The 81,581-nt window shown below is 61.8% G+C and carries 84 protein-coding genes and 2 pseudogenes; 32 read left to right on the forward strand and 54 right to left on the reverse strand.

The window, feature by feature from the left end; genetic code table 11:
- The 4 genes from araD to ILT44_RS17120 form a co-directional block, all read right to left on the reverse strand.
- On the reverse strand, positions 1 to 1,450 hold a 1,450-nt coding region (araD, locus tag ILT44_RS17105), incomplete at its 3' end, for an L-arabinonate dehydratase (RefSeq protein WP_204240818.1).
- 52 nt (positions 1,451 to 1,502) lie between these two features.
- Positions 1,503 to 3,008, reverse strand: a complete 1,506-nt coding sequence (locus ILT44_RS17110; RefSeq protein WP_204240819.1) for a tripartite tricarboxylate transporter permease — start codon at positions 3,006 to 3,008, stop codon at positions 1,503 to 1,505.
- 11 nt (positions 3,009 to 3,019) lie between these two features.
- Positions 3,020 to 3,481 carry a tripartite tricarboxylate transporter TctB family protein gene (locus ILT44_RS17115; RefSeq protein ID WP_204240820.1) on the reverse strand — a complete coding sequence of 154 codons (462 nt, stop codon included), beginning with the start codon at positions 3,479 to 3,481 and terminating at the stop codon, positions 3,020 to 3,022.
- A 150-nt stretch (positions 3,482 to 3,631) separates the two neighbouring features.
- On the reverse strand, positions 3,632 to 4,603 hold the full coding sequence (locus ILT44_RS17120) for a Bug family tripartite tricarboxylate transporter substrate binding protein (RefSeq protein WP_204240821.1): 972 nt from the start codon (positions 4,601 to 4,603) through the stop codon (positions 3,632 to 3,634).
- A gap of 187 nt (positions 4,604 to 4,790) precedes the next feature.
- Between ILT44_RS17120 and ILT44_RS17125 the strand changes: the two genes are divergently transcribed.
- The 3 genes and pseudogenes from ILT44_RS17125 (at position 4,791) to ald (ending at position 7,080) form a co-directional block, all read left to right on the forward strand.
- Positions 4,791 to 5,489: a GntR family transcriptional regulator gene (locus ILT44_RS17125; RefSeq protein WP_204240822.1), complete on the forward strand. Its 699-nt coding sequence runs from the start codon at positions 4,791 to 4,793 to the stop codon at positions 5,487 to 5,489.
- Positions 5,490 to 5,580: 91 nt separating this feature from the next.
- Positions 5,581 to 5,940 (forward strand): annotated as a pseudogene (locus ILT44_RS30960) (aminotransferase class III-fold pyridoxal phosphate-dependent enzyme); the annotation flags it as partial.
- Positions 5,941 to 5,964: 24 nt separating this feature from the next.
- Complete coding sequence (gene ald / locus ILT44_RS17130) at positions 5,965 to 7,080, forward strand: alanine dehydrogenase (protein WP_204240823.1); 1,116 nt, start codon at positions 5,965 to 5,967, stop codon at positions 7,078 to 7,080.
- Between the two features lie 162 nt (positions 7,081 to 7,242).
- Here the strand turns inward: ald and ILT44_RS17135 are convergent, their stop codons facing one another.
- The 15 genes from ILT44_RS17135 to ILT44_RS17205 form a co-directional block, all read right to left on the reverse strand.
- Entirely contained in the window at positions 7,243 to 8,205 is a 963-nt protein-coding gene (locus tag ILT44_RS17135) for a catechol 2,3-dioxygenase (RefSeq protein WP_239468325.1), read from the reverse strand.
- A 73-nt stretch (positions 8,206 to 8,278) separates the two neighbouring features.
- Positions 8,279 to 9,412: a 5-methyltetrahydropteroyltriglutamate--homocysteine S-methyltransferase gene (locus ILT44_RS17140; protein WP_204240825.1), complete on the reverse strand. Its 1,134-nt coding sequence runs from the start codon at positions 9,410 to 9,412 to the stop codon at positions 8,279 to 8,281.
- A gap of 24 nt (positions 9,413 to 9,436) precedes the next feature.
- Positions 9,437 to 10,171 (reverse strand): ABC transporter ATP-binding protein, encoded by a 735-nt coding sequence (locus ILT44_RS17145; protein WP_204240826.1) that lies wholly within the window; start codon positions 10,169 to 10,171, stop codon positions 9,437 to 9,439.
- Positions 10,164 to 10,916 (reverse strand): ABC transporter ATP-binding protein, encoded by a 753-nt coding sequence (locus tag ILT44_RS17150; protein ID WP_204240827.1) that lies wholly within the window; start codon positions 10,914 to 10,916, stop codon positions 10,164 to 10,166. Before ILT44_RS17150 ends, ILT44_RS17145 begins: the two co-directional genes overlap by 8 nt.
- Before the next feature lies 1 nt (position 10,917).
- Positions 10,918 to 11,952, reverse strand: a complete 1,035-nt coding sequence (locus tag ILT44_RS17155; RefSeq protein ID WP_204240828.1) for a branched-chain amino acid ABC transporter permease — start codon at positions 11,950 to 11,952, stop codon at positions 10,918 to 10,920.
- Positions 11,953 to 11,971: 19 nt separating this feature from the next.
- Positions 11,972 to 12,847 carry a branched-chain amino acid ABC transporter permease gene (locus ILT44_RS17160; protein WP_239468322.1) on the reverse strand — a complete coding sequence of 292 codons (876 nt, stop codon included), beginning with the start codon at positions 12,845 to 12,847 and terminating at the stop codon, positions 11,972 to 11,974.
- Between the two features lie 41 nt (positions 12,848 to 12,888).
- The gene (locus tag ILT44_RS17165; protein WP_204240830.1) at positions 12,889 to 14,064 is read right to left on the reverse strand and encodes an ABC transporter substrate-binding protein; all 1,176 of its coding nucleotides are present in this window, start codon (positions 14,062 to 14,064) and stop codon (positions 12,889 to 12,891) included.
- A 41-nt stretch (positions 14,065 to 14,105) separates the two neighbouring features.
- Positions 14,106 to 14,867 (reverse strand): GntR family transcriptional regulator, encoded by a 762-nt coding sequence (locus tag ILT44_RS17170; protein WP_204240831.1) that lies wholly within the window; start codon positions 14,865 to 14,867, stop codon positions 14,106 to 14,108.
- A 36-nt stretch (positions 14,868 to 14,903) separates the two neighbouring features.
- Positions 14,904 to 15,878 (reverse strand): PDR/VanB family oxidoreductase, encoded by a 975-nt coding sequence (locus ILT44_RS17175; RefSeq protein ID WP_204240832.1) that lies wholly within the window; start codon positions 15,876 to 15,878, stop codon positions 14,904 to 14,906.
- A gap of 7 nt (positions 15,879 to 15,885) precedes the next feature.
- Complete coding sequence (locus ILT44_RS17180; protein WP_204240833.1) at positions 15,886 to 16,968, reverse strand: aromatic ring-hydroxylating dioxygenase subunit alpha; 1,083 nt, start codon at positions 16,966 to 16,968, stop codon at positions 15,886 to 15,888.
- A 176-nt stretch (positions 16,969 to 17,144) separates the two neighbouring features.
- Complete coding sequence (locus tag ILT44_RS17185; RefSeq protein WP_204240834.1) at positions 17,145 to 18,317, reverse strand: ABC transporter substrate-binding protein; 1,173 nt, start codon at positions 18,315 to 18,317, stop codon at positions 17,145 to 17,147.
- A gap of 328 nt (positions 18,318 to 18,645) precedes the next feature.
- Positions 18,646 to 18,960 (reverse strand): YciI family protein, encoded by a 315-nt coding sequence (locus tag ILT44_RS17190; RefSeq protein ID WP_204240835.1) that lies wholly within the window; start codon positions 18,958 to 18,960, stop codon positions 18,646 to 18,648.
- Between the two features lie 4 nt (positions 18,961 to 18,964).
- A complete protein-coding gene (locus tag ILT44_RS17195; protein WP_204240836.1) occupies positions 18,965 to 19,831 on the reverse strand; it encodes a class III extradiol dioxygenase family protein in 867 nt (288 codons plus the stop codon).
- Positions 19,831 to 20,184: a hypothetical protein gene (locus tag ILT44_RS17200; protein WP_204240837.1), complete on the reverse strand. Its 354-nt coding sequence runs from the start codon at positions 20,182 to 20,184 to the stop codon at positions 19,831 to 19,833. The genes ILT44_RS17195 and ILT44_RS17200 overlap by 1 nt, the downstream gene beginning before the upstream one ends.
- A 3-nt stretch (positions 20,185 to 20,187) precedes the next feature.
- On the reverse strand, positions 20,188 to 20,943 hold the full coding sequence (locus ILT44_RS17205; RefSeq protein WP_204240838.1) for an alpha/beta fold hydrolase: 756 nt from the start codon (positions 20,941 to 20,943) through the stop codon (positions 20,188 to 20,190).
- 325 nt (positions 20,944 to 21,268) lie between these two features.
- Between ILT44_RS17205 and ILT44_RS17210 the strand changes: the two genes are divergently transcribed.
- The 5 genes from ILT44_RS17210 to ILT44_RS17230 all read left to right on the forward strand — a co-directional run bounded on the left by ILT44_RS17210 (position 21,269) and on the right by ILT44_RS17230 (position 25,723).
- Entirely contained in the window at positions 21,269 to 22,207 is a 939-nt protein-coding gene (locus ILT44_RS17210; RefSeq protein ID WP_204240839.1) for a LysR family transcriptional regulator, read from the forward strand.
- Positions 22,208 to 22,325: 118 nt separating this feature from the next.
- On the forward strand, positions 22,326 to 23,414 hold the full coding sequence (locus tag ILT44_RS17215) for a 4-oxalomesaconate tautomerase (RefSeq protein WP_204240840.1): 1,089 nt from the start codon (positions 22,326 to 22,328) through the stop codon (positions 23,412 to 23,414).
- 33 nt (positions 23,415 to 23,447) lie between these two features.
- Entirely contained in the window at positions 23,448 to 24,167 is a 720-nt protein-coding gene (locus tag ILT44_RS17220) for a PIG-L deacetylase family protein (protein ID WP_239468326.1), read from the forward strand.
- Positions 24,164 to 24,856: a 4-carboxy-4-hydroxy-2-oxoadipate aldolase/oxaloacetate decarboxylase gene (locus ILT44_RS17225; RefSeq protein ID WP_204240842.1), complete on the forward strand. Its 693-nt coding sequence runs from the start codon at positions 24,164 to 24,166 to the stop codon at positions 24,854 to 24,856. Before ILT44_RS17220 ends, ILT44_RS17225 begins: the two co-directional genes overlap by 4 nt.
- Positions 24,857 to 24,892: 36 nt before the next feature.
- Positions 24,893 to 25,723 (forward strand): NAD(P)-dependent oxidoreductase, encoded by an 831-nt coding sequence (locus ILT44_RS17230; protein WP_204240843.1) that lies wholly within the window; start codon positions 24,893 to 24,895, stop codon positions 25,721 to 25,723.
- Between the two features lie 60 nt (positions 25,724 to 25,783).
- Here ILT44_RS17230 and ILT44_RS17235 read toward each other — a convergent pair whose 3' ends face one another.
- The 5 genes from ILT44_RS17235 to ILT44_RS17255 all read right to left on the reverse strand — a co-directional run bounded on the left by ILT44_RS17235 (position 25,784) and on the right by ILT44_RS17255 (position 28,924).
- The gene (locus tag ILT44_RS17235) at positions 25,784 to 26,518 is read right to left on the reverse strand and encodes a LuxR C-terminal-related transcriptional regulator (protein ID WP_204240844.1); all 735 of its coding nucleotides are present in this window, start codon (positions 26,516 to 26,518) and stop codon (positions 25,784 to 25,786) included.
- Positions 26,519 to 26,574: 56 nt separating this feature from the next.
- Positions 26,575 to 26,931, reverse strand: coding sequence for a DUF1236 domain-containing protein (locus ILT44_RS17240; protein WP_204240845.1), 357 nt, complete (start codon positions 26,929 to 26,931; stop codon positions 26,575 to 26,577).
- Positions 26,932 to 27,047: 116 nt separating this feature from the next.
- A complete protein-coding gene (locus ILT44_RS17245; RefSeq protein WP_204240846.1) occupies positions 27,048 to 27,797 on the reverse strand; it encodes a hypothetical protein in 750 nt (249 codons plus the stop codon).
- Between the two features lie 34 nt (positions 27,798 to 27,831).
- A complete protein-coding gene (locus ILT44_RS17250; protein ID WP_204240847.1) occupies positions 27,832 to 28,323 on the reverse strand; it encodes an RNA polymerase sigma factor in 492 nt (163 codons plus the stop codon).
- A 193-nt stretch (positions 28,324 to 28,516) separates the two neighbouring features.
- Positions 28,517 to 28,924 carry a DUF1236 domain-containing protein gene (locus ILT44_RS17255; protein ID WP_204240848.1) on the reverse strand — a complete coding sequence of 136 codons (408 nt, stop codon included), beginning with the start codon at positions 28,922 to 28,924 and terminating at the stop codon, positions 28,517 to 28,519.
- Between ILT44_RS17255 and ILT44_RS17260 the strand changes: the two genes are divergently transcribed.
- Positions 28,923 to 29,198 (forward strand): hypothetical protein, encoded by a 276-nt coding sequence (locus ILT44_RS17260; RefSeq protein ID WP_204240849.1) that lies wholly within the window; start codon positions 28,923 to 28,925, stop codon positions 29,196 to 29,198. The genes ILT44_RS17255 and ILT44_RS17260 overlap by 2 nt on opposite strands.
- Positions 29,199 to 30,254: 1,056 nt before the next feature.
- Entirely contained in the window at positions 30,255 to 31,211 is a 957-nt protein-coding gene (locus ILT44_RS17265; protein WP_204240850.1) for a S8 family serine peptidase, read from the forward strand.
- Between the two features lie 58 nt (positions 31,212 to 31,269).
- Here the strand turns inward: ILT44_RS17265 and ILT44_RS17270 are convergent, their stop codons facing one another.
- Positions 31,270 to 32,751: a mannitol dehydrogenase family protein gene (locus ILT44_RS17270; protein ID WP_239468327.1), complete on the reverse strand. Its 1,482-nt coding sequence runs from the start codon at positions 32,749 to 32,751 to the stop codon at positions 31,270 to 31,272.
- 503 nt (positions 32,752 to 33,254) lie between these two features.
- Here ILT44_RS17270 and ILT44_RS17275 point away from each other — a divergent pair.
- Genes ILT44_RS17275 through ILT44_RS17290 form a run of 4 tightly spaced genes read left to right on the forward strand, consistent with a single transcriptional unit; the run spans position 33,255 to position 38,997 of the window.
- On the forward strand, positions 33,255 to 34,358 hold the full coding sequence (locus ILT44_RS17275) for a branched-chain amino acid ABC transporter substrate-binding protein (RefSeq protein ID WP_204240852.1): 1,104 nt from the start codon (positions 33,255 to 33,257) through the stop codon (positions 34,356 to 34,358).
- A 24-nt stretch (positions 34,359 to 34,382) separates the two neighbouring features.
- Entirely contained in the window at positions 34,383 to 37,580 is a 3,198-nt protein-coding gene (locus tag ILT44_RS17280; RefSeq protein ID WP_204240853.1) for a response regulator, read from the forward strand.
- Positions 37,577 to 37,951, forward strand: a complete 375-nt coding sequence (locus ILT44_RS17285; protein WP_204240854.1) for a response regulator — start codon at positions 37,577 to 37,579, stop codon at positions 37,949 to 37,951. Before ILT44_RS17280 ends, ILT44_RS17285 begins: the two co-directional genes overlap by 4 nt.
- A complete protein-coding gene (locus ILT44_RS17290; RefSeq protein WP_204240855.1) occupies positions 37,951 to 38,997 on the forward strand; it encodes an adenylate/guanylate cyclase domain-containing protein in 1,047 nt (348 codons plus the stop codon). The genes ILT44_RS17285 and ILT44_RS17290 overlap by 1 nt, the downstream gene beginning before the upstream one ends.
- A 36-nt stretch (positions 38,998 to 39,033) precedes the next feature.
- Here the strand turns inward: ILT44_RS17290 and lpdA are convergent, their stop codons facing one another.
- From lpdA to ILT44_RS31480, 7 genes are all read right to left on the reverse strand, one after another.
- Entirely contained in the window at positions 39,034 to 40,431 is a 1,398-nt protein-coding gene (gene lpdA, locus ILT44_RS17295) for a dihydrolipoyl dehydrogenase (protein WP_204240856.1), read from the reverse strand.
- 5 nt (positions 40,432 to 40,436) lie between these two features.
- A complete protein-coding gene (locus ILT44_RS17300; protein WP_204240857.1) occupies positions 40,437 to 41,765 on the reverse strand; it encodes a dihydrolipoamide acetyltransferase family protein in 1,329 nt (442 codons plus the stop codon).
- Between the two features lies 1 nt (position 41,766).
- Positions 41,767 to 42,780: an alpha-ketoacid dehydrogenase subunit beta gene (locus ILT44_RS17305; protein WP_204240858.1), complete on the reverse strand. Its 1,014-nt coding sequence runs from the start codon at positions 42,778 to 42,780 to the stop codon at positions 41,767 to 41,769.
- Between the two features lie 3 nt (positions 42,781 to 42,783).
- Complete coding sequence (locus ILT44_RS17310) at positions 42,784 to 44,016, reverse strand: 3-methyl-2-oxobutanoate dehydrogenase (2-methylpropanoyl-transferring) subunit alpha (protein ID WP_204240859.1); 1,233 nt, start codon at positions 44,014 to 44,016, stop codon at positions 42,784 to 42,786.
- A 114-nt stretch (positions 44,017 to 44,130) separates the two neighbouring features.
- A complete protein-coding gene (locus ILT44_RS17315; protein WP_204240860.1) occupies positions 44,131 to 44,964 on the reverse strand; it encodes a universal stress protein in 834 nt (277 codons plus the stop codon).
- A gap of 113 nt (positions 44,965 to 45,077) precedes the next feature.
- Positions 45,078 to 45,395 carry an FCD domain-containing protein gene (locus ILT44_RS17320; protein ID WP_239468328.1) on the reverse strand — a complete coding sequence of 106 codons (318 nt, stop codon included), beginning with the start codon at positions 45,393 to 45,395 and terminating at the stop codon, positions 45,078 to 45,080.
- On the reverse strand, positions 45,349 to 45,471 hold the full coding sequence (locus tag ILT44_RS31480) for a hypothetical protein (protein ID WP_255549751.1): 123 nt from the start codon (positions 45,469 to 45,471) through the stop codon (positions 45,349 to 45,351). Before ILT44_RS31480 ends, ILT44_RS17320 begins: the two co-directional genes overlap by 47 nt.
- A gap of 22 nt (positions 45,472 to 45,493) precedes the next feature.
- Here ILT44_RS31480 and ILT44_RS17325 point away from each other — a divergent pair.
- The 8 genes and pseudogenes from ILT44_RS17325 to ILT44_RS17360 form a co-directional block, all read left to right on the forward strand.
- A pseudogene (locus tag ILT44_RS17325) lies at positions 45,494 to 46,018 on the forward strand (altronate dehydratase); the annotation flags it as partial.
- A gap of 794 nt (positions 46,019 to 46,812) precedes the next feature.
- Positions 46,813 to 47,277, forward strand: coding sequence for a hypothetical protein (locus ILT44_RS17330; protein ID WP_204240863.1), 465 nt, complete (start codon positions 46,813 to 46,815; stop codon positions 47,275 to 47,277).
- Between the two features lie 10 nt (positions 47,278 to 47,287).
- Positions 47,288 to 47,974, forward strand: a complete 687-nt coding sequence (locus tag ILT44_RS17335; RefSeq protein WP_204240864.1) for a MotA/TolQ/ExbB proton channel family protein — start codon at positions 47,288 to 47,290, stop codon at positions 47,972 to 47,974.
- Complete coding sequence (locus tag ILT44_RS17340; RefSeq protein ID WP_204240865.1) at positions 47,974 to 48,420, forward strand: ExbD/TolR family protein; 447 nt, start codon at positions 47,974 to 47,976, stop codon at positions 48,418 to 48,420. Before ILT44_RS17335 ends, ILT44_RS17340 begins: the two co-directional genes overlap by 1 nt.
- Before the next feature lie 16 nt (positions 48,421 to 48,436).
- On the forward strand, positions 48,437 to 49,315 hold the full coding sequence (locus tag ILT44_RS17345; RefSeq protein WP_204240866.1) for an energy transducer TonB: 879 nt from the start codon (positions 48,437 to 48,439) through the stop codon (positions 49,313 to 49,315).
- An 86-nt stretch (positions 49,316 to 49,401) separates the two neighbouring features.
- Positions 49,402 to 50,358, forward strand: a complete 957-nt coding sequence (locus tag ILT44_RS17350) for an MBL fold metallo-hydrolase (RefSeq protein ID WP_204240867.1) — start codon at positions 49,402 to 49,404, stop codon at positions 50,356 to 50,358.
- Positions 50,359 to 50,390: 32 nt separating this feature from the next.
- On the forward strand, positions 50,391 to 51,995 hold the full coding sequence (locus ILT44_RS17355) for an FAD-dependent oxidoreductase (protein WP_204240868.1): 1,605 nt from the start codon (positions 50,391 to 50,393) through the stop codon (positions 51,993 to 51,995).
- A complete protein-coding gene (locus ILT44_RS17360; RefSeq protein ID WP_204240869.1) occupies positions 51,992 to 52,207 on the forward strand; it encodes a DUF2783 domain-containing protein in 216 nt (71 codons plus the stop codon). The genes ILT44_RS17355 and ILT44_RS17360 overlap by 4 nt, the downstream gene beginning before the upstream one ends.
- 16 nt (positions 52,208 to 52,223) lie before the next feature.
- On the opposite strand, the gene ILT44_RS17365 is transcribed toward ILT44_RS17360, so the two are convergent.
- The 5 genes from ILT44_RS17365 to ILT44_RS17385 all read right to left on the reverse strand — a co-directional run bounded on the left by ILT44_RS17365 (position 52,224) and on the right by ILT44_RS17385 (position 56,798).
- A complete protein-coding gene (locus ILT44_RS17365) occupies positions 52,224 to 52,928 on the reverse strand; it encodes an ABC transporter ATP-binding protein (protein ID WP_204240870.1) in 705 nt (234 codons plus the stop codon).
- Positions 52,921 to 53,703, reverse strand: coding sequence for an ABC transporter ATP-binding protein (locus ILT44_RS17370; RefSeq protein ID WP_204240871.1), 783 nt, complete (start codon positions 53,701 to 53,703; stop codon positions 52,921 to 52,923). The genes ILT44_RS17365 and ILT44_RS17370 overlap by 8 nt, the downstream gene beginning before the upstream one ends.
- The gene (locus ILT44_RS17375) at positions 53,700 to 54,647 is read right to left on the reverse strand and encodes a branched-chain amino acid ABC transporter permease (protein WP_204240872.1); all 948 of its coding nucleotides are present in this window, start codon (positions 54,645 to 54,647) and stop codon (positions 53,700 to 53,702) included. The genes ILT44_RS17370 and ILT44_RS17375 overlap by 4 nt, the downstream gene beginning before the upstream one ends.
- 2 nt (positions 54,648 to 54,649) lie before the next feature.
- The gene (locus ILT44_RS17380) at positions 54,650 to 55,522 is read right to left on the reverse strand and encodes a branched-chain amino acid ABC transporter permease (RefSeq protein ID WP_204240873.1); all 873 of its coding nucleotides are present in this window, start codon (positions 55,520 to 55,522) and stop codon (positions 54,650 to 54,652) included.
- A gap of 109 nt (positions 55,523 to 55,631) precedes the next feature.
- Positions 55,632 to 56,798, reverse strand: coding sequence for an ABC transporter substrate-binding protein (locus ILT44_RS17385; RefSeq protein ID WP_204240874.1), 1,167 nt, complete (start codon positions 56,796 to 56,798; stop codon positions 55,632 to 55,634).
- Between the two features lie 336 nt (positions 56,799 to 57,134).
- On the opposite strand from ILT44_RS17385, the gene paaG reads away from it, so the two are divergent.
- Genes paaG through ILT44_RS17405 form a run of 4 tightly spaced genes read left to right on the forward strand, consistent with a single transcriptional unit; the run spans position 57,135 to position 60,394 of the window.
- The gene (gene paaG / locus ILT44_RS17390) at positions 57,135 to 57,926 is read left to right on the forward strand and encodes a 2-(1,2-epoxy-1,2-dihydrophenyl)acetyl-CoA isomerase PaaG (RefSeq protein WP_204240875.1); all 792 of its coding nucleotides are present in this window, start codon (positions 57,135 to 57,137) and stop codon (positions 57,924 to 57,926) included.
- Complete coding sequence (gene paaI / locus ILT44_RS17395) at positions 57,926 to 58,393, forward strand: hydroxyphenylacetyl-CoA thioesterase PaaI (protein ID WP_204240876.1); 468 nt, start codon at positions 57,926 to 57,928, stop codon at positions 58,391 to 58,393. Before paaG ends, paaI begins: the two co-directional genes overlap by 1 nt.
- Positions 58,394 to 58,416: 23 nt before the next feature.
- Positions 58,417 to 59,751, forward strand: a complete 1,335-nt coding sequence (gene paaK / locus ILT44_RS17400; protein ID WP_239468323.1) for a phenylacetate--CoA ligase PaaK — start codon at positions 58,417 to 58,419, stop codon at positions 59,749 to 59,751.
- 7 nt (positions 59,752 to 59,758) lie between these two features.
- On the forward strand, positions 59,759 to 60,394 hold the full coding sequence (locus ILT44_RS17405; RefSeq protein WP_204240877.1) for a TetR/AcrR family transcriptional regulator: 636 nt from the start codon (positions 59,759 to 59,761) through the stop codon (positions 60,392 to 60,394).
- A gap of 27 nt (positions 60,395 to 60,421) precedes the next feature.
- On the opposite strand, the gene ILT44_RS17410 is transcribed toward ILT44_RS17405, so the two are convergent.
- From ILT44_RS17410 to ILT44_RS17440, 7 genes are all read right to left on the reverse strand, one after another.
- Positions 60,422 to 61,225, reverse strand: a complete 804-nt coding sequence (locus ILT44_RS17410) for a Phenylacetic acid catabolic protein (RefSeq protein WP_204240878.1) — start codon at positions 61,223 to 61,225, stop codon at positions 60,422 to 60,424.
- A 15-nt stretch (positions 61,226 to 61,240) separates the two neighbouring features.
- On the reverse strand, positions 61,241 to 62,317 hold the full coding sequence (paaE, locus tag ILT44_RS17415; protein ID WP_204240879.1) for a 1,2-phenylacetyl-CoA epoxidase subunit PaaE: 1,077 nt from the start codon (positions 62,315 to 62,317) through the stop codon (positions 61,241 to 61,243).
- A gap of 16 nt (positions 62,318 to 62,333) precedes the next feature.
- Positions 62,334 to 62,849: a 1,2-phenylacetyl-CoA epoxidase subunit PaaD gene (gene paaD, locus ILT44_RS17420; RefSeq protein ID WP_204240880.1), complete on the reverse strand. Its 516-nt coding sequence runs from the start codon at positions 62,847 to 62,849 to the stop codon at positions 62,334 to 62,336.
- 13 nt (positions 62,850 to 62,862) lie between these two features.
- The gene (gene paaC / locus ILT44_RS17425) at positions 62,863 to 63,621 is read right to left on the reverse strand and encodes a 1,2-phenylacetyl-CoA epoxidase subunit PaaC (protein WP_204240881.1); all 759 of its coding nucleotides are present in this window, start codon (positions 63,619 to 63,621) and stop codon (positions 62,863 to 62,865) included.
- Entirely contained in the window at positions 63,621 to 63,911 is a 291-nt protein-coding gene (gene paaB / locus ILT44_RS17430; protein ID WP_204240882.1) for a 1,2-phenylacetyl-CoA epoxidase subunit PaaB, read from the reverse strand. The genes paaC and paaB overlap by 1 nt, the downstream gene beginning before the upstream one ends.
- Positions 63,912 to 63,925: 14 nt before the next feature.
- A complete protein-coding gene (paaA, locus tag ILT44_RS17435; protein WP_307826538.1) occupies positions 63,926 to 64,921 on the reverse strand; it encodes a 1,2-phenylacetyl-CoA epoxidase subunit PaaA in 996 nt (331 codons plus the stop codon).
- Positions 64,922 to 65,149: 228 nt separating this feature from the next.
- Positions 65,150 to 66,046 carry a PaaX family transcriptional regulator gene (locus tag ILT44_RS17440; protein WP_204240883.1) on the reverse strand — a complete coding sequence of 299 codons (897 nt, stop codon included), beginning with the start codon at positions 66,044 to 66,046 and terminating at the stop codon, positions 65,150 to 65,152.
- Positions 66,047 to 66,250: 204 nt separating this feature from the next.
- Here ILT44_RS17440 and paaZ point away from each other — a divergent pair, with 204 nt between their 5' ends.
- The gene (gene paaZ, locus ILT44_RS17445) at positions 66,251 to 68,278 is read left to right on the forward strand and encodes a phenylacetic acid degradation bifunctional protein PaaZ (protein WP_204240884.1); all 2,028 of its coding nucleotides are present in this window, start codon (positions 66,251 to 66,253) and stop codon (positions 68,276 to 68,278) included.
- Between the two features lie 107 nt (positions 68,279 to 68,385).
- On the forward strand, positions 68,386 to 68,811 hold the full coding sequence (locus ILT44_RS17450; protein WP_204240885.1) for a PaaI family thioesterase: 426 nt from the start codon (positions 68,386 to 68,388) through the stop codon (positions 68,809 to 68,811).
- 18 nt (positions 68,812 to 68,829) lie between these two features.
- Here ILT44_RS17450 and ILT44_RS17455 read toward each other — a convergent pair whose 3' ends face one another.
- Complete coding sequence (locus ILT44_RS17455; protein WP_204240886.1) at positions 68,830 to 69,285, reverse strand: Lrp/AsnC family transcriptional regulator; 456 nt, start codon at positions 69,283 to 69,285, stop codon at positions 68,830 to 68,832.
- 160 nt (positions 69,286 to 69,445) lie between these two features.
- Between ILT44_RS17455 and ILT44_RS17460 the strand changes: the two genes are divergently transcribed.
- On the forward strand, positions 69,446 to 72,916 hold the full coding sequence (locus ILT44_RS17460) for an indolepyruvate ferredoxin oxidoreductase family protein (RefSeq protein WP_204240887.1): 3,471 nt from the start codon (positions 69,446 to 69,448) through the stop codon (positions 72,914 to 72,916).
- A 494-nt stretch (positions 72,917 to 73,410) separates the two neighbouring features.
- On the opposite strand, the gene ILT44_RS17465 is transcribed toward ILT44_RS17460, so the two are convergent.
- The 3 genes from ILT44_RS17465 to ILT44_RS17475 all read right to left on the reverse strand — a co-directional run bounded on the left by ILT44_RS17465 (position 73,411) and on the right by ILT44_RS17475 (position 74,801).
- Positions 73,411 to 73,824 carry a response regulator gene (locus ILT44_RS17465; protein ID WP_204240888.1) on the reverse strand — a complete coding sequence of 138 codons (414 nt, stop codon included), beginning with the start codon at positions 73,822 to 73,824 and terminating at the stop codon, positions 73,411 to 73,413.
- A gap of 107 nt (positions 73,825 to 73,931) precedes the next feature.
- Entirely contained in the window at positions 73,932 to 74,354 is a 423-nt protein-coding gene (locus tag ILT44_RS17470; RefSeq protein WP_204240889.1) for a response regulator, read from the reverse strand.
- Positions 74,355 to 74,387: 33 nt separating this feature from the next.
- A complete protein-coding gene (locus ILT44_RS17475) occupies positions 74,388 to 74,801 on the reverse strand; it encodes a response regulator (RefSeq protein WP_204240890.1) in 414 nt (137 codons plus the stop codon).
- 120 nt (positions 74,802 to 74,921) lie between these two features.
- Between ILT44_RS17475 and ILT44_RS17480 the strand changes: the two genes are divergently transcribed.
- Positions 74,922 to 75,434, forward strand: coding sequence for a response regulator (locus tag ILT44_RS17480; RefSeq protein ID WP_204240891.1), 513 nt, complete (start codon positions 74,922 to 74,924; stop codon positions 75,432 to 75,434).
- A gap of 101 nt (positions 75,435 to 75,535) precedes the next feature.
- Here the strand turns inward: ILT44_RS17480 and ILT44_RS17485 are convergent, their stop codons facing one another.
- Positions 75,536 to 77,206, reverse strand: a complete 1,671-nt coding sequence (locus ILT44_RS17485; protein WP_204240892.1) for a methyl-accepting chemotaxis protein — start codon at positions 77,204 to 77,206, stop codon at positions 75,536 to 75,538.
- A gap of 156 nt (positions 77,207 to 77,362) precedes the next feature.
- On the opposite strand from ILT44_RS17485, the gene ILT44_RS17490 reads away from it, so the two are divergent.
- Positions 77,363 to 77,995: a hypothetical protein gene (locus ILT44_RS17490; RefSeq protein WP_204240893.1), complete on the forward strand. Its 633-nt coding sequence runs from the start codon at positions 77,363 to 77,365 to the stop codon at positions 77,993 to 77,995.
- 70 nt (positions 77,996 to 78,065) lie between these two features.
- On the opposite strand, the gene ILT44_RS17495 is transcribed toward ILT44_RS17490, so the two are convergent.
- Positions 78,066 to 78,743, reverse strand: coding sequence for a transglutaminase-like cysteine peptidase (locus tag ILT44_RS17495; protein ID WP_204240894.1), 678 nt, complete (start codon positions 78,741 to 78,743; stop codon positions 78,066 to 78,068).
- 347 nt (positions 78,744 to 79,090) lie between these two features.
- Positions 79,091 to 79,222, reverse strand: coding sequence for a hypothetical protein (locus ILT44_RS31485; protein ID WP_255549749.1), 132 nt, complete (start codon positions 79,220 to 79,222; stop codon positions 79,091 to 79,093).
- A gap of 182 nt (positions 79,223 to 79,404) precedes the next feature.
- On the opposite strand from ILT44_RS31485, the gene ILT44_RS17500 reads away from it, so the two are divergent.
- Positions 79,405 to 79,776: a hypothetical protein gene (locus ILT44_RS17500; protein WP_204240895.1), complete on the forward strand. Its 372-nt coding sequence runs from the start codon at positions 79,405 to 79,407 to the stop codon at positions 79,774 to 79,776.
- Positions 79,777 to 79,829: 53 nt separating this feature from the next.
- Here the strand turns inward: ILT44_RS17500 and ILT44_RS17505 are convergent, their stop codons facing one another.
- The 3 genes from ILT44_RS17505 to ILT44_RS17515 form a co-directional block, all read right to left on the reverse strand.
- Positions 79,830 to 80,615: a DUF1217 domain-containing protein gene (locus ILT44_RS17505; RefSeq protein WP_204240896.1), complete on the reverse strand. Its 786-nt coding sequence runs from the start codon at positions 80,613 to 80,615 to the stop codon at positions 79,830 to 79,832.
- Between the two features lie 35 nt (positions 80,616 to 80,650).
- Entirely contained in the window at positions 80,651 to 81,235 is a 585-nt protein-coding gene (locus ILT44_RS17510) for a hypothetical protein (RefSeq protein ID WP_204240897.1), read from the reverse strand.
- Positions 81,236 to 81,326: 91 nt separating this feature from the next.
- A partial coding sequence (locus ILT44_RS17515) for a flagellin (protein WP_255549750.1) occupies positions 81,327 to 81,581 on the reverse strand: 255 nt, incomplete at its 5' end.

The following is an 81,581-nucleotide window of genomic DNA, read 5'->3' on the forward strand; positions in this document are numbered from 1 at the left end:
CATAGCTCGTGCCGCTCATGCGGGCATCGGACAGGCGCAGCATGTCACGCACCCCCTGCTTCACGAGCTTCTTCGGGATCGGCAGCATGCCCCATTCCGGCATTCCGGGGCCTCCCTGCGGGCCTGCATTGCGCAGGACCAGAATATGATCCGCCGTCACATCGAGATCGTCATCGTCGATGGCAGCCTTCATGGACGGGTAGTCATCGAAGACGAGGGCCGGCCCTGAATGCTTGCGCAGGCGCGGCTCGCAGGCGCTCGGCTTCATGACGCATCCGTCCGGCGCAAGATTGCCCTTGAGCACGGCCAGCGCGCCTTCCTCGTAGATGGCATTGTCGACCGTGCGGATGACATCGTCGTTGTAGACTTCCGCGCGAGCGATGTTCTCGCCCAGGGTCCTGCTGGTCACCGTGAGGCAGTGGAGGTGCAGATGCCCTCCGATGCGCGTCATGAGCGCCGGCAGCCCTCCTGCGAAATAGAAGTCCTCCATCAGGTAGGCTGCACCGCTCGGACGCACGTTCGCGATCACCGGGACCTTGCGGCTGGCGATCTCGAAATCGTCGAGGCCGATATCGTGCCCGGCCCGGCGGGCCATGGCGATGAGGTGGATCACGGCGTTCGTGGAGCAGCCCATGGCCATGGCGACGGCGATTGCATTCTCGTAGGCAGGCCGAGTCTGGATCCTGTCAGGCGTAAGGTCTTCCCACACCATCTCGACCGCACGCCGGCCTGCTTCCGCGCACATGCGGATGTGGTTGACGTCGGCGGCAGGAATGGAGGAAGCCCCCGGCAGCGTCATGCCGATGGATTCGGCGATCGCCGTCATGGTGCTGGCCGTGCCCATGGTCATGCAGTGTCCGTGACTGCGGGCAATGCCGCCCTCGACCTCCACCCAATCCTCCTTGGTGATGTTGCCGGCCCGGCGCTCGTCCCAATACTTCCAGGCATCGGAGCCGGAGCCCAGAATCCTGCCCTTCCAGTTTCCGCGCAGCATGGGCCCGGCCGGGATGAAGATCGACGGGAGGTTGGCGCTCGTCGCGCCCAGGAGCAGGCCGGGGGTCGTCTTGTCGCAGCCGCCCATGAGGACGACACCATCGACCGGATGGGAACGAATGAGCTCTTCCGTGTCCATGGCCAGCATGTTGCGGTAGAGCATGGTGGTCGGTTTGACAAAATTTTCCGACAATGAGATCGCAGGCAGCTCGATGGGAAAGCCGCCGGCCTGAAAGACGCCGCGCTTCACGTCCTCGACACGCTGCTTGAAGTGGGCATGGCAGGGATTGATGTCCGACCAGGTGTTGATGATCGCGATGACCGGACGTCCGACCCAATCCTCGGGAGCGTAGCCCATCTGCATGATGCGGGAGCGATGACCGAAACCGCGCAGGTCGTCGGGGGCGAACCATCGCGCGCTACGGAGGTCTTCAGGCCTTTTCGTTTTGGCTGTCATGGGACTAACGCTTTGCCTTTGAAATCGAATGATGCGGGATCAAAGAGGAGGCTCAGCCCTCTTCCTGGAAGGCCTCTTCGCGCTTCCGGCGAACAACCGGAGCGAGGACGGTTGCGAGCAGAACGAGCGCCAGGATCAGCATCGTCGCGCTGATCGGACGGCTCAGGAAAACCGTAGCGTCGCCCTTGGAGATCAGCATGGCCCGGCGCAGGTGCTCTTCCATCATGGGCCCAAGGATGAAGCCGAGCAGCATCGGAGCCGGTTCGCAATCGAGCTTGCGGAAGACGTACCCGAGGAATCCGAAGATCGCCATCAGGTAGACGTCAAAGGTCGCATTGTTGAGACTGAACACGCCGATGGCACAGAAGACCAGGATAGCCGGATACAGGAAATGGTACGGCACGGAGATCATCCGCACCCATAGTCCGATCAGCGGCAGGTTGAGGACGAGAAGGAAAAGATTGCCGATCCACATGGAGACGATGAGCCCCCAGAAGAGCACCGGCTGCTCGGTCATCACCGAGGGACCCGGCTGAATGCCCTGCATGATCATCGCGCCGATCATCAAGGCCATGACGGGGTTGGATGGAATGCCAAGCGTCAGCATCGGGATGAAGGATGTCTGCGCACCGGCATTGTTGGCACTCTCCGGTCCCGCGACACCCTCGATAGCGCCTTTGCCGAACCGCTCCGGAGTTTTCGAGACCTTCTTCTCGAGGGTGTAAGCGGCAAAGGAAGCGAGCATGGCGCCACCACCCGGCAGGATGCCCAGCATCGAGCCGAGAGCCGTTCCGCGAAGAATGGGCGCGGCGATCCGTTTGAGATCATCCCTTGTCGGCATGAGGCCGGTGACGCTCTTCAGCATTACCGTGCGCGTGGATTCATTCTCCAGATTGCCGATGATCTCACCGATGCCGAAAACTCCCATGGCCACGACGACGAAACCGATGCCGTCCGCCATCTGCGGCAGCCCGAAGGTGAACCGGGTTGTTCCGGAATTCACGTCAGTGCCGATCAGGCCCAGGAGAAGGCCCAGGATGATCATGCCGAAGGCATGCAGCAGGGAGCCATGGGCGAGCACGATGGAAGCAACGAGCCCGAGCACCATCAACGAGAAATATTCCGCTGGTCCGAACCGCAGGGCGAGATCCGCAAGCGGCGGAGCGAAGATGGCCAGGAGGATCGTGGCGACCGTACCGGCGAAGAAAGATCCGATGGCGGCCGTCGCAAGAGCCGTGCCTGCCTTGCCCTGACGGGCCATCTGGTAGCCGTCGAGAGCGGTGACAACGCTGGATGATTCACCAGGCAGATTGACGAGGATTGCAGTTGTCGAGCCCCCGTACTGCGCGCCGTAATAGATGCCTGCCAGCATGATCAGCGCCGATACGGGCGGGAGCCCGAAGGTGACCGGAAGGAGCATCGCAATCGTAGCGACCGGCCCAAGGCCCGGGAGCACGCCGATGGCGGTGCCGAGGAACACCCCGATCATGCAGTAGACGAGGTTCCAGAAGGATAGAGCCGTCTCCAGCCCAAGCCATAGATTCGAAAGCGTTTCCATCGTCCGGGCCTCTACTCACCAAACCACGAGCCGAGGAGCGGCAGTGGAACGCCGAGCCCCTTGACAAAGACGAGGGCGCAGAACGCAACCAGCAAAACCAGCCCGATGGATGCCTTGAGCTCGATACGGAAATGCTGGCTGGCAGCGGCGCTCACCAGCACAAGGACGATCAATGCAACCGCAAGCCCCAGGGTCTGGAGCAGAACCCCGAACAGAGCCGTGGCCCCGACGATAAGGAGAAGCGGCTTCCACGCTATTGCGCCGACGGCCTCGCCTTCCTGGAAGAAGGATCGCGCCACGGACGCAAACCCGATGAGGACAAGGGCGACGCTCAGAACAGCGGGGAAATAGCCGGCACCCATGCGCACCGACGAGCCCATCGGGTAATCACGCCCGATCCAGAAGGCGGCCGCCCCGAGGGCAATGTAGAGAGCGCCAGCCCAGAAATCCTTTTTTTGGAGCACGTATGACATCACGAGCGTCCTCCCGAGGCAGTGATCCTAAAAATCGATTCGTGCGCCGCAGCGGCGATGGAGCTGGTTGGTCCTCAGGGGACGAGCGGTGCACTTGAACAATATGAGAAAGCAGGACAGCCGCTCAGGCTGTCCCGCAAAAGTTGGGCCTTATTGATCTGCCGTGATCTTTCCGGTCTCGACGACATTTTTCCAGCGGTTGATTTCCTGGCCGAGGAATTCGGAGAATTGTCCACTCGTACTGGCGACGACCTCGAAGCCGATGTCGCTGAACTTGCCCTTCACGTCAGGTGAGTTCAGGGCGGCCGTCAACGACTGCTCGAGTTTGCCCTTCACATCGGCCGGAAGCCCCTTGGGGGCGGCAACAGCCTGCCAGGAATAGACCTCGACACCCTCGACTCCGGCCTCCTTCATCGTCGGCGTGTCCGGGAAGGCCGAATTCCGCTTATCGCTCGTGATGGCGAGGAGCTTCAGCTTGCCAGCCTTGATATGGTTCGATACGGCCCCGAGGTTCTGGAAGGACACCTCGGCATGGCCGCCGATCAGGTCTGTGATCGCCGGAGCACCGCCCTTATAAGGCACATGGACGCCTGTGGTGCCCGTCTTCTGCCAGAACAGGGCTGCGGTCAGGTGATCGGACGAGCCTGCACCGGACGAGGCGAATGTGACCTTCTCAGGATTCTTCTTCAGGTAGGCAACGAGTTCCTGAACGTTGTTGGCGGGGAAGCTGGGATTGGCCACGAGAACGTTCGGGGTGCGCACCGCGACCGTGAGGAGATCGAAGTCCTTGGTCGGATCGTAGGGCAGGCTCTTGTAGAGAGCCGGGTTGATGGCATAGACGCCGATCGAGCCCACGATCAGGGTGTAGCCGTCGGGCTTTGCCTTTGCGACCTGACCGGCCCCGAGGGAGCCGTTCGCACCAGGCTTGTTTTCGACTACGATGGGTTGTCCGAGGCTTTCCTGCATCTTCTGAGTGGTGACGCGGGCCGTCGTATCGGAGGCTCCGCCTGCCGGGAAAGGCACGACCACGGTTACAGGCTTTTCCGGATACCCGGCAGCGAGCGCAGGGGCAGAGATCGCAACGCCCAGGATAGCGGCGGACAACAGTTTCAGCGCGGTCATGCGCTTCCTCCTATGGTTCGAATAAGTTGGCGATCACCCGTCTCTGCGGGCTTGCGTCTGGATATTCCAATGGGAATGTTGGTCACTAAAACTCTAATGCATTAGTCTGTCAACTTGTATTCTGATGCAGCTTTCTGATGTAATGACGCTTCAATGGTCGGGCAGGAATCCGAGAAAGGACAAGGTAATGGATACCTTAACGGTGAGCTCGTTGCGGCCCCGGGACAGGTCGCGCCATGCGGCGCCCCAGGTTTTCGAGCATTTGCGAGAAGCTATTCTCTCTCTCGCATTGACTCCGGGAACGGTGCTGAACCGCCTCATCCTGCAGAAGGAATTCGGCCTTAGCTCAACTCCGATCCGCGATGCTCTCCTGAAGCTCCAAGAGGAAGGCTTGGTCGAGATCTTCCCGCAGCATGCGACAATGGTCAGCCCGATCGACCTGACGCTTGCCCACCAGGCGCACTTCCTGCGCCGTTCTTTGGAGCTTGAGATCGTTCGGAGCCTGGCACTCGCGCCTGATCAGAGGCTGATCGCAAGGCTCCAGGGGTTCCTCGCCCAGCAGCAGGCGCTTATGGAGGCCGAAGATTTCGAGGCCTTTACGGTGGCCGATCAGGCGTTCCACCAGCATCTCTACGAAGCCGCCAAGATGCACGATCTCTGGACACTCGTACGCAGCCGCAGCGGACATATCGATCGTCTACGCCGCCTGCACCTTCCCACTCCAGGCAAGGCTCAAGACATCATGCATCATCACAGGCTGATCGTGCAGGCCATCGCCGATGGCAAACCCAACGAGGCGCAGCAGCATTTGCGGGAGCATCTCTCCGGGACATTGGCTCATGTGGACGAGATCAAGGCCAAATATCCCGGATACATCAGGTCCTAGAATGCTGCACCGTCCATGACCACGTCAGGAAGCTTCCGGCTAGGTTAAAGCAATCGATCGACGATGAGCGCCGGCACTGCTTGATGGCGTCTCAGGCCCTCCTGCCGCAGGCCTCGCGACTCTCGACATCTATGCGGACGAGTCGCTGCTGACGCGGAGTTCCTCCCTTGGGACATGCAGCAAGCCGTGCACAGCCTCAGGAGTTGTCAGCACGTGAGCGACATCCGGAATATCGGCCTTGTGGCAGGAGTCGGGCTGGCGTCCCGCGACCGCACCGAAAGCCCGCACCTACGATGTATTCCTTGAGTGCTCCGCCTGCGGATTGCTTATTCGGGTCACAGGTGACATTCTTGCCTTATCGCCACCCTTAATAGTCGAGCGCGGGCATATCGGCACCATGATATCCGTTCTCTCGGGCGTGTCGACGAGCCCGTGTAAGTGCCGCGTTTGACGACAAGAAACCGTGAGAAGAGCCATGCGCATCGGTGTTCCCAAAGAGATCAAGAACCACGAGTACCGGGTTGGTCTCGTGCCCTCCTCCGTCGCAGAACTTGTTCATCACGGGCATAGCGTAATGGTCGAGCGCGGCGCAGGGCTCGGCGCGGGACTGGCGGATGGCGAATACGAAGCTGCAGGTGCCGTCATCGTCGATGGACCGGGTCGGATCTTCATGGAGGCCGAGATGGTCGTGAAGGTCAAGGAGCCCTTGCCGGAGGAGCGCAGGCGCCTTCGCCCTGAACAGATTCTGTTCACCTATCTTCATCTTGCTCCAGACCTTGAACAAACCAAGGACCTGATGGCCAGCGGCGCCACCTGCATCGCCTACGAGACAGTAACCTCGCCCTCGGGCGCGCTTCCGCTCCTCACCCCGATGTCGGAAGTAGCTGGACGTCTTGCGCCTCAGGTGGGCGCGCATTGTCTCGAGAAGGCGCAGGGTGGACGCGGTGTTCTCCTGGGCGGCGTACCCGGAGTGCCCGGCGCTGAAGTCGTCATTCTCGGGGGTGGTGTCTCAGGCTCCCATGCCGCCGCCATTGCACTCGGCATGGGAGCCCATGTGACTGTCATCGACCGCTCGGCGGACGTGCTGCGGCGTCTCTCGTCGCAGTTCGGCTCGTCCGTACGCACGTTGTTCTCGACCCGAGAATCCATTGCCCAAGCGGTGCGTCAAGCGGACCTTCTCATCGGCGCCGTCCTCGTGCCGGGGGCAGCCGCGCCGAAGATCGTCACGCACGATATGGTGCGGTCGATGCAGGCCGGATCCGTCATCGTCGACATCGCCATCGACCAGGGCGGATGCTCCGAAACCTCGCGCCCGACCACGCATTCCGAACCAACCTACATCATCGACGACGTGGTCCATTACTGCGTGACCAATATGCCCGGAGCCGTGGCACGCACCTCCACCTTCGCGCTCAACAACGTCACTTTGCCCTTCACGCTGGCGCTGGCGGACAAGGGGTGGCTTCAGGCTGTGAAGGATGATCGGTTCCTGCGTGACGGGCTCAATGTTCATGCGGGCAAGATCGTCTGCCGTCCGGTAGCGGAGGCGCATGGCCTCCCCTACACGCCTGCCGAGGAAGTACTGGCTTAAGCTCTCAGCAACGGTCGCAACTTGCCATTGCTTCATCGGCAGCGACATCGGGAAATCAGCAAGAGCAAGCACGCCTATCGGCTCGGCCGAGCGCTCCCCGCCGTCTCTGCAGCTCGGCGTGAGACGTTCAAATCTCGAGAGTTCAGATATCAGAGGCTTGAGTCAGCCTAAATCCTCCACAGGCGGGGTTCCATAGGTGTGGAACGACTCGACCGTCTTCATGCCCCAGGCCTGCCCCTTCTTGCGTTCCTCCTCCGTCCAGACGATCGGCTTCCAGTCCGGTGCGAGGATCAGGCGGGCGCCTGCGTTGCAGACCTCGACCCGGTTGCCGCCCGGCTCGTAGACATAGAGGAAGAAGGTCTGCTGAACCGCGTGCTTGTGAGGGCCGGATTCGATGGGAACGCCCGCTTCGAGAAAGATGTCTGCCGCTCTTAGGACATCCTCCCGGCTGTCGAGGGCATAGGTCAGATGATGGAAGCGCCCCTTCGCGTTCGTGTGGTCGCGGGTGAAGGCGAAGTCGTAGCTCTTGTTGGTGAGCGTCATCCACATGCCAGCCTCGGTTCCGTCGTTCTGAACGATCTGCTCGGTGAGGCGGCAGCCGAGATACTGCTCGAAGAAGATGCGGTTCGCGCGAATGTCGGACGCAAGACAGTTCAGGTGATCGAGGCGGCGCACGCTGACGCCGCGCGCCGGAAAGCGCTGGGCCTGGTTCTTGAGGGCAGGCTTCAGTTCGGGCGGCGCGGCATACCACTCGGTCTCGTAATAGAGCTCGATTTGGTGTCCGTCCGGATCGCGGCAGAGGAAGGCCGGACCGTGGCCGAGATCGCCGTCCGTCCAGCCGATGTCATAGCCGGACCCTTTCAAAGCCGCGACGCGGCGCTCCAGCGCCTGCCGGCTTCTCGCCCGAAAAGCCATGTGCCCCATGCCGGGTTTCTTCGAGGCGGTCAGCTTGAGCGAGTGCCGCTCGTAATCGTCCCAGCCGCGGAGATAGACGGAGTCGCCCTGCCGGCCGCTTTCGGTCATCCCGAGCACGTCGATGAAGAAGCGCAGGCTCTCGTCCGGTTTCGGCGTGAGCAGTTCGAGATGTCCCAGATGGGCGAGATCGAGAACCTGTTCGTCCTGCATCGTCATGTCTTTCGCTTCAGCACTCTCATGACGGGAGCCCGGAACGGCAAGCGCTCCGGGCTCCCGTCGGCAATCAGGCCGCCTTCCTGGCGCCAGAGCCGGGGCTGCCCCAGACCTCCTCGGCGAGCTCGACGATCATGCGCAGCTTCGCCCACTGCTCCTCTTCGGCGAGCGTGTTGCCCTCCTCGGTCGAGGCGAAACCGCATTGCGGCGAGAGACAGAGCTGGTCGAGGTCGACATACTTGGACGCCTCGTCGATGCGGCGCTTGATGTCGTCCTTCTTCTCAAGGACGCCGGTCTTGGAGGTGACGAGACCCAGGACCACGGACTTGCCCTTCGGCAGGAAGCGCAGGGGTTCGAAGCCGCCGGCACGGTCGCTGTCCCACTCCATGAAATAGCCGTCGACCGGCATGCGGTTGAACAATACCTCGGCCACGGGCTCGTAGCCGCCGGATGCGATGAAGGTCGAGCGGAAGTTGCCGCGGCACAGATGCATCGTGATCGTCAGATCGTCCGGCTTGTCCTTGAGCGCCTCGCGCACCATGCCGGCATAGATCTCGGGCTGCCTCTCCGGGTCGTCGCCGCGCTGGCGCAGCATCTCGCGCTGCTCCGGATCGCAGAGATAGGCGAAAGAGATGTCGTCGAGCTGAAGGTAGCGGCAGCCCGCATCGTAGAAGGCATGCACCGCCTTGTTGTACGCCCTGCCGACATCGGCATAGAAGTCGTCCATGTTCGGATAGACGCCCATGTTCATCATCTTCCGCCCGCCACGGTAGTGAAGCATGCTCGGGCCCGGAATGGTCATCTTCGCGACGCGGTCGGTGTTGTCCTTCACGAAACGAAAATGGTCGATCATCGGGTGTTGGCCGGAAAATCCCACCTTTCCCGTCACGCGCAACGCCTTCGCAATGCCGACGCCACCCTTGAAGTTCATGCCGGAGTCCGCCTCGACAGAGGTTACGCCGTCGAGATGCTCCAGGAAATCGAAGTGCCAATAGGCGCGGCGGAACTCGCCGTCCGTCACGGCCTGCAGGCCGATCTCCTCCTGGCGCTTGATCAGAGCGCGGATCTCACGGTCCTCGATCTCCTTCAGGGCTGCGTCCGAGATCTCCCCCTCATGGTGCTTGTGACGGGCGTCCTTCAGCGCCGCGGTGCGCAGCAGGCTGCCGACCATGTCGGCGCGGAAAGGCGGTTTGGTGCGTTGCATGGATTGATTCTCCTGTTCTTCACTTCAATGGGATGCCGCGCGCATCGGCTTCTTCTTCGCCGTCACGCCGAGATGCTGTTCGAGGGCCGTCGGGTCCTCGATGAGTGCCCTGCTCGAGCTCGCATGGACGATCGCGCCACGATCGAGAATGAGCGCGCTGTCGGTGACGCCGAGAATCTTCTGGGCATGCTGCTCGACCACGATCGCCGACATGCCCTCCCCGCGAATGATCCGCGTCAGGGCCGCGAGCAGTTCCTCGATGATGATGGGTGCTAAGCCCTCCGTCGGCTCGTCCAGCAGCAGGAGCTTGGGATTGAGCACGAGCGCACGGGCGACCGCCAGCATCTGCTGCTCGCCGCCGGAGAGCTGATTTCCCAGATTGGACCGGCGCTCCTTGAGGCGCGGAAACATCTCGTAGACCCGGTTCACGTGCCAGGGGCCCGGACGAGCCACAGCCGTCAGATTTTCTTCGACGGTAAGGGATTTGAAGATGTTCCGCTCCTGCGGAACCCAGCCGATTCCGGCCAGAGCGCGCTTGTCGGAGCGGGTCGCCGTCAGGTCCTTACCCCCGAACATGATCGAGCCGCCGCGCTGGCGGGTCACACCGATGATGGTGTTGAGGAGCGTCGTCTTGCCCGTGCCGTTGCGGCCGAGCACGGCCAGGGATTCGCCGGGCTTGAGATGCAGATCGATGTTCGAGATGACGACAGCATCGCCATAGCCTGCGGAGACCTGCTGCAGGGTGAGAAGATCACTCATCGACACTCTCCCCGAGATAGACGGCGCGGACCCTCGGGTCGGTCGAGACCTCCTCGACCGTGCCTTCCGTGAACAGCGCACCGTTGACCAGAACCGAGATGCGGTCTGCAAAGCTGAAAACGAGATCCATGTCGTGCTCGATCAGAAGAACGGACACGTCCCGCGGGAGCGCCGCCACCGTTGCGAGCAGCTCGTGCCGCTCCGCTTCCGGCACGCCGGCAGCAGGCTCGTCGAGCAGAAGCACCCGCGGCCGGCAGGCGAAAGCCACCGCGATCTCCAGAAGGCGCTGCTTGCCATAGGCCAGGTTCGATGTGCGCTCGTCGAGCACATCCATGAGGCGGAAGCGCTGCGCGACCTCGACGATCTCGTCGACTATCTCGTGCTTCCTGCCGGTCACGCGCCACCAGTCGCGCCCTCCTCCCAGGCGTTCGGACACCGCAAGCCCGATGGTCTCGAGCGGCGTCATGGCCGGGAAGAGCTGGTTGATCTGGAACGTGCGGGCAAGCCCCCGCTGCACCCGCAGTTCCGACCTCAGGCCCGTGATCTCCTGCCCTTCCAGAAAAATCTGCCCCGATGTCGGTTTGAGAACCCCGGTGAGCAGATTGATGAAGGTCGTCTTGCCGGCGCCGTTCGGACCGATGAGAGCATGGCGAGCGCCCTGCTCCAGCTTGAACGACACATTGTCTGTGGCCTGGAGGCCGCCGAAGCGCTTGACGAGACCTTTCGTTTCGAGAGCGATGGCCATGTCAGATCTCCCGAGCGGAGGTTGCCGGCAGCGGCTCATTGCTTTTCGTGGTCCGGCCGGCCATGCCCTTCCAGAGAGTTCTCACACGCTCCGTCAGCCGCTCGCGTCCGGCGAGCACGATGATGACGAGGATCAGGCCGATCCAGAACTGCCAGTATTGCGGCGTCCAGGCCGAGATGACGTCCTGCAGCACCTTGAAGACGATGGCGCCGATGAGGCCGCCATAGAGATATCCGACGCCGCCGATCACAAGCACCAGCATCACGTCAGCAGACCGGTGAAAGGCGAGCACGTCTAGGGACACGAACTGGGTTGTCTGGGCCAGCAGTGCGCCGGCCACGCCGGCGTAAGCCGCAGCAAGGGTATAGACCGCCACGAGGCGGCGATTGACCGGAATGCCGACAGCGCGGGCCCTCAGGGGATTGTCGCGGATCGAGCGCAGCGAGAGGCCGAAGGGCGACACGACGATCCTGCGCGCGAGGATGAAGAGCAGGAAGGTCACCGCGAGGCTGTAGGCATAGGCCGTGGTGCCGAAGATATCGAACTCGAACAGGCCGAGGATCGGCCCCATGGAGATGCCCTGGAGGCCGTCGGCACCGCCCGTGAGCCAGGATGCCTGGTTCGCGACCTCGCCAAGAACGAGCGCCACGCCCAGCGTCACCATCAGCTTGGTGAGATCCGAGCCGCGCAACACGAGAAAGCTTGTCGCGAAACCGAGGATCGCTGCGGCAATCGCGGCTATCACCAGCCCGAGCAGAGGATCGGCAAATCCGTATTTCGCCAGAATTCCGGCGGCATAGGCGCCCAGCCCGAAGAAGGCCGCGTGGCCTAGAGATACGATACCGGCATAGCCGAGGATGAGATCGAGGGAGAGCGCGAACAGACCGATGATCGCGATCTCGTTGAGGATAAGATGCCGCTCGGGCAGGAAATACAGGGTCGAGGCGGCGATCAGCCAGAAGAGGATCTCGCCAATCCCCCATCGCCCTCTTCGGACCAGGGTGGTTCTGACATAATCGGCGATGTTCGACGACATGGGTTCGGTTCCTGTTGGATCAGCGCGCACGTTCGAACAGCCCCTGCGGGCGCAGAACGAGAACGACGATCATCAGCGTGTAGATGACGAAGGCACCGACGCTCGGCACGTAGTACTTGCCCGCCACATCGGCGATCCCGAGCAGGAGCGAGGCCAGAAATGGCCCGGTGATGCTGGTCGTGCCGCCGACCGTGACGACGATCAGGAAGTAGATCATGAACTTGAGCGGGAATGTCGGGTCGAGGCCGAGAATTTCCGCGCCGAGCGCCCCGCCCAGGCCCGCAAGCCCGGAGCCGAAAGCGAATGTCGCGGCAAAGATCAGGCTCACATTGATGCCGAGCCCGCGAGCGACGCGGGGATCGTCCACGGCGGCTCTCAGGCGGCTGCCGAAACGGGTCTTGGTCAGGATCAGCTGCAGGACGACCACGAGCGCGCCGCAAATGGCGATGATGAAGCTGCGGTAAAGACCGACCTGAACGCCGAGCACATCGATGCGGCCCTGAAGCCACGTCGGAAGCTGGATCAGTTGCTGCTGCGACCCGAAGCTGTAATCGATGGCGGCCACGGCCATGAAGACGAGGCCGATGGAGAACAGCACCTGATCGAGATGGCTGCGGGTATAGAGCCGCTTGTAGAGGGTTCGCTCGAGCACCAGGCCGAGAAGAGCCGGGCCGATGAAGGCGAGCGGCAGGGTCGCCAGGAACGGCACGCCCATTCGGTTCATCATTACGGCCGTGATGTAGCCGCCCGCCATGGCAAAGGCGCCATGGGCGAGATTGACGAAGTTCATCAGGCCGAGCGTGACGGCCAGTCCGCAGGCCAGCACGAACAGCAGCATGCCGTAGGCAATGCCATCGAAGAGAATGGTCAGCACCGCGTTCTCCGAAAAACTCATGAGAGACGCCGCGATGAACGGCGTCCCTCTGGTTGTTGCGCTCAGTTGGCCTTGGCGGCCTTGACCGGATCCTTGACGTTCGGGATCGTGGCGAACTCCACGTTGTAGAGCTCCCCGTCCTTGCGCTCGACTTTCCGCACATAGATGTTCTGGATGATGTCACGCGTCTGCGGGTCGATCGAGACCGGCCCGCGCGGGCTGGTCCAGCTCATCCCCTTCATGGCATCGATCAAGGCCTGGCCGCCCTGGCCGTTGGTCTTCTTCAGCCCCTCGTAGATCAGGTGCATGCCGTCATAGCCGCCCACCGCCATGAAGTTCGGCCGCATGCCGGGATTGGCCTTCTTGAACGCCTCCACGAACGCCTTGTTCTCGGGGCTGTCATGCGACGCGGAATAGTGCTGCGTCGTGATGGCGCCCAGTGCCACATCGCCCATGCCATTCAGGATGTCGTCGTCGGTTACGTCGCCGGGGCCGATCAGCTTGACGCCGCTCTTGTCGAGGCCGCGCTCCACGAACTGCTTCATGAACTGTGCGCCGATGCCTGACGGCACGAACACGAACAGCGCGTCGGGCTTGGCGTCGGCGACCTTCTGCAGGAAGGGCGAGAAGTCGGGGTTCGCCAAAGGCACCCGCAGATTCTCCACCTGCCCGCCCTTGGCCGTGAACGCGCCGGTGAAGGCTTTTTCGGCATCGATGCCCGGGCCGTAGTCGGAGACCAGCGTCACCACCTTCTTGATGCCGTTCTGCGAGGCCCACTCCGCCATCGGCACAGTGGCCTGCGGCAGGGTGAAGCTGGTGCGCACGATGAAGGGCGAGGCCTCCGTGATGGTCGCCGTGGCGGCTGCCATGACGACGGCCGGCACCTTCGCCTGGGTGGCGAGCGGCGCTGGAGCAAGAGCCAGCGGTGTTAGGCCGAAGCCTGCCATGACGGCGATCTTGTCGTTGACGATCAGCTCCTGCGCCAGGCGCTTGGTCACGTCCGCCACGCCCGTGTCGTCCTTGACGATCAGCTGGATCTTCTTGCCCCCCACCGTGTCGCCCTGCTGCTGCATGTACAGCTTGGCCGCCGCCTCGATCTGCCGCCCCGTCGAGGCAAACGGCCCCGTCATCGGCAGAATCAGCCCGATCTTCACCGCCTCCTGCGCCAGGGCCGCCCCGCTCACGGCCAGCGTCACCGCCGCGGCGCCCGCAGCCCCTAAAAATGTCCGACGTCGCATCCTCTTCTCCCTTTTTCTCTATGGCGTATTCGCCTTTGCATTCAGGCGCGGATGCGCCTCTTGATGAGCACGGAACCAGGCACGAGATCCATGTCCCTTTGGTTGGTCAGTGCGCGTTCCAGATTGCGATGAGCGATGCGGGCATGCTCGCGCATGATCGCTTCGGCGCGGGCCCCCTCCCGCCGCTCGATGGCCGCAAGGACGCAGTGATGCTGGTCCTGCGCTATGGTCAGGATGTGGTTCATTTCCGGCGATCGCGACTGCACAGGCACCAGGGCGCTGGGCGAGGCGAACGGCAGCGCGCTCACCCTTTCGAGCTGCCGGGCCAGGGCCTGGCTGTCGGCCATGCCGATCAGGATGTCATGGAACCGGGCATTCAGCTCTACATAGCGCAACAGGTCGATCTCGGCCTTGTCGCGGCGCACCACCTCGTCCATGGCCTCGAGGCAGTCGGCGGCGTTGCGCAGATCCGTCCGGCTGACGCCTCGCTCGGCCGCCAGACGCGCCGCCAGCCCCTCGAGGGTTCCGCGGATCTCGATGGCCTCGAAGACCTCTTTCTCCGAGAAGGTTTTGACGGAGAAGCCGCCGGATGGGATCGCTTCCAGCAAACCCTCTTCTTCCAGTCGTACGAGAGCCATGCGGACCGGCGTCCGGGAAACGCCGAGGCGCTCCACCATCTGCAGCTCGGAGACCCGCTCGCCGGGGTTGAGTTCGCCGCGCAGCACGAGGTCCCGCAGGGCGAGTTGCGCTCTCACGGTCTGCGTCACCGAGCGGTCGTTGCCTTTCTCCGCGGCCTTGATCATGGTCTCCCTTCTCTCTTTGCGCTCAAGCTAAGCACATCATGCGGCTCTGTCAGCCGTGTCGATCGTGATATCCCCGCCCGCGACCCTGGACACGCAGGTGCAGAGCTTCCTGTTCTCCGCCTTTTCCTCGTCGCTGAAGAACACATCCCTGTGGTCGACGACCCCCGTCGTCTCGATGATATACAGGGCACAGAGACCGCATTCGCCCCGACGGCAGTCGGAGATCATCGCGACACCGGCAGCCTCCAGAGTATCGAGCATGGTCTTGTTCTGAGGAACCTCGACCTCTATCCCGAGCCGGGGGATCTTCACCTTGAAGGCCTCGGTGGCGAAGCGGCCGCTGTTGCCGAAGGTCTCGAACCGCAGCTGGTCCACGGGTCGGCCGCTCTTCTGCCAAGCACGCTTGGCCGCCTCCAGCATTCCGATGGGGCCGCAGACATAGAGTTCGCCCCCGGGCGCCAGCCGCGCGATCTCCGCATCAAGGTTTACGCGAGCCCCCTCATCGTCGAGGAACATCTGCAACCGATCGCCCACCTGGGCGCGCATCTCATCGGCAAGGGCCATGTCCTGCCGGCTCCGGCAGGCATAGAGCACGCGGAAGTTCGCTCCGGCATGCGCGAGAGCCAGAGCCATGGTGAAGATCGGCGTGATGCCAATGCCGCCCGCGAGCAGGAGATATTCCGGCCGCCCCAGGCTCAGATCGAAGTGGTTGCCCGGCGTCGAGATGCTGAGCTGTGCGCCGGGCGAGAGGTTCCACATGTAGAGCGATCCACCGCGGCTGTCGGGAAGGCGCTTCACGGCGATCCGGTAGAGTCCGTCCGTGCACGGTCCGACAACAGAATAGGATCGCACATCCGGCCGCCCCCCGATCTGCACCCCCACATTGATGTGACTTCCCGGCGTCGGAGCAACGAACTCGCCCTCCGGCTCGATTTCGAAGAGCCGGATATCCGGGGTGAGGTCCCGCACCGAGCGCAAGATCCCCTTGCCCCATTCGACCTGCTTGCTCATCGCGAACCTACTCGGCCGCCTCGCTGGGCGCATGAGCCACTTGCCCATGCTCGGCTTCCAGCATCGTGTCGATCAGCTTGCGGGCCCAGAGGGCACCGGCATCGATGTTGAGGTTGTAAAAGGGCAGGCGCGGGTTCTTGTCGATGGCCACCTGCTGCGCCTCGAGCACCACGTGATCCTGGTCGTAGACGCCCTTGCCTTCGTTGACATGGGCCTTGTTGATATCGCGCGTCAGCTGCTCGTCGTCCGTGCGGAAGGTTCGCGCGAAGTTCCAGAAATAGTGGCAGCTCTTATCAGTCTCTGGGGTAATAGCTGCCAAGAAAGCACCATTGACACCCTGCGAGCGGTCCCCCTGCGGAGCGCCGGTCCCGGTTACGGCCACGCCCACGTCCCCGACCACCGTCGAGGGTGCCTGGAAGTAGATGATCTGCCACCGGTCCACATGCGCGCCCGGCCTATCGAGCTGCTTCGCCCAGAAGGGCGGCGGCTCAATGTTGATCATCCAGCGGGTCACGGTCGCCGTACGGTCGGTATGCGTCACATCGAAGGGCGCGCTGGTGATCGCCTCGTCGCCGATACTCCCGGCATGGACATAGGTCTCGTGCGTCAGGTCCATCAGGTTGTCGATCACGAGCCGGTAATCGCATTTCAGACTGTAGAAGGTGCCGCCTTCGCCGACCCATTCGGTGCCGTCGTTCCAATGGAAATCGGGGATCGTGTCCGGATTGGCGAGGGCGGGATCTCCGGGCCAAACCCAGACGAGACGATGGCGCTCCTCCACCGGATAGGCGCGCACGCAGGCAGACGGGTTGATGGTCTTCTGGGCCGGCATGTAGGTGCAGCGACCGGCAGCATTGAAGACGAGGCCATGGTAACCGCAGACCACCTCATCGCCCTTGAGATGCCCCATGGAGAGCGGCAGCAGGCGGTGCCAGCACGCGTCCTCGAGCACGGCCACCTGACCGTCCGAGCGGCGATAGAGCACCATATCCTTGTTGCAGATCGTCCGAGCCGCCAGCTCATGCTTGATCTCATGGCTCCAGGCTGCGGCATACCAGGCGTTCAGCGGAAACAGGCGTGCATCTGTCATCGTCTTCCTCCACGGATGCAAGGTGTATACAGGATTGTGCGTAGAACAATTATACAAAGGGCTATTGTGGCCAAATTCCGTTGCTGCAAAGCAACAAACAAGCCCCGATGCAGCTTGGTGTATACACAAAAGAAAAGCGCCGCCTTTCAGCGGCGCCTCACGTCCTGTTGTTGCGCTCAGTTGGCCTTGGCGGCCTTGACCGGATCCTTGACGTTCGGGATCGTGGCGAACTCCACGTTGTAGAGCTCCCCGTCCTTGCGCTCGACTTTCCGCACATAGATGTTCTGGATGATGTCACGCGTCTGCGGGTCGATCGAGACCGGCCCGCGCGGGCTGGTCCAGCTCATCCCCTTCATGGCATCGATCAAGGCCTGGCCGCCCTGGCCGTTGGTCTTCTTCAGCCCCTCGTAGATCAGGTGCATGCCGTCATAGCCGCCCACCGCCATGAAGTTCGGCCGCATGCTGTTGGCCTTCTTGAAGGCTTCGACGAAGGCCTTGTTCTCAGGGCTGTCGTGGGCGACCGAGTAATGGTGCGTGGTGATCGCACCGAGAGCCACGTCCCCGATGTTGTTGAGCAGATCGTCGTCCGTCACGCTGCCTTCAGCCAGGAGACGAATGCCGCTCTTGTCGAGGCCGCGCTCCACGAACTGCTTCATGAATTGCGCACCAACGCCGGATGGCACGAAGGCCAGAAGCGCGTCGGGCTTGGCGTCGGCCACCTTCTGCAGGAAGGGCGAGAAGTCCGGGTTTGCCAGAGGCACCCGCAGGTTCTCTACCTGGCCGCCGGCCTTGGTGAAGACGTCCGTGAACGCCTTCTCCACGTCGATGCCCGGACCGTAGTCCGAAACGAGAGTGACGACCTTCTTGAGGCCATTCTTAGCGGCCCAGTCAGCAAGAGGAACAGTGGCTTGCGCCGCCGTGAAGCTGGTGCGCACGATGAAGGGTGAGGCTTCCGTAATCGTTGAGGTCGCCGCTGCCATCACCACGGCAGGAACCTTGCCTTGGGTCGCCAAGGGACCCGACGCGAGCGCGAGGGGTGTCAGGCCGAAGCCTGCCATGACAGTGATCTTGTCGTTGACGATCAGCTCCTGCGCCAGGCGCTTGGTCACGTCCGCCACGCCCGTGTCGTCCTTGACGATCAGCTGGATCTTCTTGCCCCCCACCGTGTCGCCCTGCTGCTGCATGTACAGCTTGGCCGCCGCCTCGATCTGCCGCCCCGTCGAGGCAAACGGCCCCGTCATCGGCAGAATCAGCCCGATCTTCACCGCCTCCTGCGCCAGGGCCGCCCCGCTCACGGCCAGCGTCACCGCCGCGGCGCCCGCAGCCCCTAAAAATGTCCGACGTCGCATCCTCTTCTCCCTTTCGTTTGTCATTGGTCTTCGCTGTGAGACGCTTATTGGTCTCTTGGTATTGGCAAAGAACAGGAGCGCCTTGTTGGGCGCTCCGCTGCAGCCCAGGCTGCGGCTCCGGCAACGACTTGCCGACGGCTAATGTTGCAACGAACAGGCCCTCTGGACATGCCGTCCGTCATGCGCAGTCTCCACCTTGGGCTCAGCTCAGTTCTATGCTGAGCCGTCTCGGCAATAAGACGCCAGCAAACGGTCCCTGAAGCAAATTAGTTTTTCGGGGTCATTGCTTAAAGAAATTCATATATCCGCAGCTTTCGCCCTTTGCTCCTCAAGAGGTCATCGGATCGATTCGATGGGCCTGGAACCGGGCGGCCAAGGCCGTGATCTCGATGGTTTCGACAAGACCCGCGCGGGCGAAGGGATCATTCTCCGCGAAGGTCTGAGCGGCCTCCCGCGAGGGAGCCTCCAGGATCCCGAAGTTTCCCAGCGGCGTCTCGGCATTGTCCTCTGTCAGGGCGCTGCCGATCAGCACCCTGGCGAGCCCGCCTCCACCCGTAGCGACGTGCTGGCGATGTGCATCTCGGTGATGCTCGCGCAATTCCGCCATGCCCGGCTTGTGGCGGCAGATCATGAGCCAGTACATGACGTCAAGCCGCCACAGCTGGAGAGGCCGTGGCCTTGTTTTCCATGACGATCATGCCGGCGCCCGTCATGGAAGCGGGAACGAAGTAGTGCTTGTGCCGGACGACTACGTCGCGATCCATGGCGCCGCGCATGACGAGCCACATCATCAGTTCCGCCCCCTCGCTGCCGAACAATTCCACATATTGCTCCCGGGACATGCTCGCGAGCTTCTCAGGATCGGTGGCGATGTCATTCAGGAAGGCCTGGTCCGCCTGCGGATTCACGAAGCCCGCGCGGGCCCCTTGAAGCTGGTGGGACAGACCACCCGTGCCAAGGATGACGAACCGCTCGTCAGTCGGGTAGCTCTCGATGGCTTGGCGCAGAACGCGGCCCATCTCGTAGCAGCGGCTCGGAAGCGGGATGGGATATTGGATCACGTTGACGAAGATTGGCACAACGCGCACCGGCCATTCTGCAGGCCGGCCCCAGAACAGCTCCATCGGAACCTGGATGCCGTGGTCGACCTCGATCTCCTGACAGATCATCGGGTCGAACCGGCTCTCGATCAGGGTATCGATGAAATGCCAGGAGAAATCGACGGCTCCTTTGAAGGGCGGGATCGCGCGGGGTCCCCAGCCTTCATCAACCGGGCGATATTCCTCGGCGCAGCCGACGGCGAAGGTCGGTACCTTGTCGAGGAAGAACGAGTTGCCGTGGTCGTTGAAGATCACGACCGCCACGTCGGGCTTGTGCTCCTTCACCCATTCCTGTCCTGGGATGTAGCCGTCGAAGAACGGCTTCCAGTCCGGCGTGTCGCGCAAGCCTTTGTCGATCGCTGCACCGATCGAGGGAACATGCGATGTCCCCAATCCGCCAATGAGCTTCGCCATTATACTTTCTTCCCTAAACGGTTGCGCAGAAAATCGTCGTGATCCATGCCCGCCTGATGAGCGCCGATCTCGGTGATGCGAACCGGGTCGACGGCGGAGATCTTGAGGATGAAGAAGAGATTGCCGCCGAGCCGCACCATCTCACGCCAGTTGCGCGTCATGACGGCCTCCTTCTCCTCCGGGGTGAGGCCGAAGCGGTCGAGATAGGCGCTCTCATCCTGCTTGAAGGCCTCGCGGTTCTCAGGCTTGCTCAGTCCCATCGCCATCTTGTTGATGCGGTAGCCACCCAGCGATCGCTTGCGATCGAAGAGCGGCGTATCGGGAATGCGATCCTGCCCTGGTTTCTCTTCCATGATCTACCTCCCCATGGCCGCAGCGCCTCGAGCGCCTGCGGTCTCGTTCTCAAAACCCAGCCAGCGCAGCAAGGCGCGGGACACCTGCTCGGGCTGCTCGAGCAGGGTCATGTGGCCACTGTCTTCGATCACTACGAGTTCGGCATTCGGGATCCGTGCCGCCATCTCCTCATGCTGCGCGAGCGGACTCCATCGATCCTGACGTCCAACCATGACCAGCGTTGGGCAGGCGATGTCCGGCAGGCGCGGAACCAGGTTTGGACGGTTGAGGAGTGCCCGGATCTGCCGCTGATGCTGCTCAGGCGTAGCCCGCATTACCATTGCCTTAAGGGGAGCAAGCAGGGCCTGATCCTCCACCCTGTCCACGTGGAGCATGGGCGGCAGCCACCGGTCGGCGAGGGTTCCCATGCCTTCAGCGAATGCCAGGTCCACTAGCACCTGCCGCTTCGCCTCCTCTCCATCCCTGCGGGAGTCGACGCCCGTGTCGATCAGGGCCATCTTCTCGATGCGCTCGGGAGCGAGGTGAACCATTTCCATAGCAACCCGCGCCCCCATGGAATGGCCGATGGCGATGATCGGTCCGTCCACCATGGCCAACGCCGAGCGGGCCATGGCCTCAAGAGAATCGTGCTGCGAATAATCCGCGACAAGAACTTGGGCATGGGGCCGCAGGGCTTCGATATGCGCGCTCCAGACGCTCGCGTCGCACAGGAGCCCGGGAAGAAGAAGAATCGTTGGACGTTCGTTCGCCGCGACCATCAGCGCGCTCCGTGGATATTTTCCGCTTGAACCATGATCATCGACATCCCCGGAACATAAGGTAGAGGCGGTCAGGCCCGAAGATATGGCAATGCGTGTCGCAACTCCCCGGCGGAAGCCTGAACGAGGGGACCCGCGGATCGGGATGCGGCGGCGGGATCGTAGGCACTGACGTCATTCGGCGGCTTGGCCTCATCCTGAATCGAAAGCGGACTCATAATCCTCAAGCAATGCAACAGACCAGCAATGAAGCAAATGGTTTGTTTTTGGCCATTGATGAATATACTTCATATATTCAGGCAGCTCTCGACATCGTGGATCCTCCATGCGCATTGATTTCCTCGGTCTCCACGCCTTCGTCGCCATCGCGGAGCGCGGCAGTTTTCAGCTGGCGGCGGCTCATTTGAACCTGTCGCAGACAGCACTCAGTCACAGGATCCGCAAGCTGGAGGAGGACCTTGGGGTGAAGCTCCTGTCTCGGACCACCCGGGAGGTCTCGCTGACGCAGGCCGGGCTCAATCTGCTGCCCAAGGTGAAGGGAACCATAGAAAGCCTATCGGTATCTCTGGAAGAGCTGCGCCATGAGGGGCGCAGCCGTCAGGAAACATTGTCCATCGGTTGCCTTCCCACCATCGCCTCCGGTCGCCTTCCCCTGGCCCTGCGCCGCTTCCAGGAGCGCCATCCGGATGTGGTGTTGCGGATCTACGACAACTCCGCCACCGAGATCAGCAATCTGGTTCAGGATGGGACCATCGCCTTCGGAATCACCCTTGTCGCCGCCCACAGATGGGACTTCGACATCGAAATGCTGATCAAAGATCCGTTCACTCTGGTCTGCCCTGAAGACCACCCCTTGGCATCTCAATCTGCCGTGAGTTGGTCCGACCTCACGGAGGAGCCGCTGATCCGCATCAGCCCTCAGACCGGCAATCGCATGATCATCGACGATGCCCTGGGAAGCCGCCGAGAGGGCCTGACCTGGCGTTTCGAGGTCCAGCACATTCAGACGGCGGTTGCCTTGGTCAAGGCCGGCGTTGCGCTGACCGTCATCCCCAGCCGCGCCTTCGATTCCGTCGATGAGCGCGGCCTTAAGCTCGTGCCTCTGCGCAATCCGAGCATTACCCGTCAGCTCGGGATCGTATCCCGGCGCGGAGCACCCTTGTCTCCATTGGCCGATGAACTCCGCAAGATTATCGTGGAGGTCTTCACTGGCGGAAAGCAAGGCTCTCAGAAGCAGAAGGCCGAAAGCCCGCAGCAGGCCTGAAAAAAATTCATCAAAAGCCATAAACAAACCATTTGCTGCATGAAGTCGTGTGATGCACCCTCCGGGCATTCACTCGCCAGCTTAGGGGAGAGGGACCATTCAGCCGCGCATTCCTTGCATGATCCTTCGAGGCGGCACCTCCAAGGGCGCCTACTTCCTTGCTGACGACCTTCCTTCGGATCCGGCGCAGCGCGATGCGCAGCTCCTGTCGATCATGGGGTCGCCTGACCCACGCCAGATCGACGGCATCGGCGGCGCTCACCCGCTCACGAGCAAGATTGCCGTCGTATCCCGATCCAAACGCTCCGATTGCGACATCGACTTCCTGTTCGGCCAAGTCGGCATCGACAAGGCGAAGGTGGATGTCACGCCCAATTGCGGCAACATCCTCGCCGGTGTGGCGCCCTTCGCCATCGAGCGTGGCCTTGTGAAGGCGGTCGAACCCGTCACCCGGGTCCGTGTGCACACGGTCAATACGGGTACGATTGCAGAGCTGACGGTGCAGATCCGCGACGGTCATGTGATCTATGGTGGCGAGGCCCGTATCGACGGCGTGCCGGGCACCGCAGCACCCATCGCGGTCGAATTCCTCGATGCCGCCGGCTCCGTCTGCGGATCCCTGCTGCCCACCGGCAATGTGGTGGATCGTGTCGCCGGTGTCGATGTCACCCTGATCGACAACGGCATGCCAGTGGTCGTGCTTGAGGCTTCAGCCGTCGGACGGACGGGATACGAACCGCGCGACGTGCTCGATAAGGACATGGAGCTGAAGGCACGATTGGAAGAGATCCGCCTCGAGGCCGGAAAGCTCATGGGCCTCGGCGATGTCTCATCCAAGGTGGTCCCGAAGGTGGCCCTGGTTGCGCACCCCGCCGCCGGGGGGCATGTCTGCACCCGCAGCTTCATTCCTCATGAATGCCACGCCTCCATTGGCGTCTTCGCGGCTGTGACCGTCGCAACGGCCTGCGTGCTGCCGGGCTCCCCCGCATCGCGGGTGGCGCAGATCCCGCCAGGACGCGAGAAGACCCTCTCGGTCGAGCATCCGACTGGCGAGTTTAGCGTGGTCATCGAGGTAGGCGGGACCGAGGCGAGCCCTGTTGTCGAGAAGGCTGGTCTTCTGCGCACCGCCCGCCTGCTCTTCGAAGGCTATGCCTTTGCTCATGAAGCTCTCGCGGCGCCCTCCGAAGTTGGTCGAGACGCCGCCTAGATCATGTGAACACATTCTCTTGAGGTCCTTATGATGACTGGAAAGACCGGACTTGTCGTGACCGCCCATCCTGGCGACTTCGTCTGGCGGGCGGGCGGCGCTATCGCTCTTCATGCCAAGAAGGGCTACCGCATGAAGATTGTCTGCCTTTCCTTCGGCGAGCGCGGCGAGAGCCAGTGGGCCTGGAAGAAAGGCGACGTGTCGCTGGCAGAGGTCAAGACGCAGCGGCGCGAGGAAGCGGAGTACGCCGCTGCGGTGCTGGGCGCTGAGATCGAGTTCTTCGATACAGGCGATTACCCGCTTCATACCACATCTGCGATGCTCGATCGCCTGGTCGACATCTACCGGGAACTCAAGCCTTCCTTTGTGCTCACCCACTCCTTGGAGGACCCCTACAACGTAGACCATCCGGAGGCGACACGCTTCGCCCAGGAGGCCCGCATCATCGCCCAGGCGGCCGGGCACAAGCCGAGCCCGGACTTGACCTACAATGCGCCGCCGGTCTTCCTATTCGAGCCGCACCAGCCCGAGCAGTGCAACTACAAGCCCAACGTGATTCTCAACATCGACGACGTGTGGGAGACCAAGCGCAAAGCCTTCGAAATCCTGGCAGCGCAGAAGCACCTGTGGGAATACTACACCCGCGTAGCGCTGAACCGCGGCATGCAGGGCGGGCGCAATTCGGGGCGAGTCATGACCTATGGCGAAGCCTACCAGCGGATCTTCCCTCAGATCGTCGAGGAACTCGCATGAAGCCCGTCGTCGTCACCAACACACCCCGCATCGATCAGGTGCTCGTCGATCGGCTCGCGGAGCTTGGCGTCGCAACAGCTCATGAGGCCATGGGGCGCTCAGGTCTTATGAAGCCGTATATGCGGCCGATCTGGGCGGGGGCTCAGGTGGCGGGCAGCGCCGTGACAGTGCTGGCGCAGCCCGGCGACAATTGGATGATCCACGTGGCTGTCGAGCAGTGCAAGCCGGGCGACATCTTGGTCGTAGGCGTCACCACCGATAACACCGACGGCATGTTCGGCGATCTTTTGGCGACCTCGCTGAAAGCGCGCGGCGTGGTCGGCCTCGTCATCGACGCCGGCGTACGCGACGTGAAGACCCTCACGGAGATGGGATTTCCCGTCTGGTCGCGCGCGATCTCGGCGAAAGGAACCGTGAAGGCGACGCTTGGCTCCGTCAATGTTCCTGTCGTCTGTGCGGGCGCCCTGGTGAAGCCGGGAGATGTGATCGTCGCCGACGACGACGGCGTACTGGTGGTGCCACGCCGAGAGGCGGAGGCTGTTGCAATGGCGGGCGAGGCGCGCATCGCGAATGAAGGTTCGAAGCGCGAGCAGCTCGCCTCCGGCATTCTCGGCCTCGACCTCTACAAGATGCGAGAACCGCTCGCGAATGCGGGCCTTACCTATGTCGAATACAAGGATGAGGCGTAAGGGCAGTGTCCTTACTCCCGCTGCGGGATTGCTCACATGAACCTTGAGATCGCCTTCATCGGCTACGGAGAAGTCGGGCAGCTCTTCTCGCGCCAGCTCGCTGCCCAACCTGGAGTGCGCGTAAACGCCTATGACGTTCTCTTCGACGATCCGATCCGAGGGCCGGCTTTGCGGCAGCGTGCTTCAGATGACGGGGTCCAGACCACCGGCAGCACGGCCGAAGCCTGTGAAGCGGCTGAGGTCGTCATCTCGGCTGTCACAGCGGATTCTGCGGTCGCAGCAGCCCAACAGGCTGCGCCTCATCTCAAACCACAGCAGACCTACATCGATCTCAATTCCATCTCTCCGGCCTCGAAACGGGACGTGGCCGATCAGGTCCTCAGAGCCGGTGCGTCCTTCATCGAATTTGCGGTCATGGCGCCTGTGAGCGGATTGGGAATTGAAGTTCCCATCCTGAGTGGCGGCGCGACATCGGAGACCATGTCAGCCCGGCTCAACAAGGTTGGCATGAAGATCACGCCCGTCAGCCTTGAGATCGGAACCGCCTCCGCCACGAAACTGTGCCGCAGCATCGTCATCAAAGGCATGGAGGCGCTCATGGTGGATTTCACCCTGGCCTCCGAAAAGGCTGGCGTCATGCCGGCCGTGATGGCAAGCCTGATAGCATCCTATCCCGGCATGGATTGGGAGAACGTCGCGAAGGTCATGGTCTCCCGCGTGAAGCAGCATGGTGTCCGTCGCGCAGCGGAGATGCGCGAGGCGAGCCTCATGATCACCGAGCTGGGCCTCGACGGCTCACTGGCCAACGCCATCGCCGGCAGGCATGAGAGTTTCGCCATGTCTTCTGGCAAGACCGACACGGAATGAACACGCTGGTGGGTGCTCGGCCCCCTCCCGAGGAGGCTGAGCACTGGCACAAGTGGTCATTCAGGCTTCCGCAGGCGCTGCAGCATGCCTCGTCGCCCAGAGCGCAGCCTGTGTACGGTTGCAGGCGCCGACCTTCTTCAAGATGGCTTTGACATGAACCTTCACTGTCGACTCGGACAGATTGAGTTTTCGTGCAATCACCTTGTTAGGGTCCCCGTCTTTGAGGCATTGCAGAATCTGCGCCTCTCGAACGGATAGCTTTCGACCTCCTGATTTGCAGCCTTCATGGCTCCTGAAATCCGCGATTGGCAGGAGCCCGCCATGGTCCTCCCTCTGTTCAGTGATGGACATGACGAAGGCGGACGGCAAGACAACCTCACCGAGCATCACCAGCTCAAGGGACTTGAGGAGGACCTCCCGACGGCAGTTGGAGAGACAAAATCCATGAACCCCGGACTCCCAAGCCGCAGTCACCGCATCAGGCTCAAGATGGTCCGCCAGCATCACCAGTTTCGCGTCCGCATGCCGCGATTTCAGTTGGTCGACCAGCTCTAACGTCTGATCGATGCGATCCTGCTTCTCGATGATGAAGAGAACAGGCGTTCCTTCATCAATATCGGGCAGCATGGAAAGATCGTCGATTGTTTCGGGCCAGATAATGAAACTTCCACTGGCAAGAACTGTCTCCAAGCCAATGCGCAGCAACGGATTGCTGCAAATGGGAAAAACGATTGCTGAGACTTGTGCGTCGAGTTGGAGAGCTCGCCGGTTTTGAGTCAGACTGTGCAATGACATGAATGGACCCGCCAATTATTTTGAGCAGAGATTCGCCCTTGTCCAAGGGTTGGCCTCTAATGAACGACGTAGACAATCCTGCGAGATGCTGCATCCACTATGACTCGATGCTTATTCACTACGGCGTAGCGGTAGGTTTCATGCCTCGGAATCGGATACAGATCGATATCGTCGCGCAAAGTTTCTCCTATCGATACGTCCTGTTCGACTTTGCCCGGCACTGAGGCATCCTGCCGCGGATGGGATCTCGCAGACAAATCCGCAGGAATGCTGCTGACAGCATCAAGAAGCGTATGGTGCTGAGGCGTCATCAGAAGCGCTCCAGCATGGTTGGTTGCGTCCGGCGCTGTGGTGGGTGTTGCGACAGTGCCCACGGAGAACACAGCGAAAGCCAGATGATACGCGGCTCGCATGCTTACCCTCTATCACTAGCCTGGTAAGATGGAGAACGGATCAGCGGAGATGTTTATTCCGCCTCTCTCTGAAAAAGTCTTGCTCCTCCCGGCTCTGGCATGGGCAGAGATGTGGACTAGGGCATGAACTCAGCGAGAGCCCTGGCTTCCGCCTTCTCCTCCAGAGGCTGTCCGGCACCAAGATTCTGCAGATAGGAATCCATCAGATCGCCGCCTGAGCTTGGCGTATAATCTGCGCTTTTTGCAGGATTACTTACAGCGAAGGTCACGTTCCATTCGTTTGCCCGGCAGGCAACTGCACCAGCGGAGCGGGAAGCAGATTTAAGCTCGAACTCACGGCACAGGGCTCCGTTCGCAAGCTGATAGGACGAGATCACCCTGAATCGCCCCATGGGCAGTTCCAGGTCGCGCCCCGACTCAAGGCGGCTTAGCTCACGTCGGATGAGAGGATCCTCCAGCTGAGCTATCTGGCTTGCTTCCCGGTCTACTTGACGTCCGAAGAAATAACCTGTGGCAACTGCGATACCGGCAAGACATGCGGCCAATGCCATTCTCATGAGTGGGAATGATCTGATTAATCGCGTCCTCCTCACCTCATGCAGATCAACTTTTCCTGCGCTATTAACGCCCTCATGAGCCTCGATCCGTGCGGATATGGCCGCCTGAAGCTCAATCGGGACCTTGGAAGAAAGACTGCTTTCAAAGGCAGACCGGCTCAGGCGGCGGCTCTGCTGAAAGTCGACGATCCTCCTTGCCACACTCGGATCCTGAGCCATGACTTGGGCGACTGCCGCGGCCACAGACTCATCGAGCTCTCCATCTGCGAAGGCCATCAGGATCTCGTCGGTCAGATGAAGCTCCGCCATCACGCTGTACTCCCCTATCTCACTCACCCGGCGGTCAGGCCGCAGCTGTCAGTTCCACCAGTCTCTTGCGGGCTCTGGCCAAGCGGCTCATGACAGTCCCTACGGGAATGTTCAAAACCTCCGCCGCCTCGCGGTAGGTGAGATCCTCGCCGCAGACCAGGGCAAGCACCTCCTTCTGCTCCTGGGGCAGGCTATCGATGGCCTGCTGAACTTCCGCCAGAACAAGCCTGCTCAGGATAGGTTCCTCGCCCGGATCTCCAATCAGCTGCGTCTGCAGTGCCACATCTTCCATTATGCCCTCGGTTTTCATTCGTCTGAGGTGATCGATCCAATGATTGCGGATAATGCGGAACATCCAAGCATCGAATCGCGTCCCCGGTGTCCAGCTGTTTGCATTGACAAGGGCGCGTTCGCAGGCCCCCTGAACGAGATCATCCGCAAGGGGTTGGGAGCGGCAAAGCACCAATGCAAAGCGCCTAAGCCTGGGCAGAAGCGCCACAAGTTCCCGTCCGATGGGTGTCGGCATCCCTGCTCCGCGCGACCTGATAGAAGGATAACGGAGAAGCTAGCTGTTTTATTCCAACCTCAAGAGGGAGCGTCACTATCTAGAGAGGAAGCGGAGTGTTTAACCTGGCGGATCATTCTTCCGCTGAGGGCTCAGGCGCACAAAAAAGGGCGGCCCGAGGGCCGCCCTAGCTCAATGCCGAAGCCAGTGATCGTTAGCGGATGACCTGCACGATCTTCCGGCTGCTCGGCTCGACGAGCACAGGGGTGTTGTTGACAACAGTATAACGGTAGCCCTTCACTTTATATTCGGCCGGAACCTCATGATAGGTCACGCCGGACTCCGGCAGGACCGCACCTACACGCACCTCTTCCTTATAGGTGTAGGACGGAACCTTCTGGGTGGTCACATATGTCCGGAATTCTGGCTGCTGCTGATCGGCAATACCGCCCACGATGGCGCCCGTGACGCCGCCGACGGCAGCACCGACCGGACCGCCAACGATCGCGCCGCCGACAGCACCCGTGGCCGCACCTGCAGCAGCACCACCCGACTGCGCAAAGGCGGCGGCGGGGGCGAGTGCGGCAAGAACAACGCTGGTGAGAAGGATCTTCTTCGACATGATCTGGCTCCTGAATGAATCTTCGGGCTTTTCACCCGGCATCCAACAACGCACCATCCTCGAAGTAGTTTCCAAGCAACGACAGAATACATTTCAAGCCAAGATCAGCTTCGATGATTCTGAATGGAACATGAACACCACTGACACAGAATATTCATTTAGCAACGATCCCTTGCAGATTTCTCCAAAGGCCGAAAACAACACGATCACAGCGACGTCGAACGAAAAAGACAGGGCCTTAGCAAAGTACATATTAGAGGTTGCCATTTTTTGAGCGCTCTTGCATTGCGATCATCTCCAAAAGACAATGAAATTTTCCAATCGTCTGGAAACAAAGATACTGTCTGGGTCGTTATCGTGCTTTGAGTGCGCTTTCCTTAAAGCTTGATGCAGGGACGTTGCGACCCGATGAGGTGCAACGGCAAGTCGGTACATGAAATCAAAACGACGCTCCCTCCTCATTGTCGCCTCATGCCTCGCCATCACCTGTCCGGCCAAGGTTCAAGTTGAGATCGGGCCTGGTCTAAGCTTGACACTCAAAGAATCTCAAGCTGCCGCCGAGCCGGGCGGCAATGGCAATGGCAATGGAAGCGATGGCAACAACGGCAATAGCGGCGGGAAAGGTAACAACGGCTCCCAAGCGAGCTCTAGCGGCAACGCCTCGGCCAACGGCCATGGGGCGTCGAATGCAGATTCAGGCCAAGGCAGATCGTCTGGGCAGGGCAATCCTTCAGATGTGGGAGGAGCACAGGGCAAGGGACATTCGGCGAGCGAAGGAAGCCAGGGAAAATCTTCGAGCCAGGGCACAGGAGACGCACCGGATAAAAGCCGAGGCTCCCAATCCACACAACTTCCAGGATTGTCCGCCATCCTTGGCACCATCACCAACAGCATGCGTCCCGTCGCGACGGCTCCCGTCAGCATTCTCGAGAGAGCCATAGCTCCCAGGAGCAGCCTGAAATCCAAGTCCACAGCCAGATCTGCTCCATCAACGCGGTCGAAGGAGAGTACCTCCCGCCAAGCCGCTCAACGGAGCAAAGCCAATGCGAGCGGCAAGAACGCCGCCGGAACCCCCGCGAAGACGCCTGAAACGACCCTCAGCTCACCCCCTCCCGTTCAAACGAAGGGCGCGTCTGAGGATCCAACCCTGGTCAAGCCCAAGCAAGCGGCTCGTTCGATCGTAGCGACCGGCCTCAGTTCTAACGGCCTTGCCAGTCTGACGAGGAAGGGTTTCCAGACTCAGATGCAGACAAAGGGCTCTCTTGCGAGCGTCGTACGGCTCCTGCCTCCCCGTGGAATGTCTCTCGCCCAGGCTCAACGGGCCGTTCGCTTGGCTGATGCAGAGGCCGCTGCCGATTTCGACCATTTCTATTATACGGATGAAGGATCGAGCTGCCTCGGAGCCACTTGCGAAGCCGCTTCCCTCATTGGCTGGAACCTGCCGACTGTGTCTCAATGCGGGCCGGTGCCCACGATCGGGCTCATTGATACGGGCATCGACCGTGAGCATGAGGCTCTGCAAGGGCAATCGATCGAGATCGTGTCCGGCCTTCAGCTCAACGGCACGCCGTCGCAGCGGGATCATGGCACGGCAATCGCGGCTCTCCTCGTCGGCCGAAACAAAAGCAATAACCAGGGGCTCCTGCCCGAAGCGCACCTCCTGGCAGTGGATGCCTTCTATCGCGACAACGGAACAGCGGATCGAACGGATGTAACGACGCTGGTCATGGCTCTGGAGGCTTTGGCGGACAGGAATGTGCGGGTCGTGAACATGAGCCTGTCCGGCCCACCCAACGAAGTGCTTAAGAGAGCCATTGCATCCGCCCAGGCGAAAGGCATGGTCATTGTGGCAGCCGCCGGGAACAACGGAGCTGGCGCCGGGCCATCCTATCCTGCAGCCTACCCCAGAGTAATCGCCGTCACAGCCGTGGACCGGAATCTGGATGTGTATCGCCGCGCGACGCAGGGCGACTATATCGATCTTGCTGCACCCGGAGTCGACATTCAGGTCGCTGCACCGGGCGGTGGCTACGCAACGAGGAGCGGCACCTCATACGCCGTACCCTTCATCTCGGCCGCTGCCGCAGTCTTGCGCGCCTCCGACCGCACATTGGACCTTGCGGCCCTTCAGGTGGCACTGGAAAACCGCACACTCGACCTTGGGCAACCAGGCCGCGACAAGACCTATGGGTATGGGCTTCTGCAAGCAAAAAACCTATGCCTCCCTCAGCAGAATGAGTTGCCTGTCGCACAATCTGGTATCGGACCTGGCGCTCCAACTCCTTGACAAACAGGGCTTCAAGGCGGACCGCAGTGATGACTTATGCATCGCCGCTTGAGGGATCTCAGAGCGCTCCCTTCAAGTAGCGCTGGAGGGTTGCGCGGGTACCTTCGCGCCACAGGCTGTTCAGCGCCATCTCGAACCGGGAGCGGAAAAGCGGGCTCTCGGCAACATCCCCGAAGATATCTCGCAAGGCCAAGAAGGCAGCCGGATCGTCCTTCGCCGCCAACGCGGCAGGCTTCAGGCGACCGGCGTTCGGATCATCGAGGGTGAAGGGCTCGCGCGCTTCGGTCAGGCCCGCGCAGTATCTGCACCACAATGCTGAGACCAAGGCTAATCCCGTCACATCTGCGTCTGCCTTCAGGCGATCGCGTGTCGAGGGCAGAATGAATTTGGGCTGACGGTTGGAACCGTCCTTAGCCAGACGGGGAATCGTATCCCCGACACCCGGATTGGCGAATCGTTGGGCGATCAGTTGGTAATAACCCTGCAGATCGACACCCGGCACCGACGGAACACAGGGGATGATCTCCTCCCTCTCCAGCTTGTCGAGGAAGCCACGCATCTGCGGATCGACCATGGCCTCGTGCACGAAATGGATGCCCAGGAGCCCAGCCGGATAAGCAATGGCAGCATGACCTCCATTGAGGATGCGCAGCTTCATCAGCTCAAATGCCGCTACATGAGGCGTGAAGGTGACGCCCACCTCCTCCAGAGCCGGCCGACCGGACGGGAAGTTGTCTTCCAGCACCCACTGGCGGAACGGCTCGCAGAAGACCGGCCAGTTGTCCTGGATACCGAAGCGCTCGGCTAGGGTGGCGCGCTCCCGATCCGTGGTTGCCGGCGTGATGCGGTCGACCATGCTATTGGGGAAGGCCACCTGCTCGCGCACATATTCTGCCAAAGCGGAATCGACGAGATCGGCTAGCCCCGCCACGGCCTCTCTGGCGACCTGCCCGTTGTGGGGGATGTTGTCGCATGACATGATCGTGAAGGGAGCAAGCCCCTGATCGCGGCGGCGCCTGAGAGCGGCTAGAAGTACGCCGAATACCCCTTTAGGCGCCTCCAGGCGCGCAGCATCGTGCACAATCTCCGGGTGCTCGGGATTGAAGACTCCTGTTGCCGGATCGATGCAATAGCCCCCTTCCGTGATGGTCAGAGACACGATCCTCAAGCCAGGATCGTCAAGGGCTTCCACAATGGCGCGTCCGTCCTCACCGACCGGAACGAAGCCTGTCATGACGCCGGTCACCCGGGCCACATCGGCGCCGGGCTCGAGCTCCACCACGGTGGTGAGCCAGTCCTGAGGCTCCAGCGCCTGTCGCATAGCCTTATCGCCGAAGCGGATGCCTGCGCCGATCAAGGCCCAATCATAGTCTTTGCCGGTATTGAACAGGTCGTCCAGGTACACCGCCTGATGCGACCGATGGAAGTTGCCGACGCCGATGTGCAGGATACCAGCGCGAAGCTCTGCGCGAGCGTAACTTGGCCGGGAGACGTCACGCGGCAGGTTCACCATGTTGGCGAGATTCAAGCTCTGGATCATGGCAAACAGGCCCAAGGAGGTGGGAATGACGGATGATGCGTCGAGTGCTTCATTTTCATCCATCATGCCAGCAGCGACTGTAACAATGTCAACAATTTTATTGGAGCGCCTCCGCATGGATTCCTTCACTTGGAACAGAACCCGAGCGATGGAATCCATAGGAAACTCTGAATCATGATCCGGATAGATCCGATGCAGCCACGGTTAGAAGGTCAGTTTCATCAGAGATGTCGATAGCTCACGGAGGCATATATCCTTATCCTCTTGGCGTAGTCCTTGACAGCAGTTTTCAAACATCGACCATAGATCTTGGATCGTTTAGGATGACAGATGGAGCGCAAGCCCAAAGCTTGCGGCAGAAGACTTGTGTTGACTAAAGGCGAGCTCCCGGTCCGCTAAGCATGTCGTGCGATGGCTCAGCCCCCTTTGATGCAACACTGCTACTGATGCTCGACGGTTAGCGCTCCAAAGACTTTGGAAAGCCATGTGGCGGGAGGCTCGCCATGGAACGAGGATTATGGGGGCTCTTCGCAGCCATCGCCTTCACAGCGATGGCGACCTGTTCGGCAGGCGCAGAGATCCTGATCGGCATGGCAGGTGCTCTCACAGGTCCCAATGCTTATCAGGGAGAGCAGCAGCAACAGGGCGTAGAGGCGGCGATCGCCGACATCAACGCTGCCGGTGGCGTGCTCGGGCAGCAATTGAGACTCATCTCCGTCGACGACGCCTGCGACAGCGGTCAGGCCATCGCAGCCGCACACAAGCTTGTGGCTGAGAAGGTAGCCTTTGTTGTCGGACATCAGTGCTCTGCGGCCTCCATTCCGGCTGCCGGAATCTATGAGAGAGCCGGCGTCATCCAGATGACTCCGGCTTCGACCAATTCGCGTCTCACCGAAGAGGGTCGCGCAAATGTCTTTCGCATCTGTGGGCGCGACGACCAACAGGGTGCGATTGCAGGTACCTTTCTCGCAGAGCGTTGGCGGGATGCCAAGATTGCTATTCTCAATGATGGCTCGGTCTACGGAAAAGGGCTGACGGCGGAAACGCAACGGCAGCTTAGAAAGCTGGGTGTTGCGGAGGCACTCTATGAAGAACTTGTGCCGGGACTGAGCGACTATTCTGCGCTTATCGCAAAACTTCAGGCTGCCCGAATTCAGGTCGCCTACTTCGGAGGCTATTATCGGGAAGCGGCCCTATTGGTCCGCAATGCCCGCGAACAGGGGTATAGCTTGCAGCTGGTGTCCGGAGACAGCATTGCGAGTGAGGCCTTCGTACAGGTGACAGGCGAGGCTGGCGAGGGGACTGTGTTCACCTCATTCCGCGACCCGCGTCGGAACCCTGATGCAGCCTCGCTCATCGAGCGCTTCCGTCGCCAAGGGTTCGAGCCCGAAGGCTATACGCTCTACAGCTATGGCGCCGTGCAGGCCTGGGCTCAGGCGGTCGAGAGGGCGGCCTCGGCGGAGCCGAAGGCCGTCATGAATGCTCTCCGTTCTTATGAGTTCGAAACGATTCTCGGCCAGGTCAGCTTCGATTCCAAAGGCGACGTGCGGCAACCCGGCTTCGAGTGGTTCATCTGGCGGAGCGGCCGATATGTTCCCTTGGAATGAGGAAGGGGCTCTGCCCCTGTCACCATGCCCGTCCAGTTGAGCGTCCGCTGGCGCCTGCTCCTCGCCTTCCTCGGGATCAGCGCCTTTGCCGTGCTCGCTGCAGCGACGGGAACCTACGCATTTCGTCAGATGACTTACGTGATCGAGCGGATCACGGAGCGGCGTGTGCCGTCGGCTCTGGCGGCACTCGACCTGTCGCGGCAAGCAGAGCGCATCGTTGCCGCGGCACCGACGCTTCTCACAGCGCGATCGCAGGCACAATATCAGGAAATCTCTGCTGCCATCACGGAGGAAGTCGAACGTCTTGAGTCTCTGCTTGCTCAGATCAGGAGCGATGTAGATCCTCCTGCGGTTGCCGCGATGGAACCTGCGGTCGAGGGTCTGCGCCGCAATCTCACGGCTCTCGCCGGACTGGTGGCTGGACGGCTTACCGTGTCGGCTCGCAAGGATGCGCTTCTTCAGCGCCTGACCAACGCCTCGGTGGCTGCCCAGCGGTTGATCGCACCCGCTCTCGTCGTTCTGGATTCCAAGTTTGCCGCCTCGCGCCGGACAGGCCTTGGAGGACCTGCGGCTTCCGGGCCTGCGCAACCTCCCTCAGTGGTCGTGCAAGAGATTGCCGAAAATCTTCTGATGCAGAAGGCCCAGCTCGAGTTTGCTTCGATCAGTGACGGCTTGCTCAAGGCTTCACTGGCTGAGAAGCCCGCCGATATTGCCGTCATGAGCTTTCCTCTGAACCGCTCTCTGTCGACCCTGCGTCAGACCGCATCCGAATTGGCAGATCAGCGTCTGCGATCCCGTTTCGACCAGCGGATCTCCGACTTCGCCAAGTTGACCGAGGGACAGGACAGCATTCTGTCAGCAAGGAGAACGGAACTTGGCCTCGTGGAGGATGCCGAGCGTCTTCTGGTTGAGAATGCAGGTCTTTCCAATCAGTTGAGAAAAGCGGTCGACGGGCTTGTAGCGATGGCCCGAAGCGATATCCAGACGGCAAGCGGCGAGGCTCTGATGGCCCAGCGGATCGGCCGCAACATCCTCCTGGCCGTTGTTGCACTCAGCCTCCTGAGCTCTCTGCTCATCGTCTGGCTCTATGTCGACCGCAACCTCGTCGCCCGGCTGCAAAGCCTTAGCGACAGCATGCTGGCTATCGCCGGCGGCAACCTACGAGCCCCTCTGCCTGCAGATGGCGGAGACGAAATCGGTCAGATGGCGAAGGCTCTCGCAGTCTTCCGGGACACTGCGGTCGAAGTCGAGGAGAAGAATCTGCGCGAGGTCGCCAACGCCCGACAGCGCCTGATCGACGCCATCGAGAGCATCAATGAGGGCTTCGCACTCTACGATGCTGACGACCGCCTTGTCCTGTGCAACAGCCGCTATGAAGAGCTTCTTTATCCTGGAGTCGATGTTCCTATGGCTCCCGGTACATCATTCGAGGCGGTGATCCGACGTGCAGCGGAGCTCGGACTCATCCAAGAGGCGAAAGGCCGGATCGACGCCTGGGTCGCAGAGAGGTTGGCCCGGCACAAAATTCCGATAACATCCGAGATCCAGCATCGCGATGGCGACCGTTGGATCCAGGTGAGTGAACGCCGGATTGCCGGCGGCGGGACCGTCGCCATCTATACCGACATCACGGAGATCAAACGTCATGCTGCGCAGCTTGAGCTTGCCCGTGACGAAGCCATGGCTGCGACGCGGGCAAAAAGCCAGTTTCTCACCAACATGAGCCATGAGCTCAGGACGCCGCTGAATGCCATCATCGGCATCACTGAGATGCTCAAAGAGGAGGCAGAAGAGTCAGGCGACGAGCCGTTGGTGGAACCTCTGGATAGGATCGGCCATGCCGGAACGCACCTGCTGGCTCTCATCAACGAGATTCTCGACCTCGCCAAGATCGAGTCAGGCAAGCTCGAGCTGCATCCAGAGGAAGTCGAACTTCATACTCTGATGATGGAGCTCTTCAAAACCGCTGAGCCCCTTGCGGCAAAGAACAACAACAGACTTGAAGTTGAGATTGCGCAAGATCTTGGCAGAATGCAGACTGATTCCGTGCGTCTGCGGCAGGTCGTTCTCAATCTGCTCAGCAATGCCTGCAAGTTCACCAGGAACGGAACTTTAACGCTGCGAGCCTCCCGCCTGACGGAACCGGGAGGAGACAGCGTGATGATCTCGGTGCAGGATACCGGGATCGGCATGACGGAGGAGCAACGTGGCAAGCTCTTCCAGGAATTCAGTCAGGCTGACAGCTCGACGACGCGGAAATTCGGAGGAACCGGGCTCGGGCTTGCGATCAGCCGCCGGTTGTGCCGCCTCATGGGCGGAGATATCAGCGTGCAGAGCGCAGTGGGAGCCGGAAGCACCTTCACTGTCCTCTTGCCGACAGGAGGGCTGGCGGGCGTTCCGAATCTGCGCTCTGGCATAAGGCGAGCACCAGCCTTGTCACAGACTCTCGGGCAAGGACAACAGGCCTTGATCATCGATGACGAACCGACCTCACGGGAGATCCTGTCGCAGATCCTGCTGCGCGAGGGCTTCGATGTGGTGCTGGCGAAGAGTGGCCGTCAAGGCCTCCAGTTGGCCCGGGAGATCCGGCCATCGATCATCACGCTCGATGTTCTGATGCCCGACCTCGATGGCTGGAGCACGCTCCAGGAACTGAAGCGAGATGCAGACTTGCGGGACATCCCCGTCATCATGGTCACCATCGTCGACGAGGAGAACCGGGCCTACGCGCTCGGAGCAGCCGCTTATCTGACGAAACCGATCAGCCGCGAGTGCCTCCAGAAGGCGCTCGCCTCCTGCCCACTTGATCAAGCAGGCCGCAGAGTTCTGATTGTAGAAGACGACCCTCATACCCGGGGATGGCTCGCCCGTATCCTGCGTGAGGATGGATGGGAAGTGGCCGAGGCCGAGAACGGGCGCGTCGGCTTGGATCGCCTCTTCCTCGTCAAGCCCGATATCATTCTCCTCGATCTGATGATGCCGGAGATGGACGGGTTCGAGTTCGTTGATGAGATCAGCCGGCACGAGGAGACACGCCATCTCCCATTAATCGTGCTGACGGCCGCCGACCTCGATCAAGAGGCCCACAGCCGTTTGAGCGGCGGCATCCGAAGAATTCTTCGCAAGCGAATGGGCGGACGGGATGAGGTTCTCGCCACGTTGCGGGACGTGATTGCCGATTGTCTGCGGCCCGGCCGCCTCGAACATCAGGAACGGATATGATTAAGATTCTCTACGTTGAGGACAACGAAGACAATGTCTACATGCTGTCACAGCGTCTGAAAAAGCAGGGCTTTGACGTCAGCATCGCCTCTGATGGCCTGGAGGGGATCGAGATGGCACGCCGGGACAAGCCCGATCTGATCCTCATGGATCTCGGCCTGCCTTCCCTTGATGGCTGGAAGGCGGCGCGTCATCTGAAGCAGGCGCCGGACACGAGGTCCATTCCAATCCTTGCCCTGTCCGCACATACTATGCCCGGAGACCGGGAGCGGGCGCTGGCTGCCGGCTGCGATGAGTACGATGCCAAGCCGGTGATCTTCGAGAAGCTTCTTGCCAAGATCGATGCACTCGTTCGAGATCGGAGCTTCTGATGATCTATTCCGGGGTCCGCATTCTTGTCGTGGATGACAACGAGGACAACCGGTACACCCTGACGCGTCGGCTGCAGCGCGAGGGTTGGTCGGATCTGGCAACGGCTGAAAATGGACGCGAGGCTCTGGATAAGATCGCCAAAGAGCGTTTCGACCTCGTGCTTCTCGATATCATGATGCCTGAGATCAATGGATACGAGGTTCTGAAGCGACTCAAGACGGATCCGGCAACGCGCGACATTCCGGTTCTGATGATCTCGGCCCTGTCGGAATTCGAAAGCGTGGTGCGCTGCATCGAACTCGGGGCCGACGACTACCTTCCCAAACCTTTCAACCCGGCGCTGTTGCGGGCGCGTGTCGGAGCCTGCCTGGAGAAGAAGCGGCTGCATGATCAGGAACTCAGCTATCTCGCGGAAATCGATCATCAGCGGCGGCGAGCCGAAGCGCTTCTCCACGCTATTCTACCGGTCCAGGCCGTGGAGGAACTTGAGCACTCGCAGACCGTGACGCCCCGCCGCCACGAGGATGTGGTCGTGTTCTTTGCCGATGTGGTCGGCTTCACCGCTTATTGCGATCATCTGACACCGGAGGAGATCGTCGCGAACCTCCATGTCTATGCTTCGACCTTCGAGGAGATTGCTTCGCAACATGGCCTCGAGAAGATCAAGACGGTGGGCGATGGGCTTCTCGCGACTGCCAACCTGCTTCTGCCCAACTTGGATCCCGTGATGTCGAGCATCGAATGTGCAGCCTCGACCATCGCGTCTACCCGCCGCCTGCCCCTCCCGTGGGACGTACGCGTCGGCATTCACATCGGCCCGGTCGTCGCCGGGGTTGTCGGCCGGCAGAAGTTCAGCTTCGACATCTGGGGCGATACCGTGAACGTCGCTGCCCGTCTTGCCGGCTACGGCACTCAGAGCAGCATCAATGTCAGCGCCGCTGCCTGGGAACGGGTCCGGACGCGTGTCGACGCAACTCCCTTAGGGCCGATTCCTATCAAAGGGAAAGGTGATGTAGAGGCATACAGGGTTGCCGCTCCCGGTTAGGCGGGAGCGGCAGTTGAGCATCGCATAGTCCTAACATCAGATGTGAAGTTCGCGTCCCAGGGCCTTCAGGGCGCCCTCCTGAAAAGCCTCGCCCTGCGTCGGGTGGGCGTGAATGGTACCGGCGATGTCCTCAATCCGCGCACCCATCTCAAGGGCGAGCCCGAAAGCGGCGGAGAGTTCGGACACGCCCTGCCCGACAGCTTGGATGCCGAGGACCAGATGGTTGTCTGCCCGAGCGACGACACGGACAAAGCCTTCCTCGCCGAGTTTCGTCATGGCTCGACCATTGGCCGAGAAGGGGAAATGTCCCGCTCGGACCTCAATGCCCGCCTTGTGAGCCTCATCCGCCGTGAGCCCGACAGCGACGATTTCAGGGTCGGTGAAGCAGACGGCCGGAATGGCGCGTTTGTCCCAGGCACGCTTGTGCCCCGCAATGATCTCGGCCACCATCTCGCCCTGAGCCATGGCGCGGTGGGCCAGCATCGGCTCGCCCGTCACATCACCGATGGCATAGATCCCACGCATGGATGTCTGACACCTTTCATCGATGCGAATGAAGGGACCATCCGTATCGAGGACGAGTTCCTCCATACCCCATCCTTGAGTGACCGGCCTTCGTCCCACAGTGACGAGGATTTTGTCGGCAGCAAGCGACACCTCAGATCCGCTCTCGGTTTCGACCAGCAACATGCCACCGGCTTTGGCCAGCCCTTTGGCCTTTGCGTGCGTCATCACCTCGATGCCGAGTGCCTGCAGCCTCTTGGCCACTGGCCGGGTGAGTTCGGCATCATATTGCGGCAGGATGCGCGCCTGCGCCTCCACGACTGTCACCTTCGCACCCATCTTGGCAAAGGCTGTCCCGAGTTCCAGCCCGATATAGCCGCCGCCGACGACAACCAGCCTCTCCGGAACCGATGTCAGCGCCAGCGCCTCTGTCGAAGATATGACGCTTCCGCCGAATGGCAGGTTGGGAAGTTCAACCGGAGCCGAGCCGGTTGCGATCACGACATTATCGGCATGGATGACCTGGCGGCCCGTCTCCGTCTCTACCTCGACCGTCTTGCCGTCGCGAAATCGCGCCCGTCCTTGGACCATCTTGACCTTGGCCCGCTTGAGCAGGCTCGACACGCCGCTGTTGAGACGTCCGACGATATTGTCCTTCCAGGCGATGGTCTGGGAAAGATCGAGCTCCGGTTTTTTCGCTTTGATTCCAAAGGGATTTTTACCTGATGCGAGATGAACGATCCGGTCGTATTCCTCCGCCGCATGGATGAGAGCCTTGGAGGGAATGCAGCCTACATTAAGGCAGGTTCCGCCGGGCTTTCTCTCCTCGACGATGACCGTATCGAGCCCAAGCTGTCCGGCACGAATGGCGCAGACATAGCCGCCCGGTCCGGCTCCGATCACGAGGAGCTTGCAGGAGATGTCCTTCATCGACTTCAAGCCTCCACGAAGATCATTGCCGGCGCCTCCAGCAGCGTCTTGATACGCTGCACGAAAATGGCGGCATCCCAGCCGTCGATGATCCGGTGATCGAAGCTGGAGGATAAGTTCATCATCTTGCGGGGAATGAAGGTCGAGCCATCCCAGACCGGACGCACCACGATCTTGTTGACGCCGATGATGGCAACTTCCGGATGATTGATCACCGGTGTCGTGACAATGCCGCCCATGGCGCCCAGCGAGGTGATGGTGATGGTCGATCCGCCCAGTTCCTCACGGGTGGCAAGACCGGCCTTCGCCGCTTCCGCCAGACGGTTCAACTCCATGGCGCAGTCCCAGAGGTCCCGCGCCTCTGCATGCCTGACGACCGGAACCATGAGACCCGATCCGGTCTGCGTGGCAATGCCGATATGAACGCCGCCGTGCTGGTGAACGATTCCAGCCTCATCGTCGTAGGTCGCATTCAGGTTTGGCTGCTCGGCAATAGCTTTGACCATGGCCCGCATCAGGAACGGCAGAATGGTCAGCTTCGGTCGGTCAGTACGCTTCTTAGCGTTCAGAGCTGTCCGCAGATCCTCGAGCGCCGTGACGTCAACCTCTTCGACATAGGTGATATGCGGTATTCGCGACTTGGCAGTCGCCATCTTCTCGGCGATCTTGCGGCGCAGCCCGATCACCTTGATATGCTGGACCGAGGTGTCTTGGATGAGGCCCGGTGCCCTGGCGACTTGCGGACCATGGGTGAGGAATGCGTCCAGATCCTCATGAGTGATCCGGCCTGCAGGACCGGTCCCTGGAATCTGCCGCAGATCGACCCCAGCCTCACGCGCTCTCAGGCGAATGGCGGGTGAGGCAATCGGCTTGGCATTGTCCGTGTGAGCGACCGGCGGTCGGTGCATCCTCACGGCCGGGCTCTGCTTCGCTTCGACAGGACGTGGTGGCGGAGCTTCCCTTGCCTGCTGCTCGATGATGGCTTCCGAAGTTCTGACCGCACCATCACCCTGGGCCTCAATCTCTCCAGACCGGGCAGGCGCCTCAGCGGCTTTCTCCGTTTTGTCGCTGCCGGAAGAGGCGCCTTCCCCACCCGCTACCTGCAGGCGGATCAGGGGGGACCCGATCGCCACGACATCTCCGATCTCCGCTCCCAGCCATAGAACCTCGCCATTGACAGGAGAAGGAATCTCCACCGTTGCCTTGTCCGTCATCACGGCCGCCAGCAAAGCATCCTCGCGGACAAGATCTCCAACCTTGACGTGCCACTCGACGAGTTCAGCCTCGGCGATCCCCTCGCCCACATCGGGCATCTTGATCAGGTGTTCACCCATATCAGGCCTCCATTGTCTCGACGAGCGCGCGGCCGACCCGAGCAGGGCCCGGGAAGTAATCCCATTCCTGCGCATGCGGATATGGCGTGTCCCATCCTGTCACGCGAGCAATCGGCGCCTCGAGTTGGAAGAAGCATGCCTCCTGGACGAGAGCCGCCAGTTCCGCCCCGAACCCGGATGTAAGCGTCGCCTCATGGACGATCACACAACGACCTGTCTTCTTGATGGACGCAGTGATCGTCTCCATGTCGAGAGGAAGCAGGGTGCGCAGGTCGATGATCTCCGCATCGACTCCTGTCTCCGCCGCGGCCGCCTGAGCGACATAGACCATCGTCCCGTAGGCCAGCACGGTCACGGCTGCCCCCTCACGGACGATGGATGCCTTGCCGAGCGGCAACGTGAAATGGCCGCTCGGCACCTCCCCGAGATCGTTCTTAGACCATGGCGTGATCGGACGATCGTGATGACCATCGAAAGGTCCATTGTAAAGCCGCTTCGGCTCCAGGAAGATCACCGGATCAGGATCCTCGATGGCCGCGATCAGGAGGCCTTTGGCATCATAGGGGTTCGACGGCACGACGGTTTTCAATCCAGACACATGGGTGAACAGGGCTTCAGGACTTTGACTGTGGGTCTGCCCGCCGAAGATGCCTCCTCCTGTCGGCATGCGAATGACAAGCGGACATGTGAACTCGCCGTTGGAGCGATACCGGAGGCGGGCCGCCTCGGAAACGATCTGATCATACGCCGGATACATGTAATCGGCGAACTGAATCTCGATACAGGGGTGAAGTCCGTAGGAGGCCATGCCGATGGCTGCTCCGACGATGCCGGCCTCGTTGATCGGTGCATCAAAACAGCGTGTTTTCCCATATTTCTGCTGCAAGCCTGCTGTGCAGCGGAAGACTCCACCGAAATAACCGACATCCTCACCAAAGACGACAACACGTTGGTCGCGCGCCATCATCACATCCATCGCATCGCGAATGGCTTCAATCATCGTCATGCGTGGCATGGATCAGACTCCCGCCTGTTGACGCTGCCGCCGCAGATGGGGCGGCATCTCGGCATAGACGCCATCGAACATGTCCCGCGCAGAAGGTTTGCCGCCAGCATGAAGCGTGCCATAGCTCTCCGCCTCCTTCTGAGCGGCGATCACCGTGTCGAGAATTTCCGCCTCGGCCTGCTTGTGCCGTTCGTCGGACCACGCGCCCCGCATAATCAAGTGATTTTTCAAGCGAATGATCGGATCGCCGAGCGGCCATGCGTCGGATTCGGTCTTCGGACGGTAGGCCGAGGGATCATCGGAGGTCGAATGCGCACCGACCCGGTAAGTCACGTATTCGACAAGGGTCGGCCCGAGATTAAGGCGAGCACGCTCGATGGCCCACTTCGCAACGGCATAGACAGCGAGATAGTCGTTGCCGTCCACTCGCAGCGATGGGATGCCGAAGCCCAACCCGCGGGCCGCGAAGGTGCCCGACCCGCCGCGTGCAATGCCCTGGAACGTTGAGATCGCCCACTGATTGTTGACGATGTTGAGAATGACGGGCGCCTTGTAGGTGGAGGCGAAGACCAGGGCCGCATGAAAATCCGACTCCGCCGTCGAGCCGTCGCCGATCCAGGCGGCAGCGACCTTGGTGTCGTTGCAGATCGCCGAAGCCATCGCCCAGCCGACCGCCTGCACGTACTGGGTCGCGAGATTGCCGGAGATCGTGAAGAAGCCATGCTCCTTCGAGGAGTACATCACCGGCAACTGGCGCCCCTTCAAAGGATCGCGCGAGTTTGAATAGACCTGGCACATCATGTCGACCATGGAATAGCCATCCGCAATCAGGAGGCCGGCCTGACGGTAGGTCGGGAAGTTCATATCACCCGGCGACAGGGCCTTGCGGAACGCGCAGCTGATAGCCTCCTCGCCAAGATGCTGCATGTAGAACGACGTCTTTCCCTGCCGCTGGGCGATCAGCATCCGTGCATCGAAGGTTCGCAACGTCATCATGTGGCGCATGCCTTCGACAAGCTCCTCGTCGGTCAGGAGACCAGCCCAAGGCCCGGCCGCCTCGCCGTTTCGGTTCAGCACGCGAATGATGGAGAAGGCGAGATCACGGATCGATTCCGGATCGACATCAATGTCCGGCCTGGGGACTGCTCCTGCCTTGGGAATTTTGACATTCGAGAAATCCGGGGTGCCGCCGGGGCGGACAGCGGGTTCCGGCACGTGAAGGGTCAGAGGCGCGTAAGTCGTCATGGTCTTTCGTTCTCCTCCAGAGAGAACTAGGAACGAAACACCATCCGGCCATAGGCTCGGCCATATGAGAAGGTGTCAAGGGCTCACCTTTTGGATGTGCGGCATCAGTTCAAGCTAATGGGCCATCAGAACCGGCAGCTCAGCATGACTGAGGATGTGGCTGGTAGCGCCGCCGAAGATCATCTGTCTCAGACGGCTCTGAGTGTAGGCTCCCTTGACGAGCAGATCCGCATGGAACGCAGCCGTGTCCTCCAGGATCGCCTCCCCTGGAGAGCGGGTGTTCAGCCTGCGTGCCGCCGCCTCGGCCCTGACACCGTTCCGACGCAGGCGAAGGGCCAGTTCGGCACCGCTCGGCCCTTCCGTGCCCCAGCCTTCCAGCGTCAGCACGATGACACGGCCGGCTTTTGCCAGAACAGGCATGCCAAGCGCCACCGTCCGGGCCGTCTCGGTGCTGCCATTCCAGGCGATCACGATCGTCTCGCCGATCGCTGCCGGGGTGCGCGGGGGAACCATCAGGACCGGTCGCCCGCCTTCGAACAAGGCAGCCTCAAGCGTTGCCAGTCGCGGCGGCTCGTCGCCTCGGCTTGGGCGGCCGAGCACGATCAGGTCAAACACACGGCCGAAGCTGCCGATATAGCTATCTCCGAACAGCTGATCGCCCAGCCAGCTGCAGGACGCCCCGTCCGGTGCCTCGCTCCTGCCCGGCACGTCGCAGGAGAGCATGAACTCCTCGAAGATCCGCTTCGACTTTTCCACAAGGTCCCGCTGTTCCTTCTCGTTCAGAATGGTCCAGCCCACTGGAACGTCGAAGGCAACGACATCGGGAATATCGGGGCCGAGCGCCAAGCCCTCGACATGGCTCCCGAGGCGGGTCGCAACCAGCAGGGCCGCGTCCAGAACGGAACGGATGAAGCTGTGCTGCTCAACAGGGACCAGAAGGGTTTTCATGACAACCACCTCAGCAGCCGTCCAGCCCATGCGCTGTTTTGAGATTATACCTTGCCTGACACTCGTTCAGCAAGCAGAGGAGTAATCGGGCCCTTGCGTGAGGGGCTCGACCGCTAGGTATCCACGAAGACGTCCGAATGCTCGGCCAAGAAGCAGCGCAGCTCTTCCATAACAGCCTCCAGATGCGCTTCCATGGCATGACGTGCCGCATGCGCATCATGGGCCTCCAAGGACTGGGAGATGTTCCTGTGTTCAGCCAAGGTCACCGCATGGCGGCGGGGCGAGGACAGGAGTCGTCTCACCCGGTCAATGTTGGCGCGAGATGCATTGATCACTGCAGCCACGCGGGGCAAATTCAGCCCTTCGACAGGAGTATATGATATTTCAGGTCGAGGGCATAGAAGCCGTGGCGGCCCCCTCGTCGATTGCATCCTGCTGGGCAAGGAGGTTCTTGAGAAGAGCTTCGATATCCGCCGATGACAGATGCTCAGAGGCCTTCTCAGTCACCATGCGCTCCAAAGCTTGGCGGATCAGATGGTGGGAGGCCTACACCGCGCACAACGGCGGTGGAATGAACAACAATCCTTCGCCAGGCAACAAAGCAGGCAGCCTCACAACGATCCTCGAGAAATCTTTGAGCGCTTCCGCCAAGGGCGGGCGCTACACGCTTCAGGCCGTGTACGAGTACGCCGAACAGGTGAAGGATCACGGCTTCGTCTACATGGACACGTCCGGACACGATCCCGTTGCCGCGACGGGTCAGGTGGCCGGTGGCGCCAACCTGATCGCCTTCACCACGGGACGTGGATCGGCGTTCGGGTGCAAGCCCGCACCGTCCCTCAAGCTTGCGACCAACTCCGATATCTACCGCCGCATGATGGACGACATGGACATCAACTGCGGCGATATCCTCGATGGCGTCTCGCTGGAAGAGAAGGGCAAGGAGATCTTCGAGACTCTGCTGAGAGTGGCTTCAGGAGAGCACGCGAAATCCGAAGATCTGGGCTACGGCGATCTCGAGTTCGTACCCTGGCATGTTGGGGCTGTCATGTGACCAGCAATAGGAGAGCCCCGGCAACAGGACGTTACACCGGCCGATACTTCCGAAATGGAAGCGCCGTTTAACAGATTGTTAACCACCATCAACCGATGATGACAATGCTGATCCGCTACGAGGATCAACACTCTCCCAAAAGCGAGCGGGGCACGGATGTACTGTCTCGCGTCGCTTTGGGATGCAGTGTCAAGAACGGGCCGGATCCCGATCACGTTTGTCGGCTGGGATAGCCGGAACGCTGCAGACTCCAGATAGCCGATCTGCCCTGATTCTATCAGACCGGCTCAGCCCTCTTGGATCAACCGAACACATAGAGCGCTGTGGCAACGGCGGCGATCCCGCCGACCAGGATGTACGGGTACCAGGCCGGAAAAGGCTTGTCGTGACCATTGAAGCCCACGCACATCCTCCTCACTTCAGAATCGCTGTCGGCTCCCTTCTCCTGATACAAAACGGTATTTCTGTGAAAGCCGGATGATGGCGGACTCTCGGAGAGCGAGGCTCATTTGCCGGATACTGCAAAGGGAAAAAAGCAGAAAAAATTACTTTGAAGCCTTTTTAAAGAGGCGAAATTGCTTCCGTTCTCAAAGCTGTAGCGTCTGTTTTAGAAAGCCTCTGACTTTCGGCTAACCTATTGATCTTTATGATTTCTTTCAGATATGTGATCTGACCTACTCGCGGGAATTTTCCTGTGTTCGGGCCTTCGAGCACAAAGATGTGAGTATCGCCTTTTGTCCTTGCGAGACTGCACATGTTGCAGGGACTTCGGCACGAACAAGGAGGAAGAGTCCATGGGAACGAGTACATGGAACGAGCCGGGATATTCAGCAGGCAGCATATGGGCCTGTCTGGTGCTGCTCCTCCCGTTCAGCGGAACGGTTCTGGCTCAGGACCGCACCTCCCTCCATCCTCTGCGCATTGAATTGAACAGGATCGAAGCCGCCGGAGAGAATTGCCGAACCTACTTTCTCATCGACAATCAGAAGGGCGAAAGCTGGCGCTCGCTGAAGCTCGATCTTTTCGCGCTCGATACGGACGGAGTCGCGGCCAAAAGGCTGGCCGTCGAGGTCGGCCCGGTCCCCGGCCGCAAGACCCTCATCAAGCTCTTCGACTTTCCGGGCTTGAGTTGCTCCCGTCTCGGACGCGTTCTCCTCAATGACGTGCTGACTTGCGAAGGCGTCATGAGCTTACGGGAGGAGTGCCTGTCAGTTGTCGAGACGGCCTCGAAGATCGACGCCGTTTCATTCGCAAAGTGAGATTACCGTGATGAATGACATCGTGCCTGCCACTCCACACGATCTCTCTTTCCTCGGGCTGTTCCTGCAGGCGGACCCGATCGTCAAAGGGGTCATGGTCCTGCTTGTGATGGCATCTCTCGGGTGCTGGACGATCGCCGTTGAGAAGATGCTGCGGCTCAGGAATGTCCGTCGCCAAGCTCAGGTCTTCGAATCGACCGCCCGCTCCGGTGAAAGACTTCATCCGCCATCCACCGGGACATCGGGTCGGATCATCGCCGCCGGGCATGAGGCGTGGCGCGATCGGGACGCCTCCGAGAGTCGGGCGGAGCGGCGGGAGCGGATCGAACGCGCCATGCGCGGGGCTCTTGCCGCCGACCTGCGTCAGCTTCAGTTGGGCCTGCCATTTCTGGCCACCACGGGATCGGCGGCCCCATTCATCGGCCTGTTCGGCACGGTCTGGGGCATTATGAATTCGTTCTCCGCCATCGCTGCAAGTCAGGACACCAGCCTTTCGGTCGTGGCGCCCGGCATCGCCGAAGCCCTGTTTGCGACGGCCATCGGCCTCGTGGCCGCCATTCCGGCTGTGATCGCCTATAACAAGCTCACAACCGATCTCGGCCGCCTGCAACAAACCTTTTCCGCAGGCATTACGATGCTCGGTGATCGCCTTGCCCGTGAGCGCAAGCCTCATCTGCGCGCAGAGGCTGCCGAGTAATGGGACTGGGACCGCTCCGTACGGGTGAGCCGGACGACGGGTTCGGCGCTGCACCCATTTCCGAGATCAACGTCACCCCGCTCGTCGACGTGATGCTGGTACTCCTCATCATCTTCATGGTGGCTGCGCCACTCATGACTATTGGGGTGCCGGTGAACCTGCCGAAGTCGGCAGCAGCGAAGGCATCGCAGCCGAAGCAGCCTGTGGTGATCAGCATCGATGAGCAGGGGCAGCCGCTCCTCGACAAGGAGCCCCTCACACCGGATCTGATGATGCCTCGTCTGAAAGCGCTTGCGAACGCAGATCCGGCTCAGGTCGTGCTTGTCCGCGGAGACAGAGCCGTCCCCTATGGCCGCATCGTCGAGATCATGGGACAGATCAGTGCTGCCGGATTCAGCAAAGTATCTTTGATCGCACAAGCGCCAAGCATGCCAGCGGCCCAATGAACCTGCAGCCCATTCGATGTCCGTTCAGAGTATAGGACCCGCGCAGGAGCTGAGCCGGCTTGGGATTGCCTTCATGACGGCCCTTGCCCTGCACGGAGCCGTTCTGGGAGCGCTGACGCTCTGGCATTCCGATGAGGCTGTCAATCCGCCAGGCGAGCAGGAGATTACCATAGATCTCGCTCCTGCCATGGAGGAGACGGTGTCCGTCGTGCCGGCGGAGATGTCAGCAGTGGAAGCACCACTGGAAGAGCCGGAAGTGCCGCCACAAGAACCAGATGCTGCCAAGCCTTTGCCTCCGGAAGAGGTGATGGAGGCGCACTCCGAACCGGGAGACATGACCGAAGCGGCTCCCGTCGAAGCGGAGATAGAGTCGGAGCCGGAGCCTGTCGTTGCCCTGCCGCCGCCTGAAACTGTTGTCGCCAAGCCTCTCGAGGAAAAACCGGCACCGAAACCCGAAAGGAAGCCTTCTCCGAAGTCTGTGGGGCGCAGGACTCCGCTGCGCCAAACTGCGGCAGAACAGAAGGCGCGTCCGTCCGATCCACGTCGGGGACAAGCCTCCTCATCGCCGGAGAATGCAGGAGGAGCGTCTGCGTCGGCTGATCCGAACGTGCTCAATCGGTATGTGGCAAGCCTTGCCGCTGCCCTGCGAAGTCGCTTGCGCTATCCGGATGCTGCCCGGAGTCAGGAGATCACCGGCGTCGCGGTCCTTCGCTTCACCATGGACCGGTCGGGGCGCATCGTCAGCTCGACCCTAATGCGCAGTGCAGGCCATCCGTCCCTCGACCAAGCCGCACTCACGACGGCAAGTCCGGGGTCGTCCCTTCCGCCTGCTCCATCGGCCATCCCACAGCAGCAGTTCACCATTTCGGTACCGCTGCGCTTCAATCTGCGCTGACCGCCTCCCACCTCGACAGGGCTAACTTGACGGTCGCAGGATCGGGTTTAACCTGCTCGCAAACAGCGGCATCCGGGAGGAACACCATGGCTGAGAAGGCATTCGCCTCGACGGGAGATCTGTCCAACAAAAGCGTGTCCTTCACCGAAATCGGGCCTGATCTCTATGCCTACACGGCCGAAGGCGATCCCAACTCCGGCATCATCGTTGGCGAGGACGGCTGCATGGTCATCGATGCCCAAGCCACCCCAATGATGGCGGAAGATGTGATCGCCCGGGTGCGCACCGTGACCGACAAGCCGATCAAGTATGTTGTGCTCTCCCACTACCATGCCGTGCGCGTGCTCGGTGCCTCGGCCTATAAGGCGCAAGGCATCATCGCCTCCAACATGACCTACGATCTGATCGTCGAGCGCGGCGAACAGGACAAGGCTTCCGAGATCGGCCGCTTCCCACGCCTGTTCCGCGGCGAGAGCAGCATCCCGGAAGGCCTCACCTGGCCGACGCTGACCTTCGAGAGCGGCATGTCGGTGTTCCTCGGCAAGCGGGAGGTGAAGCTCTTCCACCTCGGCGCCGGCCATACGGCGGGTGACATCGTCGCCTGGGTGCCGGACGCGGAGGTGATGTTCACGGGCGATCTCGTGGAGTATCACTCGGCCTGCTATTGCGGCGATGCCTATCTGCGCGAATGGCCGCAGACGCTCGATGCCATCCTGGACTTCCAGCCGCAGGCCGTCGCGCCCGGCCGCGGCAATGCCCTGCAGGGTCCGCAACAGGTCAAGGAAGCAGTGGCCATGACCCGCGACTTCGTCACGACGCTGTATGGCGCGGCCGAGCTGTCGGTTGTGCGCGGACGTTCGCTGAAGGAGACCTTCGCGGCGACCCGTGAGGTCATGGATCCCAAGTTCGGCGATTTCGCGATCTACGAGCACTGTTTGCCGTTCAACGTCTCCCGCGCCTTCGATGAAGCCTCCGGGATAGACCACCCTGTGATCTGGACCGCAGATCGGGATCGAGACATGTGGGCCGCGCTTCAGGGCTAGCACTCAGAGCGAGGTGGATGAGAGGCAGGATCATGAATAACCGCAAGATCATCTACCAGTTCGGCTACCGCCGTTGCGCCGATCAGGATCGCCCCTCCCCTGCCCGGCATCCTGTTATCGTCGTAGGCGCTGGACCTGTCGGTCTTTGCGCCGCCATCGACCTCGCGCAGCGCGACATTCCCGTCGTCCTCCTTGACGATGCCGATCGAATTGGCGAAGGCTCGCGCGGCATCTGCTATGCCAAGCGCACCCTCGAGATTCTGGACCGGTTGGGTGTTGCAGCACCCTGCCTCGAGAAAGGGGTCACCTGGAAGATCGGCAAGGTTTTCCAGCGCAGCGATCTTCTCTACGCTTTCGATCTTCTGCCCGAAGACGGGCACAAAATGCCGGCCTTCATCAACCTCCAGCAGTATTATCTTGAGCATGCGCTCGTGGAGCGCGCCGCAGGGTTGCCCAACCTTGAAATACGCTGGGGCAACAAGGTCATTGGCCTGAAGCACCGCAATAATGGCGCCACGCTTAACGTCGAGACTCCCGAAGGATCCTACGAACTCGACACTGACTGGGTGGTCGCCGCCGATGGCGCACGCTCCACCTTACGCGGAATGCTCGGCCTCGCATTCCAGGGCGAAGTTTTCGAAGACCGCTTTCTCATCGCCGATGTAAAGATGAAGGGAGACTTTCCTCCCGAGCGATGGTTCTGGTTCGACCCACCCTTCCACGACGGTCACTCCGCTCTTCTGCACAAGCAGCCGGACGATGTCTGGCGCATCGATCTGCAATTGGGCCCCCATGCGGATGCGAAGGCTGAGCAGGCGCCCGAACGCGTGATCCCGCGGCTCCGGCAGATGCTGGGGCACGATGATTTCTCGCTCGAATGGGTATCGGTCTATACGTTTCAGTGCCGACGTCTGGAGCGTTTCGTGCATGGGCGGGTGGTCTTTGCCGGAGACTCGGCCCATCAGGTGTCACCCTTCGGTGCACGAGGCGCAAATTCCGGCATCCAGGACGCTGAAAACCTGGCGTGGAAACTGGCCCTCGTGGCCAAGGGCGAGGCTCCGGAGAGCCTGATCGAATCCTATGATCTCGAACGCTCAGCCGCGGCCGATGAGAATATCGGCCATTCGACACGCTCGACGGACTTTATTGCTCCACGCTCGGCGCAAGAGCTTCGCTTCCGCGATTCCGCTCTCTCCCTTGCGCGTCATGCCCCCTTTGCCAAGCGGGTGGTGAACTCCGGCAGATTATCGACGCCATCCACATACGAGACACCTTTGTCGACACCCGATGCGGACACCTGGTCCGGTTCCGCCCGCCTCGGCGCTCCCCTTCCCGATGCTCCCATGCGAGACCGCAATGGACGTCCGATCTGGCTGCTAGAGGCGCTTGGCGGGAGGGAGACCATTCTGCATGTGCCCAATGGAGAACAGCCACCGACGGGCTCCCATGTGCTCATCATCGTCGACGATCTCATCGACGAGCACGGCTTCTTCGCGCAGCGATTCGACGCAATACCTGGGAGCACTTATCTCGTGCGTCCCGATCAGCATCTTGCAGCGCGCTGGCGCCATGCGACGCCCTCGGCGTTCAAGAGCGCATCGCGCCGCCTCCGGGGATTCGAGGGAGGTCACGCATGAGCACGCTCGTCACCGAAAATCGTTTTGCCGATCCGGACCGGGCCTATCGTGCGCTGATCGAGGCCCACCGAGGCTTGTCGGACGATGACAGCGCTGCCCTCAACACGCGCCTTGTCCTGATCCTGGCCAACCATATCGGCGATCATTCCGTGCTGCAGGAGGCCCTTGCGCTCGCCAAGCAGAGCATGGGAACAGCGGAAGCCAAATCATGAGGATGGGGAAGCCGAATCACTCGATACCGAGATAGGCCGCCTTCACCTGAGGATCGGCGAGAAGAGCGGAGCCTGCCCCGCTATAGGCCACCTTGCCGGTTTCGAGCACATATCCACGGTCGGCAATGGCCAGTGCTGCGCTGGCGTTCTGCTCCACGAGCAACACCGTGATTCCGTCCTTCCTCAAGGAGACGATGGCATCAAGAATCTGATCGACAAGGAGCGGCGACAATCCGAGCGAGGGTTCGTCCAGCAACAGGAGCTTTGGACGACCCATCAGCGCCCGGCCGATCGCCAGCATCTGCTGCTGGCCGCCCGACAGCCCGCCCGCCAGAAGATGACGCTTCTCGGCCAGGATCGGGAACATGGCGAAGATGCGATCGCGGTCCTGCTCGATCTCCCGATCTCGCCGCCTGAAGGCACCAAGCCGCAGGTTGTCCTCGACGGTGAGAGGTCCGAATACCTGCCTTCCTTCGGGAGACTGGGTGATGCCCAATTCCACCCGCCGATGCGACGGCAGTCGGTCGATGCGCTGTCCCTTGAAGCGGATCTCTCCGCCGGTCATCGGCTGCACACCGGAGAGCACACGCAGCAGCGTCGTCTTTCCCGCACCGTTTGCGCCGACGAGCGCCACGACCTCGCCGTCACGAACCTCCAGGCTGACGCCCTTCAGGACTTCGATGCGGCCATAGGCGCTGCGCAGATTCTCCACCTCAAGCACGGGCAGCCTCCTGGGCGCCGTGCCGCCCCAGATAAGCCTCAAGGACCCTTGGGTCATCGCGCACCTCCCGCGGCGTTCCCTCGGCGAGCGGCCTTCCCCGCTCCAGGACCAGGATCCTGTCGGAAATCTTCATCACGAGCTTCATGTCATGCTCGACGAGCACGACGGCGACGCCTCTGTCTGCGACCTGCCGGATCAGGTGATCGATCTCCTCGGTCTCGACCGCGTTGCAGCCGGCCGCAGGCTCGTCGAGAAGCAGCACGCGCGGTTCGGCGGCAAGCGCTCGGGCGATCTCGAGACGCTTGCAGGCGCCATAAGGAAGCGATCCTGCAGGAACATCGGCAACATCCTTCAGGCCGACATAGGCAAGAAGATCGAGCGCCGCAGCCCGCGTCTCCCGGTTCTGGCGCGTCACGGACGGCGTTCTGAAGAGCGCCGGCAGGAGGCTGCACTTCTCCCGGAGATGGCGTCCGACCATCACGTTCTCGCAAGCTGTCATGCGCTGGAAGATCTGCAGGTTTTGAAAGGTCCGCGACAATCCGCGCGCCGCAAGCCTGTGGGGTGCAAGGCCGGTTACGTCCTCGTCGGCGATGTGGATCGTTCCGCGGCTTGCGACATAGATGCCGGACACGATGTTGAACAAAGTGGTCTTGCCGGCGCCGTTCGGTCCGATGATCGAGAGGATCTGGCCGGGACTCACGGAGAAGCCCACCCCATCGACAGCTTTCACGCCTCCAAAGGATATCCCGATGTCGGTTGCCTTGAGGATGGTCATGAACGCGCCCTCCGGAGGAACAGGCCTGAGAGACTCGGCACGATCCCGTTACGCATGAAGATCATGGACACGATGATGATGAGCCCGAGCAGGAGGTGCTCGTATTCGTGAAACACCGTCAGCGCCTGCGGAAGCGTCACGAGCACGGCGGCACCGACGATGCTGCCGACCACGGATCCGAGCCCTCCGAGGACCACGATGGTGACGAGCTCCACGGAATGGATGAAGCCTGCCTGGTCCGGATTGATGAAGCCGTTCATGAAAGCAAGCGCCGAGCCGGCGAGCGATGCGTAAACGGCGGCGATCACGAAGGCCTGCAGCTTGAAGCGAGCGACATCGACACCCACCACCTGTGCAGCCACTTCGCTGTCGTGAAGCGCGCGGAATGCCCGCCCTGTCGGCGTCTCATCGAGGTTGAGCGCAATCCAGGTACCGACGAGCAGGAGAGCGCCCGTCACCCAGTACCATGTATACGAACCGCTGACCCGCCATCCGAACAGGGTGAGCCGTTCAACCGGCATGCCATCCGGGCCGCCGGTCCAGCGGCTTTCCGTGGAGATAACAAGCGCTACGAGCACGCCGAGACCCAAGGTCGCGATGGCAAGATAATGCCCCTTCAGCCGCAGGATCGGGCGCCCCACGAGGTAGGCCAGAACACTCGAAAGAATCGCTCCGATGAGCAACGCCGCCCAAGGCGGAATGCCGAGATGCGTCGGCCCGATCGCGACGGCATAGGCGCCGATACCGAAGAAGGCCGCGTGGCCGAGGCTGACCTGCCCCGCCTGCCCCATGAGGATGTTGAGCCCGATTGCGGCCAGCGCCGATACCCACACAAGCGACGCGACGCGGAAATAATAGCTCGACGGGAAGACGAACGGCAGGAGGCTGATGATGACTGCCAGCACCGCGAGAGTCAGGAGCCGCTGATTGAGGAGAGCACGCATTCTCAAACCCTCTCGACGGCCCGGCGTCCGAACAGGCCCTGAGGAGCCACGAACAGGACGATGAGAATGACAAGGAACGCGAAGGCATCCTTATAGGTGGAACTTAAGTAGCCGGCGCCGAAGGCCTCCAGCAGACCGAGCAGGAGACCGCCCACGACGGCGCCCACCGGATTGCCCATTCCTCCCAGCATGGCAGCAGCAAACCCCTTCAATGCCAGGAGCGTGCCGACATCGTAGCTCGTCAACGTGATCGGCGTCACGAGAATGCCGGCGACCGCTCCGATGGCGGCAGAGCCGCCGAAGGCGAGCGCCATGATCGTGGTCGTGTTGATGCCGACCAGACGCGCCGCAAGCCGGTTTGCGGCCGTTGCCAGGACGGCCTTGCCGATGAGGGTATGCTCGAGAAAGACGTAGAGCGTCACGACCACGACTGCGGCGCCACCGAGAACCCAGAAGCTCTGCGGCTGCACGGCAGCACCCAGGATGTCGATCGGCGCATCACCCGTGAAGGCAGGAAGCTTGTGAAACTGCTTGTCGAAAATGATTGCGGCAAGACCGCGGAGCAGGATCGACGCGCCGATGGTGATGATGATGAGGGTCACAGCTGATGCGCCCCGGGCAGGCTCGATGGCGAGCCGGTGCAGAAGAAGCCCAATCATGATGGAAGCAGCAACCGCGATCAGCGCCGCCAAGGGCAGCGGCACGCCGGCGGCGGACGCGAACACTGTCACCATGCCGCCGAGCATCACGAACTCGCCCTGGGCGAAGTTCACCACGCCGGATGCGTTGTAGATCAGGGTGAAGCCCAACGCGACCAGCGCATAGACGGCTCCCACCGTCAGCCCGGAGATGAGAAACTGGAGGAACTCAGCCATAATTCAGTCCCGCGACCTTCAGGTTGCCGAACAGGAGGCCGATGCTGGGCCTCCTGCTCGATCGGTTTTTAGCGAGACTCCCAGCAAACAGGCCTCGCACGGCGGGAGATCAGCTTCCTGATGCGACCAGGTTCCAGTCACCGCCCTTGATCTCGAGCACGCGGAATGCCGAGAGATCCAGGCCGAGATGATCGGTGGGCGACATGTTCACGATGCCGCCGGTGCCCACGAAGCCCTTGGTCTTCTCGATCTCGTCACGGACCTTCTGAGGATCCGTGGAGTTCGCGCGCTTCATGGCCTCGACCAGGATGAAGAGGCCGTCATAGGCATGACCGCCGAACGTCGAGACCGGTTGCTTCGTGGCGCTCTCGTAAGCCTGCTTGTATTCCGTCACCACCTTCTTCTGCGGGTCGCTCTCGGGCAGCTTGTCGCCCACGAGCAGCGCCGCGGCCGGAAGTCTGACGCCCTCGGCGGCGGCTCCCGCCAGTTCGATGAAGCTCTTCGAGGCCACGCCATGGCTCTGATAGAACGGGATGCTGTTCATGCCGAGTTGGGCGTAGTTGCGGGTCACGATGGCCGGGCCTTGGCCGAAGCCCGGATTGACCACCGCCTGCACGCCGGCCGTGTTCTTGATCTTCGTGAGCTGAGCGGTCATGTCGCTGTCACGCGGACCGTAATTCTCGTCGGCGACGATCTGCATGCCGTAGTTGGGCGCGACCTTGACGCATTGCGCCCGCATGGAGGCGCCGAACCCGTCTGTGCCGGAGATCAGGCCGATCTTGGTCAGGTTGCGTTTTTTAAGATCCTCGAAGATCTTCTCGCAGGCCATCTTGTCGGTGTGAGGCGTCTTGAAGACGAATTTGCGCACGGGATCGATCACCTCGATGGCGCCTGCGAGCGAGATGAAAGGAATCTTGGCATCTTCGAAGACCGGGATCATCGCCATGGTGGCGCCCGTCGTCGTGCCGCCGACCATGGCAACCACCTCGTCGTCCTCGATGAGGCGCGTCGCGAAGGTGCGCGCCTTGTTAGCGTCACCACCGTCGTCATAGATCACCAGCTCGATCTTCTTGCCGGCAACGCCGCCAGCCGCATTGATCTTGTCGACGTAGATCCTGAGCGTCTTGTCCTCGGGCTCACCGAGGAACGAGGACGGTCCGGTCACCGAGAGAACCGAGCCGATCTTCACGGAATTCTGCGCGAGCGCGCCTTCGGACAGGCCGAAGCCCATGACACCCGCGGCCAGCAGAATCTTGAGCGTTGCTTTTGATTTCATCTGTTTCCTCCTGGTTTGTTATCGGCTGTTTTTCTTATTGTTGCGCAAGAAATGAGACTGCCAAGAGCCTGCAGGTCATTGCGGATGAGAAGTAATCGGAATGCGGTGTTGGTTTCGCCCATTAAGCAAGGGCTTCTGCGTCCAGCCGCATGCAGGAATGGCGACGCGCATAGGTTGTTGATCGTCGAAGCGTGCCATCCCGTGCTACTCCCTGAAGGGCCGAGTGTTGGCTCATTGACGCTGTTTCCTCAATCAATATAATTGACCGGACGGTTGGTCAATAGTAAACAAGTCCAAGACAGCCGGCTGCCATCAGCGGAATGCGGGAGGGCCTCAATGGCGAATGATCTCATCCTCACGGAGCGGCGGGACGGGTATCGCGTCCTCATCCTCAACCGGCCCGATCGCCTGAACTCCTTCAACGAGGCCATGCATGCGGAATTGATGTCCGCTCTTGTCGAGGCCGAGACGGACAGCCAATGCCGGGCGCTCGTTCTGACAGGCGCCGGACGTGGGTTCTGCGCCGGTCAGGATCTGTCGGATCGGGTCTTCAGTCCCGGACAGGTTCCGGATCTCTCCTCCACCCTTGAGCGGCTCTATAACCCTCTCGTCCGCAAGCTCCGCGCGTTGCGGATGCCCGTCATCTGCGCCGTCAACGGCGTTGCGGCCGGCGCCGGTGCCAATATCGCCCTTGCCTGCGACATCGTTCTGGCAGCCCGCTCGGCGAAATTCATTCAGGCCTTTGCAAAGCTCGGCCTCGTTCCCGATTCAGGGGGGACTTGGTTCCTGCCGCGCCTCATCGGTCCGGCGCGCGCTCGCGCCCTCGCACTTCTGGCCGAGCCTGTCTCGGCGGAGCAGGCGGAGGCCTGGGGCATGATCTGGAAGGCTGTCGAGGATGCAGGCCTCATGGATGAAGCCCATCGTCTGGCCGCTCACTTCGCGACGCAGCCGACTGCGGGACTGGCGTTGATCAAGCAGGCGCTCGACGCCTCGGAAACGAACGATCTCGACCGACAGCTCGATCTGGAACGAGACCTCCAAGGACGGGCAGGCCGCACGCCGGATTACCTGGAGGGCGTGACAGCCTTCTTCGAGAAACGGCAGCCGAAATTCACCGGGAGAGCCTGATGGACGAGACCTCGCCTGCAATCGCCGCGCACGACCTTGCGCAAGCCTGCGCGCTGGCCATGTGGGCCGAGGATCAGGCAAGCCAGGGCCTCGGCATGGTGGTTGAGCGTGTCTCCCCCGGCGAGGCCGTCATCTCCATGATCATCCGGCCCGACATGACGAACGGGCACGGCATCTGCCACGGCGGCTTCATCTTCACGCTCGCCGACTCGGCCTTCGCCTTCGCCTGCAACACTTATAACCAGCGCACGGTCGCGCAGCATTGCGCCGTGACCTTCCTGCAGCCCGGCCGTCGGGGCGATACGCTCTCGGCCTACGCGGTGGAGCGCAACCGGTCAGGCCGTTCAGGCATCTACGATGTGACGGTGCGCAACAGCCAGGGTGAGGTCGTTGCAGAGTTCCGCGGACATTCGCGCACGATCTCCGGCACGCTTCTCGCACCCGGAATCGATGAGAACAGCCAATAAGAACGGATGAATGGGAGGTTTCCTTGCTTCAAATTCCGCTTCGCAAGCTTTCCGAACTCAAGCCCCAGCCGACAGCTCTCGACCGCGTTGAGCTGGCCTCGCGGGACGAGCTCGCAGCCCTCCAGCGTGAGCGCCTCGCCTGGACCCTTCGCCATGCCTACGAGAACGTGCCGCACTACAAGGCGAAGTTCGATGCGGCAGGCGTCCATCCCGATGATTTCAAGGATCTGAGCGACCTCGCCAGGTTTCCCTTCACCACCAAGGCCGACCTGCGGGACAATTATCCCTTCGGCATGTTCGCCGTTCCTCAAGGTCAGATCGCTCGCATCCACGGCTCGTCCGGCACCACCGGCAAGCCCACGGTCGTCGGCTACACCAAGCGCGACATCGACACCTGGGCCGACGTGGTGGCCCGCTCGATCCGAGCCAGCGGCGGGCGCCCCGGCATGAAGGTGCATGTGGCCTACGGCTATGGCCTCTTCACCGGCGGATTGGGCGCGCATTACGGCGCTGAGCGGCTCGGCTGCATGGTGATCCCCATGTCGGGCGGCATGACGGAGCGGCAGGTTCAGCTCATCAGTGACTTTCAGCCCGACATCATCATGGTGACGCCGTCCTACATGCTGGCGATCCTCGACGAGTTCAGGAAGCAGGGCCTTGACCCGCGCCAATCCTCGCTGAAGGTCGGCATCTTCGGCGCCGAGCCCTGGACGAACGCCATGCGCGCGGAGATCGAGGAGGCCTTCGACATCCATGCCGTCGACATCTACGGCCTCTCAGAGGTCATGGGGCCGGGCGTCGCCTGCGAATGCGTCGAGAGCAAGGACGGGCTTCACATCTGGGAAGACCATTTCTATCCCGAGGTGATCAACCCGCACACAGGCGAGGTTTTGCCCGACGGCGAGGAAGGCGAACTCGTCTTCACGTCGCTGACCAAGGAAGCCATGCCGGTCATCCGCTACCGCACCCGCGACCTGACGCGGCTCATGCCCGGCACGGCACGAGCGATGCGCCGCATGGAAAAGGTCACCGGCCGCACCGACGACATGATGATTATCCGGGGCGTCAACGTGTTCCCCACCCAGATCGAGGAAAAGCTCCTGACGATCCCGGCCCTGTCGGGGCACTACCAGATCATCCTGACCCGCGAAGGCCGCATGGACCAGATGGAGATCAAGGCCGAGATCCGGCCGGACGCCGATTATCCGGAAACCCGCAAAGCCGCCGCCGACCGCTTGAGTCAGGCCATCAAGGACACTATTGGCATTACGGCCCAGGTCAATGTCCTCGACCCTGAAGGGATCGAGCGCTCGCTCGGCAAGGCGAGACGCGTGATCGACCGCAGACCGAAAGAATAGAAGCCCCATGGCCAGAACCCGCGCCACAGATTACGACGACAAGCGCCGAGCGATCCTCGACCGCTCGGCGGAACTCTTCGCCGAGCATGGCTATGACCGGGCTTCGATGAGCAGAATCGCCGAGGCGTGCGGCGTCTCCAAGGCCAACCTCTATCACTATTACAAGGACAAGGAAGAGCTGCTCTTCGACGTCATCCGCTTTCATCTCGAAGAGCTGCTCGAGGTGGTGGAGGCGGTCGACCGTCCCGATCTCGCACCGGAGGCGCGCCTCAAGGAACTGGTTGCCGCCATCCTGGAAGCCTATCGTGACGCAGATGCCCAGCACAATGTGCAGATCAACGGCCTGCGCCTGCTGCCATCCGACCGCCAGGCCGAACTCAAGGCTATGGAGCGCGACCTGGTGCGCATCTTCTCCGATGCCGTGGCAGGCGTCGCGCCTCAGCTCAAGGGCACCAAGCTGCTCAAGCCCGTGACCATGTCCCTCTTCGGCATGGTCAACTGGCACTATCTCTGGTTCAAGAGCACCGGCGAGGTGACGCGCGCGGATTATGCAGCGCTCGTCTCGCAATTGATCGTGGATGGCACACGCGATCTCCAAGCAGCGCCTGCCGAGGCTTCGCGGCGTGTCAGCGCGGCTGAGTAGCCGAACAAGAGGAAAATCGGTCAGCGGTCACTGCAGAGAAACCTGGTCGTCGATCTCTCGCGATGCAGGCACGGGAGCCTTCAACCCGAAATGCGAGAGGATCGGGTAAACGTGACTCTGCCATTGGGTGATGAGCTCTTCTCGAGCCTTCTGGCGCAATCCGTATTTCCGATGCTGAGCAAAATGGTCCGACGTCGTGCTGCCGAAGCTATCGGCGACGCGGGGATACCAGTAGTTGACGGAGGCCTGAGCGTCGGTCTTGTCATGACCTCTCTCCAAAGCCGCCTCCAGCCCCTTCTCACCGAGTTCTGCATGATGTTTTTCGACGGGAAGGATGCCGGCGAGGATATCCGCGAGAGGTTGGTAAGAGCCGCGGGTGAGTTCGTCGAGCTGCACCACGGTCGCCTGCCCCATCAGGCAGTTCATCACGACCGCATCGACCCAGCCATTGATGGGGTAATGGAAGACGTTGAGGCGCATATCCCCCTCCATGCGCCGGGTGCCGAGATTGACGCTGCGGTCGAGGCGCGACGCCCAAGGGTGAGCGCCGACATACTGGCCCGTATTGGCGCCGAACTGTTCCATCAGATCCAGAACCTGCCGTGCATGATTGAACTTGTCGAAGACGATGCGCGTGGCCGTGATCCGCTCCTTCAGACCGGGCGCCAGATTGATGCAATCGGCGAAGCCTGAGGCGCCGGCCATCTCGGAATCGACGAAGATCGCCATCAGGCGCATGAGTTCGCCGCGATAGCGCGGCGTGACGTTGTCCGGCGCGCTCAATCGCCCGCCGCCGGCTACGAAGCTGACGAGGCTCTCTTCATCGACCATGGCAGCCTCCCCTCATCACTTATCGAAATCGACCAGGATCTTGTCGGTCACCGGATAGCTCTGGCAGGTCAGGATATAGCCCCGGGCGATCTCATAATCCTCCAAGGCGAAGTTCGCGTCCATGTCGACCTCGCCCTCGACCAGCATCGCCCGGCAGGTGGAGCAGACGCCGCCCTTGCAGGCGTAAGGAAGCTCCAGACCCTCGTTCGTCGCCGCATCGAGCACCGATGCCGTGCCCTTCTCGAAGGATAGGGTACGGGCCCGCCCATCGATGACGATGGTCGCCTCGCACAGGTTCTTGGCCTCCTCCACCTTCGCCTCTTCGGGTGTGCGCTGACGGCGGCTCGGGGTGGATGTGGCAAACAGCTCGAACTTGATCTGGCGCTTGTCGAGGCCATGCTCTTCGAGGCTCTTGGCAACACCCAGCATCATGTCCTGCGGTCCGCAGATGAAGGCGGTATCGATGGAGGATGCATCGACCCAGTGATCGAGAAGCTGGTCGCACTTCTCCTTGGTCAGGCGGCCGTTGAAGAGATCGATGTCCTGCTGCTCGCGGCTGAGAATGTGGATGAGGCTGAAACGGTCGAGATGCTCGTTCTTGAGATCCTCCAACTCCTCGCGGAACATGATCGAGCTTGAGGCCCGATTGCCGTAGAAAAGAGTGAAGGAGGATTGCGGCTCGGAGACCAGCGTCGTCTTGACGATGCTCAGGAGCGGCGTGATTCCACTGCCTGCGGCATAGCCGACGAAGTGGCGCTTTCGGGTCTGATCCAGCGGCACGAAGAAATTGCCCATGGGGGGCATCGCTTCGATGGTCTGGCCGGGAGACAGCTGCTCGGCGGCCCAGCTCGAGAACACACCGCCTGCGATCTTCTTGATGCCGACCCGCAGCTTGCCCTCCGTCGGCGCCGCGCAGATGGAATATGACCGGCGCACCTCGTCTCCGTCGATGGTCGTGCGCAGGGTCAGGTACTGCCCCGGCGAGAAGCGGAACGCCGCCTTGTGCTCCTCGGGAACGTCGAGGGTGAGGATGATGGCGTCGCGGGTCTCGCGCCTGACATCGGCGACGGTCACGGGGTAAAACTTCGTCATGGAGCGTCCGCTCGTTTCAGATGCACTTGAAGTAGTCGAAAGGCTCGAGACAATCGCGGCACTGGTACTGCGCCTTGCATGGCGTCGAGCCGAACTCGCTCACCCGAGCGGTGTTCTCGGACTTGCAGCGCGGGCAGGCAATGGTCAGAGGCTTGCGCAGGAAGCGATCGAAAGGGGACGGTCCGTCTCCCGCACTCTCGGCCGGCGGCGCGATGCCATAGGCTTCGAGCTTGCGCCGTCCGTCCTCACTGATCCAGTCCGTCGTCCAGGGCGGCGAGAGCCGGCGTTCGACCCGCAGCCGATCAATGCCTTTCATCCGCAGGGCAGACTCGATATCGAGGGTGATGACGCTGGTCGCTGGACAGCCCGAATAGGTCGGCGTGATGGAAACGACGAGTTCGTCGTCGTCCCAGCGCACGTCGCGCACGATGCCAAGATCCATGACGGAGACCGCCGGCACCTCCGGGTCGGGAACCTCTCCCAACCAAGCCCTCACCTGGTTCAGGTCCGGTTGTGTCAGGCTGCCAGCCATCGGCGTCTGCCTCTTACCATGTCGCGTTGGGATAGGCCCGCTGCAGGAACTGGAGATCGGCCAGGATATAGCCGAGATGCTCCGAATGGATGCCGCGCTTGCCGCCCCGCTGCGCCCAACCGGGCTGCGGCAGGGTCAGCGTGGCCTCCTCCGCCGTCGCACGAACGAGGCCGAGCCAGGGCTCGTGCAACGCCGCCAGATCCGCGCCGATGCCTTCGCGAGCCATCGCCTGATCGACCTCGTCGGACTCGAACAGCTCGCCCGTATACATCCAGAGATCGTCGATCGCCGTCTGCATGCGGCGATGACTCTCCTCCGTGCCGTCGCCGAGGCGAAGCACCCAGTCGCGGCTGCGCTCCAGGTGATAGGTGACCTCCTTGAGGCCCTTGGCGGCAATCTCGGCAATCCGCGCATCCTTCGAGCCCTTCAGCTCGCGCAGCAGAAGATAGTGCCAGGCATCGAAGAAGAACTGGCGCGCCATGGTCAGGGCGAAGTCGCCGTTCGGCTGCTCGACCAGGAGCACATTGCGGAAATCGCGCGCATCGCGCAGGTAGGCGAGCTTGTCGGCGTCCCGTCCTTTGCCCTCGACCTCTCCCGCAAGGCTCAGCCAGAGCTGCGTCTGCCCGATGAGATCGAGCGCGACATTGGAGAGCGCCAGATCCTCCTCGAGCGCCGGCGAATGTCCGCACCATTCGGACAGACGGTGGCCGAGGATCAGGGCATTGTCGCTGAGGCGAAGCAGATACTCGAAGAGAGCGTCCTGCCCAGTCATCACATATGCCCCAGCTCTTCAGGGATCTCATAGAAGGTCGGGTGACGATAGACCTTGCTGTTGGCCGGATCGAAGAGCGGCCCCTTCTCGCTGGGAGAGCTCGCGGCGATCTCGGAAGCCTTCACGACCCAGATGCTCACGCCCTCGTTGCGGCGTGTATAGACGTCACGGGCGTTCATGATCGCCATCTCGGCATCCGGCGCATGCAAACTGCCCACATGCCGGTGGGCCAGACCGTGCTGGCTGCGGATGAACACCTCCCAGAGAGGCCATTCCTTCTTGTCGGTCATTCCCGTCCCTCCGCTCACGCAGCCTTGACCTGAGCTCGTGCCGCCTTCTTGGCCGCATAGGCATCGGCAGCCTCGCGCACCCAGCGCCCCTCTTCATAGGCTTTCACCCGCGTGCGCAGGCGCTGGCGGTTGCAGGGGCCGTTGCCGGCGACCACCTGATAGAACTCGTCCCAGTTGACCGCGCCGAAGTCGTAGTGCCCGCGCTCCGCATTCCATTTGAGGTCCGGATCGGGAACGGTGAGGCCGAGATACTCGGCCTGGGGCACCGTCTGATCGACGAATTTCTGGCGCAGCTCGTCGTTGGAGTTGATCTTGATCTTCCAGCGCATCGATTGGGCGCTATGCACAGACTCCGCATCGGACGGGCCGAACATCATGAGCGAGGGCCACCACCAGCGGTTCAACGCATCCTGCGCCATCGCCTTCTGCTCCGGCGTTCCTTTCGCAAGCTTCATCATGATGTCGTAGCCCTGCCGCTGATGGAAGCTTTCCTCCTTGCAGATGCGGACCATGGCCCGGGAATAAGGGCCGTAGGAGCAGCGCTGCAGTGGCACCTGGTTCATGATCGCGGCCCCGTCGACGAGCCAGCCGATGGCGCCGATATCGGCCCAAGTGAGGGTCGGATAGTTGAAGATGCTCGAATACTTGGCCTTGCCGCTGTTGAGCTGCTCCAGGAGCTCGTCGCGGCTCACGCCGAGAGTCTCGGCCGCGCAGTAGAGATAGAGGCCATGGCCCGCCTCGTCCTGCACCTTGGCGAGCAGGATCGCCTTGCGCTCCAGGGTCGGCGCCCGGGTGATCCAGTTGCCCTCCGGCTGCATGCCGATGATCTCGGAATGGGCGTGCTGGGAGATCTGCCGGATCAGGGTCTTGCGGTAGGCCTCCGGCATCCACTCTTTCGGCTCGATCTTGATGTCGGCATCGACGCGGTCCTGGAAGGCGCGCTCCTCGGGGGACATCTCCTCCTTGGACTGAATGTGGTCGACGCCCGTCTTCACCATCTGTGCATACACGGCGCTTCTCCTTAGCATTTGTTCGCTTCGCCCCGCCCCGAGCATGCTCCTGATGGAAGACCGAGCAGCTTCTAAAGGTCGAGGGCCAGCGCCCATCCGGGTGTATAGTCAACGCTGTTCCGGTCGTTGGTGCTCCAATGCAAGGCGGATTGCCCCATGAGCGCCTCACGAGCTTCGTCTAATATGTCACAAAAAAATTGATGTTCAATATTTTTTGTAACTTATTTGTCAGACGGCCTTCACCTTGGCTGCAATCGAGATCGACCTGAACCGTTCTCCGAAGCCCTTGTCGGCCTCCGGCAGCGGACCCTTGTCGTCCTGGGCATGGGTATCGATCCACTGTTCCGAAGCCGGCAGCAGGGTCTTGTAGATCGTCCCGCAGAGCGTACGGGCACTCGCTCCCGCCCACGGCTTCGGAAGGAGTTGCGCCGGCAGCAGGGGATCCTTCAGGACGGCGCGGCGGTAGTCGTGGATCAGGAGGATCCTGACTAGGAGGGCATCCAGGTTCGTGAACCCGACCCCTCGCTCAAGAGCCGAGAGCGTGCCCGAATAGGTGTCGATGAAGCGCTCGTAACGGCTCTCGATCTCCGCAAGCGGCCAAGCCCGCTCCACGAGCCGCCGGGCCGTGGGCAGATCAGCGGGTACTGCGGAAAGCCGCAGAAAGGAGTTGCCGTCCCCGATAGTTGCGGAAGCGGCAATCATGAGGTCCGTTCCGAGGGCTCCATATCCAGCCCCAGCCAACTCGACCTTGAGCATGGTCCGGTCTTGGGCGTTTTCAAGCAGCAGGAGGTCGAATGAACCATGCCAATCCTGGGGAGGGTCCACATAGATCCGCAGCGTCGCCTGGGCGAAAGCTTCGCGCCCTTGGGGAGTGAGCCGATAATAGCTGTTGCGCCCCAGCTTCCACCGCTCGAACCAACCATCCGACACGAGGCGGGAGAGAGCCGTTCTGACGAGCGTGTCGCTGATCCGGAAGGCACGCATGATCTCATGGAGTGAGGCCAGGGATAGAATCCCGCCTCGGGGCACGACGGCGTCGCCGAAGACGGTCACGATCAAGGAGCCTGCTCTGATCGGGGTCCGCTCATGGAACTTGTCCAGGAGGGTTTCCACAAACGCGGCCATTCGAGCCTACTCCGGTTCTTCATAAGGCGGGACGCTGCTCGCCCGTAGCCTCGCTCCTCACCTACAGAGTTTATCCGGCCCTTGTCGAGCCTGGGCCCACTTCGCCATATGGCAAAATTCCTTGACTAACCGACCGGTCGGTCAATAATGCCGCAAGGGTGCGGCGATGCCAAGCGGCTGCACATTCATCATTCAAGGTGCCCCATGAGACTTGAGAGCTTCGTTCGCGGAAGTTGGGTGTCGCCCGGCCAGGACCTCGCGGAGGTTCGCAGCGCCGTCACCAGCGACGTGGTTGCCGAGATCGCCAATGGCGGTCTCGACATGGGAGGGATGCTGGCTTACGCCAGGCAGGTCGGCGGCCCCAACCTGCGGCGGCTGACCTTCCATCAACGCGCAGAACTTCTGAAACGTCTTGCCATCTATCTATCAGAGCGCAAGGACCAGCTTTATAAGCTCTCTTACCAGACCGGTACCACGCGCTCCGACAACTTCATCGACATCGACGGCGGCATCGGCACACTCTTCGTCTATGCCTCCAAGGGACGTCGAGAGCTGCCCAACACCACCTTCCTGATCGATGGCAATGTCGAACCTCTCTCAAAGGGTGGGAGCTTCGTCGGCCAGCACGTGATGGCTCCGTTGAGCGGCGTCGCGGTTCACATCAACGCCTTCAACTTCCCCTGCTGGGGCATGCTGGAGAAGCTTGCGCCCGCCATCCTGGCCGGTGTGCCGGTGGTGACGAAGCCGGCGACGATCACATCCTACGTGGCGCATGCGCTCGTGCGCATGATTGCGGAATCCCGCATCCTTCCCGAAGGCGCACTTCAGTGCATCATCGGCTCCACAGGCGATCTCTTCGACCATCTGACATGCCAGGACGTCGTGTCCTTCACCGGTTCCGCCGACACGGCCCAGACGCTGCAGCGCCACCCGGTCATTGCCCGTGAGTCGGTTCGCTTCATTGCCGAGCGCGACTCTCTCAATGCCGCCATCCTCGCGCCGGATGCCGGCCCCGGCACGCCGGAATTCGACCTCTTCATCAAGGAGGTCGCGAAGGAAATGACGGTCAAGGCCGGGCAGAAATGCACCGCCATCCGACGCGCGATTGCGCCGAACGCGCATGTTCCTGCCGTGATCGAGGCCCTGCGCCAACGTCTCTCGAAAGTCACGGTCGGCAACCCGGAACTCGACAACGTCCGCATGGGCCCCGTTGTCGGTCTCGGCCAGCGCCGGGATGTGCTGGCGCAGGTGGCGAAGCTGCGGAGCGAGGCTGACATCGTTGTCGGCGACCCGGACAACTTCACGGTCGAGGGCGCTGACCGCGAGCGTGGCGCTTTCATCCCCCCGCTTCTGCTGCATTGTCCCGATCCCATCCGTGCCACCAATGTGCACAGCGTCGAGGCCTTCGGTCCGGTCTGCACGGTGATGGGCTATAATGACCTCGATCAGGCCGTCGCCTTGGCAAACCGCGGCGACGGCAGTCTCGTCGCCTCCGTCTATACCTACAATCCTGCCATCGCGTCCGATCTCGTCTTCGGCGTCGGCGCCTTCCATGGGCGCCTCGTGCTGATCGACCGTGACTGCGCCAAGGAGCAGACCGGTCACGGCTCGCCGATGCCGCACATGATCCATGGCGGACCCGGGCGCGCAGGCGGCGGCGAGGAGCTCGGCGGCATGCGTGGCGTCCATCACTACATGCAGCGCACGGCCCTGCAGGGCTCTCCCGCCATGCTCTCCCGCGTCACGCAGAGCTGGATCAAAGGGGCGCCGATGGTTCAGGAAGGTCGGCATCCCTTCCGCTACCATTTCGAGGATCTCGCCATCGGCCAGACCTTCATCTCGAAGGAGCGCACGATCACTCTGGAGGACATCGAGCATTTCGCCGCGTTCACCGGCGACACCTTCTATGCCCATATGAGCGAGGAAGCCACGAAGGACCATCCGTTCTTCCCGGGCCGCGTCGCCCATGGCTATCTGCTGTTGTCCTTTGCAGCCGGCCTGTTCGTCGATCCGGATCTCGGACCGGTTCTGGCCAATTACGGCTTGGACTCCTTGCGTTTCATCAAGCCGGTGCAGCCGGGCGAGACCATCAAGGTCCGTCTGACGGCGAAATCCAAATCGCCGCGCAACGAGCAGTATGGCGAGGTGCGCTGGGATGTGGAGATCACCACCGACAAGGGCGAGACGGTCGCGACCTACGACCTCCTCACCATGAACGCCATGCGTCCGTGATGGAAGAATCCTGGCAGCACATACCAGGTGTCTTGACATAAATCGGATATTCGGTGCCACTTCACAGCTGGCTTCGGGTATCGGAAGAAAAACTATTAGGGGGCTCCTTGTCCACGTTCGATCAAGCCACCGCCGGTCGGATGCTCGCCGACGTCTTCGCGCCCTGGATTCAGGATCTCAACCTGTCCATCGAGAACCTCGGGCCTGAAGGCGCCGTGCTGCGTATGCCGTTCTCAGAAAGACTCTGCCGCGACAACGGCGTGATCTGCGGGCAGGCGCTCATGAGCCTGGCCGACACCGCCATGGTGTTTGCAGTCTCCTCAACTGGGGGCGCATACCGCCCGATGACCACGGTCGACCAGACGATGCACTTCCTGCGGCCTGCCGCGAATGCCGACGTGCTGGCGGAGGCGAAGGTCGTGCGCCTCGGGCGCACCATGGCCTTCGGCAGCGTGACGCTCACGACGGAAGGCGACACGCGGCCCGTCGCCATCGCGCAGCTCGCCTATGCGCTGCTGCCCGAGAGCAAGTAGCGCCTGCTCCGAACCCGTTCAGAACGGCAGCGCCACGCTGGTCTTGATCTCCTTCAGGATCACGTTGGTGCGCACATTGCGAATGCCGGGCAGCCGAAAAATGAACTCGTCGAGGAAAAGGTTGTAGGCCTTCATGTCGCGGACCACCACGCGCAGGTGATAATCGGCATCGCCCGTGGTCGCGAAGCACTCCAGAACCTCGGCACGCGCTGTTACACGTGAAACAAATTCGTCGACGAATTTGGCGTCGTGCCGCTCGAGCGACACGTGCAGGATGGCGGAGGTGGCGAACCCCGCCTTTTCCCGATCCACCAGCGCCGCATAGCCGACGATCACGCCGCTTTCCTCGAGCGCACGCACCCGCCGCCAGCAGGCGGAGGTGGACATGCCCACATCCTCCGCCAGCTGCTGGTTCGTCGTGCGCCCCTCCTTCTGCAGTTGCGCCAGAATGTGCTCGTCCTGCTTCTCGATCATGTGCGGCCGCCTGTCTGGTAGGCTTTTTCATAACTAGGCTATGTATCAGAATTTTCTACCATGAGAGGCCTTCCTGAGGGAATGAATAGGAAGCACCTACCAGCCGTTCGGGATTATCTTAAGTAATGAGAAAACGGCTTCTCGTTTCGGGATCAGGCCTATGGACCGCGCTCTGTCACTCGATGCCTACCAGCTTGCCGACCGCTATACCCGCAGCAGGGGCCGGGTCTTCCTGACGGGCACCCAGGCCATCGTCCGCATCGTGCTCGATCAGGCCAAGCGGGATCAGGCCGCCGGCCTCGACACGGCAGGCTTCGTTTCCGGCTATCGCGGTTCGCCGCTCGGCGGCGTCGACCTCGAGTTCTGGCGGGTGAAGGAGCAGATCAAGGCGAACCGGATCGAGTTCCTGCCCGCGGTCAACGAGGACCTCGCGGCAACCGCCGTCCTCGGCTCGCAGCAGGTGGAGACCGATCCCAACCGGCAGGTCGAGGGCGTGTTCGGCCTCTGGTACGGCAAGGGCCCCGGAATCGACCGCTCGGGCGATGCGCTGAAGCACGGTAACGCCTATGGCTCCTCGCCGCATGGCGGCGTGCTGGTGGTCGCCGGCGACGACCATGGCTGCGTGTCCTCGTCGATGCCGCACCAGTCCGACGTCGCCTTCATGAGCTGGTTCATGCCGACGCTCCATCCGGCAAGCGTCGCCGAATATCTCGAGTTCGGCGAATACGGTTATGCGCTGAGCCGCTTCTCCGGCATGTGGATCGGCTTCAAGGCCGTGTCGGAGATCGTGGAATCCGGCGTCTCGGTGGAACTTCGCCCGCCGCGCCAGTTTATTGCGCCCGATTTCACGCCGCCGCTGGGCGGCCTGCACTATCGTTGGCCGGATCTGCCGGGGCCGCAGATCGAAGAGCGCATGGAGGCGAAGAAGCATGCTGTCTATGCCTTCGCCAAGGCCAATCCCATCGACCGGCGCATCTACAACATTCCGCACGCGTCCTACGGCATCGTCACGGCCGGCAAGGCCCATCTCGACCTGATGGAGGCCCTGCGGCTCATCGGGCTCGACGAGGCCGCCTGCCGGGCGCATGGCATCGATATCTACAAGGTCGGCATGGTGTGGCCGCTGCCGCTCCACGATGCGATGGAATTCGTGAAGGGCAAGCGCGAGATCCTCGTGGTCGAGGAGAAGCGCGGCATCATCGAAAGCCAGTTCAAGGAATACTTTTACGACTTTCCGGGCTCCAAGCCCGAGCGCATGGTCGGCAAGCACGATGAGACCGGTGAGCGGCTCATTCCCTGGACGGGCGAGTTGTCGCCGCTCTTCCTCGCGGGCGTGCTGGCCAAGCGCCTCGACCCAATCTTCCCCGATCTCAATCTCGCGCAGCGCGTGGCGTCCCTCTCACCGGACCCGGCGCGCACGATTGCCGTGCCGGGCGCGACGCGCACGCCCTATTTCTGCTCCGGCTGCCCGCACAACACCTCGACCAAGGTGCCGGAAGGCTCGAAGGCGCTCGCAGGCATAGGCTGCCACTTCATGGCAAGCTGGATGGACCGGGAGACCTCGTCGCTGATCCAGATGGGCGGCGAAGGCGTGAACTGGGCGGCGTCCTCCAAGTTCACCGGCCAGGGCCACATCTTCCAGAACCTCGGCGAGGGCACCTATTACCATTCGGGCTCGATGGCGATCCGGCAGGCCATCGCAGCGGGCGCCAACATCACCTACAAGATCCTGTTCAACGACGCGGTCGCCATGACGGGCGGCCAGCCGGTGGATGGTCCCATCAGTGTTTACGCCATCGCCCACAGCGTACGCGCGGAAGGCGTGCAGCGCATCGCCCTCGTCTCGGACGATCCGGACAAGTTCGTGCCGGCGGATCTGCCGAAAGGCGTGACGATCCATCCGCGCGAGGACCTCGATCCGGTCCAGAAGGAGTTGCGCGACATCCCCGGCGTCACGGTGCTCATCTACGAGCAGACCTGCGCCACCGAGAAGCGCCGCCGGCGCAAGCGCGGGCAGATGGAGGACCCGAAGCGGTTCGCCTATATCAACGACCTCGTCTGCGAGGGCTGCGGCGATTGCTCGGTCGCCTCCAACTGCCTGAGCGTCGAGCCGAAGGAGACGCCGTTCGGCCGCAAGCGCAAGATCAATCTCTCCACCTGCAACAAGGACTTCTCATGCCTTGAGGGATTCTGCCCCAGCTTCGTCACCGTGGAAGGCGCCACACGCCGGGCGAAGGCCACATCGGGCTTCGATGCGGCAGCGCGCGCTTCGACGCTGCCGTCCCCTACCCTGCCCGTTCTGAAAAAACCTTTCGACCTGCTCGTCACCGGCGTCGGCGGCACGGGCGTCGTCACCATCGGCGCGCTCATCAGCATGGCGGCGCATCTCGAAGGAAGCGGCGTGTCGGTGCTGGACTTCACCGGCTTTGCCCAGAAGTTCGGACCGGTCGTGAGCTATATCCGCATCGCATCGCGCCCGGAGGAGCTGAACCAGGTGCGCATCGACCAGGGCGCCGCGGATGCGCTCATCGGCTGCGATCTCGTCGTCAGCTCCTCGCCGAAGGCCTCCGGCACCTATCGACGCGGCACGCGGGCGGTGATGAACACGGCCGAGATGCCGACCGGCGACGTGGTGCGCTTCCGCGATGCGGACCTCGCCAGCCGCACACGCCTGCGCGCCATCGAACGGGTGCTGGGCGAAGGCAACCTCGCGACGGTCAACGCCAATGCCCTCGCCGAGACGCTGCTCGGCGACACGGTCTATGCCAACGTGATGATGCTGGGCTTCGCCTGGCAGCAGGGCCTCGTGCCGGTCTCGCTCGAGGCGCTGTCGCGCGCCATCGAGCTCAACGGCGTCGCGGTCGAACGCAATCGGCAGGCCTTCGCCTGGGGACGTCTGCTCAGCGCCGATCCCGATGTCGTGCATGAGATCGCCAACGACAAGCCGGAGGAGCCCGAGACTCTCGATCAGGTGATCGCGCGGCGGGTCGCCTTCCTCACCGCCTATCAGGATGCGCTCTACGCGGCCCGCTACGAGATGATGGTGGCGCGGGTCCGCGAGGCCGAGGGCGCGCTAGGCTCCGAGGCGCTCACCGACGCAGTGGCGCGGTCTCTCTTCAAGCTCATGGCCTACAAGGATGAGTACGAGGTCGCCCGTCTTCACATGGAAACCGGCTTCCTCGACACCTTGCAGCGGGAGTTCGAAGGCGATTTTACGGTCAACTATCACCTCGCGCCGCCGCTCCTGTCATCCAAGCGCGACGCGCGGGGACGCCCGAAGAAGCGGGTCTTCGGCCCATGGATCCAGATGCCGATGAAGGTACTCGCCAAGATGAAGATCGTTCGCGGCACGCTCTTCGACATCTTCGGCTATACGGCCGAGCGGCGCACGGAACGGGCCCTGATCGGCTGGTACGAGGCGCAGGTCGAGAGAATTCTCGATCACCTCGATGCCCCGCGCTTCCCCGACCTGCTTGCGGTCGCGAAAGCCCCGATGGACATTCGCGGCTACGGCCCCGTCAAGGAGGCGGCCATCCACAAGGTGCAGGCCGAGGTCGAACGCCTGTGGTCGCGTCTGGCCGAGCAGCCCGAGGTGGTCGACACACGCCGGCAGGAAGCCGCCCGCGCGTGAAGCGCGTTGCAGACGCTGCTTCCCTCCCCACTCATCTCGGGCTTGCCCGAGATGAGCATCCTCTTGCACAAGTCGGGAACACCCTACTTGTGGCGGGGAGGGATTGAGGGTGGGGGTCGCAAAGTCGGAGCGCTGGGTCTGATCCAGAAGTCATCAGAATTGCTACAGAGCATCCCCTCTCCCGAGTGGGAGAGGGGCAGGGGTGAGGGTGTGGCGCTTGACCAGCAAAGCAGCGTCGCTTCCGCATCAACACGAAACCCGTAGCACCTTATCCGGCACCGGCCTGCCCTCACCCCAACCCTCTCCCAATCGGGAGAGGGAGAAGCGCTAGCTGGATCAGGGTTTCTCCAAGCTGCACTACCCCCACCCCTGCCCCTCCCCGCGAGGGGGAGGAAGGAGGCGCTTGTGCCGAGCAACCACTCAGTACGATGAAGCAGCCTTTCGGGGAGAAGATTATCAGCAACAGCGAGGCGTTACATAATCAGGATGCGAACCTAAGCCTCCGGTGTCATGCTTCCTTGCGGGCGCCTGGCCATCACATCCTGCAGCGCCGCGACCAGATCGTCAGGCATGATGGGCTTGTGCAGGAAAGTGGCATTGGGCGGCAGGTCGCCCGGTCCGGGACCGGTCTTGCCGGAAATCACCAGGACGGCCACCTCCGGCCAGCCCTGCCGGACCAGTCGCGCGAACTCGAAGCCGTCCATGGAGCCGGGCATGTCCACATCCGTCAGGATGGCGTCGATCTCGGGTCGCGATTTCAGGAGCTCGAACGCCTCATCGGCATCCTGCGCCTCGACGACCCAGAAATCGGATTCCTTCAGGATGTCGACCTGGGTGAGGCGGACGAGGGGCTCGTCTTCCACCAGAAGGACGACAGGGTGTTTCACGACGCGACGATGTGGCTTCATGTTGCATCAAACGGACCTGCCCGCGTCCAGTTCCCTCCGGTCGAGCAGGCGTGATGCTGCGGCGTGCCAGCCATGGGCCGGGAATCAAGGCCCTGGATGGACAGAGATTAGGAGCGATTTGCCTTGGCCGCCAGCTGCCTGATGCGGTCCACCACGTCCTGTGTGGGATAGGGTTTCTCCAGCAGGGGACCGGCTTCGCAGAGGGTTCCGGCGATATCCGCCGACCGCTCGGCCCCGGAGGTGAGAATCACCTGGGTCTGGGGCATGTTGGCCCGGACCCAGCGGGCAAGGCCGAAACCATCCATGTCCCCCGGCATCTCCACATCGCTGAAGACGATGTCCACGGATACCTCGGGAGCCCGAAGGATGAGGATGGCCTCGTCGGCGTTCACGGCCTCATGGACCCTGTAGCCGCACTCGCGCAGGTATTCGGCGATGACGAGGCGGATGAGGACCTCGTCCTCGACGACCAGAACGGTCTGGGGAGATGGGCCAGCCTTGGCCGAGAGATGTGTTGATGACGTGCTCACGCCGAGCTAACCGCCGAGCTTTCATCTTGGTTCCTACGGCCAAGCTTCGGGGGTCTGCGGCCAGTTCAGGCTGCGTGTGACGAGGTCGACGACCTGCGAAATCGGGTATGGCTTGCGAATGGCGAGCCCGAGGCCCTCCAGCTTCTCCGCGGAGTCCGCGTTGCTGGACGCACCGATGATCCAGGTCGGCGGCTGGTTGCCGTTAAGGCGATGAACGACCTCCCACCCGCTCCCGGTCGGCTGAAGGTCCAGATCCAGGAGGAGAAGGTCGATCCTCACAGCGTCGAGAACGGTGAGGGCCTCCCTGGCGGAGCCCGCCTCCACAACCTTGAAGCTGATCGCCCGCAATTCATCGCTGACAAGGCATCGGAGCCGGACATCGCCTTCGACCACAAGAATGTTCGGCGGTGTCCGGCGTGGAAGAACCGTAACGGATGCTGCACTCATTCTCGCCCCTGACGCATACAATAAGGCGGATAACGTGGTGCCGTCCTGACGGTTCTCCTTTGATGTGCGCTAAGTCACCGCGCCGGACGGGGTGGCCGCATCAAGCGGAACCGTATATCAATGGCTACGTTTGCCACCTGCACCGCTTTCTCATCCTCATACCCCTTTGGTCCCGTGTCCGATCAGCAATTCTCCGGCGTCGTTCTCCTGGTCGAAGACGAACCGCTCGTGCGGCTCGTGACGGCCGAGATTCTCCTGGAGGCGAACTTCCGCGTCATCGAGGCGGGCGACGCGTCGGAGGCTTTGCGCGTTCTGAACGCCGAAGTCGCCGTGGACGTGCTGCTCTCCGATGTGGAGATGCCGCCGGGCATGAACGGCTACGAACTGGCCAGGCATGTCCACCAGCACAGGCCCGAGGTGGGGATCCTCATCTCCTCGGGACGGGAGTGGCCCAAGGAGAGCGACCTGCCTCCGGGAGCGGCCTTTCTCCCCAAGCCGTACCCGAACGCCAAGCTCGTATCCCGTGTTCAGGCCGCGGCCCTGAAGGCACAGGAGGCCCGCCGCCTCCGGCATGACCTCCGAGACGACCAGGCCGCCGGGAGCATCCCTGAGACTGTTCCCAAAACGGCCTGAGCGCCCCTCGCCACATCGCGAGGCGGCCGGTTCATAAAGGAAAGGCGCGGACCGAGGTCCGCGCCTTTCAGCTTTTGACACTCTTTTGATAGGCTCCGGGCCTACGCCGCCCGGACACCCTGCAGGAAGCCTTCGACCTCCCGGCTCAGGGCCGACGAATTGGTCGCCAGCTCGCCGGCCGCAGCCAGCACCTGGGAGGCGGCGGAACCGGCGTGGGTTGCGGCGCCCTGAACTTGGACGATGCTCTCGGTGACCTCCTGCGTGCCGCGGGCGGCCTCGCTGACATTGCGCGCGATCTCCTGCGTCGCCGCCTGCTGCTCCTCGACCGCGGCGGCCACATTGGTGGCGATCTGGTGCACCTCCTCGATGGTGAGGCTGATTTCGCGGATGGCGTCCACGGCCCCCTTCGTCGATTGCTGGATCTGGTTGATGTGGGAGGTGATGTCTTCGGTCGCCCGCGAGGTCTGGTTCGCGAGCTCCTTCACCTCGGCCGCCACCACGGCGAATCCCTTCCCGGCTTCGCCCGCGCGCGCCGCCTCGATGGTGGCGTTGAGCGCCAGCAGGTTGGTCTGGCTTGCGATGGTGTTGATGAGCGCAACGACCTCGCCGATCTTCTGCGCGCCGTCGGCCAGCGTTTCCACGAGCTCGTTGGTCTTGCGCGCGTTCTGCACGGCGCGGGCGGCGGCGGCCGACGTCTGCGACACCTGGGTTCCGATCTCGTTGGACGATGCGGCGAGCTCCTCCGTCGCGGCGGCCACCGCCTGAACGTTGCTGGAGGTCTGCTCGGCTGCGACCGCCACCGAGTTCGACTGCTGGTTCGTCTGCTGGGCCGTCGTCGCCATCGAGCGCGCCGTGGCCTCCATCTGCTGGGCCGCGACCGAGAGATGCTGCACCAGGCCGCCGACGCTGCCTTCGAAGTTCTGGGCAAGCGCGATCATCTCGATCCTGCGGCGCTCGACGGACTGCTTTTCGGTCTCGGCCTGCCGGTGCCTGAGCTGCTCCGCCTCCTGCATGGCGCCGGCGAAGACCTGGGTCGCCTTCCAGATGTCGCCGACCTCGTCCTTGCCGACCTTCGCCTGCGGGAGATCGTAGTCGCCCGACGCGAGCTTCTGGATCGCTTCCGTGACGATCTTCAGAGGACGGGCGATCTGCCTATGGCCGATAAGCCAGCCGATCAGAAGCGCCAGGATCGTGCCGCCGAGAGCGATGGAGACGAGAAGCGTGAGGCGCTCGCTGTAGAGTGCCTCTGCCCGTTGCTCGACCGCTTCGATCTCCTCGCTGCCCTTCTTCGTCAGGGCATCGATGCTGACCTGGAAGGCCTTTCTGTTCGCGCGGTTGCCCTCGGTATTGCCCTGGGCATTGGCCGCCTCGGGCGAGACCTCGGCGCCGAGGCGCACGGTCTCGGACCGGAACGCCTTGAACGCGGCGGCATCCTTGGCCACCGCATCGAATAGCGCCTTGTGCGACACTGGCACGATCGGCTCCCATTCCTTCAGGAGCGTGTCGATGTCCTTCAGGCTCGCGATCAATCCGTCTCCGAACTTGCGCGCATCCTTCGTGTCATGCGATGCGTAGATGCCCCGGGCCTCCATGACCACATGCGTCACCAGCCGGTTGAGGCGCTCTCCGTAGAGCGCGCGAGTGGCCGCCAGCCTCACATCGTCGACCGCCTGATTATAGGTCTGCAGGGTGCTGATGCCGACGGCGGCGGTGACCACCGCAACAAGGCTCAGGGCCGCCACGAGCGCAAATATCTTCGTCCGAATCTTCATGCATCACCCCAAAAGCCGCATCAATGCGCAATGTTTTTTTGAATAGGGGCCACAAATCATCACGGAATGCTTGCCTGGGCCTTGCTCCGGCCGTCGAAGTTATCAACAGAGTTTCTCTGCGGCAGGTGACGAAATGTTAAGCATAAACCCATAGGAATGATTGCAATCGATTTTTCCATTGCGGCGGGTTCCATGGGCGTACGGTTCGATAAGGTGTTGGAGCAGGTGGCCAGGGCCGGGCAGACCGGAAGCGGCACTGCCGCCATCGACAACCGGGAGCGGAAGGTGCGCCGGCTGGAGGAGCTCATCCGGGCCCGCGAGGCGGTGGGCGACCGCATCGTCATGTGCCTCGGGCTGGCGCTCACCCTCTCCGCCGTCGCCCTTCCCGTCTATGCGGTCTATCTCAGCGACGGCTATGCCTATCTCCAGAGCGCCGGCGGCGGCCTGGTGATGAGCAAGGGCGCGCCCGCGAACCAGGCCCGGTCCGCCGATCTCAGCCCGACGACGACGGGCTCGCTGAACAGGCAGAAGGATGCGGACCTCGCCTCGAGCGACAAGGCGCTCCTCGCCATCGACCGGCAGAGCCAGTTTCAGCGCTATGTGATCCACAGGGCCACGAACGAGTCCGCCCTGATCGAAGGTCCCGAAGGCGTCTGGTGGGTCACGCCGGGCATGACGCTTCCCGGCATCGGCCAGATCATCTCGATCGAACGCTCCGAGAATGGCTGGGCCGTCCTGACGTCGGAGACGCTGATCAGCCAGCGGCCGACGGCGAAAGCATCAAGCTAAGAGAGTTTTCATCCTTGCCTGAGCACGGTTCACGCGCTCAGGCAAAATCCTGCCCGGTGGGCCGTCGTTGCTACTTCGTCGCCGTCACGATGGGCGCGGCCTGATTGCCGAGCCAGACCCAGGCCGCACTCTCCGACCCTTCTCGCTTCACATAGCGATAGCCGGTTTCCTGCCATGGCAGAACGGCTCCGCGCTTGTTGTCCAGGATGTAGTCGCCGCGATCGGTGAGCGCCATGAGAACCGCATGTCCGGCGCCGAGCTCGTCGACGACCACCGTCATGCGCAAAGCCCGCCGCGGCAGGCCCGCTTCGATGAGCAGGCGGCGCTTGAGGATCTGGATGTCCTCGCAATCACCCATGCCGTCATCGGGATAATCCCAGCGGTCCGCCACGCCCCAATGATCCTGATCCGTGACGGGCAGGATCCTGCGGTTCACGCGCTCGTTGACCTCGACGATGAGTTTCCAGGCCTGCTGGTCCAGCGCGATGATGGCGGGTTCGGAGGGATCGAGGGTGCACTCCTCGGGGCTCTGCTTGCAGAACGCGATCCAGGCCGGCGTCGGTCCTGCCTGTCCCGACGACAGAATGGCATCGCTCCTCACAGGCAGGTTCGACTGCGGAAACGCATGAGCCGGAGCGCTCGCAGCCACAACACCCAGGAGCGTGGTGGCAAGGCCCGCCGCCGTCAGAAGCCGTCCGGCAGCTTTCAATCGCCACCTCTTCCCGTCCATGTCACTGGTTCTGACCATGCCCCGCATCCATACAGCTTCTTCTTTTCAGTAAAGCTGTCAGCCCCGCGAGATCTTCGCAAGCGCGATATCGGGCAAGATGTCAGAACGATGTCGCAGTGTTGACTTCAAGCAACAGCCCGGCAACCAGCACCGACAGAGACTCTGTCTCCTCTTCGAATGAAGAGGATGCCTTGATTCAGTCCAGAGGCGGCAAGGAATTCTTGGGCGAGAATGAATCGGCTCGCCTCCTCAAGATCATGAGAGGCGAAGTGAACAAGATCAGCAAACGCTGTTCAACCTCATCTTAACCAAGATCCGGAAGCGGGAAGTATTCCTCTCCAACAGGCAGCCCGAAACCATCAGGATCAGCGCAGCATCCCGCTCTGGCTTCGCGCCCAGCTCTTGGTCCTTCGCGAGGATGCCATGAGACGCACGGCAGGCGTTCCGATCAGCCCGATCAGCGATGCAGCGATCACCGGCACCAGAATGACACTCATCATAGCCTCCTCACAAATGCGACAGCGGCATGATGCGGCGACAGCCTTGCGCGAGCCTGACCTAGATCCTCGGCCTCCACGCCTAACGTTCATGTTCTTTACCAAACGACGCGAAGACCTGCTCCGATGGATCGGAGCGGCATGTCTTCCGTGATACGCTTCGCGATCATCGGGAGGCTTGCTTGAGAGCGATTCTTATTCTTCTTCTCATCGCTGCCGGCGTCGGCGGATGCATGCCGCCCGCTTATGACGCGGTCGAGATGTCCTGCTCGGATTATATCGGGAAGCCGATTGCGTCGCGGATCGCAGTCCTCGGCCCGCCTCGATCCGTCTACCGCATCAATGCCACGCAGGTTGGCTATGTCTTCAAGACCAAGGAGACGGCTTATGTCGGCGGCGAGCCCTATTACACCGTGAACTACCTGACGGGAGCGGACAAGCATCACACCCCCGTCCGCAAGATCACGCGGGTCTGTCACGGCGCATACGTCGTCCATGCTCCGTCTGATGCGATTCCCGCATCCGAGCGGATCATCGTGGACGTTATTCCCTAGAACCGGGCGGTCAGGACATTGAGGCGCTCTAAGCCGGTAAGTGCGCATGAACGTTAGACGCCGCCCGGTCGGAGCTTGGCGATGCTCATCATCAGGTCGACGCTGAACCCCTGCTCCGGCGATTGACCGAACAGAGTCAGGACGGGCGCGACGCTCGCCGCCGTGGCATTGTTCATGTCCCACATGGCGCTGAAGCGCTGGATCAGTTTGTCGACCTTTTTCGGATCCTGGAGATCCTTCACGTTCAGATACTTTTCGAGATTGCGCACCTGCAGATCGATGTCCGCTTTCGATGCGGCCTCCGGGATCCCGAAGGTGGTCTGAACGAACTTGAGAACGGCCTTGTCGGCAAGAAGACCCATGGTGGTGGTGATGGACGAGGCCTTGCGCTTGAAATACAGGGCGATCTGCACACCCTGGTTCTGGTCGCCCTCGGTCTTTTCGAGGGTCTGCTGGATATAGCGGTCCACAGCGCCTGTGGTTGCGCCGGCCGCCGATGTCGCGGCTGCGCCCTTGGCTGCGAAATCGAACGCTTTCGCGAACTCCTTGTAGAGCGGATTGGTCATCTTGTTCGCCATGCTCAAAGGGTCGGCGACGCCCCCTTGAAGCAGCTTCTTGATGAGGGCCTTCCCGTAAGCCATGTCCTCGAGGCCATAGGCCTTCATCGCATACTTGAAGAGGCGATCGTTCTTGATGAAATCGTCGATCGTCTTGATATTCTTGATATTGGCCAGGTAGTAATCCGTCTCACGCTTGACGACAGGATCCTTCTCGATCGTGGCCTTGGTCCGGGCCATATTGTTCGAGATGATCTGGTATCGTGTTGACGTGCTGATCATGACTTGGCCTTCATCTGGTCAGTGTCGGGCAGGTTTCATTCAGCCGCAGCGCTCAGCGCGCTGCCGTGATCGCCGAGGATATCCTGGCAATCCTTCCTGAACCTGTCCGCGACACCCTTGGTATCGACTGCATTGAAGCGAAACTCGGATCTCTGGGCTTCGAGACGGTAATTGGAAAGCTGGACGACGAGGTTCTCGGCCTTGGCCAACCTGTCGATGAAAGCATTCGTCTGGACGCGATCCGGGATCTGCCCGTGCCGGTCACGGTACATCCAACGGGCGACCTGCGGCGTTCCGCTGTCGAACCAGTAGACGGTGCTCCGGCCATGGGGGTCGCTGCGCCCCAGGTAGTATTTCTGCGAGATCGCGACCGTGAAGGATGTGGCGGGTGACAGGTCGCTCCCGGCGCCGGACCTGGAACAGCTCAGCCAGAGGAGGGATCCGTTCTCTCCGGGAATGCGGGCAAAGGCCGCCTGGGGCCGCCCGTCCGTATCGTGCCTCAGAACGTAGTCCCAGGCTCCGAACCATGTGGCAACCGCCTGTGCCTCCCGGTTCAGAGAAGCATGCACAAGCGCCGTCGCGCCCAGCAGCACGAGACATCGCGTGAGACGGCGACGCATGGATTGCTCTCTCGGCATCACAGAACACCTCTTAAAAAAGAAGCTCCGCCTTGCAAAGGGCGGAGCTTCTTTCCGGTAGAGACTGAACCTCTTACTGGAAGAGCTTCATGATCATCTGGCTGTTCTGGTTGGCGATCGAGAGCGCCTGCACGCCGAGCTGCTGCTGCGTCTGCAGGGCCTGAAGGCGGGTCGAAGCCTCGTTCATGTCGGCATCGACGAAGGCGCTCACGCCCGCCGTCAGGTTGTCCGACAGGGCACCGATGAACTCTTCCTGCGTCTCCAGCAGGGCCTTGTTGGCGCCCAGCATCGACGAGCCCTTCGTCACGGCCGTGATCGCCGTGTCGAT

The organism is Microvirga arvi (genome assembly GCF_016892765.1).
Classification (GTDB): domain Bacteria; phylum Pseudomonadota; class Alphaproteobacteria; order Rhizobiales; family Beijerinckiaceae; genus Microvirga; species Microvirga arvi.

Coding starts and splice junctions, on each gene's coding strand:
- ILT44_RS17375 (WP_204240872.1), bottom strand. CDS start 54,647: ATGCGTGCTCTCCTCAATCAGCGGCTCCTGACTCTCGCGGTGCTGGCA.
- ILT44_RS17255 (WP_204240848.1), bottom strand. CDS start 28,924: ATGTCGAAGAAGATCCTTCTCACCAGCGTTGTTCTTGCCGCACTCGCC.
- ILT44_RS17270 (WP_239468327.1), bottom strand. CDS start 32,751: ATGATCCAGAGCTTGAATCTCGCCAACATGGTGAACCTGCCGCGTGAC.
- ILT44_RS17350 (WP_204240867.1), top strand. CDS start 49,402: ATGGCTGAGAAGGCATTCGCCTCGACGGGAGATCTGTCCAACAAAAGC.
- ILT44_RS17200 (WP_204240837.1), bottom strand. CDS start 20,184: ATGGAAGAGAAACCAGGGCAGGATCGCATTCCCGATACGCCGCTCTTC.
- ILT44_RS17380 (WP_204240873.1), bottom strand. CDS start 55,522: ATGGCTGAGTTCCTCCAGTTTCTCATCTCCGGGCTGACGGTGGGAGCC.
- ILT44_RS17345 (WP_204240866.1), top strand. CDS start 48,437: ATGTCCGTTCAGAGTATAGGACCCGCGCAGGAGCTGAGCCGGCTTGGG.
- ILT44_RS17475 (WP_204240890.1), bottom strand. CDS start 74,801: ATGAGTGCAGCATCCGTTACGGTTCTTCCACGCCGGACACCGCCGAAC.
- ILT44_RS17505 (WP_204240896.1), bottom strand. CDS start 80,615: ATGATCAGCACGTCAACACGATACCAGATCATCTCGAACAATATGGCC.
- ILT44_RS17145 (WP_204240826.1), bottom strand. CDS start 10,171: ATGAGTGATCTTCTCACCCTGCAGCAGGTCTCCGCAGGCTATGGCGAT.
- ILT44_RS17315 (WP_204240860.1), bottom strand. CDS start 44,964: ATGAAAACCCTTCTGGTCCCTGTTGAGCAGCACAGCTTCATCCGTTCC.
- ILT44_RS17160 (WP_239468322.1), bottom strand. CDS start 12,847: ATGAGTTTTTCGGAGAACGCGGTGCTGACCATTCTCTTCGATGGCATT.
- ILT44_RS17185 (WP_204240834.1), bottom strand. CDS start 18,317: ATGCGACGTCGGACATTTTTAGGGGCTGCGGGCGCCGCGGCGGTGACG.
- ILT44_RS17370 (WP_204240871.1), bottom strand. CDS start 53,703: ATGACCATCCTCAAGGCAACCGACATCGGGATATCCTTTGGAGGCGTG.
- ILT44_RS17125 (WP_204240822.1), top strand. CDS start 4,791: ATGGATACCTTAACGGTGAGCTCGTTGCGGCCCCGGGACAGGTCGCGC.
- ILT44_RS17340 (WP_204240865.1), top strand. CDS start 47,974: ATGGGACTGGGACCGCTCCGTACGGGTGAGCCGGACGACGGGTTCGGC.
- paaG (WP_204240875.1), top strand. CDS start 57,135: ATGGCGAATGATCTCATCCTCACGGAGCGGCGGGACGGGTATCGCGTC.
- paaI (WP_204240876.1), top strand. CDS start 57,926: ATGGACGAGACCTCGCCTGCAATCGCCGCGCACGACCTTGCGCAAGCC.
- ILT44_RS17135 (WP_239468325.1), bottom strand. CDS start 8,205: ATGCAGGACGAACAGGTTCTCGATCTCGCCCATCTGGGACATCTCGAA.
- lpdA (WP_204240856.1), bottom strand. CDS start 40,431: ATGAAGGACATCTCCTGCAAGCTCCTCGTGATCGGAGCCGGACCGGGC.
- ILT44_RS17495 (WP_204240894.1), bottom strand. CDS start 78,743: ATGGTCAGAACCAGTGACATGGACGGGAAGAGGTGGCGATTGAAAGCT.
- ILT44_RS17385 (WP_204240874.1), bottom strand. CDS start 56,798: ATGAAATCAAAAGCAACGCTCAAGATTCTGCTGGCCGCGGGTGTCATG.
- ILT44_RS17330 (WP_204240863.1), top strand. CDS start 46,813: ATGGGAACGAGTACATGGAACGAGCCGGGATATTCAGCAGGCAGCATA.
- ILT44_RS17155 (WP_204240828.1), bottom strand. CDS start 11,952: ATGTCGTCGAACATCGCCGATTATGTCAGAACCACCCTGGTCCGAAGA.
- ILT44_RS17215 (WP_204240840.1), top strand. CDS start 22,326: ATGATCCTTCGAGGCGGCACCTCCAAGGGCGCCTACTTCCTTGCTGAC.
- paaC (WP_204240881.1), bottom strand. CDS start 63,621: ATGACTGGGCAGGACGCTCTCTTCGAGTATCTGCTTCGCCTCAGCGAC.
- ILT44_RS17465 (WP_204240888.1), bottom strand. CDS start 73,824: ATGAAGCCACATCGTCGCGTCGTGAAACACCCTGTCGTCCTTCTGGTG.
- ILT44_RS17305 (WP_204240858.1), bottom strand. CDS start 42,780: ATGCCACGCATGACGATGATTGAAGCCATTCGCGATGCGATGGATGTG.
- ILT44_RS31485 (WP_255549749.1), bottom strand. CDS start 79,222: ATGAGTGTCATTCTGGTGCCGGTGATCGCTGCATCGCTGATCGGGCTG.
- ILT44_RS17460 (WP_204240887.1), top strand. CDS start 69,446: ATGGACCGCGCTCTGTCACTCGATGCCTACCAGCTTGCCGACCGCTAT.
- ILT44_RS17490 (WP_204240893.1), top strand. CDS start 77,363: ATGATTGCAATCGATTTTTCCATTGCGGCGGGTTCCATGGGCGTACGG.
- ILT44_RS17230 (WP_204240843.1), top strand. CDS start 24,893: ATGAACCTTGAGATCGCCTTCATCGGCTACGGAGAAGTCGGGCAGCTC.
- ILT44_RS17285 (WP_204240854.1), top strand. CDS start 37,577: ATGATTAAGATTCTCTACGTTGAGGACAACGAAGACAATGTCTACATG.
- ILT44_RS17180 (WP_204240833.1), bottom strand. CDS start 16,968: ATGACAGATGCACGCCTGTTTCCGCTGAACGCCTGGTATGCCGCAGCC.
- ILT44_RS17140 (WP_204240825.1), bottom strand. CDS start 9,412: ATGCAACGCACCAAACCGCCTTTCCGCGCCGACATGGTCGGCAGCCTG.
- paaD (WP_204240880.1), bottom strand. CDS start 62,849: ATGGCTGGCAGCCTGACACAACCGGACCTGAACCAGGTGAGGGCTTGG.
- ILT44_RS17320 (WP_239468328.1), bottom strand. CDS start 45,395: ATGCAATCGACGAGGGGGCCGCCACGGCTTCTATGCCCTCGACCTGAA.
- ILT44_RS17170 (WP_204240831.1), bottom strand. CDS start 14,867: ATGATCAAGGCCGCGGAGAAAGGCAACGACCGCTCGGTGACGCAGACC.
- ILT44_RS17300 (WP_204240857.1), bottom strand. CDS start 41,765: ATGGGTGAACACCTGATCAAGATGCCCGATGTGGGCGAGGGGATCGCC.
- ILT44_RS17405 (WP_204240877.1), top strand. CDS start 59,759: ATGGCCAGAACCCGCGCCACAGATTACGACGACAAGCGCCGAGCGATC.
- ILT44_RS17360 (WP_204240869.1), top strand. CDS start 51,992: ATGAGCACGCTCGTCACCGAAAATCGTTTTGCCGATCCGGACCGGGCC.
- ILT44_RS17205 (WP_204240838.1), bottom strand. CDS start 20,943: ATGGTCGCGGCGAACGAACGTCCAACGATTCTTCTTCTTCCCGGGCTC.
- ILT44_RS17220 (WP_239468326.1), top strand. CDS start 23,448: ATGACTGGAAAGACCGGACTTGTCGTGACCGCCCATCCTGGCGACTTC.
- ILT44_RS17240 (WP_204240845.1), bottom strand. CDS start 26,931: ATGCGAGCCGCGTATCATCTGGCTTTCGCTGTGTTCTCCGTGGGCACT.
- ILT44_RS17335 (WP_204240864.1), top strand. CDS start 47,288: ATGAATGACATCGTGCCTGCCACTCCACACGATCTCTCTTTCCTCGGG.
- paaB (WP_204240882.1), bottom strand. CDS start 63,911: ATGACCGACAAGAAGGAATGGCCTCTCTGGGAGGTGTTCATCCGCAGC.
- ILT44_RS17190 (WP_204240835.1), bottom strand. CDS start 18,960: ATGTACTGGCTCATGATCTGCCGCCACAAGCCGGGCATGGCGGAATTG.
- ILT44_RS17210 (WP_204240839.1), top strand. CDS start 21,269: ATGCGCATTGATTTCCTCGGTCTCCACGCCTTCGTCGCCATCGCGGAG.
- ILT44_RS17310 (WP_204240859.1), bottom strand. CDS start 44,016: ATGACGACTTACGCGCCTCTGACCCTTCACGTGCCGGAACCCGCTGTC.
- ILT44_RS17195 (WP_204240836.1), bottom strand. CDS start 19,831: ATGGCGAAGCTCATTGGCGGATTGGGGACATCGCATGTTCCCTCGATC.
- ILT44_RS17480 (WP_204240891.1), top strand. CDS start 74,922: ATGGCTACGTTTGCCACCTGCACCGCTTTCTCATCCTCATACCCCTTT.
- ILT44_RS17175 (WP_204240832.1), bottom strand. CDS start 15,878: ATGAGCAAGCAGGTCGAATGGGGCAAGGGGATCTTGCGCTCGGTGCGG.
- ILT44_RS17225 (WP_204240842.1), top strand. CDS start 24,164: ATGAAGCCCGTCGTCGTCACCAACACACCCCGCATCGATCAGGTGCTC.
- ILT44_RS17115 (WP_204240820.1), bottom strand. CDS start 3,481: ATGTCATACGTGCTCCAAAAAAAGGATTTCTGGGCTGGCGCTCTCTAC.
- ILT44_RS17120 (WP_204240821.1), bottom strand. CDS start 4,603: ATGACCGCGCTGAAACTGTTGTCCGCCGCTATCCTGGGCGTTGCGATC.
- ILT44_RS17485 (WP_204240892.1), bottom strand. CDS start 77,206: ATGAAGATTCGGACGAAGATATTTGCGCTCGTGGCGGCCCTGAGCCTT.
- paaZ (WP_204240884.1), top strand. CDS start 66,251: ATGAGACTTGAGAGCTTCGTTCGCGGAAGTTGGGTGTCGCCCGGCCAG.
- ILT44_RS17290 (WP_204240855.1), top strand. CDS start 37,951: ATGATCTATTCCGGGGTCCGCATTCTTGTCGTGGATGACAACGAGGAC.
- ILT44_RS17260 (WP_204240849.1), top strand. CDS start 28,923: ATGATCTGGCTCCTGAATGAATCTTCGGGCTTTTCACCCGGCATCCAA.
- ILT44_RS17250 (WP_204240847.1), bottom strand. CDS start 28,323: ATGCCGACACCCATCGGACGGGAACTTGTGGCGCTTCTGCCCAGGCTT.
- ILT44_RS17410 (WP_204240878.1), bottom strand. CDS start 61,225: ATGGTCGATGAAGAGAGCCTCGTCAGCTTCGTAGCCGGCGGCGGGCGA.
- paaE (WP_204240879.1), bottom strand. CDS start 62,317: ATGACGAAGTTTTACCCCGTGACCGTCGCCGATGTCAGGCGCGAGACC.
- ILT44_RS17150 (WP_204240827.1), bottom strand. CDS start 10,916: ATGGCCATCGCTCTCGAAACGAAAGGTCTCGTCAAGCGCTTCGGCGGC.
- ILT44_RS17245 (WP_204240846.1), bottom strand. CDS start 27,797: ATGGCGGAGCTTCATCTGACCGACGAGATCCTGATGGCCTTCGCAGAT.
- ILT44_RS17275 (WP_204240852.1), top strand. CDS start 33,255: ATGGAACGAGGATTATGGGGGCTCTTCGCAGCCATCGCCTTCACAGCG.
- ILT44_RS17440 (WP_204240883.1), bottom strand. CDS start 66,046: ATGGCCGCGTTTGTGGAAACCCTCCTGGACAAGTTCCATGAGCGGACC.
- ILT44_RS17280 (WP_204240853.1), top strand. CDS start 34,383: ATGCCCGTCCAGTTGAGCGTCCGCTGGCGCCTGCTCCTCGCCTTCCTC.
- ILT44_RS17235 (WP_204240844.1), bottom strand. CDS start 26,518: ATGTCATTGCACAGTCTGACTCAAAACCGGCGAGCTCTCCAACTCGAC.
- ald (WP_204240823.1), top strand. CDS start 5,965: ATGCGCATCGGTGTTCCCAAAGAGATCAAGAACCACGAGTACCGGGTT.
- ILT44_RS17165 (WP_204240830.1), bottom strand. CDS start 14,064: ATGCGACGTCGGACATTTTTAGGGGCTGCGGGCGCCGCGGCGGTGACG.
- ILT44_RS17355 (WP_204240868.1), top strand. CDS start 50,391: ATGAATAACCGCAAGATCATCTACCAGTTCGGCTACCGCCGTTGCGCC.
- ILT44_RS17455 (WP_204240886.1), bottom strand. CDS start 69,285: ATGATCGAGAAGCAGGACGAGCACATTCTGGCGCAACTGCAGAAGGAG.
- ILT44_RS17110 (WP_204240819.1), bottom strand. CDS start 3,008: ATGGAAACGCTTTCGAATCTATGGCTTGGGCTGGAGACGGCTCTATCC.
- ILT44_RS17510 (WP_204240897.1), bottom strand. CDS start 81,235: ATGCGTCGCCGTCTCACGCGATGTCTCGTGCTGCTGGGCGCGACGGCG.